Origin of the sequence: Salinicola sp. MH3R3-1 (assembly GCF_001937155.1) — a bacterium.
Taxonomy (GTDB): domain Bacteria; phylum Pseudomonadota; class Gammaproteobacteria; order Pseudomonadales; family Halomonadaceae; genus Salinicola; species Salinicola halophyticus.
Genome location: NZ_MSDP01000017.1, coordinates 1 through 115,343 on the forward strand (window position 1 = coordinate 1; position 115,343 = coordinate 115,343).

Sequence of the window (115,343 nt, forward strand, 5' to 3'; positions counted from 1 at the left end):
TTGGGCTTCTTGCGCGCAGCGTCGAGGTTGCCTTCATCGATATGCGGGTTGGCCTGATAATCGGACTGGGCGAAAAGCTCCCCTAGTCGATCCAGCCCTTCCCCACTGATCTCGATGAAGCGATACGGCGTCATTTCCTTGTGGTCCGGCGCCCGCAGCGCGGCACGATAGAGGGCGTCGAGCTGTTCGGCGGTCGGTGCGGGGCCGGCCAGCTTGCCCATCGAACGGCGCTGATGCAGTAGTTCCAGAGCGTCCATGTTCGGCTTCTCCATCCAGGCACGTGGTTGAACGAATGTTCTTAAAGGAATGCTCTTGACCGAATGCTCTTGACCGAATGCTCTTGACCAAGTGTTGAGCAGAATATCGGATGCGATTGCAGATCGCCCGACTCTACGTCAAAAGCGTTACTGCCGCAGCAGCCGTGCCGGCAGCGCGGGTGTCCAGCCAGGCGTGGCGCGCCAGGGATTGATATCCAGCCCGCCACGGCGGACGTAGCGCGCCATCACCAGCAGCTCTTGCGGACGGCAGCGCGCCATCAGATCCACGAAGATATGTTCGACACAGTGCTCGTGGAAATCCTGATGCTGACGATAGGAGATCACGTAACGCAGCAAGGCGGCACGATCGAGTCGCGGGCCGCGGTAGGCGATCAACACGCTGCCCCAGTCCGGCTGGCCGGTGACCGGGCAGTTGGATTTGAGCAGGTGCGAATGCAGCGTCTCCTCGACGATATCGCTCTCGTCGCAGGCGAGCAGATCCGGCGAAGGCGTGTAGCGATCGATATCGACTTCGATGTCGTCAAGACAGTCGCCCGGCATCGGCTGGGGGGCCAGTTCGGCATCATCGGCGCCGTAGAGCTCCACCGTGACCGGTGCGCCGGCCGCCGCGCTCAGATCCCGCTGCAGAAACTCGACCACCGCCTCGCGATCGGCGAACGTCGTCTGATTGAAGCTGTTGAGATAGAGCTTCCACGACTTGGATTCGATCAGCTGCGGCGAATCCGCCGGCAACCGGAATCGCGCCACAGCAACCACCGGCTTACCCCGCAGATCGAGCCAGGAAAGCTCGAACGCCCACCATTCATCGCCCCCGACGAACGGCAGCGATGTGGAGTCGATCCTCAGCGGCGCGCGGTTGGCCGCCCGCTCGATGGGGAACAGCAGCGAGGCGTCGTAGCGCTCGGGGTAAGCCGACTCCCGCCCGAGCGGCGCATCGGTCAGCGTGTGCGGGCGATCCTGAGTCATGAACGAATTCCCTTGCCGCGATTGAGCATCCACAGCGCCAGGCTCCAGAGCACGACGATGAACGCGGCAATGGCGATCAGCGCCCCGCCCACCGGGATGTCGGAAATTCCGAGAATACCGTAGCGGAAGGCGTTCACCATATAGAGGATCGGGTTGATCATCGTCACGTTCTGCCAGAACTGCGGCAGCAGATCGATCGAGTAGAACACGCCGCCAAGATAGGTCAGCGGGGTCAACACGAAGATCGGGATGATCGAGATATCATCGAACTTCTTGGCCAGCAACGCGTTGATGAAGCCACCGATCGAGAACAGCATCGCGGTCATGATCACGACGGCCAGGGTCACGAGCGGGTGATGCAGATTCAGGTCGGTGAAGAAGAACGACACGATCGTGACGATCAGGCCGACGCCGAGGCCACGTGCCGCGCCACCGATGACGAAGCCCGCCAGGATGACCCAGTTGGGCATCGGCGAGACCATCATCTCTTCCACGCTGCGCTGAAACTTGTTGGAGAAGAACGACGAGGCCACGTTGGAGTAGCTGTTGGTGATCACGGACATCATGATCAGGCCGGGCACGATATAGGACATATACGAGATGCCGTGCATCTCGCCCACGCGCGAGCCGATCAGATTACCGAAGATGATGAAGTACATCGTCATGGTGATCGACGGCGGTACCAGCGTCTGCGGCCAGATGCGCACGAAGCGGCGTACTTCCTTGACCACCATGGTCCAGAGAGAAATCAGCAGTTGCCGGGTATTCAAGACGCCGTCTCCTTGGCCTGCGTGGATTGCGCGGATTCACTGTCGATGCCCTTCGAGGTTTCCGGCTGCGAAGTCATCGAGACGAACAGCTCTTCCAGACGATTGGCGCGATTACGCATCGAGAGCACACGGACGCCCTGCTCGGTCAGCTGCTGGAAGGCATCGTTGAGATTGGTGCCCTTGCGTACGGACAGCGCCACTTGATGCGAGTCGACACGCTCGATCTCGAAGCCTTCGATCACCGGGGTCGTTTCGAGCGGCTCGGCCAGATCGAGCAGAAATGTCTCGGTATCCAGCTCGGTGAGCAAACCCCGCATCGAGGTGTTCTTGATGATCTCGCCGTGATTGATGATCGCGATGTTGCGACACAGGCTCTCGGCTTCCTCGAGGTAGTGGGTCGTCAGGATGATCGAGGTGCCCTCTTCCTCGTTGATCCGACGCATGTACTCCCACATGCTGCGACGCAGTTCGATATCCACACCGGCGGTAGGTTCGTCGAGAATCAGTAGCCGCGGCCGGTGAATCAAGGCCCGGGCGATCATCAGGCGGCGTTTCATACCGCCGGAAAGCATGCGGGCGGCGCCGTTGCGCTTGTCCCACAGGCCGAGATCCTTGAGCAGCCGCTCGCAGCGCGGCTTGGCTTCCTTCAATGGCATGCCATAGTAGCCAGCCTGGGTCAGAACGATGTCCTCGACCTTTTCGAACTGGCTGAAGTTGAACTCCTGGGGCACGACGCCGAGCGCGTATTTCGCCTTGGCGAAGTCCTTGTCGATATCGATACCGAAGATGCTCACCTGTCCCGCGGTCTTCTGGACCAGCGAGCAGACGATGCCGAGCGTGGTGGATTTACCCGCCCCATTGGGACCGAGCAGCGCAAAAAAATCGCCCTGGGGAACATCGAGATCGATGCCTTTCAGGGCCTCGAAACCATTACCGTAGACTTTGGTCAGCCCGCGGATGGACAGTGCAGGTTCTGCCATCAGGGATTCCTGTCATGTTTGAGAAATCGAGAGTGATGAAATCAGCTTAAACGTAGTGCCGTGAATATGGGGGCAATTCCACGAGGTTCAATCTTTAGCAGACGAATGAATGATTCGTGATGACAGTCGAACGATCTGGCTGTCGATGCTACCGGGTGTGACGAATAGAGAGGGCGAAACGCGTTGCTGAAAATCCAGGCCACCGGTTACCGCCAATAAGCGCGCTCACTGGTATGACTGGCGGGTAAGGCAGACAAATCGGAAGCAGAGAGGGTCAGGAAACAGGCTGGCTATCACGATGCTGACGGAAATCGAGGTTTCTGGAGTTTCACGATTGGAGCGGGAAAGGAGAGCGATGGGGCGGCCCTCCGTCGGACCGGCGTTCCGGCTCACGACCCTCGACCACGTTTCAAGATTTTCCAAAACTGGAGCGGGAAAGGAGATTCGAACTCCCGACCCTCGCCTTGGCAAGGCGATGCTCTACCACTGAGCTATTCCCGCTTATCGTTGCCGGCGCTGATAGCGACGACGACATGACCTGGCGATCATGAAAGTGGCGTCCCATAGGGGGTTCGAACCCCTGTTACCGCCGTGAAAGGGCGGTGTCCTGGACCACTAGACGAATGGGACGCAATGGAGCAGCAAGCTGTTCCGATACCGCAAAAGTTGGAGCGGGAAAGGAGATCGACCGGGCTGGCGTTCCAGCTCCCGACCTACACCTACCGTTCCGATACTACCTAAATTTGGAGCGGGAAAGGAGATTCGAACTCCCGACCCTCGCCTTGGCAAGGCGATGCTCTACCACTGAGCTATTCCCGCACCGAAACCTTCTCCTGCACACTTCGCAAAACCGAGTGGCGTCCCATAGGGGGTTCGAACCCCTGTTACCGCCGTGAAAGGGCGGTGTCCTGGACCACTAGACGAATGGGACGTAATGTCTCGGCTCCGTCGAAGTGGCGCGTATGTTACTGAGGCCGTTTTGGGGTGTCAAGCAATTGATTTAACCGATTTTCACCTCGACCTAATCAAGGCTGGTCAGCGGCCGGCAAATGGCCTGTAATGCAGGACATGAGCTGAAGTCGAAAGTATCAATGCGGCAACATGAGGAGAGCGAACATGAGCAAGGTGGAAAAGACCGAGGCCGAGTGGCGCGAGAAGCTGACCCCCGAGCAGTACCACGTCACTCGCGAGAAAGGCACCGAGCGGCCATTCACCGGCGACTATCAGGTCGAGCCGGTCCAGGGGATCTACCACTGCGTCTGCTGTGGCGCGCCGCTGTTCGAGAACGAGCATAAGTTCGAAGCGCACTGTGGCTGGCCGAGTTTCGACCGGCCCCTGGCGGCGGCATCGGTCGAGGAGCACCACGATGACAGCCACGGCATGCGCCGGATCGAAGTGACCTGCCGCCGCTGCGACGCCCACCTCGGGCACGTGTTTCCGGATGGACCGGCGGAAACGACCGGGCAACGCTACTGCATCAACTCGGTGGCGATGACGTTCCACGCCGGCGAATGAGCGGTGCCGACTCTCGATGCCGGGGACAAGGCTCGGGCGGCGAACACGTTGACACGTCGGCGATTCGCACCCATACAGTAACTAGCTCATCGCCATCGAGGAAAACGGTATGAAGAAGCTGCTATTCGGGGCCATCGCCAACTGGCTGCGCAAGCCCGAGAACCGGGAAAAGGCCAAGCGGACGGCGCGGGATCTGCACGGCAAGTACCAGAACCGTAAAAGTACGCCGGAGCGCGGGCCGAAACGCTGATCCGCCTGGTCATAGACCCGCTCTACCGCTGGCCCGTCTCAATGCACCCCGATCGGAAAGTTCGATCGGGGTGCATTGCTTATGGACGCAGTTTGCGATGCTCTCTTTTCTGCCGTTATCCCTCCGCCGTTATTCCTCCGCCGATATGGACGATTCCCACCCTGGATCGATAGGCCCCAGACGGCACCCGGAACGCGTCGGCCAGCAAACCACGCGAACTTGCTGGTAGAATAGGCGCCCGCTTTTCCGTCGGGAACGTTCGACAGGCGCGATGCTGGCACGACTAGATAGACAGGCACGACGCAGGCCCGATGACGCAGGCAAAGAGATAGGCAGGAGAAAGACATGCTCGGCTGGTATCCCGGACACATGAACAAGGCGCGGCGCCAGATTACCGAGGCGCTGCCGGAAATCGACGTGGTGATCGAGGTTCTCGACGCCCGGCTCCCCTACTCCAGCGGCAACCCGATGCTGGCCGATCTGACCGAGCACAAGCCGGTGTTGAAGATCCTCTCGCGTGCCGATCTGGCCGATCCCGTCGCAACGCAGCGTTGGATCGACTTTTTCGACGCCCAGCCGGACAGCCGAGCGATTGCCGTCACCACCACTCAGGCGCGTGAACTCAAGCCAATTCCTGCCCTGTGTCACGAACTCGCCGGCCAGGTTCGCGCCGATCGCGATGTCCGCGTGATGGTGATGGGCATTCCCAACGTGGGCAAATCGACGCTGATCAACGGGTTGGCCGGGCGCAAGATCGCCAAGACCGGTAACGAACCGGCGGTGACCAAGCGCCAGCAGAGAATTCGCATCGACGGCCGCGTATCGCTGATCGATACGCCAGGCGTGCTGTGGCCGAAGATCGAGAATCAGGCCAGCGCCTATCGGCTCGCGGCCAGCGGCGCGATTCGCGATACCGCGATCGAGTACGTCGACGTCGCCATCGTCTGTGCTGCCGAGCTGGCCAAGCGTTACCCCGACGCCTTGCGCGAGCGCTACAAGCTGGGCGAACTCCCCGTCTATGTCGCGCCCACGGAGATCGACAGCGTTGACGCCGATGGCCCCAAACTGGTCGATTTTCAAGCCAAGGCCGGCTTCGACGGTCACGCGATCATGAACGAGATCGCCCGCAAGCGTGGCGGGCTGAGGGCCGGCGGCGTGATCAACCTGCATCGCGGCGCCGAAGTGCTGCTGCATGAACTGCGTGACGGCAAACTGGGACGCGTGACGCTGGAGCTGCCCGAGGACATTCCCGAGCCTGTGGTGGAAACCGAGGCAGAATCCGAAAGCTGATCCCGCCGTACAGATGGGCGTAAAATCGAGGCTTTTCTGCCCCTTGCGCCGCGCCCGCGCGGCGGTATGCTGGGATATCGGCGACGCAGCCCGCCGAGAATTCGCCATCGCCCTACTCTTTGCCACCCGCCTGACTCTTTAGGCTGTGCCGCATACGGAATCCCAATGAACAGCCCCATCCGCAAATCGCACAAGCTCGACAACGTCTGCTACGACATTCGCGGGCCCGTTCTCGATCACGCCAAACGGCTCGAGGACGAAGGTCATCGCATCCTCAAGCTGAATATCGGCAACCCGGCGCCGTTCGGTTTCGAGGCGCCGGAAGAGATTCTTCAGGACGTGATGCGCAACCTGCCGACGGCCCAGGGTTACTGCGATTCCAAGGGGCTCTACTCGGCGCGCAAGGCGATCATGCAGGAGTGCCAGCGCAAGGGCATTCCCGGCGTCGGCGTCGAGGACGTGTTCGTCGGCAACGGTGTTTCCGAGCTGATCGTGATGGCGATGCAGGCGCTGCTGAACGACGGTGACGAAGTTCTGATTCCGGCGCCGGACTATCCGCTGTGGACGGCGGCGGCGAACCTGTCCGGCGGCCATCCCGTGCACTACCTGTGCGACGAGGCCGCCGACTGGTCGCCGGACATCGCCGATATCCGCGACAAGATCACCACCCGCACCCGCGCGATCGTGCTGATCAACCCCAATAATCCGACCGGGGCGGTCTACCCACCGGCGGTGGTCAAGGAGATCCTGGCGATCGCTCGCCAGCACGGCCTGGTGGTGTTCTCCGACGAGATCTACGACAAGATTCTCTACGACGGCGTCGAGCACGTCTCCACCGGCGCCCTGGCAGCGGACGATCAGCTGGTCGTGACCATGAACGGTCTGTCCAAGAGCTATCGCTGTGCCGGTTTCCGCTCGGGCTGGATGATTCTCTCCGGCGGTCAGGGCAAGCAAAACGCCGAGGATTTCATTCAGGGGCTCAACATGCTGGCCTCGATGCGCCTGTGTGCCAACGTGCCGGCGCAGCATGCGATCCAGACCGCGTTGGGTGGCTATCAGTCGATCAACGATCTGATCCTGCCCGGCGGGCGACTGCTGGCGCAGCGCGATGTGGTCCATGAAAAGCTCAATGCCATTCCAGGCGTCTCCTGCGTCAAGCCGAAGGGTGCGCTCTATGCGTTCCCGCGGCTCGACCCGGAGATCTACCCGATTCACGATGACGCCCAGATGGTGCTCGATCTGCTGCTGCAGGAGCGCATCCTGTTGGTCCAGGGCACCGCGTTCAACTGGCCGACGCCGGATCACGTGCGCATCGTGACGCTGCCCTGGGCCGATCAACTGGGTGATGCCATCGACCGCTTCGCCCGCTTCCTGTCTCGCTATCGCCAATGATTGTCGCGGCCGCGCCCAGACGCGGCCGCCGATTCTCTGGCAACCGTGCCTCTGGCAACCTGCTCTCTTACGACCTGCCCTCTTGAAACCTATTCGCGAAAGTCGTATCTAACGTTTCATAACCGTCTGATTATCAGACAATAACGAATAACAGACTAACCAAAAACGACGCGCCTAGCGTCGGTAGCGCTATTCCACGACTGAGGGTAAAGACCGATGATGCGAATCATCCTGTTCCTGGCGACTAACCTGGCGGTGGTACTCGTTGCCAGCGTCACGTTGCGACTATTGGGCGTCGAGCCCTATCTCAACGCCAACGGGCTGAACATGAACAGCCTGCTGATCTTCTGCTTCGTGTTCGGCATGGCCGGTTCGCTGATCTCGCTGTTCATCTCCAAATGGATGGCCAAGATGAGCACCAAGGCCAAGGTGATCGAACAGCCGAGCAATTCGACCGAGCAGTGGCTGCTCGATACCGTTCGCGAACTGGCGCAGCAGGCCAACATCCAGATGCCGGAAGTCGCGATATTCCCGGCCCAGCAGTCCAACGCCTTCGCCACCGGCTGGAACAAGAACGATGCGCTGGTCGCGGTCTCTCAAGGCTTGCTCGAACGCATGCGTCCGGAAGAAATCCGTGCCGTGCTGGCCCACGAGATCGGCCACGTCGCCAATGGCGACATGGTCACGCTGGCCCTGATTCAGGGCGTGCTCAACACCTTCGTGATGTTCTTCGCGCGCGTGGTCGCCCAGCTCGTCGACAGTTTCCTGCGCGGCCGCGACAATGGCGGCGGCCTGGGCTTCATGGGCTATTTCGTGGTGGTAATCGTCGCGGAAATCGTCTTCGGCCTGGTCGCCTCGGTCATCGTGGCGTGGTTCTCGCGCTTCCGCGAATATCGGGCCGATGCCGCCGGGGCCAAATATGCCGGCAGCGGCGCGATGATCAACGCACTGGCCCGCCTCAAAGCCGAGACCAGCCAGCCGGACCAGATGCCGGACTCGCTGACCGCATTTGCCATTACCACCGGCCAGACGCGCAAGGTCATGGAGAAGCTGTTCGCCAGCCACCCGCCGCTGGACGAGCGCATCCGGGCGCTGAAGGAATCTGCCTACCGCGAGTGAATCGCGGTGGGGGTGCCCCGGCAGCCGCGCCGTCATCCGCGAAGCGCCATCATTCTCAAGCCCTGTCATCCTCGAGCCCCGCCATCCCGCGGGGCTTTTTTCATCGGTATCTTCCTCGGCCACGGGCTCACCGTCAGCCGCGCGAAACTTCCCTTCTCCACCATCTGCATCCAATTCTTCGACTCGCGTGTATCCCCGGCGCAGGGCATGAAGTCCTGCCCTATTCACGCTCGGAGAGACGCCAATGAAAACTCGACAGCTAGCCAGCGTTACCCTGACCGCCGCCCTGCTGGGTTCCTTCAGCCTCGTGGCAAATGCGAACGACGTGCCGGCAGACGTCAAGGTACCGGACGGCAACAAGGTCGCCATGGAAACCGTAGGCGTCGGCGAGATCACCTATGCCTGCGAAATGAAGGACGGCGCGCACGAATGGGTGTTCAAGGGACCGGATGCCAAACTCAACGACGCGGACGGCAATCAGGTCGGCAGCTACTACGGCCCGCCGGCCACCTGGGAATCCAGCGACGGCTCCAAGATCACCGGCACTCAGCTGGCTACCGCGCCAGGTGGCGAGGGCAATATTCCCTTCCAGCTCGTGGAAGCCAACCCGGCCGAGGGTGAAGGACACATGACTGGTGTCAGCTACGTCCAGCGCCTGAACACTCAGGGCGGCGTGGCGCCGGACATGGCCTGCAGCGCCGACAACGACGGCGCCGAGGAAGTGGTCGAGTATCAGGCTGACTATCTGTTCTGGAAAGCCAGCTGAACGGCAGACGATGCCAGCTGAACGACAATGCTGGCTGATCTGCCAACGCAGCTGATTTGCCAACGCAGCTGATTTGCAGACGCAGTGGATGACTCCGCGTTCATCCACAGGTCAACACGGACTCGCCATGACGAGTCCGTGTTGCGTAGTATGAGACTCATCAGCCCCGACCGGGGTGCGCTTCAAGGATAGTGCGTGTGACAGACGACACAGCGGCGCTCAATCAGTCGACGTTCGATCATGGCGTTTTACTCGAAGCCTGTGCCAATGGGGACCGCCAGGCGCTTCAGCGGCTCTACGCGCAGGAAGGATCCCGCATGCTGGGCGTGGTGATCCGCATCGTCGGCGATCGCGGTATCGCCGAAGACATCATCCACGACGCGTTCGTCAGGATCTGGAACAAGGCCCATACGTTCGATGCCCAACGCGGCTCGGGCAAGACTTGGATATTCAGCGTCACGCGTCATCTGGCACTCAATCATGTCAGAACCCGTCATCGAGAAGTGACCGTCGATGACGATACGGCCGAAAGGCTCGATGCCGAGCGATCACAGGAGGCGGCTACGGATACCCAGGATCATTTCGACTGGCTCGGCCATGGCGAGTTGGATCGCTGCCTCGGACAACTGTCGCCGGAGCGCCGCAACTGTCTGTTCCACGCCTATGTCGACGGCTTCAGCCATCAGGAGATCGCCACGCGCCTGGATCGTCCCCTGGGGACCGTCAAGGCCTGGATCAAGCGAAGCCTGGCGGCGCTGCGTGAGTGCCTGTCATGACCGATCATCTTGAGCAAATTTCTTCTCTCGGACCGGACGAGACCGACGACCTGGCGGGCGAATACGTGTTGGGCACTCTGAGTGCCGAACGGCGCGAGGCGGTCGAACATCGTCTATCCCAAGACTCGGCGCTTCAGGCCGCCGTCTGGCGCTGGGAATCGCGATTGCAGCCTTACACGGCGCTAGCGGAACCGGTAGCGCCCTCGGCCCAGCTGTGGCAGCGCATCGAGCGCAGTCTCGACCGCCAGGATGCGCCGACTTCGACCCGCTCGCCGGATCGATCGCCCGCTGGGCATACGCTCTGGGAACGGCTGTGGGACAACGTGACCTTGTGGCGAGGCGTGAGTTTCGCCAGCGTGCTGGCAGTTGTCGGCCTCGCCGCGATGCTGGCCTTCGGCCCGGGCGCCCAACCCTCGCCCCGCTACATGGTCGTGCTGATGACGCCCCAGCACACTCAGGCCGGCTGGGTCGTCGAGGCGAGTTCATCGCAGCAGATCAGTCTGATACCGGTCGGAACTATCGAGGTGCCACCGGGCAAGGCGCTGGAGTTCTGGACCAAGGCCGACGACTGGAGCGGGCCGGTCTCGCTGGGTCTGGTACAGCCGGGGCAGACCCAACGACTCTCGTTGAAGGATCTGCCTCCGTTGGAAGACAACCAGCTGTTCGAATTGACGCTGGAGGACGCCACAGGCTCCCCGCTCGACCGCCCGACCGGCCCGATTCAGTTCATCGGCCGTGCCGTCGAACTGTAGCGCTCATCGGCCCTCTGCAGCGGCCACGCCCGCTGCAGAGGGCTTTCGATAACCAACTTTCGATAACCAGACTTCGATAGCCAACTTTCGACATTTAACTTGTCGATAACCAACTCGTCGGTAGCCAATGAGAACAGTTGACAACAACGCCCTTCCCGCGCTTAATTAGTTGACACTATCAACCGAAAGGCTGCGACATGACCGACACGTCGGTGGGTGACTCCCTGCACCAGCTCATGCATGCCTACAGGCGCAGGTTACGCCAGGCCTATGCAGATACGCAGTTGAACCTCACCGTTTCACATATCCGCACGCTCAAGGCCATTCGTAGTCAGGCGCCCTGCACCGCCCAGCACATCTCCCAGTACACCCAGCGCGACAAGGCCCAGATCACCCGGCTGCTGCGGGACCTGTTCGATGCCGACATCATCGCCAGATCGCCCCATCCCGAAGACCGGCGCAGCCAACTTCTATCGCTGACGGATCGCGGACGATCCGTGCTGGCACAGGTCGACGGTTGTGAACGGGATGCCCACGCGAGACTGTCGGAAGGAATGACGCAGGAAGACCTCGATGCGTTTCTGCGGCTATCGCGGTTGATGATCTCCAACCTGAATTGAACGAGAATTTCGATGCCCAAACCCGCCCCCAGACCTTACACCGTACTGAACCGTCGACTCGTCACCCCCCACATGCTGCGCTTGACGTTCGGCGGCGAGGGCATGGCCGGCTTTCCCGCCGATCAGGAGAGCGCCTACGTCAAGCTAATGGTTCCCGATGGACAAGACGAACAGGGCAACGCCCGGACGGTCCCGCGCACCTACACGGTGCGCCATCAGCGCGACGGAGAGATCGACGTGGACGTCGTGGTTCACGATGACGGTGGCCCCGCCGCCACCTGGGCCGCTGCAGCGAAACCCGGTGACACGATCCTGATCGGTGGCCCGGGACCCGCCAAACGTCTGCCGGAAAACGCCGACTGGTATCTACTGGTCGGCGATATGACCTCGCTACCGGCGATCGGCGCCAACCTGGAACGCTTGCCACCTGACGCCGAGGGGCGCGCGATCATCGAAGTGACCAGCGAAGCCGACATCCAAGCGTTCGAGTTGCCCGACGGCATGCGGATCGACTGGCTGATCAATCCGCACCCGGGCAGCGACAGCGATCGTCTTACCGACGCCCTGCGCGAGTTCGACTGGCTTCCGGGCGCCCCAGGGATCTGGGTCGCCTGCGAATTTTCGGCCATGCGCAAGCTACGTCGCCATCTGATCGACGATCGCGGCGTGGGCAAACGGGAGATGTATATTTCGAGCTACTGGAAACTGGGCGCGAGCGAAGATGGCCACCGCGTGGTCAAGCGCGAGGACGCGGAAAGAGAGGAAATCGAGAGCGCCTAGCCAAGGAGGTCGGCACGGGCGCTCTTTAACGAGGCGAGACTCGGCTATTTGCCCAGCTTGACGTTGAACCCGAAGCCTTCCATTGCGTCACGCAGGCCGCCCTTGTTCTTCTTCAGCTCGACCCGCAGCGTCTGGAATTCCCGCCGTGATGGGTATTCGCGGCGGTAGGCATCGAACCCCGCGGCCATGCCCAGTCGACGACGATAGCGATCGAACGCCAGCATGTCCCGGCGCACGTCGTAGCAGGCCCGCGCGCACAGCGACAGCGCTTCCAGCGGTGGCGTCCAGCTGTGCAGCACAATCTTGCGTAGCCACGGGTCCGGCTTGAGCTGGCCGAGTTTCTTGCGTGACGGCAACCCGAAGTGGCGCATGGCGGCCTGATAGATCATCTCGGTGCCCAGCATCTTGCCGTCGACGCTGTAGCCGGCGATATGCGGCGTACCGATATCGACCAGCTCGAACAGCGCCTCGTCGATCCCCGGCTCGTGCTCCCAGACATCGAGCACCGTACGCAGGTCGCCCTCGCGTTCGAGCCGCTCGCGCAACGCAACACCGTCGAGACAGTCGCCCCGGCCGGCATTGATCAGCACGGTGCCCGGTTTGAGTGCCTGGATACGGTCGCGATTCATGAGGTGGTGCGTAGCGTGTTTGCCGTCGGCCACCAGCGGCGTGTGCAGACAGACGATGTCGGCACGCTCGATCAGCGTATCCAGATCCAGAAAATCTTCCCGATTCTCGGCCTCGGCACGCGGCGGATCACAGATCAGACAGTCGACATCGAGATTGTCCAGACGTGCCGCCAACCGCCCGCCGACGTTGCCGGCACCCACGATTCCCACCGTCTTGCCGGATAGCGAGAAGCCGTCTTCCTCGGCCAGCAGCAACAGACTGGAAAGCACATAGTCGACCACCGAATCGGCATTGCTGCCCGGCGCGCTGGCAAAACCGATACCCCGTTCGGCGAGCAGGTTCGTATCGATATGGTCGGTGCCGATGGTACAGGTGCCGACGAACCTCAGCTTGTCGGCGCCTTCCAGCAGCGTGGCGTTTACCGGTGTGATCGATCGCACCACCAACACATCGTGCCCGCGGAGACTGTCTGCCGTCATCTCACGGCCGGGCTGACGAGTGACTTCGCCCAGCTCGCCAAAAAACTCTTCCGCCAGCGGAATGTTCTCATCCACCAGGATACGCATGACTTTCCTCTTGATTGGTTCCGTCCCGACGGTTGTCTCGTTCAATCCCGACCCCAGGCAATGGTGACGACCGATCAAGTGCCGGTCATGGGCCTCGAAAGCGGCGTCGATTTCTGCAGCGCTTGCTTTACAATGGCGCCTGACGTCAGCTGCGCCGCGGGGTCGAAGCACCGCAACGCTTGGCGCAGCCATATTAGGCCCGCCATTCGCGATGAACAAGCGATGAGCGCCAACGCAGCAGGAGACCGTGTGATCGTCCGTTGGGAAAGTGAACATGACTACGTTCTGGTCCATCTGCACCAGGACATGTTTGGCGACTGGATCTACAGTCGCGCCTGGGGCCAGATCGGCACCCAGTATGGCGGTCTCAAGCATGCCGTCGCCGAGAGCTACGCCCAGGCGATGATGTGGGTCGACGATCTTTCCCACATTCAGACCGCGCGGGGCTATCGCAAGGTGCTCGAGGCCGACGACGACAGCCCCGAAGGCCGCCAGGCCGTGGCCCAGCTCTCGCTACTGGATTAGACCTCGCTACTAGACTAGACCCCGCGCGACCTCCGTCGCCGCGGAGGTCGGGTTCGTCGGCTAGCCGGCGTGCCGAATGCGAAAACAGTGATGCAGATTGGCACGCCGGGTGAAGTCCGGATCGTAGGTCTGGGCGGTGATCTCCTCGACGCGATAGCGTGATGCCACCTCGTCGTCCAGCCGGAAACGCTGCTGGTTGTTGGAGAAGATCAGCTCCCCGGCCGGCGCCAGACGGGCCATGGCCAGTTCGATCAGTCGGGCATGGTCGCGCTGGATATCCAGCGTCCCCTCCATCTTCTTGGAGTTCGAGAACGTCGGCGGATCCATGAAGATCAGGTCGAACTCGCTGCCGGCAGTCTCGAGCCAGCGCAGGCAGTCGTCGCGCACGACCCGGTGTCGGCTCGGATCGAGCTTGTTGAGCGTGAAGTTGTCTCGCGCCCACTCCAGGTAGGTGTTCGACAAGTCGACGCTGATACTGTCGCTGGCCCCGCCCAGCGCCGCGTGAACGCTGGCCGTGGCGGTATAGCAGAACAGGTTGAGGAAGCGTTTGCCTTTGGCCTTCTCGCCGAGCAGACGACGCACCGGGCGGTGATCCAGAAACAGCCCGGTATCCAGATAGTCCTTGAGATTGACCCACAGCCTGGCGCCGCCTTCCTCGACCACGAAGCGGTCGCCGCTATTGGCCTGCTTGCGATACTGCGCCTTGCCGCTCTGGCGCTCGCGCTGCTTGTAGTGAATCTGCTCGGGCCGCACGTCCATGGCCACGGGAATGGCGCTCAACGCGTCCATCAGACGACGCTGCGCCTTGCTCGGGTCGACCGACTTGGGCGCAGCGTACTCCTGCACGTGGATCTGGTGGCCATAGACATCGATGGCCAAGGCGTATTCCGGCATGTCGGCGTCGTAAAGCCGGTAGCAGGATTCGCCGGACTTCTTGAGCCACTTGTTCAACCGCTTGCGGTTCTTCTGCAGCCGATTGGCGAACATCTGCGCGCCCTCGCTCAGCGGCGCTTCCTTGGGCACCGGCCGAGATCGCGACTCCTCGGCTTCGGCGGGATCCCGTTCGTCGATGTCGATCAGCAGCAGCTTGCAGTCGAGCGGGCCATTCTTGAACGCGTACTGCTTGTGGGCTCGCAGCCCGAGCCGATGGCCCAGATCCGGATTGCCGGTGAACAGCGCCAATTGCCAGCCCGGGAACTGCTGGCGCATGCGTTCGCCCAGATCGCTGTAGAGAGCGACTAGTTCGGGCAGCTCCCCCAGGCGTTCGCCGTAGGGCGGATTGGTCACGATCAGCCCCGTCTGCAAGGTTTCGCTGCCCTCCGCCGCTTGCGGGCGCTCGAGCGACTTCACCGAGCCGCCATTCAGCGTGATCAACGCCGGGATGCCGGCACGCATGGCGTTGCTTTTGGCGGCACCGATCGCCTGCGGGCTCTGGTCCAGACCGAACAGATGCGAGCGTGCCCCACGCCGGCCGACATCGGCACGCGTCTGGGCCTCGCGACGTAGCGTGTGCCAGATTTCGGCGTCGAAATCGGCCAGTGTCTCCAGGGCAAAACGCTCGCGACTCATTTGCGGAGCGATGTCAGCCGCCATCATCGCCGCTTCGATCAACAGGGTACCGGCCCCGCACATCGGGTCGACCAACAGCTCTCCGCGTTTGGCCCGGGCCGGCCAGTCGGCCCGGACCAGCAGCGCCGCCGCCAGGTTCTCCTTCAGCGGAGCGTGGCCGGCATCGCGCCGGTAGCCCCGCTGATGAAGGCTCGCGCCCACCAGATCGATACCGACCAGCAGCTGGCCCTTGTGCAGATGGGCATAAAGGCGCACGTCCGCCTCTCGCGGATCGATGGAGGGCCTCTCCCAGCCCGCCGCGAGCAGCGCTTCCACCACGCCATCCTTGACGACCTGCGCGCCGAAGCGTGTATGGCGAATGGCGGCAGACTGACCATGAAAATCCACGGCCAGGGTCTGCCCGGGCTTCAGCATCTTGGCCCACGGCTGAGATCTGACCGCTTCGACAATCGCCGCGGGCTCCTCGCAACCGGTCTCCCGCCCCAATGTCACGATCACCCGATTGGCCAGGCGCGACCACAGGCAGATGCGATAGGCAGTGGCCCGATCGGCGCTCGCGTGGAGACCGGCGACCGTAGTTTTTTGTATCTCGGCTCCCAGCGTCGCGACTTCGTCGGCCAGCAGGGACTCGATACCCCAAGGGCAGGTGATGTAGAGATTTAACAGCAAGTTATCGTCCTTCATGGCGGCATCATCGGACCCGTGTATAGCGGTCATATTCCCTTGGAGGCAGTAAAGAAAAGGCTTTATGACAAAACGCCTATCGACATCGTTTCTCATTTCGACTAAAGATGACAGTCGTAGCTACGAAACAACGCATGCGGTTTGCCTGTCCGGACGTTTTCGCGGGCAGCCTGTCGAATTTGGCCCTGTGCCGATCGACTGGCTGTGGTTTTCCCCAGGAGATGCACTTGTTCAGACAAGAGGCTACTACACGATGAAACGACAGAAACGTGATCGCAACCAGCGGGCATTTCTCCACGGCTACAAGGCTGGCATCGTCGGTCGCTCACGCGATGAGTGTCCCAGCCAGGAAGTGAATCTGCGTGAAAACTGGATGAGCGGATGGCGTGAGGGTCGCGGAGACCAGTGGGCCGGAATGACAGGCGTTTCGGGTATCCATAAGAACCCCGCGGTGATGACGTAGCTGCCGCTTACCTCGGCATGATCAAGGCTCGCTACTGGCGGGCCTTTTTATTGCCCGCTTTTTGGCTCGAGTCGGTCGCTTCATTCACCGCCTTACCGCGTACTCCTACCCGTCTCGCTCTTGAAACGCTCTTATCATCGCGTGCGCTTGCCGTCGAACGTGTTCGCCCGGGGCTCACGCTGGCCGGCGGTCGTCGTTCTGGGTCGCCCGAACGCACTCGCCGATCAATTCGGGACCGCGATAGATGAAACCGGTATAGAGCTGGACCAGATCGGCCCCGGCCTGACATTTTTCGCTCGCCCGAACGCCGCTGTCGATACCGCCCGCACCGATGATCGGCATCGTCGGCAACAGGCGCCTCAATTCCCGGACCACCGCCGTCGAACTCGCGAACAGCGGCGCGCCCGATAATCCTCCCGCCTCATGGGCGTGCGGCATGCCCGTCACGTGCTCCCGCGATACCGTGGTATTGGTGGCGATGACGCCGTCGATGTCGTTGGCCTGAAGCGTCTCCGCCACCAAGGCGATCTCGTCTCGGGTCATGTCCGGGGCAATCTTGACCGCCAGCGGCACGCGACGGCCGGTTTCAGCATCGAGCCTGGACGCCTCGGTCTTCAGCGCCCCGAGCAGGCCGTCGAGATGATCACCGAACTGAAGATTGCGCAGCCCCGGCGTGTTGGGTGAGGAGATATTCACCGTCACGTAGTGTGCAGCGCCATGGGCCTTGCGCAGGCAGGTCACGTAATCGTCCACTGCGCGCTCGACCGGTGTCGTCAGATTCTTGCCGATGTTGATGCCGATAACACCGTTGTAGCGGCTCTTCCGCACATTGGCGACCAGATGGTCGACGCCGGCGTTGTTGAATCCCATCCGGTTGATGATCGCCTGCGGCCCGGCCAATCGAAACAGACGCGGCCTGGGATTGCCCTGCTGCGGCTTGGGGGTCACCGTACCGACTTCGACAAAACCGAAGCCCAGCGCCCCGAGGGCGTCCAGATGGTCGGCATTCTTGTCCAAGCCCGCTGCCAGTCCGACCCGATTCGGAAACGCCAGCCCCATCAACTCGGTGGAGGCCGACGCCACGTAGGCATCGCCCAGCATACTGGTCAGACGCGCCCGATGCGCGGTATCCAGCGCGGTCAGCGTGAGTCGATGAGCGGTCTCGGGTTCTAACCGAAACAACAGGGAGCGAACGAGGGCGTACATGGAAAAATCTCGTCGGTAACGAAAGGGGGCAGTAGCGGCGGGCGAGTATATCCCAACTCGACGCGGCGACACGAATTCGACGCCCAGCAACGACAAGGCCCGGCGACGATGCACCGGGCCGTGTCATGGCGCGAGCCGTTATTGCGTGTCGAGTTGCTGAACGCGCAAGGTGTAGTTGTTGGCGCCGTTCATGGCTGAACCGAACCGCTGCCCCTTGACCCAGACGCGATAGCGACCCGGCTGCAGTACGCTCTCGATATCGAAATCGCCGTCGGCAAGAGAGCCCTCGTCGCTGGCCACCGTATTACCATTGGCATCGAGAACCTTGGCCTGGAGGCGATACGTGCCCTCGTTGCCAGGGAACGTCGAGCTGGCGATCGAGACTGTGCCCCGGTCGACGACATCAAAGCTCAACACCTGGCCTTCCTGGCGAATCTCGATATCAGCCACGATCTCGTCGAAAGCATCGGGCAAGTCCGGCTGGTTGTTGCGGGCCCTACTGCTCTCGGAGGTGCTCGAGGCATCTGTCGCAGAGCTCGGTTTTGCCGCCGTGCCGGTGTTGGTGGTGCCGAAGGTGGCGTCATCCTGTCCTGCCGAACCACCCTGCCCAGTCGAACTGCGCTGTCCTGTCGAAGCGCCTTGGGAAGCCGCCCCGCTGGCGCCGACGCTGCTGGCCGCCTTACGCCCCGGCGCGCTCAATGTCGCGACCTGGTCGCCTTCGTCGACGAACGCCGTGGTACGGCCGCTGGGACCAGGCCCGCCGAACATGATGCCGCCGCCGTTGTCGACCCCGCCATCATCGCTGCCGACCACGTTGCCGCTGGCATCCAGTCTCGCGACGTCGACGTTGAAACTGTTCCCGCCCGTCTTGGTGGTCCCGAACTTCTGCCCGGAAACCTGCAGCGAGTAATCACCCGGCTCGAGTTCCTGCGTCAGCTCGAGCCCCCCGGTGGAGCCCAATCCCGAACCGCTGGTCAGCACCTTGCCGTTGCTGTCCACGAGTTTGGCCGAGATCTTGTAATCGTCGGACTCCCCCGGCAGCGTCGAACTGGTGAACCGATAGCGTCCCGCCTCGTCGACCGTGAACGGATGCTGGTGGAGGCCCCCGAAGAAGAAGCTCCGGCTGCGCGCATCGGAATCGGATTTGAAAAAGTGGGTCAGATCGACCTTGCTGGCTGCTTCCTGAGCATCCTTCAATGCTTCGCTCTGAGCCAGAACCTGAGTGCTGGCGCCCGCCAGGCTCAACGCCACGAATAAAGTGGACAATACGCGATACTTCATGGGGCCTCTCTGCATTCTGCGACCGAATCGGAGCAAAGCATAACAGAGACGCCTACCGACGCACCTTAAAAGGCTGCCGACAGACGTCTTATCGTCTTGCTACCAGAAAACCTGTGGCCTGACGCGCAGCGAGCAACATCGCTGTTGCTCGTCACGATCATCCAGAGCGGGCGGCCTTGCCGCCCGCCTGCCTGTCGCCACCTTATCCCTCGCTTTCACTCTCGGCAAGGTCGACCAGCTCGCGGATCGCCACTGCCACCAGCGGGAAGCTGATCGATGCGCCCGTTCCGATCTCGGCCAGCAACGCATTCCAGCGCTCGAGCAGCGGCGAGTGCTGTTCCTGCCAATGTTCGACCCGCGGCTCGACCTCTCGCGGCGCATCCGTCATCCCCAGCACTTTCACCGTCAATGCCAACTGCTGACGATCCAGATCGTCGCGGAAGGTCTCCCGCGCCTGGGCCTGCCAGCTATCGCGCACCTCGAGGCTATTGATCTGCTGCATCACCCACGGCAGCTCCAGACGCTGACCGATGGCGTAATAGGTCTCGGCAACCCGCTGGATTTTATCGCCACTGGTGCGGGCGGCGCGAATGATCCCGAGTCCGGCGTACAGATTGGACGCCGCGGCAACGATCGAAGCCAACGCTTCCGGCACCTTGGCCTCGACCAGGGCTTCGCAGCGCTTGGCCCAGGCTTCTCGCTCGTCGCCATTGAGGCGATTGCCGATATCTTCCTGCAACTGTGCCAGCTGGGGCGCGTACTGCTCGACACACTCCTTGATGCTGAGCGAGCCTCGGTGACGCAGAAACCAGCGCGTCGCGCGGCGCAGCAGGCGCATCAGGTCGAGCATCATGGCGTACTGCGTCTGACTCTCGACACGATGATCCAGCGCTTCGATCTGCTCCCACAGCTGATTGAACCCGAAGCTGTCGCGCGCAATCACGTAGGCCTGAGCGATCTCCACTCGCGAGGCGCCGGTGGAGTCGCGTAGCTGGCGCACGAAAGTGATACCCATGTGGTCGACCAGGTCGTTGGCGATCTGGGTCGCGACGATCTCGCGCTTGAGGCGGTGCTGGTAGAGATCGTCCGGGTAGCGCTCCGACAAGGTGGCGGGAAACGCCTTCGTCACGTGCTGCTGCAACTGCGGGTCCGCCGGCAGCTCGGCGGCGATCAGATCGCTCTTGAGCGTACTCTTGGCGTAGGAGATCAGCACGCTGAGCTCCGGCAGGGTCAAGCCGCCATCCGCATTGCTGCGCTCGATCAGCTGTTCGTCGCTGGGTAGGAATTCAAGTTCACGATCGAGACTGCCGGCCGCTTCGAGCTCGTTAATGAAGCGACGATACGGGCCAAGCCCCTCCTTGGACTGCAGTTCGGAGAGCGACAGCGCCTGGGTCTGGCGATAGTTGTCGCGCACGACCAGCTCGCCGACCTCCTCGGTCATCTCGACCAGCAGCTGGTTGCGCTGCTTCTCGGTCATGTCGCCACGCTGAACGATACCGTCCAGCAGAATCTTGATGTTGACCTCGTGATCCGAGCAGTTGACGCCACCGGCATTGTCGATGAAATCGGTATTGACGCGGATGCCCTTCTCCGCCGCTTCCATGCGTCCGCGCTGGGTCAGACCCAGGTTGCCACCCTCGCCGACCACGCGGCAGTTGAGATCCCGGCCGTCGATCCGCAACCCGTCGTTGGCTTTGTCGCCGACATCCGCATGACTCTCGCTGGCTGCCTTGACGTAGGTGCCGATGCCGCCGTTCCAGACCAGATCGACCTTCGACTTGAGCATCGCGTTAATCAGATCGTTCGGCGACAGCTTGTCGGCCTTGATGCCGAAGACCTTTTTCATCGCCGCGGAGACGGGAATCGACTTGGCATCGCGGGAGAAGATGCCGCCACCTTCGGAGATCGTCTTGTCGTCGTAATCCGACCAGCTCGACCGCGGCAATGCGAACAGGCGCTTGCGCTCGGTAAAGGACTTGGCGGCATCCGGCTTGGGGTCGACGAAGATATGGCGGTGGTTGAAGGCCCCGACCAGCTGAATCTTGTCGGACAGCAGCATGCCGTTACCGAAGACATCGCCGGCCATGTCGCCGATACCCAGTACGCTGAAGGTATCTTCCTGGGTGTTCAGGCCCATTTCCCGGAAATGACGCTTGACTGACTCCCAGGCACCGCGCGCGGTGATCGCCATGCCCTTGTGGTCATAGCCCTGGGCCCCGCCGGAGGCGAAGGCGTCGCGCAGCCAGAAGTCATACTCGATCGAGATCGCGTTGGCATAGTCGGAGAACGTCGCCGTACCCTTGTCGGCCGCCACCACCAGATACGGGTCATCCGGATCGTGACGGACGACGCTAAGCGGCGGTACCACGGTGGTACCGTCGAGATTGTCGGTGAGATCCAGCAGGCCCCGGATCAGCGTCCGGTAGCATTCGATTCCTTCGGCCTGGATGGCGTCACGGTCGGCATTTTCCGGCATCCGCTTGCAGATGAACCCACCCTTGGCGCCGACGGGAACGATGACCGAATTCTTGACCTGCTGCGCTTTCATCAGCCCCAGAATCTCGGTGCGGAAATCCTCGTTGCGATCCGACCAGCGCAAGCCGCCGCGAGCGACCTTGCCGCCGCGCAGGTGAACGCCTTCCATCCGCGGCGAGTAGACGAACACTTCGAACATCGGCCGCGGCTTGGGCATGCCCGGCACCTTGCTCGGCTCCAGCTTGAACGAGATGTAGGCCTTGGTACTGCCGTCTTCGCCCGGCTGGAAGAAGTTGGTCCGCACGGTGGCCTGGATCAGATCGACGTAGCGGCGCAGCAGCAGGTCGTCGTTGAGGCTCGCCACCTGATCGAGCATCGCGTTGAGCTCGTCGATGCAGGCCTGGCACTGTTCGTCACGCTGCTTGGTCGTTTCCGGCGAGAACCGCAGCGAGAACAGCCGCGTCAGACCCCGGGTGATATCGGCATGGGCAGCCAGCGTGCTGGCGATGTAGGCCTGGGACAGCCCGATCCGCAGCTGCTTCATGTAGTGCGCATAGGCGCGCAGCACCGCCACCTGGCGCCAGTCCAGATCGGCGCCGATGATCAGCCGGTTGTAACGATCGTTCTCGGCATCGCCGACCCAAATCCGGGTGAACGCATCGATGAAGTTGTCGCGCATGTCGCGCAGATCGACCTCGCCCACGCCGCGATATTCAAAGGTGAAATCATGGATCCAGTAGGTCTGGTGTTCGGTGGCGATGCGATAGGGCCGCTCGCTGATGACGCGCAGACCGAGATTCTCGAGCACCGGCAGCATGTCCGAGAGCGGAATCGGGGTCTCGAGATGGTAGAGCTTGAGATTGACGCTCTCCGCCGCACTCTCGGCCAGATGATAGAGGCTGACGCCGATCGGCGCGCCGTCGTCGAGCGCCTCGAGATGACGGATGTCATTGGCGGCGGTGCGTGCCGCGAAGTCGTCTCGATAGCTGCCGGGGAAGGCGTCACGGAAGGTCTGGACCCGGCGGTTGCCCGCCTCCTCGCCGAGGCTTTCGATCAGCGCGCCGTGCAGCTCCTCGCGCCAGTTGCGCGCCAGATTGATGATCTTCTTTTCCAGCGCGCGACCGTCGAACGCCACCGGCTTGTCGCCATTGAAGCGCAACGTGAACTGGATCCGCGCCAGAATCGACTCGGAGAGGTACGGGTTGAAGTCGGCGAAGGTCGCGTCGAGCTCTTCGCACAGCAGATTCTGAATGCGCAGGCGCAGATCGGTGGAAAAGATATCCCGCGGCACGAAGACCAGGCAGGAGTAGAACTGACCGGCACGATCTTCGCGGACGAACAGACGCACGCGGCGGCGCTCACGAATATTGAGGATGCCGAATGCGGTCCGGCTCAGCTCCTCGGTGGAGCTCTGGAACAGGTCGTCGCGCGGGTGCACTTCCAGCACCTGCAGCAGCAGTTTGCCGTTGTGGCCCTTGGGATTGACGCCGGCGGCGTCGATCACCGCTTGTACCTTGCGTCGCAGAACCGGAACCGTGCGCGGCGACTCGTTGTAGACCAGCGAGGTGAATAGACCGAAGAAACGCCATTCGCCGATCGCCTTGCCCTTGGCGTCATGCCGGGTGATGGCAATGTAGTCCGGGTAGGTTGGACGATGGACGCGAGCGTGATAGGCGCTCTTGGCGAAGTGCAGCAGCGCGGAACCTTTGTCCTGCTCGAAGCGCACCGGCTCCCGGTAGCGCGGCTGGTCGAGCTTCAGCACGCCCAGCTCGCTACCGCTGACACGCTCGCCATGGGCCTTCTTGCCACTGCCGACCTGGCGGCTTTCGGCATAGCCCAGAAAGGTGAAGTGTTCGTCCAGCAGCCACTTGAGAAACGCCACGGTCTCCTGCTGATCGTCCTCGGCAACCCCTTCCGAACGCTGTTTTTCCAGCTCGGCGATGATCTCGCGAGCCTTGTCGCGCATCGGATCGAAGTCGACGACGGCGGTGCGTACGTCGAGCAGCACGTCGCGCAGGCCCTGCTCCAGATCGATCAGCGTATCGCTGTCGGTATGGCGGTCGACCTCGATCAGGATGATCGACTCGCGCGCTTCCGGCGCCTTTTCAGCCCGAGTGCCGGTAATCCGGGTGGCGTGGTGGCGCGCGTCTCGTTCGACCGCCAGCACCGCGTTATGGATCGCGTGCAGGGTCAGCCCGCGGCGGTTGAGCTCCATGCGCACGGAGTCGACCAGAAACGGCATGTCGCGATGAAGTACGGCGACGACGGTGTGTGGCGACTGCCAGCCATGCGCTTCGAAATTGGGGTTGAAGACCCGCACCTTGGCCTCGTCGGGATCGAAGGTCCGCATGAAGTGCCAGGCTGCCAGTGTGGCGCCGTAGATGTCATCGAGCTGCCGATCCGCGGCCTCCTCGAAGGGGGCAGTGGCGTAGAGATCCTCGGCGAACGCCGTGATCCGCTTGACCTTGTCTTCGGGGAGGCGCTTGGACAGCTTTTCCTTCAGCTGTTCCAGAAATTCCGTTTTTCCCTCGATCGCGACGTGTTGCATCTATCACCTCGGCTGGCATCGACCGTCAATATGGCGGCCGCATTCAATAGGATGGGAGCTTACGTCAGCGTCACACGGCGCCCCACTCAATTGAAGCTTCGTCATGACGCATGTCGGTTATGCATCGGCGGCGACCCTGCTCGACAGCACTAACGATTGACAATATCGGCCGTCGAGGTTTGATTGCCGGGTTTGGCGGCTATCGACGCTCGAGCAGCACCCCGCACTCACAGTGGTCCGTCCACGGGAATTGGTCAAACAGTGCCATTCGCGTCACGCGATGGGTCTGGCTCAGCTGTTCGAGATTGGCGGCCAGTGTATCGGGATTACATGAAATATAGACAATACGCTGATAACGCATCAGCGGCTCGCAGCTTTCGGCGTCCAGCCCGGCCCGCGGCGGGTCGACCAGCACGGTCGAGAAATGGCATTCGTCGAGCTGCATGGCGGTGACTCGGCGACCCTGCTTTTCCCCGCTCAGCGCCTGGGCGAACTCCTCTGCCGGCATCCGGGCGACGTGCACGTTGTCGATCGCATTGGCCTCGAGGTTCGCCTGGGCGGAGGCGACCGAGGTCCGCGAAATTTCGGTGGCGACCACGCGGCGAAAGTTCTCTGCAAGCGCCACCGTGAAGTTGCCGTTGCCACAGTAGAGCTCGACCAGATCATCCTGGCCTTCCTGTGTCACGTCACGAGTCACATCCCGCGCCCAGTGCAGCATCGAACGGCAGATCTCGGCATTGGGCTGGGTGAAGCTGTTCTCGACCTGCTGATAGCGAAACTCGCGACCATCCACCTCCAGTCGCTCCCAGACGTGGTCCCGATCCAGCACCAGCCGCTGCTTGCGGGAACGCCCGATCAACGACACGCCGAGCTGGGCCTGCAGTTCGCGGGCGCGCGCCTCCCACTCCTCGGTCAGCGGCTTGTGGTAAATCATGGTGACCAGCGCCTCGCCGCTCAGCGTGGTGAGGAACTCGACCTGGAACAGCTTGCGACGCATCAGCGGCTCGTCGCGAATTGCGTCCAGCAGCTGCGGCATCAGGGCGTTGATCCGCTCGCTGGCGACCGGGAAGCGATCGACCCGTACGACGCGCTGGGCGACCCGACCTCGCTGCAGGGGCGCCTCCGGGTCAGCCTCGAACATGGCGTAGTAGAGATCATCTCCCTCGTGCCAGATCCGAAACTCGGCGCGCATGCGATAGTGCGATGGCGGCGACGCGAAGACTTCCAGGGTCGGCGGCGAGAACCGGGCGAACTGCCGTTCGATTCGCTCGCGCTTGGCTTCGAGCTGGGCGTCGTAGCGGGAAGGGTCTATATCGAAAATCACCACACCATAAGTCCTTGAAGATAAGTCCTTGGAAGATAGATCCTTGGAAAACAGGTCCTTGGAAGATAGATCCTTGGAAGATAGGTCCTTGAAAATAAGCTCTTGGAAATACGTTCTTAAAAAGAAGCCTTTGAAACCCTCGAAAATCGATTCCCGAACCCAGGATCGGAAAAGACGAGTGCCTAAACCGAGACATGAAATCTGGAGCAATCTACCCTGACGGCGGTGAATCGACCTCGAGCATCGTCGGCGGCGCGTAGCCGAATCGTGCCAACGCCGAGGTCAGCCCTACCGCCGAAGCAGCCGTGGCCCAGCTGGCCGCTCCGGGCTCGGCAACGGATGCCTCCGGGAGCCCTGAGACCTCCGGGGGCCACGGGAGTCCGTCACGATCGCCCGCGACGCCAGGTTCGTACAGCACCGCACTCAGGCGTCTGGCAATGGCCTGGCCCGAGTCGATCCAGCGAACGCCCCTCGGTAACAGAGCCTCGAGCGGCTCGCGCAACAGCGGAAAATGGGTGCACCCCAGCACCACTACGTCGAGACCCACCGCGGCCCTCAGCGGCGCGATCGCGGTCGCCAGTGACGAGGCGTCGATGGGCAGCCCCCGCAACAGACGCTCCGCCTCGACTACCAGCGGGTCCGCCGCCACGCGCACGACCTGGCAATCGCCGGCGAACTCTTTGATCAGCCGATCAAGATAAGGCCGATGAACGGTAGCGCTGGTGGCCAGTAATCCGATGATCCGATGCTCGCTCATTGCAGCGGCCGGTTTGATCGCCGGCACGGTACCGATCACTGGAATCGACAGGCGTTGGCGAAGTGCGTCCAGCGCCAGCGTACTGGCCGTGTTGCAGGCGATGACCAGTGCGCGCGGCCGGGCATGTTCGCAGGCGCGTTCGCAGACGCTGACGATTCGCGCCACCAGCCAGGCGTCTTCCCGGGTACCGTACGGCAGCGCCGCGTTGTCACAAACGTAGCCGAGCGAGAGCTGCGGCAGATGTCGGCGAATCTCGGCGCTGACGGAGAGACCGCCGACGCCCGAGTCGAAGATCAGTGCATCAACCCTGGCCCTCGCCGGGGAAATCGGCGTCTCATGCGATCGATCCATTCCGCCCTCGCGTGTCGATTCAGCGCCATATTCTACGCAAACGACGACGATCGCGCAGTGGCGATCGTCGTCGTGAGGAGAGGCTGGAGATCGAGGATCCGTGCTGGCAGACGGCCGGGGGCGATTGCCACCCCGGGGCGCAGCGTCGAAAACGACTATAGCGGAGAGGGAGCCTCGCGAAATTCGGTGTACAGCTCCGGATAGGCCTCCTGCAGCCGCGCCAGTTCGGCACCGGCCTGGGCAGGCATCTCCTCGGCCAGGCGCGCCAGGTCTTCCTCGTCGAAGTGCTCACGGATCAGCGGGAACAGCTCTTCGCGTTCGGCGCGCAGATAGGCGCGATGCGCCTCGAGATAGGAGCGGAGATCTTCGGCAAACTTGTCCATCGGCATGACGCCATCCATCAGGATCATGTCGATATCCTGAGACAGCTGCATCAACTGCTGATGGAGATGCTGATAGTCATCGGCCAGCCGACTGCTCAGCTCATGGATGTGCGACTCCTTGGCCACCAGCTGTTCGCTGCAGATGCGCTCCAGGGGAATGGTGAACCCGTTCATGTAGTCGAGGATGTAATCGACCACTTCCCGAATCAGCCGAAAATCGGGACGATCTCCAGCGGCCAGTGTCTTGTGTTTGAGTTGCAACACATGCAGCAGGCGCGCCATGTTGGCATGGTCCTGACGCAATTGGGTCAGCATGGGCATGGTGAGACTCCTGTCCGGGAAGCGCGATCTTGATCACGCTGCCTTGTCAGCCTGATGTAATACCAGGTTGGCGCAATGCCAGAATAGCGTACCGCAAGCCAAGTGTAGTTCCAGACTCGTCGGGTGTCAGAACAATAGCGTGATGCCAGAATAGCGTGTTGTGCGAAGACCGTGTTGTGTGAAGAACGTGTTCTGTGAAGAACATGTGTGCGAGGAAACGGTACCCGTGAAGAACCGGATCCAATCGACGGGCAATTGGGCGTATCGCCAACGGCACGCTAGAATTTCCTACCCTAGCGGTTTTCCGAATAAACGCTCTACGCCTAACGTCTGAATCGCTGTAGCGAAATGTACGGTTTCGTTGCCCTCAGCCAGCCTGGATGATGCCATGGATCTCTTCACCGACGATGCCTCGCGAGGCGACACCCAGCCGGATAGCGCGCCTCTTGCCTATCGCATGCGACCGCGCCGACTGGAAGACTACGTCGGCCAGCAGGCACTGGTCGGCCCCGGCAAACCGCTACGTCGAATGGCCGAGACGGCGAGCGTTCGCTCTATGATCCTGTGGGGGCCGCCGGGTGTCGGCAAGACGACGCTGGCCGAAATCCTCGCCGAGGCCTCCGGTGCCCGGCTCGAGCAGCTCTCCGCGGTCATGGCCGGGGTCAAGGATATCCGCGCGGCGGTCGAACGCGCCCGCGAAGGACAGATGCGCGAGCGCCAGACCCTGCTCTTTCTCGACGAGATTCACCGTCTCAACAAGAGCCAGCAGGACGCCCTGCTGCCGCACGTCGAATCGGGCCTGCTAACGCTGATCGGCGCGACCACCGAAAATCCCTCCTTCGAGGTCAACTCGGCGCTGCTCTCCCGCGCACGGGTCTACGTGCTCAAGACGCTCGACGACAACGAGCTGATCACGGTGCTGAAGCGCGCCCTCGCCAACGAGACGCTGGGCCTTGGACAGCGCAACATCCGCGCCAGCGACGAGACGCTCTCGATCCTGGCGCGAGCGGCCTCCGGCGACGCCCGGCGCGCCCTGGGCCTGCTCGAAACCGCCTGCGATTTCGTCAAGACCGACGAACACGGCGAGCATCTCGATCGCGACGCGGTGATCGAAGTCATCGGCCACCAGGCCGCCGCCTTCGACAAGCAGGGCGAGCACTATTACGACCTGCTGTCGGCCATCCACAAATCGATTCGCTCCTCGCGCCCCGATGCCGCCCTTCTGTACATGGCCCAGTTCATCAGCGGTGGCGGCGACCCGCTGGATGTCGCCAGACGTCTCGCGGCGATCGCCTCGGAAGACGTGGGCAATGCCGACCCGCGCGCGTTGCCGCTGGTGATAGCGGCGTGGGATGCCTACCTGCGACTCGGCGATTACGAAGGCCAGCGCGCCATTGCCCACGCCGCGATCCACTTGGCGATCGCGCCGAAGAGCAACCGCATCGATCAGGCCTGGAGCCAGGCCAAGGCGTTCGTCGCCGAACACCCCAACCTCGAAGTGCCGGTCTACCTGCGCAACGCCCCTACCAAGCTGATGGCGTCGCTGGGCTATGGTGACGGCTACCGCTACGCTCATGGCGAGCCCAACGGCTATCCGGCCGGTAGTGCCCACGACTGCTGGCCACCGAACCTCCCTAGAACGCACTTCTACGCCGCCAGCGAGTTCGGCCACGAAAAGCGTTTCCAGCAGATGCAGGCGTGGCGCGAGGAGCTGGATCGACAGGCCGATGGCGAGGCCTGATCGAAGAGCTCTGATCGACGGCCCTAATCAACGAGTTCCGATCACCGAACCCTGATTGACGCCCTTGCCTGGCGGAACCAACTCCCTCGGCCCATTCGGCCGAGCTTGCTACCGCTGCAGGAAAAATTCGCCCCCGACGTGAGAACCACGGCGGGGGCGAATCAATCTACGAACGAACCGCTTACGGTGTCGCGGGCGACTGCTCGCGAATCACGTCGGCGCCTTCGGGAGGCTGGAACTGGAACTGCGCCGGATCGATATCGGTATTGGTCTCGGCATTGTCGAAGTCGATCGCCGTGCGCTGCCCGGTGCTGTCGGTCATCTGCAGCGCATCGAGCTGCTCGCTGTAGAAGGTCAGCTTGAGCTGCTCGAACAGGGTGTCATTGGCCTGCGGCACCAGGGTGAAGGTCTCGCTGGCGCCCTGCTGCTGACGTGACACGTCGTAGTTATCGGCCAGCTCCGAAGCGCTTCCCGACAGCAGCAGTGCCGGCGTGTGCGTGACGCGGTCATCCAGCGGCTGGATGGTGACCTGCTCCAGATCCGGATCGTACAGCGAGACTTCATCGCCATCGGAGACGACCAACTGGCGATAGGGTTCGTTCACTTCCCAGCGGAAATGCCCCGGCCGCGACAGCCACATATGACCGCTGGTGTCCTGCAGGCTTGACCCCGACGCATCCAGAATCTGCTGCTCGAAATCCGCCGAATAAGTCTTCAGCGGCTCCAGCAGATGTGTCAGGCGATCGGCAGAGGCCTGATCGGCCACTGCCGCCTGGGTCATCAATGCCGGCGCCAGCAACACGGCTCCGGCGATAGCCAACGTCTTCATCTTGCGCATGGATATTCCTTTCTTGAAACAGCGAGTCTTGGAACGACGAGCCTCGAACGGCGAGTCTTGAAACGATGAGTCGTGAATTGGCGAATCTCGGCCGACGATCATCTACCAGTGGCCTTCATTCCCAGTAGCTTTCATTCGGCGTGTTGAAGCGTTGGACAGCAAAACGGCCACGGGGTTTAACGCTGCCCCGTGGCCGTCAGCGATCGTTCAATGGCCGACGGGGGGCGGGGCCAGCACTTCGCGTGAGCCGTTGTTACCCATCGAGGTCACGACGCCGGCCTGTTCCATCGCCTCGACCAGTCGCGCGGCGCGGTTGTAGCCGATCTTGAAACGACGCTGCACGGCGGAAATCGAGGCCCGCCGCGTCTCGGTGACGAACTGCACGGCCTCGTCGTAGAGCGCATCCTGCTCGGCATCGTCGCCATCGCCGCCGTCGGCTTCGAGCCCTGCCAGTGCGTCGGCGGAAACGCCGCCCGAAAGAATCTCCTCGATATACTCCGGCTCGCCGCGGCGTTTCCAGTCCTCGACGATACGATGCACTTCATCGTCGTCGACGAACGCACCGTGGACCCGCTGCGGCATGCCGGCGCCGGCCGGCAGATAGAGCATGTCACCGTGGCCCAGCAGGTTCTCGGCGCCCCCCTGATCGAGGATCGTGCGCGAATCGATCTTGGACGAGACCTGGAACGCCATGCGCGTGGGAATGTTGGCCTTGATCAAGCCGGTGACCACGTCGACCGAAGGCCGCTGGGTCGCCAGGATCAGGTGGATACCCGCCGCTCGCGCCTTCTGGGCCAGACGCGCGATCAGCTCCTCGACCTTCTTGCCGACGATCATGAACATGTCGGCGAATTCGTCGATCACCACCACGATGTAGGGCAGCTTCGCGAGCGTCGGCGGCGGCTGGTGCATCTCCCACGGCTGGGGTTCCCACATCGGGTCCTGAACCTGCGCCCCGTGGCTCTCGGCTTCATCGAGCTTGGCGTTGAAGCCGGCAATGTTGCGCACGCCCATCGCCGCCATCAGCTTGTAGCGCCGCTCCATCTCGGCGACACACCAGCGCAGCGCGTTGGCCGCTTCTTTCATGTCGGTGACGACCGGCGCCAACAGATGCGGAATGCCGTCGTAGACGGAGAGCTCGAGCATCTTGGGATCGACCATGATCATGCGAACTTCGTCTGGCGTCGCCTTGAGCAACATCGACACCAGCATGGTGTTGATACCCACCGACTTGCCCGAGCCGGTGGTGCCGGCCACCAGAAGATGAGGCATCTTGTTGAGATTGGCGACCACCGGATTGCCGCCGATATCCTGGCCCAGAGCCAAGGTGACCGGGGACTCCGCGTTCTGATAGACGTCGGAATCCAGCACCTGGCGAATGCGAATCATCGCCCGGTTGGGATTGGGAATTTCGATGCCCACCGTGGGCTTGCCGGGAATGATCTCGACCACGCGGACGCTCTTGACCATCAACGAACGCGCCAGATCCTTGGCCAGGTTGCTGATCTTGGAGACCTTCACGCCCGCCGCCGGACGGATCTCGAAGCGGGTGATGACCGGGCCGGGCCAGGTCTCGACCACTTCGGCCTTGACGCCATATTCGCGCAGACGCATCTCGAGCAGTTCCGCCATGTCCTCCAGTTGCTCGGGGGTGTAGTTGGGCTGCTCGGGATCAGCGGGCGTGGTCAGGCGAATCGACGGCAGATTGCCACTCGGCTCAGGCATGTCGTCCATCACCGGGCGCTGGCTCTGCAGATGTTCGACCGTCCACAGCGTCGGCTGATCGCTGGCCGCAGCCCTTGCCTGCGCGGCGGTGGCCACGTTGGGCACGGATGCCGATTCTGACGCTGATAGCGAATGCTGAGGTGCCGGCGCATGCTGAAACGATCGTGCTCCTCCGGAGAGCTCGCTATCGTTGTCGTCCACAGCCTCGGCGTCATCCTCGATATCGAAACGCGGCTCCTGACGTCGGGCCGGGCTTTCGGTCGCGGATCGAGCTGGCCTATCAACCGGTTCATCGACCGGTTCATCGACCGGTTCATCGACCGGTTCATTATCCGGGAAGGCCGAAAGCGCCGGATCCGCCGGCATCTCGCCACCCTCGGCTTCGGCCTTGCGCCAATCGATGCCGGACCGATCTTGCGAAGCGTCCTGCTGCCAGGAAGGCGACGTTTCGAGGGGGCCGGCGACCGATTCGTCATCGGCGTCGTCCTCTGGCTGCCAGGTCGACGCGGGCTCGTGGCGATCGGCGCTAATGCCCCACTGCTGCGTGGGTGCGTCGTCATCGTCTGCCGCGAGGCCGGAGAAGTGCGGTTCATCTGCCGGTGATACCTGGCGCTCGTCATCCCGAGACGGCCACGACGTCGCTACCGAACTGCGGCCTGCTTCGGGAGCCGAATGCCGGTTGGTTTCAGAACGTCTGTCGAGGCCTGAAGTCGTGTCGAAGGTCGCTTCAGCGCCTTGCCTTTCATCAACGCCCCTTTCATCAACGCCCCTTTCATCGACGCCCCTTTTATCGATGCCCCTGCCATCGACATTCCTCTCATCGACCTTCCTCTCATCGACACCGAGGGAAGCGTCGCCTTGCGAGGAAATCTCAGGGTCGACTCTGCCGGCGAAGCCAGAGGGCGCACCAGCAGGAGCCTGAAAGGCGTCCGGAATACGTCGCCGTGTAACGTCGGCACGGAATGCTGAACTGTCCGACTGAGGCTCCGACGACGCTTTATCGTTGGCATCGGCTTCGTTCCTGGCGCCTGCCGTTGTCACCGAACTCGCAGCAATACCTGGAACCGGATCGTGGGCGGAGATGCGATTCGACGCCGGCTCGACACCGGACGAGCGTACGCCAGCGTCGGTGACCGGACGCGTTGCCGCCGAAGCGCGCCGCGGCGTCGGCTCGCCATCTTGCGCCGGGGTGGCATCCAGCGGTACGGAGCCCAGGGTCGGCTCACGGCTCTCGTCGCGCTGCTGGCGAGCGGTATAGGACGCTTCCGGCCGTTTGGCCGACGGCGTGCGCGCCGGGATGTCCCACGGAATGTCCGTGCGACCATCGTTGCGCCAAAGGGAGGATTCACGACGCTCGCCGCCGTCGGTCGCGCCGACGGCGTTTTCCCAGGCGGGTTCCTGACGGCTCTGCCGGGCATAGCCGGCGTCGTCGTCCCACTGCTCCAGATCCGGCGCCCTGTTCCAGGATAACCAGTGCCAGGGCAACCAGCGCGCCCACCACGCCGTCTTGCGTGGCGTGTCATCTTCGCTGACCGAATCTTCCTCATCGTCACGTTCGACACCCGCAGGCTCGATGGACGCTTCGCGACGCGCCTCGGCCCTGTCGAGCCGGCGGGTCTCGCGAACCTCACGTCGCTCGCCGGCGCGCGCTTTCGACCAATGGAACAGGCGGCTGAGCGAACTGCCGAGTTCGTCCATCACCGTCAACCAGGACATCCCGGAAAACAGCGTGAAGCCCGACATGAAAGCGGCAATGGCGATCAGCGTGGTCCCTCTCACCCCCACCAGCGAGGTGAGAGAGCCGGCGATACCCCGGCCCAGAATACCGCCGGCCTGATTGGGGAGTTCGCTGGCCGCACTGTAGAAGTGCAGATCGCCAAGCGTCGTGGTGCTCATCAACAGCAGCAGCAGACCGCCGGTGTGAACGGCCAGGGCGACCGGATCCCAGGCGATCTGAACCTGCGCCTGACGCATCAGGCGCCATGCGCCGAGGCCGAACATGCCCGGCCACCACAGCGCGCTGGCGCCGAACAGTGAGTAGAGAACGTCGGATAGCCAGGCGCCGATCGGGCCCATCCAGTTGGAGACGGATTGATCCGGTCCGCTGTGCGACCACCCCGGATCCGTCGGCGTGTAGCTGAACAGCGCCAACAGCAAAAAGACGCAGATGGCGAGCAGCAGGATCACCGCGCCCTCGCGAGTCACACCCTGGAGGCGCATGATCACGTGGCGGGCCTGCTCCCTGGCTTGCGCTTGCGTTGATGAACGACGGCTCTTCTTAGCCGAACTCTTGGCACTCAAATGATCAACCCCCTCGCGCCAGATCTGGCGTGGCGTAGCACAATCAACTGCCACGCCGCTGGCGGCATTCCATTCCGCTCGCGGCATTGGCGATCAGCGGCCGAACCCACTGGCGGGTCCGGCTCTTTCGATTCGCCATCATACCGGGGGCGGGGCCGACATCACAGGGGGCGCCGCTAGCTCGCGGCGTTACGATTGTCGCCCTATCTTGCAGCCTTATCTCGTAACCCTATCTCGCAACCCTATCTCGCAACCTATCGATTCAGGCCGGCAGCGAATCCTCTACCACCGTTCGCTGCCCGGTGCCGGATACCCGCGGAGCCGTCTCGGATTCGTCGGAACCGACCTGAGGCGCGTGACGCAGACGAAACAGGGCGACGGTATCGGCCAACCCGCGACTCTGCTCGCTAAGCTGCTGGGTCGAGGCGTGGGACTGGCGCACCAGCGCCGCGTTACTCTGCGTACTTTCGTCGATCTGTGAAATCGCCACGTTGATCTGCTCGATCCCGTGGGACTGCTCATCGGAGGCCAGACGGATTTCCGAGATCAGTGTACTGATGCGCTCCACCTGGGAGACGATTTCGGCGACACGCTCGCCTGCTTCGACGGCTCGCAGATTGCCGCTATCGACCTCGTCGACGGTGCGGCCGATCAGCGCCTTGATCTCCTGCGCCGAGGTCGCGCAACGCTCCGCCAGACTCCGCACCTCCTGGGCAACCACGGCAAATCCTCTGCCCTGCTCGCCGGCCCGAGCGGCCTCGACGGAAGCGTTCAAAGCCAGCAGATTGGTCTGAAACGCGATGCCATCGATCACTCCGACGACCTCGGAGATCTGACGAGCCATGGCGACGATACGCTGCATGGCGTCGGCCGTGGCCTCGACCGTACTCTGCGCCTCGCCGGCAGCCTGCGCCGTGCGTCGCGCCTGCTCGTCACTTTCCTGCGCTCGCTGCGCGTTCTGGCGCACCGTGGCATTGATCTCTTCGGTACTGGCAGCGGTCTCTTCGAGGCTGGCCGCCTGGGATTCGGTGCGCGATGCCAGTTCGGCATTCCCGGATGCCAGTTCCCGAGTATGATTTTCCGTCAAGGCGACCGCGCCGCGCACCTGGCCGACGATACGTTCGAGCCCGTCGCCGATGCCGTTCATGGCGGCGATCAGTTGGCCGATCTCGTCCCGTCGGCGCGTATCGATACGCTGCGACAGGTCCCCCTGCGCCAGCGCCTGTGCCAGACCCACCGCACGGTTCATCGGTCGGGTCACCAGCTGCTTGACGATCCAGTAGAGCGTCAGACCCAGCGCCGCGGCCAAGCCCAGTGCGATCAACAGGAAGCGGTCCCGCGCGGCAATGACCCCGGCCTGGATCTCGTCCACCGAGACCGAGCCGGCCACGATCCACTGCCACTCCGAATAGCGGGAGTAGGAGACCAGGCGCTCGTCACCGTCGCTGGCCTGGTAGTCGATCTCACCGGTTGTCTGGTCGAAGAGCGGCGCATAGGTATCGGCCAGCTCGCCGTCCAGCAGATTCTGTCCCTCGTAAGGCCCCCCGGCGATGACCTGGCCCCGTGCATCGCCTACGGCCGAGATCAGCATGGTGTAGCCGGCATCGCCGATGCCCATTTCGCGAATGCGATTCTGCACCTGTGCCATCTCTGCGCTGACATCGACCCCGACGAAAAGCGCCCCGACTACGTTGCCATCGCTGTCCTGAATCGGCTGGTACTTGGTGATGTAGGAAGTCCCGAATAGATTGGCCAGGCCGATGTAGGGCTCATTCGCCATCAGTTTGGCGTAGCTCTTAGAGTCACGCTTGAGCAACGTTCCCATTGCCCTCTCGCCCGCCTCGTTCTTGAGAGAGGTGGAGATCCGCACGAAATCGTCTCCATCACGGGCGAAGATCGTCGCCGGCGTCCCGGTCTGGGCGGTAAAGCGATCGAGCTTCCAGGTGTTGTCGTTGAGCACCTCCAGCCCATCTTTCAACGTCGGAGTCTGGCGCCCGGAGACCTCCACCTGCTGATCCGGACTCAACGAGAACCGGCCCGAATACTGATCGGAAAAGATATTCAGGAAGCGATCGGCCTGCTGCTGCAGGCTGTAATCGAACAGCGACAGCATGTCGGTGATGGAGTCCTGCTGGGTCTGCAGTTCGTGCTGGGTGGCCGCACGCAGCTGCGTCGTGCTTGACTGGGCCATGGCGAAAGCCAGCCCCATCAGCACGGCGACCTGTAACAAGGCAACGATGGAAGCCAGCTTGATACCGATACTGGCATGGCGAAGACGCTGTCGGAGTGCAGCCATGAGTCTTTCCGCGAGTTGAGTAGTCGGACAATCTATCGGCGGCGACAATGACAATCTTGATAATGCCCACGAGAAAAAATCCGCACCGCGCAAGATGCGACCAGCATTGATATGCTGGCCGGCGTTTTCAGCCGCTTTCTCATTCGGTCGTGATGCATGCTCCCCTGGCTACCGCCCCATATCGTCGCTTTTCCTCCGGTCACTCACGCTCTCGATGATCCCGATGGGCTGCTCGCCGTCGGCGGCGCGTTGACGCCCGAGTGGCTGCTGAACGCCTACCGTCATGGCATCTTCCCCTGGTACGCCGAAGGCCAGCCGATTTTGTGGTGGTCGCCCAATCCGCGCATGGTGCTGTTCCCCGAAGAGATTCGGATCCGGAGAAGTCTATCCAAGCGGCTACGCAACGTGGGTTTCAGCGTGACGTTCGACGGCGCCTTCGAACGCGTCATCGCCGCCTGCGCCGAGACTCGCGCCGACGCCGGTGGCACCTGGATCGACGATGCCATGCGTCGAGCCTACGAGGACCTGCACCGGCTGGGACACGCGCATAGCGTGGAAGTCTGGCAAGAAGAGGCGCTGGTCGGTGGGCTCTACGGGCTGTCGATCGGTCGAATCTTCTTCGGTGAATCGATGTTCAGCCGCGCCGCCGATGCCTCGAAGATCGCGCTGGTTCATCTGGCACACGAACTCCATCAGCGCGACTTCGCGTTGATCGACTGCCAGATGCACACGCCGCACCTGGCCAGCATGGGGGCGAGAGACATCGCCCGCGAGACGTTCATCAACTATCTTGAGAAAAACGTCAACGCACCCAACCCGGCCGATCTCTGGCCAACGGAGCCAACGTGAGCAGCGACAACGCGAATGGCCCGCAGCATCAGACACGTGACCTTCGTTTCTTCCTGACGGTGCCACATCCCTGCAGTTATCTGCCGGGACGAGAGGCAACGACGCTGTTTCTCGATCCCCAGGAGACCGTAGCCCCGGAAGTCTACGACGCGCTCACCCTGCTGGGCTTCCGGCGCAGCGGTAGCAATCTCTACCGCCCCCACTGTGAGGCCTGCAGCGCCTGCACGTCGGTCAGGATACCGGTGGATGACTTCGCCCCGTCTCGAACGCAGCGCAAACTGATCAACCGCAACCGGGACCTGACGCTGCGACTGCGGCCGACCGAGTTCGACGAGCATCACTACGCGCTCTACGCCCGCTATATCGGCGCCCGCCATGCCGATGGCGACATGTTTCCGCCCAGCCGGGAGCAGTACCGGATGTTTCTGACCCAGGCGCATCCGTTCGCCAAGCTGCTGGAGTTTCGACTCGGCGGTCATCTGATGGCGGTGGCCGCCACAGATATCTTGAGTCATGGACTTTCGGCGATCTACACCTTCTTCGACCCCGATCCGATATTCGAACGACGCTCGCTGGGTAGCTTCGCCATCCTCAGCCAGCTCGAACTCGCGCGTGAACGCCGCCTGCCCCACGTCTATTTGGGCTACTGGATCCGGGAGAGCCAGAAAATGCGTTACAAGCAGGACTACCAGCCGCTCGAGTACCTCAACGGCGGACGCTGGCAGCGCATGGTTCCGACAGCAGCGCTCTCCTGATCCGACAGTACCGCTCTCCTATCAAAAGCGCCCCAGCGAAACCGGGCTCGGCCATGATGAAAAAGCGGTCCGGTCTGGCATTCGCCAGGGACTTCCGGCTCGATTTCAAGCGTATTTTTGCCTTCCCCGGCGAGATGGCCCATAATATCGCGCACTTCAGAGGCCCAATGGCGGGCTGGCACGATGATAACGTGGACGGCGACACTGCTGTTCGCGTCATATTACGTCGATTGCCGACCGCGAGGCGCCATGCCAGGCCCTCACCAAGCCCTAGCTCAAAACGTCAAGAGGGATCGCCTATATGGCACGAGAAGATCACATCGAAATGGAAGGCGTCGTCGTCGACACGCTTCCCAACACCATGTTCCGCGTCGAACTGGAAAACGGTCATGTCGTGACCGCCCATATTTCCGGCAAGATGCGCAAGAACTACATTCGTATCCTGACCGGTGACAAGGTCAAAGTGGAACTGACTCCTTACGACCTCTCCAAAGGCCGCATCGTCTACCGCTCTCGCTGATATCGCGACTCGCTCGGCCCATCGCGCCAGCGGCCGCTCGCCTCCCTGAACGCATCTGACACGCTGGTTCCACGTCAGGCAGGCGACGCAAACGACGACAGAATCAAAAACGCCTCGCCATGTCGACCATGGCGAGGCGTTGTCGTTTGCCGCTGCTGCGTCAGGCGATTTCGGCTTCGGTCTCAAGCTGCAGCTCGTCGTTTTCGACGCGCACATGCACCAGGCCGCCGTTCTCGGCCAGCTCGCCGAACAGGATCATCTCGGCCAGCGGCTTCTTGAGCTTCTCCTGGATGACGCGGGCCATCGGACGCGCCCCCATCTCCGGGTCGTAGCCCTTCTCGGCAAGCCAGGCACGAGCGTCGTCATCGACATCCAGCTGCACCCGCTTCTCGTCCAGCTGCGCCTGCAGTTCGACCAGGAACTTGTCGACGACATTGCGCACGATGGACGGCTCGAGACCATGGAACTGAATGATCCCGTCGAGACGGTTGCGGAACTCCGGCGTGAACGTGCGACGGATCACTTCCATGCCATCGGTCGAATGATCCTGAGTCTGGAAACCGATCGAGCGACGCGAGATCTGCTCGGCACCGGCGTTCGACGTCATGATCACGATCACGTGACGGAAATCCGCTTCACGGCCGTTGTTGTCGGTCAGACGACCATGGTCCATTACCTGCAGCAGCAGGTTGAAGACTTCCGGATGCGCCTTCTCGATTTCGTCCAGCAGCAGTACGCAGTGAGGCTGCTTGGTGATCGCCTCGGTCAACAGCCCGCCCTGGTCATAGCCGACATAGCCCGGAGGCGCACCGATCAGCCGCGATACCGTGTGGCGCTCCATGTATTCCGACATGTCGAACCGCACCAGCTCGATGCCCATCAGCAGCGACAGCTGCCGCGCCACTTCGGTCTTGCCGACGCCGGTCGGACCGGAGAACAGGAAGCTGCCCACCGGCTTGTCCGGGGACTTAAGCCCGGCGCGTGACAGCTTGATCGCGGCGGAAAGACTGGTGATCGCTTCGTCCTGACCGAACACCAGCATTTTCAGATCGCGCTCCAGATTGGAGAGTAGCTTGCGATCCGAACTGGACACGCTCTTCGGTGGAATGCGCGCGATGGAGGCCACCACGGCCTCGACCTGATCGACATCGATCGTGGCAATGCGCGCTTCCGGCGGCAGCAGACGCTGGTGCGCACCGGCCTCGTCGATGACGTCGATCGCCTTGTCGGGAAGATGGCGATCGTTGATGTAGCGATCCGCCAGCCGCGCGGCACTCTCGAGCGCCGCATCGGTGTACTTCAGCTGATGGTGCTCCTCGAAGCGCCCGCGTAGCCCCTTGAGAATATGGATAGTGTCCTCGACGGTCGGCTCCGGCACGTCCACTTTCTGAAAACGCCGTGCCAGCGCGCGGTCCTTCTCGAAGATGCCACGGAATTCCTGGAATGTGGTCGAACCGATACAGCGCAGCTCACCCGAGGAGAGCAACGGCTTGAGCAGATTCGAGGCGTCCATGACCCCGCCGGAAGCGGCGCCGGCGCCGATCACCGTGTGGATTTCGTCGATGAACAGAATCGAGTTGTCCTGCTTGCGCAGATCGGCAAGCAAACCCTTGAGCCGCTTCTCGAAATCGCCGCGATACTTGGTGCCGGCGAGCAATGCGCCCATATCGAGCGAATAGACCACTGCGTCGGCGATGACGTCCGGTACGTCTTCCTCGACGATGCGCTTGGCCAGACCTTCGGCGATGGCGGTCTTGCCGACCCCGGCCTCACCTACCAGCAACGGGTTGTTCTTGCGCCGCCGCGCCAGGATCTGCACCACTCGCTCGAGCTCGTGATCGCGGCCGATCAGCGGATCGATCTTGCCCAGGCGCGCCTGATCATTGAGATTGGTGGCGTAGTTGGAGAGCGGGCTCTGACCGTTCTCGCCGACCGCTTCCTCGCCCTCTTCGGACTCCGGCGACGGCTGCTGTGACTGGCCATGGCCGGCCACCTTGGAGATGCCGTGGGCGATGTAGTTCACCGCATCCACGCGCGCCACGCTCTGCTGCTTGAGGAAATAGACCGCCTGGCTCTCCTGCTCGGAGAAGATCGCCACCAGCACATTGGCACCGGTCACTTCGCTCTTGCCGGAGGATTGCACATGAAAGACCGCACGCTGAAGCACACGCTGGAAGCCCAGCGTCGGCTGCGTTTCCCGATCTTCCTGCTCTTCGGGAATCAGCGGGGTCGTGGAATTGATGAAGTCCTGCAGATCGGCACGAAGCTTTTCCAGGTTCGCGCCGCAGGCGTTCAGCACATCGGCTGCCGAGGCATTATCGAGAAGCGCCAGCAACAGGTGCTCCACGGTCATAAACTCGTGTCGCTTCGAGCGCGCCACGGTGAAGGCCGTGTTCAGGGTGAGTTCAAGTTCTTTACTCAACATGGCAGTCCCCTTTTAGCCACTGAGGGCGTCGGTCGGCACTTTCACAATCGGGCACAATGGGCGGTTTCGCAAGTCCTCTAGGACAAATGCGTCAACGATATGTGACCGCTATCGGTTTCTCTACTCTGCGGCATCCACATCACACATGAGGGGATGCTCACACTCTCTGGCATATTCGTTGACCTGATGACACTTGGTCTCCGCGATGTCGCGGGTGAAGATGCCGCAGGTCGCCTTGCCCTGGGTGTGAACGGCAAGCATGATCTGCACCGCTTTCTCGCTGTCCATGACGAAGAATCGCTGCAGGATCTCGACCACGAACTCCATGGGTGTGTAGTCGTCGTTATAAAGCACGACCTTGTACATGGGCGGTGGCGCCAGCTGCGGGTCGGAAACCTGCTCGGCGACGTCGCCCTGCTCCTGATGGTCGGGATCAGGGGGCCGCGTCATACCCATAATCGATGACCTCCGAAACGGATAGGACGATAGTTTTTCTACGATCTCTGACATACGGTTTTTGGCACAATCTGGATGAAGCCCTGGATGCATCGGCTCGGGTACGAGTTGGGACTGAGGTCAGGTATTGGATACCATCGGAGCCCGGAGGTTCCTTGAAGATGCGGCCGACGGGGTTCGTATGCAAGCCCTCGTTCAAACAAGTCCTTGTTCAAAATAGTCACGACAGCCCTCGACCGCCACGATGTCGCTCTGTCGAAGGTCATCAACCCATCCGCTCAGAGGCGCGTCGGCGACCGGCATGAGTCGAATCTATCTACTGCACAAGCCCTATCACGTTCTCTGTCAGTTCACTGACGGCCAGGGCCGACCCACCCTGGCCGACCATCTGGACGTGCGAGACGTCTATCCCGCTGGACGCCTCGATTACGATTCCGAAGGCCTGTTGCTGCTGACCGATGACGGCGCCCTGATACACCGCATCAGCGATCCGCGTCACAAGTTGCCGAAACAGTACTGGGTCCAGGTCGAGGGCGAGCCGGACGAGGCCGCCCTCAAGGCACTGCGCGAGGGCGTCACTCTGAAGGATGGCCCGACCCGGCCTTCCCGAGTCAGGCGCCTGGCCGAGCCGGAGCCGGCACCGCGCGATCCGCCGGTGCGTTATCGTGAATCGATCCCCACCACCTGGCTGGCGATCGAGCTACGCGAGGGGCGCAATCGTCAGGTTCGCCGGATGACGGCCCACGTGGGCCACCCCACGCTGCGTCTGATTCGTGTCGCGATCGGCCCATGGCGTCTGGACGGCCTGCAGCCCGGTGAGTGGCGCTGGGAAACCGTCAACGTTCCTCGGAGCTCGCCACGTCAGACCCCGACCGGACGCTCGAGGCCGGGTCGAAGACGCTGACCATATTCGATCCGGCAACGGCATATCCGCTGGCGGACTTTCGAATTGGCGCAGACCGGGTATGATCGGCGTGAGCCCCGCGGCCCGGTGTCGAGGGCCGCGTATCGAGTTGGGCGTACCGAGTTGGGAGAAATCACATGAATCGCTGGACACCCCGCGTGACCGTCGCCGTGGTCGTGGAACGGGCCGGTCGTTACCTGATGGTGGAAGAGGATCGCGGCGGGCCGTTCAGTCTGTTCAACCAGCCTGCCGGACACCTGGAGCGCGGAGAGCGCCTGATCGCGGCTGCCGAACGAGAGGTCCGTGAAGAGTCGGCCTGGCAGGTCGCCATCACCGACTACCTGGGCCTGTATGTTCACCAGACGCCCGATGGGCTCACCTTTCACAGCCACGCCTTTCTCAGTTTGCCGCTGGCTCATCTGGGCAACACCCTAGACAAAGGCATCATCAGCGCACACTGGCTGACCTTCGACGAGATCGACGATCTCGACCGCGGCCGCCGGCTGCGCACTCCCGTCGTGATGCAGAGGTTGCGCGATGCCCGCGACGGCCGCCGCTATCCCCTCGAGGTCATTCGCGAGCGCTGAGACCGGCTACGCCGTCCGGGCAGGCCGCTCCCGCCAACTGGCTCATCGCACTCCATCGGATGGACTCGATGCGACAGCCCGCTTTCGGCTATAATCGCCGGTCATTTATTCAGGCAGCAGAAATGCGCTGGGCGCCGATTCCGGCGCTGCCTGCTCATTGTCGTCGGGGAAGTGCCATGACCACAGCCAGCTCATCCAGCGATACCGCGCGCTCGCCCAGCGAAGGCTCTGCGTCGCCGGCTCCCCGCCAGGACGCCCGAAAAGTCATCGTCGGCATGTCGGGCGGCGTCGACTCCTCCGTGACGGCGTTACTGCTGATCCAGCAGGGCTATCACGTCGAAGGCCTGTTCATGAAGAACTGGGACGAGGACGACGGCACCGACTACTGTACCGCGATGGCCGATCTGGCAGACGCCGAGGCGGTCTGCGCCACGCTCGGCATCAAACTGCATACGGCCAACTTCGCCGCCGAGTACTGGGACAACGTCTTCGAACATTTTCTGGCCGAGTACCAGGCAGGTCGGACGCCCAATCCGGACATCCTGTGCAACCGCGAGATCAAGTTCAAAGTCTTCCTCGACTACGCCGAGATGCTCGGCGCGGGCCTCATCGCGACAGGACATTACGTTCGCAAGGACGACGACGGCAATGGCCAGGCTCGGCTGCTCAAGGGGCTCGATGGCAACAAGGATCAGAGCTACTTCCTGCACGCCGTGCCGGGAACCGCGATCGCCCGTACGCTCTTCCCCGTAGGCGAGCTGGAGAAGCCGGCCGTCAGGGCGCTGGCCGAGCGTCACGGCTTGGCCACGGCGCGCAAGAAGGATTCCACGGGGATCTGTTTCATCGGCGAGCGCCGCTTCAGTGATTTCCTCCGGCAGTATCTGCCGGCGCAACCCGGCCGCATCGAAACCCCGGAAGGCGACGTGGTCGGCGAGCACATGGGCCTGATGTACTACACCCTGGGGCAACGCCGTGGGCTGGGCATCGGCGGCCTCAAGGATCACAGCGAAGACCCTTGGTTCGTTGCCACCAAGGACCTCGAACGCAACGTGCTGATCGTGGTTCAGGGTGAGCATCCGCTGCTCTACAGCGATGTCGTCTACTGCGAACCGGCGGCCTGGATTGCCGGCGAAGCGCCAGCGAAGCGCCGCCTGAGCGCCAAGACCCGTTATCGCCAGCAGGATGTCGCTTGCGAGGTAACGCTGCTGGACGACGGCGAACTCGAAGTTCGCTTCGACGACCCGCAGCGCGCCGTCACCCCGGGGCAATCACTGGTGCTCTACGACGGTGAGGTCTGTCTTGGCGGCGCGGTCATACGTGCCACGACCACGGCCGACACGGCGGCCGTTGCCGAGCTGACGGGCACGTCCACCTTTGCCACTTCATTTGCCACTACGGCTAGCGCAGCGACGACCGCAACGACAGGGAGCCAGCGCCCGGCATGAACCCGACGCCCATCCAATCGGCACCGCTCGACAGCACCAGTCGCCAGGCACTTGCCCTAGCCGGCGTTTTTCAGGCCGCTGCCGTGGTCGATCAGCTCGCCCGCACGGGACACTGCGACGAACGCGCCTGGAGCACCTTGATCCATGCCACGCTGGATACCGATCCACCTAGCTTCGAGTCGATCTATGGCGGTCATCACAACAACCTGCGACAGGGCATCGACACTCTGTTGACGGTGATGTCACGACAGAATGCCCAACCGGCGGTAATGCGCTACGGCTTCTCGATGGTTCTGCTGATGCAGAAACTGCGCCAGGACGATGCCATGATGAGTACCCTCGGGCAGCGCCTCGGCCGCGTGCAGGGCCAGGCCGAACATTTCGGCGAAAGCCACGAGAACGTCATCGCCAGCCTGGGCGAGCTCTATCAGGAGACCCTTTCCACTTTCCGCTACCGGATCGTGGTGCAGGGCGAACCGAGCCTGCTGCAGAGCCCCGGCATGCCGGAACGTATCCGCACCGCGCTGCTCGCCGGGGTTCGCTTCGCGCTGCTGTGGCACCAGCAAGGTGGCCGCCGCTGGCGGCTGATATTCCAGCGCGGCGCGATCAAGCGCACCCTTCGCCAGCTCGACACCCATTGACTTCGAGCCGCACGACTTTCTTCACCGCGAACTCTCTGCTCGCGCGACGTTTCGGGAACCCACGATGATCGAACTCTCTGCACTGACCGCCCTCTCACCCGTTGACGGTCGCTATGCCGCCAAAGCCGCGCCGCTGCGTGAACATTTCAGCGAGTTCGGCCTGATCCGCGCCCGTGTGACCGTTGAGGTGCGCTGGCTGGAACGGCTGGCGGCTCACCCGGGCATCGCCGAAGTGCCGCCGCTCTCCGCGTCGTCGCAGGCGTTTCTGGATGCGCTGGTCAAGGATTTCTCGATCGCCGACGCCGAGCGGATCAAGACCATCGAGCGCACCACCAACCATGACGTCAAGGCGGTCGAGTACTTCATCAAGGAAGCGATCGCCGATCAGCCCGAGCTGCACGCCATCACCGAATTCGTGCACTTCGCCTGCACCAGCGAAGACATCAATAACCTTTCCTACGCACTGATGATGCGCGACGGCCTGACCACCCTGCTGCCGACGATGCGCCAGGTGCATGACGCCGTCGCCAGGCTGGCCCACGAGCATGCCGAACAGCCGATGCTGTCGCGAACTCACGGCCAGACCGCCAGCCCCACCACGCTGGGCAAGGAGATGGCCAACGTCGCCTATCGCCTGCAGCGTCAGTTGAAGCAGATCGAATCGGTCGAACTGCTGGGCAAGATCAACGGCGCCGTGGGTAACTACAACGCGCATCTCGCTACCTACCCGGAAATCGACTGGGCCGAAAACGCCGCGGTGTTCGTCGAATCCCTGGGGCTCACCTTCAATCCCTACACTACCCAGATCGAACCTCACGACTATGTCGCCGAGCTGTTCGATGCGATCAGCCGCTTCAACACCATCCTGATCGACTTCGACCGCGATGTGTGGGGCTATATCTCGCTGGGCTACTTCAAGCAGCGCACCGTCGCGGGCGAGATCGGCTCCTCCACGATGCCGCACAAGGTCAACCCGATCGACTTCGAGAACTCCGAGGGCAACCTGGGGCTGGCCAATGCGCTGCTGGATCATCTGGCTCGCAAGCTGCCGATCTCTCGCTGGCAACGCGACCTGACCGATTCCACCGTACTGCGCAATCTGGGCGTCGGTCTGGCGTACGGCCTGATCGCCTATGAAGCCGCACTCAAGGGCATCGGCAAGCTGGAGGCCAACCCGCAGCGCCTCGCCGACGATCTGGATCAGAACTGGGAAGTGCTGGCCGAGCCGATTCAGACCGTGATGCGCCGTTACGGCATCGAAAAGCCCTACGAGAAGCTCAAGGAGCTGACCCGCGGCAAGCGCGTCGATCAGGCCGGCTTTGCCGCCTTCATCGAGACCCTGGCGCTGCCGGACGAGGTCAAGGCCGAACTCAAGACGCTGACCCCGGCCACCTACATCGGCAACGCCGTCGATCAGGCCAGGGCACTCTGATTCCTCTTACACGAACCTTCCAGGCAGGAGAACGGACATGACGTCGGCCAATACGCCCCGCACGCTGCTCGGCGGCCTCACGCCCGCCCAGTTTCTCAGCCAGCACTGGCAGAAATCACCGCTGTTGATTCGCGGTGCCCTCCCCGATTTCGTCTCGCCGCTCGAGCCGGACGATCTCGCCGGGCTGGCCTGCGAGGAAGGGATCGAAGCCAGACTGGTGGAAGAGAACGGCCCGGATAAGGCGTGGCAGGTCAGCCATGGCCCGTTCGACGACGAGACGTTCTCGCGCCTGCCCACCAGCGGCTGGTCGTTGCTGGTGCAGGCGGTGGATCACTATGTCCCGGAAGTCGCCGAGCTGCTGGAAGCTTTCGATTTCGTGCCGAGCTGGCGGCTCGATGACGTCATGGTCAGTTACGCGCCGCCCGGCGGCAGCGTCGGTGCCCACGTCGATCAATACGATGTCTTTCTACTGCAGGTCAGCGGCAAGCGCCGTTGGCAGCTGGGGGGCAGCCCCGGCGACAAGGCCAGCCTGATCCCCGGAATCGATCTGCGTATCCTGGAAAACTTCAGTGTCGAAGCCGGTCAGGAGTGGGTGCTGGAACCGGGAGATATGCTCTATCTCCCCCCCGGCGTCGCCCATCACGGCGTCAGCGAATCCGAAGACTGCATGACCTTCTCCATCGGCTTTCGCGCTCCGTCCGCCGACGAGGTCGTAACCTCTTACGCGGACTATATCGGGGAGCAGCTCGGCGATAGTCAGCGCTACGGCGACGCCGATCTGCAGCCGCCCCTCGATGTCGGCGAACTGGACGATCAGGCCATCGCACGAGTCCGAGATCTGCTGCTGAGCGCCATTGATCGTCCGGAGCAGATGGCCCAGTGGTTCGGCCGCGCGATGACTCAGCCCAAGTATCTGGATCAGGTCGTACCGGCGGAGTCCGCGACGACGCCGGAGGATTTGCGCGCTTCGCTAGAACGCGGTGAGCAGCTGGTTCGCAGCCCGGGCTCGCGCTTCGCCTGGCGGCGCCAGGACGACGCCCGGGCCACGCTGTTCGTGGACGGCGACGCGGTCGTCTGCGATCCAGCGCTGGCCCGGTATCTGGCGGCGAAGTCTCTCATCGATGCCGACGTGCTGGCTTATCCCGACAGCGAGCGCGTGCTCGCCGCACTTCTCGACAGCGGCAGCCTGAGCGGCATCGATGACGAGGAATGACTCGCGGGATGGTAAAGCAAAATCTGCCGGCGCCCCCTACACTCTAGACGGGCAAGATAACCGGACGTGATTCCGTTCCCGATGAGCCAAAAACGCTGGATTGGTTTTAAAACACCGTTTTAGTATGCTGGCTATCAACGCCTACCTGGATGTTAAGGAGAATTCGATGATGAAACGACTCATTGCCCCCGCACTCGTCATGAGCCTGCTGGCCCTGGCCGGTTGTACCAACACCTCCACGTACTCAGGAGATGTCTATCGCGGGGATCAGGCTGGCACCGCGCAATCCGTCAGCTACGGTACGATCCAGTCGGTGCGCCCGGTACAAATTCAGGGCGGTAACGGTGAGAGCGTTCTGGGCAGCCTGGGCGGCGCCGTTATCGGTGGCCTGCTGGGCAATCAGGTCGGTGGCGGCTCAGGACGCACCATCGCCACGGCCGCTGGCGCCCTCGGCGGCACTATCGCGGGCAGCAAGGTTCAGCAGGCTACCGATCGCGTCGATGGCTACGAGCTGGAGATTCGTCAGGACAGTGGTCAGAGCGTGGTCGTGGTTCAGAAAGCCGATCGCAACTGGCAGGTGGGCCAGCGCGTCAAGCTGGTCGCGAGCGGCTCCAGCGTCAGCGTCGCGCCTTACTGAGTCGGCCGCGACGTTTCCGGAGCTGCGACACGGCGACGGAAATGACGATTCCAGAGTCACTGCAACGGTATCACCTTCGAACGGCGCCCCTCGGGCGCCGTTTTTTTTGTTAGCGCGTTACCAATTTCGGATGCATCGACACTTTACATACGTTATTGTATGTTTCAAGTGTCACATCATTCGTTTAAGGGAACAGAACGATTCATGAAAGGGAACCTTTGGACGCACACCGGGTTGGCCATTGTCATGGCTGCGATCTCCAGCTCTGTCTGGGCAGACGGCATTCTGACCCTGAAATCGGAAAACGACATATTCGCCAGCGGTGACGACGGCCATTACACCAACGGCTTCGAGGGAGACTGGTCTTTCAGACCTGGCCCTGATCACTGGACACGGGAGCTGGCCGGCGTCATTCCCGGATGGAGTGCATCCGCGCTCGACGGAGCCGCCTACCGCGTAGGCCAGCAGATCTACACGCCGGAAGACATCAGTGAGCGTGGTCTGATCGAGGATGATCGCCCCTATGCCGGCGTACTCTACGCAGGGCTATCGCTGTTCGACGATCAGCAGCTGACGGGATGGAGACGAACCAGCGGACTCTTCTTCGACGTGGGTCTCGTCGGCCCGGGTGCCGGCGGCCATACGGTGCAGCAGAATTTCCATCACTTGATCGACAGTGACGAGCCCAAAGGCTGGCACAATCAGCTACGCAACGAGCCATTCGTGAATGTCGCCTATCAGACGGCATGGTGGAAGCAGGGTCAGTTGGGCGCTCTGGAAGCGGAGTACGGCCCTTCCGTCGGTGTCGCGGTCGGCAACCTCTACACCTACGGTGCGACGGGGCTCGGTCTGCGCCTGGGCCAGGGACTCGACAAGAGTTTCGGTATCCCTGCGGTGGCGCCCTCCCAAGGCAGTCGGATCTTTTTCGAGAAAAACAGCGGCTTCAACTGGTATCTCTTCGCCAACGTCGAAGGGCGCCTTATGGCTTACAACATGCTGCTCGATGGCAATACGTTCGAAGACAGCCATTCGGTCGATCGCCGTCCTTGGGTGGGAGACGCTCAGCTCGGCCTGGCGCTATCCTGGAACCGCTGGCAGCTGACCTACAGCTCGGTCTGGCGCACCCATGAGTTCGAAAGCCAGGACAACGGCGATCAGTTCGGTTCTCTCACCCTCTCGACCTGGCTCTGACACCTCGTCGGCCATCACCTTCATTCCGAATCGAATGATCGAGGCCATGAAAACAGCAGCGGGCGGTGCCTGAAGCACCGCCCGCTGCCGTATCGAGCTGACCGCGAGGGCCCAGCACTACCTTCAGTGCAGCTTGGCTTTGCGCATACCCCAGCAGGCAAGGCGCTTGCCGACCCACACCCCCAGCGCCAGCAGAATGAGCGTCAGCAGCATGGAAACCGGGTTGATGATGAAAGTGGCGCCCAATACGCCCAGGGCAACGGCCATCACCCAGCGATCCTGAGCGGGATCACCGCGCAGCTGGACCGGCAGCCAACGCATGATCGCGCCGCCGAGCGCGCCATCCCAAGCCTTGAGCGCCAGAAACGACAAGACGATAAAGGCAATCAGCCAAACGATAAAAACGGTCATGACGAACTTCTCCTCAACCGCAGAAAAGAGGGGTTATCCTCAAGGAAGGTTAACCACACCCGAAGGGCTTCGCAACCGCCGCACCCGGCGTTTCCGGCAGCAGATAACCTCGTGTCAGTCGAACTTCTGCCGCATTGCGACCTGACAGAATCGTCTTGGCACGTTAGGATATGGGAGACATGCACAAACGCAAAGGTTTCGAGATGCAAATTGCCCAGAACTCCGTGGTCGCGTTCCACTATACATTGACCAATGATGCGGGAGAGGTACTGGACAGTTCAGAAGGTCGGGATCCCCTGACCTATCTACACGGTTCGGGCAACATCATCCCGGGTCTCGAGAAAGAGCTCGAGGGTCACGGTAGCGGAGACAAGCTCCAGGTCGCGGTCGCTCCGGAAGAAGGTTACGGTGAAGTGCAGCCGGCACTGGTGCAGGAAGTGCCCCGGGACGCCTTTCAGGGTGTCGACGAAGTGCAGCCCGGCATGCAGTTCCAGGCCCAGACTCAGGAAGGACCGCTCATGGTCACGATCACCAAGGTCGAAGGTGATACCGTGACCGTAGACGGCAACCATCCGCTGGCTGGCGAGAAGCTGAATTTCGACGTCGAAATCGCTGAAGTTCGCGAAGCGACCGAAGAAGAAGTCTCTCACGGTCATGTCCACGGCGAAGGCGGTCACGAGCACTGATCTCCGGGCCTTGTCCGGCGAGATCGTTCGTCGATACGCAAAAAGGGCAGCCTCTCGGCTGCCCTTTTTTGTACCATTTTCAGTGCCACTTTTTAGTGCCACTCTCAGTACCACTTGTTGGTCCCACGACCCATCATCAATGGACTGACTCTGCCCCTCGCTTCACAGCCTCGACGCTGTCGATACTGAAAAGTCTGCAAGCAGCATCAAGCTCCCATCAGCGGTTCCGGCTCGATTTCGGCTACCTTCAACCCTCGCTCGCCAGCATCACCCGCTGGGCAAGCTGGGTGCGCTCGACGGGCCTGCGCGCCTGCCAGTAGTATCGCTTCCAGAAGACGTTATCCAGACGCGACAGTTTCACGCCCTGAGACGACGAGGCATGCAGGAAATAACCTTCTCCCACATAGACACCGACATGGTTGTACGGGCCGGGCGGGCGAAAGAAGACCAGATCTCCGGCCTTGAGATTCGACTCGTCAACCCGGTTTCCCTCCAGCACCTGTTCTTCGGTCGTGCGCGGGAGCTCGAGAGCAAAGGCTTCCCCGTATACGTGCTGCATCAACGCCGAGCAATCGATACCGTGATGCGTAGTCCCGCCCAGCACGTAGGGCGTTCCCACCCAACGTTGGTGCTCGTTCAGCAGCGCCCGGCGAATCACCGTCGGCGACACGGGCAGCGGCTTGAAATCGCGGATGGTCTGCGGGGCCGGGGGCGCGTTCCGAGGAATATCGACTGCCACGGAACGCGAATTGACCAGTGGAAGTGAATACTGCGCGTTAACCTGTTGTTGTTTTACGGGGGCGGTACAGCCGGATATGGCCATTACCAGTGCCAGCCCCATGGCCGTGCGTCTTAGCATTCAGCGCAACCTCTTTCGCCTGTGAGCCATCACGGGCACGCCTCTCCCGACGACGAAACTGCGGTCGCCCGGCGAAATGAGTCGCTGTGGTGGTGACACTACCGACTTAAGGTGTCACCGCCATAACGGCCAGTTTTCGGCTCGAATTATCGACTAGATGGACAGAAAAAAGCCACGCCCGTCCCAACGGCCGGCGTAGCACAGCGGAGATCATATGTCATCGAATAGTGTTTGGCGAGCCCATCGTGTTATTGAACAGCGTTAATGTAAATGCTGCGGCTCACCGGGAAGTATATCGATGTGAAGCGAGGTCCAATGACCCATGGCGCTACCGGGGAAATCGAGGCTTGCCCAGGCGCCGGCCAGCAGCGGCGAGGCCTCGAGCCAGGCGTCGAGCGCCTGCCGGAAGCGAGCCAGAAACGCGTCTCGCTCCGGCGTATCGTCCATGAAAAATCCGAAGCCACTGTACAGCCCCTCGGCATAATCCTGCCAACTACTGTAGTGACGTTCGGCCAGACGCAGCGCGGCGTCGAGATAGTACGAGAGTCGGTTTTCATCCAGCCAGTCGAGCTGACGCCCGGCCAGCGCCAGATCGACCAGTTGCGCGACGTCCCAGGCGGTCATGTCCTGATCGTTGCAATGGCAGGCATTATCCCGAACGTGTTTCAGCCGCAGGAGATGAATTCGCTCCTCGTCGGCGCAGTCGCCCGATTCGAGGATCGCGATCTCGGCATCGAGTCTTGCTCGATTGAGCGTGTAGGGCGCGTAGTTGATCAGATAGTCCTGTCGATCGCCCGACCCGACCAGAAAATCGAGAAAATCCACAAGTCCGGCAGCGCCCTGCAGCGCATACTGGTGTTCTACCCACTCACCCAGATCGGCCCGATCCTGCGGCGACAACGGCTGCGGCGCCTGCCACAACGCTTCATTGAGCGGCCCCGCCAGCGACATCGCGGTGAAACGCGTCAATGTCGGCCTGACGCCAGGCTCTCGCCAGGTGATTGACCGTGAAGGCGACAACCAGCGGAATGGCGAACCGGGGTCGGCAAGGTGCCAGGCGATGTCATCGGCCAGTGATACTTCCTCCGGCGCCTCATCCTGGCTCAAGACCGTTTCCCAGGCATGCCAGGCGGCCAGCAGCCTCAGCGGGCTACTGTAAAAGCGGCTCAGAACATCGCACAGCGAGCGCGCCAGCGCCTCGATCTCTGCCGGCGGATAACGACCGCTGTCCGCCGCCATAACGAGATAGAAGGCATACTTCTCCGCCATCGTGATCGTCGCCGCATGCTCCGCACAAGCGGCCAGCTGACGCCTGGAGCGTCCGGCGGCTCGGCGGCTCGACGAATGACGGGCATCCGCCGCCAACTGGTTGAGGTGATGAACCTGGGCGGGCATCCAGAAGCGCGACAGCCCGGCGACGCCCTCTTCCCGATGGAGCCCCAGCACCTCGCTGAGATAGCGTTCCGCGTCTTCGAGCCTGGATTGGCCTATCGGTTCGGCAAGATGTCGACGGTGAACCAGATCCGGATCCCGGATCGCGGCTATGGCCAACACCCAGCTATCGGCCGCGGCCCGGTGTTGCTGGACGAACGCTCGTGCCGAGTCACGCTGAGGCGGCTCGAGCGTATCTCGGAGCGATACCTGCCACGGACTCGCGCTGCCAGCCAGCAGAGGTTCCCAATCGTCCTCGAACGAGTCGCGAAGATCCCTGCCCTCATAGAGGCTGCGCCCTCGCTGATAGGCCTGGGCGACCTCCCGCCAGTCCGCGTAGCGCTGCTGCAGAAGATCGACGGCGTGGGCGGCGAAAGTCTCCGCCTCGGATGCCGAAAGCCAACCGGCGCAATAGCCGAGAAAGGCTTGGTCGACAAGCCGCAACCAGTCCCACGCCGCCCATTCCAGCGGCTCGCCGTCAGCCAGCAAGCGCAGCAGAACCTGACCGTAATCCCGCTGATCATTGAGTGACTCAAGCCACTCGACCTGCGCCGCCGGCCCCTGACGGCCAACCCGGGTCGCATCCATGTCCCATCCATATCGATGTCCTTGACCGGCAAGCCAGAACAGCAGCGAGAGCAGCTCATCGCGCCCCCCGACCTCGCCCTGCTCACGCAGCAGCGCCTGGCGCTGACGACGTTCATCGGCGGAGCACTCGAAAGGCCATGCCAGCACTGGCGCAATCGCGGCTCTCGCCCGCCAAGGCCCAGCCGACCAGAAATTTTCCGACCCCGACGGCGTGGACGACTCGATCGGTCGCAGGTCATGTCGAAGCCGGGACCAGGAAACGCCCCGCTGCTGGCGCTCGCGGCTCAACAGTTCGCGGCCCGCCTCGTCCGGAATCGGCTCACCCGCGCGCGCCAATGCCGTCACCCAGCCTCTGAGCGTCGGAAAAGTCGTCACGATGTCGCGAGCCAGCAAGCACAGCCAGGTGTCATCGGACTGGGGATCGGTCCACCCGGCTCGACTGCCGAGTGCCAGCAGCTCCAGGGCCTCGAGACGCGACGATGCCACCTCTTGGATATTAGTCGCACTGTCCCAGAGTCGCCACGCGAACTCATCCCGATCACCGATCCCCAGGGACTGCAGGCGCACAAATACCTCGTCCGCGCCGAGCGCCTGACGAGCGTCGCTGGCAAAGGGCCAACCTCGGAGCGTCAGTTGCTGGGCCCACCACGGGAAAAGAAGTTCGCTCAAGAAAGACCTCGTGACACGGAAGCGGCTAGCGCCGGTCGGCTTGAATCGCGCCGCAGACAGCAGACGCGGCGGCACAGTATACCGGAAAGCCGACCTCACGCCGATGGCCCGAGGACCGACCGCCCCGGCGAGAGACAACCGATCGAACCGAGGCTAGCTCAATTTCTCGGTGTGGGAGCGCGTGGCTTGCCCCAGCAGATGGCGCAGCAGGAATTTTCTGACTCGGACCACGAACTGTTCCTGGAACAGAACGCAGAGGAGCACGGTCATGGTCAGAAACAGCGGATATAGCCACAGATGCAGCTCGCCCGCCGCGGCCAGACAGCCCTTGAAGTTCGTGGAACACAGACCGGGATCGCCGGACAATACTCGTTCGATCCGCGAGAACACGGCGTATAGCGGCACGTGCAAAGCGAACATCGGCAACGACGCGCCCCCTAGCCTGGTCGCCCACCGCATCAACCGAGGGCTCCGAGGCTCACCCCAATGCGCGGCGACATAGATCAGTGCCAGCTGCGCCCAGAGCAGCAAACCGTTGTGCAGCGCGTAGTACCAGGCGTGCCCCAACCCCAGCAGATAGACCGCGACAACCACGCTGAGCGCCACGATCAATAGCGTCAGGCAGCATTGAGGAAGCGACATCAATCGTCCCTGAGCCTTGCGCTGGGCATAGAAGACATACAGCAGGATCCCGGAGGCGAACTCCGGTAAGCGGATGAGCGGATTGCGATGCAGGATACCGGTTTCCGGCACGCCATAGTCAGTGGTCAGAATGACGTAGAGCGGTGGAATCAGATAGAGGATATTGACCAGCAGGATCGCGCGACGCGGGTGCAATACGCGACGTAATCGCGGCGCCAGCCACGGGAACGTCAGGTAGAAGAAGAATAGCGCGGAAATCGACCAGGACGGCGGATTGAACGTCAGATAAAGCGGGTTCCAGGCGTGCAGCAATGTCAGATTGAGCAGCAAATTGATGCCCGTCTCCACTGACCCCATGGTGTGGTTCAAACTCTCCCAGTCCAGCTGTCCGACATCGTTGTTGACGTCGTAGACCACGAACTGCAGCGAGATATCGCTGTCCCCCGGCGCTATCGCGAGATAGCCGACCAGAGCCGACACCGCCATGGCGAGAACCAGCGAACCGATGTGAATGGGATAGAGATTGGAGAAGCGTTTGAGCCAGAAGCTTCGGGGTGGCTCGCGCATCTGATGTGACGCATCGAGGTAGACGTGCGTCAGCAAAAAGCCCGATAACGCGAAGAAGGCGCTGGTCGAGAAGAATCCGATATCGGTCACATAGTGCGACCAGTCACGAATCGACGGGTAGTTATGCAGCGTGTGGAAAATGACGATGTACAGGCCGAGCAGAAAGCGTAACCACTCGAGCCCGATAAAGCGTTCTTTGCGCATGGCGGTCGTTGAATCAGGCATCCGTTGCAGATCTCTGGCCGTCAAAAGGCGCTAGTGTACCCGATTCTTGCCCGCAATATTCTCGCTTGCCGCCGTCTTATTCGCGCCCTGTTTCCCGAAAGCTGTTTCCCCAAAAGCGGCTTCTCCGAGACTCGGCACCCAGCGGCCTCGCTTTTTACGACATTCTTTTCGGCGGCTTACTTTTCTAGGATCCGTTTTGAGGGCTTGCTTGTCAAAGCCCCATACAGGAAAGCCGCGCATCAGCGCGGCTTTCGTTTCAGAACCTGGCGCCACGAGACGCGCCTAGGCTTTCTTGACCTTGGCAACGATCCACAACAGGATAATCGCGCCAATGGTCGCAACGACCAGTGAACCGATAAATCCGTTGGAGGACAGCCCCAGCAGGCTGAAGAGGAAGCCGCCAATCACGGCACCGATGATACCGACTACGATATTTCCCAGAACGCCGAAACCGCCGCCGCGCATGACCTTGCCGGCGATCCAGCCAGCGATCCCGCCAATGATCAGCCACAAGATAAAGCCCATAGTGTTACTCCTTGATTCCCTTCTGCATGGATAGCGCGGGGATGACGTATCGTCATCCCCCTCTAAGCATAGACTCCAATCGAACAATCTTCGAAGCCCCCGAACACGTGAACGATGTCCATCGTGGCACGTTTTTATCGCGGGCCGACCTGCCGCCTCGATCAGGCGAATGCCGGTACTCGGAAAGAGGCCCTGGTCGGCAACCCGTGCTGATGCCACGCCGCATGGGCATCAGCTTCTTCCCAGACTCGCCAATGCAGCTGGGACAACATCACGGGATCGTCCAGAAACGCTAATCGCTCCAGGTTACTCATTGATGACGGCCCCTGCCTGACGGCCTGGGTCACCCGCTCGTGGCGGCGGCGTTCGAGCGGCTCGGCGCGAGCATGGCGCGAGGTGCCCAGCGCCGTCGCCAACGCATTGGAAACCGGGTCCAGAACCACCTGGACGAAAGTCGGCGCGGGCGCCGCGGCGTTCATCCGGCCCAGATGACGCACCATTCGACGCAGCACTCGTGGTGGATGCGTCTCTTCAGGGATCCGGAACAGGCGCGCCCGGAAGCAGGCTCTGCCGAGCGAGACCCGACTCGATAGCGTCGACACCGGGATCGATATCATCATGGCCCCCACGATCGGCGACAACCACCACAGGAAAGTCGGCTCCATGCGATAGACCCCCACTGCCCAGACGGCACCGATCAGCGTCTGACTCCAGTGGTTGCGGACCGCATCTCCCCAGGTGGTATCGCTGTTCTCACGCGATGGCGATCGCCATTGAATGGCCCAGCCCATGACCGACGTCAACACGAAACGCGTGTGGAACAGCATGCGCACCGGCGCCAGCGCCATGGAGAAAAGTGACTCCAGCACCATGCTCAGCAGCACCTTGAGCGGCCCGCCGAACTGACGACTGCCCTGAACCCATACCAGGATCACGCTCAATACCTTGGGCAGAAACAGCAGTGTCGCCGTGGCGCCGAACAGACCCACGGCAAGCGTCGGGTTCCACTGGGGCCATACCGGAAACATCATTCCCGGTTCGGGGAAGTAATTGGGCGTACTCAGGGTGTGCACCGCCAGTAGCGCGGTCGACAACACCAGGAACAGGAACCAGAGCGGCGCCGAGATGTAGGACATCAGCCCGGTCAGGAACACGGCCCGGTGTACCGGGTGAATCCCTTTGGACAAAAACAGCCGGAAGTTCATCAGGTTGCCGTGACACCAGCGCCGGTCGCGACCGAGCTCTTCCAGCAGGTTGGGCGGCATTTCCTCGTAGCTGCCTTCCAGCTCGTAGGCGATCCATACACCCCAGCCAGCGCGGCGCATCAACGCGGCCTCGACGAAATCGTGGGACAGGATCTCGCCGGACATCGATCCCTTGCCGGGTAGCGGCGCCAGCATGCAGTGGCGCATGAACGGCGCCATCCGGATGATGGCGTTGTGCCCCCAGTAATGCGACTCCCCCAACTGCCAGAAGTGCAGTCCGGCGGTAAACAGTGGACCGTAGACGCGCGTGGCGAACTGCTGCATGCGCGCGTAGAGATTCAGGCGCCCGGAAGCCCGCGGCGCCGTTTGCACGATGCCGGCCTCCGTATGCGCTTCCATCATCTGAACCAGGCGAGTCAGGCAGCTCCCCGTCATCACGCTATCGGCATCGAGCACGAGCATGTAGCGGTAAAGCGCTCCCCAGCGTCGACAGAAGTCGTCGAGATTGCCGCTCTTGCGCTTGACGCGTCGCTGACGACGGCGATAGAAGACCTGGCCGAAGACATCGAGATCCCGACACAGCGCCAACCACGCGTGGGTTTCCTCGATCGCGATATCGGGATCGAAGGTATCACTCAGGATGAAAACGTCGAAATGACGATCGTTACCGCTCTGGCGCAGCGATTCGATCGTTGCCCGCACGCCGGCGAAAACCCGTGGCACATCCTCGTTGCAGATCGGCACCAGCAGCGCGGTGCGTGCGTCGTCCGGAATCGGTTCGTCACCCACCTCGGAATCGATGGCGTAACGATCCTTGCCCCGTAGCAGCTGGAAGAACCCCATCAAGGCGGTCCAGAAACCAGCCGACACCCACGCGAACAACAGCACGAACAGCGCGAGAATGGCGATTTCCAGCCACTGCTGCCCCTGATAAGGCAATACCGTGCGCATCTGGTTGGCCGCAACGAAGCTCTGACCGAAGATCAGCACCAGCAGCACCCAGCGGCGAACGGACGCCACCCGCTGCCATCGCGGCGCCGGCCTGGTTTCCCGCCGCCTGCGGCGGAAACCGCGACCCGCCCAGTTCTTGAAGCGTTGCCCGTAACGCACGAAAGGATTGGTCGACCACTGCTCGGGGGCCAGCGCCGTACGCTGCATCGGCGGCGCGGTCCGCAGTCGCGTGACACCGCGCTCGTCGCTGCTCAGAAACTCGGGCGGCGCCAACGGCGGCTGGGCATATGCCAGGGCCAGGCGACGGCCCACCGAACTGGCCGCCGGGTCGTCGCCTTCGACCTCGCCGCCGCCCAGCGCGACATGCAGAGATGCCATGTCATGCGTATCCAGATCACTGGCCAGCAGCCTGCGCCGCTCCTCGCGATCCTGGGTCTCGAGCGCCAGCCGTTCCAGGTAGTGATCGGCTGACGTCATCCTGGAAGTGGACGTCGCTTCAGCCATTGGCTGGCAGCCGGTAATACCAGGTCTCGGAGACTCGCTTGTCGCCCTGGTTCAGATGGGCGCGAATATCCAGCGGCTGATTCTTGTCGCTGCGCTTGATCTTGACGAACACGCGCCAGCCGCCGGTCGCCGGGTTACGTTCGGCATGACTGTCCACCAGTTCACCGTTGTCACCGACACTGGCTTGAACACTGATGTTGGCATCGTCGCCCAGACCGGATAGCGAAGGTCCGACGAAGTCCAGCACGAAGGCCGTCGAGCCGTCAGCTTCCCGAACCAGGTCGTCCTTGCGAACTTCCCCGCGCGAACGCCGTGTCTGATCCACCCAGGCGAGCGAGGAATCGAGGTAACGGCTCTCGTCCTTGGTCACGGTGAGGCGGTAGTCGTAGTCCAACGTCTTGTCGGGCTGGGGTTCGGGCGCAGTTTCCGGCAACCACATGGAGACGATATTGTCGTTGGTCTCGTTGGGAGTCGGAATCTGGATCAGCTCTACCTTGCCCGCGCCCCATTCGTTCTGGGGTTCGATCCAGGCGCTGGGACGTAAGTCATAACGACTATCGATGTCCTGGTAGTTGTCGAAATCATGATCGCGCTGCATCAGACCGTAGCCCCGTAGTCGCGGCGTGGCCTGCTCGTTCATCATCAACTTCGCCGGGTTGGCCAGCGGCCGCCAGGTCCAGCCGTTCTGAGAATCACTGATCAGCAGGCCGTTGGAATCGTGGATAGCCGGCCGATAGTTCAGCGTCGAAGACGGCTGTTCCGGGCCGTACAGGTACATGCTGGTCAGCGGTGCCACACCCAGCTTCTCGACAGGGCGGCGCAGGAACAAGCTCGATTTGACGTCAACCACAGTGTCATCGCCCGGACGCAGCACGAAACGGTAGGCGCCCGTGAGGCTGGGCGAATCCAGCAGGGCAAAGATCGTCAGATACTGACTCGCCTTGCTTGGCTTGACGATCCAGAACTCCTTGAAGCGGGGGAACTCTTCGCCGGAGGGCAAGCCGGTATCCACCGCGAGACCACGGCCGGAAACGCCGTAAACCTGATCTTTACCAATGACGCGAAAGTAGCTCGCCCCGAGGAAGACCATAGTTTCGTCCTTGCGATCGGACTGATTGAGCGCGTAATTGACCTTGAACCCGGCGATGCCCAGGCCATCGTTGTTCTTGACGTCATCCGCCAGATCCAGATTGCCATAGGTGAAATCGTCGGCGTTGAACGCGAAATCGTGGACGCCTTGGTCGTCGACGCTATGCAGCTGAATCGCGCTGTCGTAATGCATGCCTTCATGGAAGAAGCTGAGAGTGAAAGGGACTCCTTCATCTCCACTCCAGACATCACGGTCACGCTTGTACTGGATCTGCTCGTACTGACCATAATCCAGATTGCGCAGCGCCTCCGGCAAATTTCTCTCAGGTTCGCTGTAACCCTGCTTTGAAAGGTCTTCGGCTTTCTTCGCGACATCATCGAAACCAAAAGCCAACACATTTTGGGCGATACCGCTGAGTAGCAGCCCGGTCAGGGCTACCACCGGAAGAAGCGCCTTGCGTTTTTCAAGGTTACTCCGCCGGATCAATGCACTCACACTCATACTCCTGTCATAGCTATCTTGCCCAATAACCAAGGGCCCGAATCGTTCAAGGCCATGCACGCCATACTGTAAACGGTAAGCCAAGCCAAGCTGAAAAAGCGCCACCGTATGACGGCGCAAGGACACAACTTGCGATGAATAATGACGGGATAGCGAAGCCTCCATGCTTCGTACTCCGTAAGTCTAGCATACGCTACACTGAGGCACGGAAAGTCCTCCTGGCCGGCCCGCGCCGTATCGACGCTTGCCATCTGAATCATCGTTGGATGAGGCCGATGAATGCGTATCGAATCGCACCCCGATCGGATGATCATGCCAGCCGACTTGCCCCGTTGGCTGGGCATAATGGCGTATCTGGCGATTTTCAGCTACCCCCTGGTCCAGGCCGACCAGCTGTATCGCGACGATATCTGGCGAGCCTTTCACGGAGAAATGGGCTGGGTTTCCAACGGTCGTCCGCTCTCCAGTCTGCTCGTTCTGCTCGTCAACGGCGGCCCGCGCCTGGCCGATCTCTCGCCACTGCCATTATGGTTGGGCCTCGCCGCCATTGCGTTCTCGCTTCTGCCATGGCGGCGTCGCCTGCGGCCATTCGACCCGGGTTACGCCTGGTTGGCGATGCTGATTCTGGTCGTACAGCCGTTTTTCCTACAGAACCTCTCCTATCATTTCGATGCCCTGCCCATGAGTCTGGCGCTGGCCTGCGCCGTCACCGGTATCGCCTGCGCGCTGGATCCACGTGAAAACCACCGGTGGCAAACCGGATTTCGCTGGCTGGCGGGTGGCGGGGCGATGCTGGCTTCGCTGTTTTTCTACCAGCCGGCCGCCAACGTCTACTTCGTGCTGCTTGCCTTTCACGTCGCCCTGAGCATAGCGCACCGCGGACGCCCGAACTGGCCCCTCCACCTGGGGGCGCTGGCGATCGGGAGTCTGGCGCTGGTGATATCGAAGATCGTCTCTTCCGGGTTGATCGATGGCGCCTACAGCATGCAGCACAGCAGCCTGGCCCCGCTGGACCAGTTGCCCGGCCACTTGATCGAACAGACGAGACAATTCTGGCATTACGCGGCAGCGACCCTGGACAAGCCGACCTGGTGGCTCGTGATCGGGCTGGCGGTGGTGACGCCGGTCGGGCTGACGGTCGCAGCCTGCCGTCAGCGCAATCCCGCGGGGCTGGCTCTGATGATCGTGATACTGCTCTGCCTGCCGATGAGCGGGCTGGGGTTTCTGTCTGCGCTGGCGAATCCGATATGGCAACCCCGAGTCATGACGGGATTCGGCGCGCTGTACGCCGGCCTGCTGTTCTGCGCGTTAGCCGGGCTGGGGCGGCTGCCTCTGTCGCCGATCGGCAGGCGCTGCTTCAGATGGCCGCTGATCGCCGTGGCTCTCGGCACACCATTGAGCCTGGCCTACGCCTACGGCAACGCCCAGCGTCAGCAGGCACTGCTAACCGATAACGTCTCCATGACGCTGATCGACGATCTCGCCACCCAACCGATCGCCGCACCGTTGATGATCGATGGCGCCCTTCCCTACTCCCGAACCACCCGCAACGCGATTGCCATCCACCCCTTTATCGGCGAACTGATCTCGCCCTATCTCGATAACGGCTACTGGTGGGGTTATCAGGACCTCTATCGCCAGGGGCTGTCGTCGGCCTTCGAGCTCAACGACGATCCAAAGCTGCGCCAACGATTCAAGGCTCGGTGCCGACAGCTCCAGCCCTTGGCCCGCCACGCCTGGTACACGCTCTACGCGTTCGAGGGGAACTACGTTGCCTCGTTCAACGCCGAGTGCCATCGCGGCCTGACCGCGAGCGAACTTCCGATAGACGACTGAAACGCCGCCGGTGCGCCATCCGGGGTTATTTGTCCGTTTTTGAACTGCCGATCGGCGTCGACATTGTCCAAACGCCTACACATTGGTTTAGCTATGTCAGACAAATGGCGAATAGCGGTTTGATCCGAGTTGTCTGAAACTGCGCGGGTAATGTGGCGCAACCCCACACAGTGGCCGCCACTGGGATGCATTCAACTAGGACACTCTCTATGCATGCATGGACTCTAATCTCGTTTCTGTTCTTCACGGGGTTGGTCGCCTTGATCACCTGGCGCATTACCCATCGTGACGATCTCAGCAACACTCGAGGCTACTTTCTCGCCGGGCGCAGCCTCAGCTTCCCGCTGATCGCGGGCTCTCTGCTGATGACCAACCTCTCCACGGAACAGATGGTCGGGCTGAATGGCGCAGCCTTCTCCGACGGCTTGAGCGTCATGGCCTGGGAAGTCGTTGCCGTCGTCGCCCTGGTGCTGCTGGCGCTGTTCTTTCTGCCGCGATTTTTGCGCAGCGGTATCGCCACCGTGCCGCAGCTGCTGCAGGAACGCTTCGGCCCGACCACCCAGCTGATCTGCAACGTCATCTTTTTGGTCGCCTACGCCGTCATCCTGCTGCCGATCATTCTCTACTCCGGCGCCGTGGGGCTTCAGGGTATGCTCGACCTGCCCGTGCTCACGGGGATCGAATCCAGCACCACGCTGCTGTGGATGACGGTGTGGATCGTCGGCATCATCGGCGCTATCTACGCCCTGTTCGGTGGTCTGCGCACGGTCGCCGTGTCCGATACCATCAACGCCATCGGCCTGTTGGTCGGTGGTTTCCTGATCGTCTACCTGGGGCTCGATGCCGTAGGTGACGGCAACGGCATGGCTGCCGGCTGGCATGCCATTCAGGAAGCGCAACCCGATCGCCTCAACTCGCTGGGCCGTCCGGATCAGCAAGTGCCGTGGCCGGCGCTGTTCACCGGCGTGTTCCTGATCAATCTGTTCTACTGGTCTACCAATCAGCAGATCATCCAGCGTACTTTCGCCGCCAAGAGCCTCTCCGAAGGCCAGAAAGGCGTGCTGCTGACCGGCTTCCTGAAACTGCTGGGGCCGCTTTACCTGGTACTGCCGGGCATCATCGCCTATCAGCTCTATGCCGATGACGGCATTGCCGGCGACCAGGCCTACGGCTATCTGGTATTCCATCTGCTGCCGCCGTGGCTGACCGGCTTCTTCGCCGCCGTCATGGTCGGCGCGATCCTCTCGTCCTTCAACTCGGCACTGAACAGCACCACGACGCTCTTCAGCCTGGGCATCTACAAAGGCATATTCAAAAAGGAGGCCAGCGAGCAGCAGGTCGTCAACGCCGGCAAGATCTTCGGCTGGATCATGGCGGTGGCAGCCATGACGATCGCCCCGCTGCTGGCCGGCCAGGACAGCCTGTTCGACTACCTCCAGACCATGAACGCGATCTACTTCATCCCGATCCTGGCCGTGGTGATCGTGGGTCTGCTGACCAAGCGAGTGCCGGAATCGGCCGCCATCTTCGGTCTTGTCGGTGGGATCGTGCTGATCGCTGCCGGCTACTTCGTACCACCGTTCAACGGTATTCTGGAGATCACCAACCAGTATCACTTCGTTGCCGGCGTGTTCGTGCTGCTCGTGGTGGTCATGCTGCTGATCGGCAAGATCGCGCCGCGCCGCGAAGCCTGGGTCCACGAAGACGTCAAGGCGGTCGACCTGACGCCGTGGAAAGGTGCCGTGCCGGTGGGTATCGTGCTGCTGATCCTGGTCTTCGCGATCTACTTCGCCTTCGCGGGCTGAGGCTGAGTCGACCACAGCATCACTCATCGAGAACGACGCGACTCGACGCGACCCTGACGACGCCTCGCCACCGTGCGAGGCGTCTTCGTTTCTCCCCCCTCCCTTTTAACGCTCGCGCACTGCCTCACCGCCCTCACACCCGCTCATATCGTTTACCATGCGCGTAGGCTTTCTTCGGAAAAGAGGCGATGCGCCGACAACTGACTCATGAATTCCAGAATCTGATCGATCGCGGCCGGGATCGCCAGCTACGCCTGGCCGTCACCGGGCTTTCCCGCGCCGGCAAGACGGCGTTTCTGACCTCGCTGGTCAATCAGCTGCGACACGCCGGCATCGATGCGCGCCTGGATCTGCTCAAGTCCGCCCGCGAAGAGCGCCTGCTCGGCGCGCAGCGCGTCTCCCAGCCCGATCTCGGCATCCCGCGGTTTCCTTACGACGAAGCGATGACCTCGCTCGAGGCGTCACCGCCCCAGTGGCCGGAGCCGACACGCGGCATCAGCGAACTGCGCCTGCAGCTGCGTTACAAGACACGCCGTGCCCGTGGTCTGCTGGGCGATACCGCCACACTGACGCTGGATCTGATCGACTATCCCGGCGAGTGGCTGCTGGATTTGCCACTGCTCGAACATGATTTCCTCAGTTGGAGCGAAGCCCAGCTCAAGGGCATGGGGCCGGCACGCCAGCAGTACGCCCAGGCCTGGCAGGACGCCGTCGCCAAGCATTCAGCCGACGAGACGGTAGAAGAGTCGCGGCTGGCCGAACTCGCGGCGCACTACGCCGACTCTCTGCGCCAGGCGCGGGAAGCCGGATTCTCACATCTGCAGCCGGGCCGATTCCTGTTGCCCGGCGAACTTCAGGGCGCGCCGGTCCTGCAGTTCTTTCCACTACCCGGCGTCGGCGAAGACGACCGCCAAGCGCTGGAAGCGCTGCCTGCCTCGAGCCTCTATCAGGTGCTCAAGAAGCGCTTCCGCTTCTATCAGCAGCACGTGGTCAAACCCTTCTACCGCGAGCATTTCCGCCGCTTCGATCGACAGATCGTACTGGTCGATGTGCTCGGTGCACTCAACGCCGGTCCCGAACGCTTCGAGGATCTGTCTCAGGCCCTCGCCACGTTGATGAGGAGCTTCGACTACGGCAAACGGAGCCTGATGAATCGGCTGTTTTCGCCACGCATCGATCGTCTGGCGATCGCCGCCACCAAGGCCGATCACGTCACCCCGGATCAGCACGCCAACCTGGTGACCCTGCTGGAGTCGCTACTGGCCGAACCGATCAAGGATCTGCGCTTTGCCAACGTGCCGGTACGCGCCTTCTCGTTGGCATCGATTCGAGCGACCGAACCGCGCGAGGTCGAAAGTGATGGCAAGCGCCAGGCCGCCCTGCGGGGTCACGGTCTCGACGGTGAGCCACTGCTGGTCTATCCAGGCGACGTTCCGGCCAAGCTGCCGGAACCCGAGTTCTGGCGACGCCAGGGCTTCGCCTTCACGCCTTTCCGACCGGCAGCCGCAGGCCCGGCAGCGCTACCCCACATCCGCATGGACGCCGCACTGGAGTGGCTGATGGGAGACAAACTTCGATGAGCGACCCTCGCCCCGGACAACGTTTCACGTTCGATGAACCGCCCACGCCCGCTGAGGATGCTTCGCTACAGGCAGCGCGGGCCTATCTGCCGACCCAGGCCAGCGATCCCTACACCGCTGCCGACGATCACGACTCGCCGGCGCTCGACGCCGCGATCAAACCGCCGCGCAAGCGCCGCTGGGGGCTGATGGCGGTCCTGGGCGGCACGCTGGGCCTGGGAACGATCGAGGCGGCACAGTCGCTTTATATCTCCACGCTCGGCGGCGACTGGCTCGCCGGTGCCTGGAGCCTGGTCGGGCTGCTTGCCGTCGGCCTGGGCGCCAAGGCGCTGTGCCGAGAGCTGTGGCGACTGAGAAAGCTGCGACGTCATGCGCGCCTGCGTCAGCAGCTCGATGACGAATGGGTCGGTGGCGAAGCCGCAACGGACTCGAACCCGATGACCCTGGCCGATGAACTACGCAGCCAGATGGGACTCTCCAAGGATCATCCGCACTGGCAGTCCTTTCTCCACGCCCATCAGACGCATCACACCGCGCAGGAGACCCGCGAGCTGATCGCGCATTATCTTCTACACCCGCGCGACCAGGCCGCCCGTCGGCTGGTCACGCGGATGTCGGGAGAAACCGCGGTCATGGTCGCTGTCAGCCCGTTGACGCTGGTCGACATGGCACTGATGGCGTGGCGCAACATCGCCATGCTCGATCGCATCGCCGCGCTTTATGGTCTGCAGCTCGGCTATGCCAGTCGCCTGCGCCTGTTTCGGGAAGTGTTGCGCAACATGGCGTTCGCCGGCGCTAGCGAAATGGTCAGCGACGCGGGCATGGACCTGCTGTCGATGAACCTGGCCGCCAAGCTGTCGACTCGCGCCGGACAGGGCCTGGGCGCCGGACTGCTGACGGCGCGCCTGGGGCTGCGGGCCATGCGCACCACCCGGCCGGTGGCCTTCGAACGCGACGAACAGCCCAAGCTCGCCGACCTGCGCCGCGAAGTCTGGCAGCAGCTGCGCAGGCTGGACGATTCCGCAGAAAAGCGCTGAGCGCTCTCAGGACGGCGTCATCAATACAGAATCAGCAAGACTGAGTCAGCGGACCAGACTCAGTGAAATAGAATCCGTCTTGGCGTGAACCGTATCACCGTAGCTCGAATGAGGCCGCGCCGAGATCAATCGAGCGCAAAGAACGTTCGCAGCGTATGCGCCACGGCAGATTCGTGATGAGCGCCGATCCTGTTGGCGCGGGGCAGTTGCTCGATGACTTCCGGGTGAGCGTTGGAGACCACGTAGGCGTTGCCCGCCAGCGTCAGCATCTCGACGTCATTGAAGTTGTCGCCGAATGCCAGCGCCCGCTCGATGGGGAGATCGAGCGCCTTGAGCGCACGACTCAGCGCGGTGCCCTTGTTCACGCCCCGCTGCATGAGCTCCAGCGAGTTGGCCGCCGAATAGGTGATGTGCAATGCATCGCCATGGCGTTCCCGGAGGGTTCGCTCCAGCGGCTCGAGCAGCGCCGGCTCGCCGATGTAGAGCACCTTGCCGACGCGTTCACGCGCCAGATCGCGCATGTCATCGACCTGATAGGTGAAGCCGCTCATCGCGTGAAGCGGCAGCAGTTCGGGCGCTTCGGCATCGATCAGCCAGCGATCGTGAGTATAGATGTTGAGTCTCACCGAAGCCGGGCGCGGCAATGCCACCAGCGCCTGCACCTGATCCGTCGGCACCAGTGTTTCACTGACCAGGCGATCGTCGGGATCGTGAACGTGAGCCCCATTGCTGCTGATGATCCAGGCTGGAATCTCCAGTTGCCGACGAATGGCCGCGATGTCGTGATAGTGCCGTCCGGAGGCCAGCACGATCACATGCCCCTGGCCCGACAACGTCCGCAGCGTTTCGCGGGTCAAGGCGTCGACACGATGCTCGGCATTCAGCAGAGTGCTGTCGAGATCGCTGGCAATCAGATACTGGGGCATGGAGTCACCTTGGCTGGACGGCTTGCTTCGAGAGGATTAGCTGGACGGCTTGTTTCAAAGAGCTTGTTTAGAAGTAGACAGTGTCGGGCGGGGACCCGCGGGCGTCAATCGCCCGCTTCCCCGCACCGGATCCTGCGCTCGTCATCAGTGGCCTATGGCTCTTCACTCCGATCTCATAAGCCGTGGCTCAGGCTTCGGGACTCACGTTTCGAGAGTCAGGCTTCGAGACTGTTGGCCACCGCGCCGGCCTGGCGCCCGACGACCAGGTGAACGACCCTGTCGCCCAAGTCCTGAATGCCGGCAGCGCCCAGTGTCTGAAGTGCGGATTCATCGATCCGGCTGCGGTCGCCCAGCTCCACGCGCAGCCGGGTCGCCGCCACGGCAGCGAGGGTGCGAATGTTATCGGCACCACCCAACGCCGCCAGCCACGCCTGACGGGATTCATCGTCGAGCCTGGCATTAGCTAGTGAGGCATCGCTCAGGGCCGCATCGCTCTCGACCGCTACCGGTACTTCCAGCGTCTTGCCGTGATCGCGCACCGCCACCCGAATGTCGTCGGCCACCGCGTCGGCGATCGGCCCCACGATCACCTGCAGGCCGCCGCCGCGCAGATGCAGGATTCCCCGAGCCCCGAGCGCCTTGAGCGAGGGCTCGTCGATCGCCGTGTCGTCCTTCATCACCAGGCGCAAGCGGGTGGTGCAGGCACCGACGCTGACCAGATTGGCCACGCCACCCAGGGCGGTCACGAAGGCAGGCCCCCGTTCACCGGGATCGCGATTGACGTTTGGCGCTGCCACTTCCGGTTCGCGGCCCGGCGTCGGCAGGTCGAAGCGCACGATCGCCCAGCGAAAGATGCCGTAGTAGAGCACGAAGTAGCAGAGTCCTACCGGGATCATCATCCAGCCATTGGTCGAGAGACCGTAGGAGAGCGCGTAGTCGAATGCGCCGGCGGAGAAGGTGAACCCAAGCTTGACGCCGAGCATGTTCATCACCGCCATCGAGATGCCGGTGAGCACCGCGTGAACGGCATACAGCGCCGGTGCCAGAAACATGAACGTGAATTCGATCGGCTCGGTGACGCCGGTCAGAAACGCAGTCAGCGCCAGCGACAGCAACAGGCCGCCGACCTGGGCACGACGTGACGGCGGCGCGGCGCGATACATCGCCAACGCCGCTGCCGGCAGCCCGAACATCATCACCGGGAAGAAGCCGGCCATGAACGAGCCAGCCGACGGATCGCCGGCGAAGAAGCGATTGAGATCGCCGGTGGCGCCGTCGAAGCTGCCGAACACGAACCATACGAAACTGTTGAGCACGTGGTGCAGCCCGGTCACGATCAGAATCCGATTGAGTACGCCGTAGACGAACAGGCCGAGATCACCGGCGTCGATCAGCCACTGCCCCAGCTGGTCGATGCCCTGCTGGACCGGTGGCCAGATCAGCCCGAAAATACCGCCGAGTACCACCGCGGAGAGTCCGGTGACGATGGGGATGAAGCGACGCCCGCCGAAGAAGGCCAGATAGTCCGGCAGCTTGATCGATTTATAACGGTTGTAGAGTATCCCGGCCACGCTGCCGATGATGATGCCTGCCAGCACCCCCATATTGATGTCGGGATTCAACGTCTCCAGTACCGCGGTGAGCACGAGATAGCCGATCACCCCGGCCAAACCGGCAGCGCCGTTGTCGTCATCGGCGAAACCGACCGCCACGCCGATGGCGAAGATCAATGCCAGGTTGGAAAAGACCGCGTTGCCGGCATTGGCGATGAAGGCGATATCGAGCAGATCCGGCTGGCCCAGCCGCAGCAACAGGCCTGCGACCGGCAGTACCGCAATGGGCAGCATCAGTGAGCGCCCGAGTTTCTGAATACCGGCCATGAGCCGGGAACCGAAGGTCGTGGTCATGACACGCTCCTCAAGATCTTGTTGTCGTATTGGAGGGACCCGAAGTCGTGCGGCCGAGGGTATCGGCGCCTTTCCCGATGTCTTTATCGATGCCTTTCTCGATGTCTTGCTCGACGCCTCTCTCGATGTCTTGCTCGACGCCTCTCTCGATGTCTAGCTCGACGGCTTGCTCGATGCCTTCTGCGCTCGAGTCCGCTACGCCGGGTTCATGTCCACGTTCAGGTTCCAGCATTGTCTTCAGGGCCTGCCTCACGGCGGCGCCGTCGGCCAGCGCCAGCAGCGATGGCAACTGCGCCGCCAGCGCCCCGGCATCAAGCCGACGCAGGCCCGCCTTGACGGCGGCGATACGTCCGGATTCGACGGAAAGTTCGTCGACGCCCATGGCCGCGAACAGGGCCCCGGCCAGCGGATCCCCCGCCGCCGCGCCACAGACGGCCACCGGACAGTGACCGGCAGCCCCCTGGAGACAGGCGGCGATGAGCCGCAGCACGCCGGGATGGAGCACGTCGCTGCGCAACGCCAGCGACGCCACTTCGCGGTCCATGGCCAGAGCGTACTGGGTCAGATCGTTGGTGCCGATGGAGAGAAAATCGGCCTCGCGAGCGAGGCTGTCGGCACACACCGCCGCCGTCGGCACCTCGATCATCACCCCCAGCGCCGGCAGCCGCTCGATACCCAGCGCGCCAGCGCGCGCCTCGAGCCGTTCCCGCACCCAGCGCAACTCGCAGACATCGGCGACCATCGGCACCATCAGCCGCAACGTCGACAGGCCGTCTTCGCCGAGCGGCAGCTCGCGGCCCGCTTCGAGCAGCGCATCGAGCTGCGTTTCAAAAAGCGCCGGGTGCGTCTGCCACAGCCTCACGCCGCGCTCCCCCAGCGCCGGGTTGGGCGATGCCGGTAGCGAGAGATAGGGAAGCTGCTTGTCGCCACCGATATCCAGCAGACGGACGATGACCGGCTTGCCCCCCATCGCTTCGACCGCGGCACGATACTCGGCCTGCTGTTCGTCGAGCGATGGCGCCGACTGTCGCTCCAGAAACAGGAATTCACTGCGCATCAGCCCGACGCCGTCGGCGCCCGCTTGGGCAGCCGCCCGTGCCTCTGCGCTCGAGGCGATGTTGGCCCCGACGTGGAGGTGATGACCGTCTCGGGTCACTGCCGGATTCTGGGCTTGCGCATGCTCCGCCACCGCCTGCCGATGCCGTCGCGTCCTTTCTTCGTCGATCCTCGTCAGGCGTCGATCGTCGGGAGCCAGCTCCAGCGCCCCGTGAGGCTCGTCCGGGCCGATATCGAGACACGCCTTGTCACTGGCGGCTTCCATCAGCGCATCGCCCATGGCCACCAGACACGGCAACCCCCGCGCTCGCGCCAGAATCGAGACATGCGAGGTCAGCCCGCCGGCGGCCAGACATAGCCCGGCAACTCGATCCGCCACCTCGACGAACTGCGAGGGTGTGAGTTCCTGCGCGATCAGTATTGCCCCGTCGAGGCCTGAGAGGGTCGCTGCCGCCTCAACCGCGAAAGGCTGCATGACCTGGCGCTGCAGATCGCGCAGATCGTCCGCCCGCGCCGCCAGCAGCGTATTGGCCCCGCCACGCAGACGTTGAATCTCGCGCTCCAGCGCCAGATACCAGCCACGCCCGGCGCTACGTCCGGCGGCAATTTCCGTCTCGGCCGCCGCACGAAGATCGGGGTCGTCCAACCACGCCCGATGGGCTTCGAAGATGTCCGCCTCGGCCTGCTGGCCGCGCGCTTTCGCCGCCTGAGTCGATCGTTCCAGCTCGGCATCGACCTCGGCGATGGCAGCGACCAGCGCCCGCTTCTCCTGCTCGGGATCGCTCGCGGTGTCGGCAACACTGGGCAACGCCACTTCGTAGCGAACCAGCGGCCCCACCGCCAATCCCGGACTTGCCGACAGACCGTTCAACCGGCCGGGCTCGGCAGCGGGCATCCGTGACGCTAAGGGCAGCCCGCTCGCCTGCGCCTCGGGCGGCGTTTCGCGGGGTCGGTCAGCCCCCGGCTCGGGCGTTTCGAGCAATGTCGTTGCCGCCTCAATCGCGGCCTGCGCCCCGGCGCCATGCGCCGAGACAGTGACCCGGTCGCCCTGAACCAGGCCCAGATTCAGCAGCGCGCTCAGACTGGCGACGTTCGCGCTAGCCGCATCGCGGCTCCCGCCGGCCTTCTCGCCGATTCGTGTCAGCGTCAGCTCGACCGCGTGCTCTCGAGCGATGGCTCGCAGCCGCGCCGCAGGACGCGCATGGAGACCGTTGGCCGCCGCGATGGTGGCGTCTCTGCTGGCGCCGGCATCCGGAGCCGAGTCTGCTCGGCCGGCTTCGTCGCGACGATCCGCCGCGGCCTGCCACTGCAGCAGATTCTCGCCCATCTCGACGATCGTGCCCGGTGCGACCAGCGTTTCCAGGTCGGTATCGGGGCCGTTGGTCAGCACGACGGGGGTCACCAGCGCCTTGACTCGCTGCGCCAGACGATCGGCGTCGAACCGGCACAGCGGATCACCGGCGGAGACACGCTCGCCGGTCGCGACCAGCAGCTCGAGCCCGTCACCGTCCAGATCGACGGTGTCGAGCCCGATATGCAAAAGCCATTCATGGCCGCCGTCGTCGCGCAGCGTGATGGCGTGTGCGGTTCGCGCGCAATGGATGATCTCGCCGTTGCAGGGCGCATGCAGGGTCTCCCCCAACGGATCGATGGCAATACCGGGGCCCATGGTGCCTTCGGCAAAGACCGGATCGGGCACTTCCGCCAGCGGAACCACCACCCCGCGCATCGGGGCTCTGAGAAATCGTAATGTGGATGACATGAAGACTCCCAACTTGTTGTTGTTTCGATCCTGTTTCATTCGGCGCGCCAGTTTTGAACATCTGGACCTGGCGGCGTCCCGTCACATCGTCTGAGGCGGCTCGTGGCTCGTAGCTCGTGGTTCGCGCTCAGAGCGTTCGAGTCACCTTCTGCAGATGGCGCGGCCGATCCGGATCGCCACCGCGAGCGACCGCGAGTCTCGCGGCCATGACGTAAAAACTCTGGACCACCGATAGCGGCTGCAGATCGTCGTGACCGGCATCGATCAACGGCAACTGGCGTGCGGGAACACTGTCATCGGCGGCCAGCAGCACCTTGGCACCGATGCTCTCCAACCATTCAGCCAGTTCCAGCAGGCCGGCCTGATCCGGTCCCGGCGGCGCCAGTACCAGCACCGGGTAGCCCGGTTCGATCAGCGCCATCGGCCCATGACGAACCTCAGCGGCACTGAACGGTTCGGCCTGGATGGCGCAGGTTTCCTTGAACTTGAGCGCGACTTCCTGGGCGATGGCGAGCCCGACGCCGCGCCCGATCACCAGCAGCCGATCGACGTCGACCAGCGCATCCACCGCCTGTTGCCACTCCTGCTGCGCTGCCGCCTCGAGTTTCGGCGGCAGCGCTTCCAGAGCGGCCAGCAGCGCTTCGTCTTCGGCCCAGGCGCCGATCAGATGAGCGCAGGCGGCCAAGGTGGCAAGATAGCTCTTGGTCGCCGCGACGCTCTTCTCAACGCCGGCGTGCAGCGCGATCTCGCGCTCCGAGACGCGCCCCAGCGGTGAATCGGGCGTATTGACCAGCGCCACGCTGCGCGCCCCGCCGGCGGCCAGCGCCTTTTGCGTCGCCACCAGATCGGGGCTGGCGCCGGACTGCGAGATGGCCAGCGTCAGCTGACCCCGAACCCGCCACGGCGTATCGGCAACGGTGGTCAATGACGGCGGCACCGAGGCCATCGGCAAACCGAGATGTTTCATCCCCAGATAGGCGAAATAGGCCGCGGCATGGTCGGAGCTGCCGCGCGCCACCGTCAGTGCCCCGTGCAGGTCGGCCGCTCGCAGTGCCTTGCCGAACTCGGCCATCGCCTCCCGATTGGCCCGCCATTGTGTCCGCAGACAGGCAGGCGCGCTCCGGGCTTCTTCCAGCATCAGTGACATCAGTGGGTCTCCCGCGGCGCGCCGGCCGCCTGTGGTGTCGTCCGTTGTTGCGCGGCCGTCTGTCCCTGCCCAGCCGACGAGACGTGATGGGCCAGTTCGCCGCCCACGTAGACGGCATCGATCTCGAGTCGCTCATTCATCACCACGATGTCGGCCCGGCAGCCGATCTCGAGCCGACCAATGTCGCTCTCGCCGAGAAAATCGGCGGGATACCGCGATAGCCGCCGGCTGGCATCATCGAGATCGAGACCGATCCGGACCAGGTTACGCAGCGCCTGATCCATGGTCAGCGTACTGCCGGCCAGCGTGCCGTCGGCCAGCCGCACGCCGCCCAGGCATTTGGTGACATGCTGCTCGCCGAGACGATACTCCCCGTCGGGCATGCCGGCGGCGGCGGTGGAATCGGTCACGCCATAGAGATGAGGAATGCAGCGCAGCGCCGTCAGAATGGCGCCGGGATGAACATGGAGCAGGTCGGGGATGATCTCGGCGTAGTCAGCATGCGCCAGCGCTGCGCCGACCATGCCCGGCTTGCGGTGGTGCAACCCTGTCATGGCGTTGAACAGATGGGTGAAGCCGTGGGCACCGTGTTCGAGCCCGGCCACGCCCTCTTCGTAGCTGCCCAGGGTATGGCCCATCTGCACCCGCACACCGCGCTCGCGCAGTTGGCCGATGAGCTCGGCATGTCCCGACAGCTCCGGTGCCAGCGTCAACAGCCGGATCGGGGCGAGCGCCAGCAGCGCATCGACCTCCTCGGCCACGCCGGGGCGGGCATGCGGCGGCTGGGCGCCCAGCTTGCCAGGGTTGAGATAAGGCCCTTCAAGATGCACGCCCAGCAGCCGCGATGCCTGAGGCAGCGGGACCTTCATCAACCGGGCGATATCCTGTAATGCCTGGCGAATGTCGGCCATGGGCGCCGTCATGGTGGTCACCAGCAGACTGGTGGTACCGAAACGCACGTGGGTTCGGGCCATGGTCGCTGCGGCATCGCCCCCTTCCATGGCATCCGCCCCGCCGCCGCCATGCACGTGCAGATCGACGAAGCCCGGCAACAGCCGAGGATGATCGTTGGCATCGGGATCGACCGGCTCGCCCGCGATGGCGACGATTCGTCCGTCGCGCCATTCGAGCGTGCCAAGCCGCCAGCCCTCGGCAGTCAGAATATTGCCGTAAAGCATCTCGTCTCCTGCGTGAGCGATGGCAGTCAATTGCGCCTCATCATTGAGTCAGTTCCACCATGAAGTCGTAGTAGTCGGTGCGACAGTAAGTCACCGTGAGCTCCCCGGGACGGCCGTCCGCGAGATAGCCAAGCCGGGTCATCATCAACAGTGCCTGGGATTCCGGCACCTGCGCCAGCCGCGCCAGTTCGGCATCGGCATTGACCGCCGAGACATGCTGCAGGGCACGAACGATGGGCGTCCCCAGGCTTTCGAGGTGGCGATAGAGCGAATGGGTGACGGCTTCGGGATCGGGGAGGACACGATGAGGCAGGCAGCTCTCCTCGACGGCGACCACCACGTCGTCGGCCAGCCGCAGCCGCTTGAGCCTCGAGACCTGATGGTCCGCGCTCACCCCGAGCCGCAGGCTCTCTTCCACCGTCGGCGTGCCGAGCTGGCGACTCAACCAGCGCGAACTGGGGCGATGGCCGCGCTGGACCAGCAACTCGGTGAAGCTGGTCAGCCGGGTCAGCGACTGATTGAGCCGCGGCGCGATAAAGGTACCGGAGCCGTGAGTGCGCTGAATCAGCCCCAGTGCCACCAGCCGGTCCAGCGCCTTGCGGGCGGTGATACGGGAAACATTGAGCGATTCCGCAAGCACCCGCTCCGAGGGCAGCGCCTCGCCGGTCTCCCAGTCACCCGCTTCGATCGCCTCGACCAGCTGTTGAGCCAACTGGCGATAGAGCGGTGTCGACTGGGCGGCATCGAGCTTGAGACGGGACAGCGTCGGTTGCATGGCAGATCCGTTTTAGGGGTATCGTGATGAATACCACTTCAATACCACCAACATAACCAGTCGCATACCAATCTGCCAGACTTTAAGCCGCCAACTTTGGTCGAATTCGGCGAACCTCTCGCTTGCCCGACGTCGGCGAGCGCTCCCGGCGGGGACGATTGGCGTGGCTCGGGAGGAATCCGTATAGTGTCGCTCTCGTCCACCGACCGATTCGATCCGATCCGATGCTGCAGAACAACTCTCTTCTAGCCCAGCTGAAGCAAAATATCCGGGCCAACACTCCCCGTGTCCAGGGCACCGTCAAGGCCACCGACAAGGGGTTCGGTTTCCTCGAAGCCGAAGATGGCACGTCCTATTTCATTCCGCCTCCCGCCATGAAGCAGGTCGTTCATGGTGATCGCATCGAAGCGGTGATCAAGGAGGATGGCGACAAGAAACAGGCCGATCCGGAAAGCTTGATCGAAGCCTCGCTGGACCGCTTCGTGGCACGCGTGCAGAAACGCGACGGCCGGCTGGCCGTGGTTCCCGATCATCCTTCGATCAATCTTTCACTCAAGGCGCGTCTCAAGCGCTCGCTGGAAGAGTCCGACATCGCCGACGGCGACTGGGTCGTCGCGCGGCTGATTCGCCATCCGCTGCGCCCGGACGATCGCGCGTTCTTTACCCAGATCGACGAGCTGGTGGTCAAGAGTGAGGATCCTTCCGTGCCCTGGCGGGTCACGCTGGCACGCCACGCGCTCGAACAAGAGTGCCCGCCGGCTGCCGACACCTGGCCGCTGCAGGAAGGAGGTCTGGTCCGCGAAGACCTCACCGCCGAGCCATTCTTCACCATCGATGGCGAGAAGACTCGCGACATGGACGACGCACTGCGCGTCGAAGCGACCGACGACGGCTGGACAATGACGGTGGCGATCGCCGATCCCACCGCCTACCTGGACGAGTCCCACCCGGCGGACAAGGAAGCCCGCACGCGCGCCTTCACGGTCTATCTGCCGGGCCAGAACATCACCATGCTGCCGGAAGCGCTGGCCGATGACCTGTGTTCGCTGAAACCGGACGTCGAGCGTCCGGTACTGGCCTGCCGGCTGCATGTCGGTCGCGACGGTACCCTGGGCGAGTATCGCTTTTTCGCCGCCACGATTCGCTCCCACGCGAGGCTGGTGTACGACGCGGTTTCCGACTGGATCGACGGCGAACCGAACGCCGAGGCGCCGGCAGCACCGATCGCCGAGCAGTTGACGGCGCTGGCCGAGCTATCCCGCGCCCGCGCCGCCTGGCGCGAGGCCAACACGCTGGTATTCAAGGATCGTCCGGATTATGCGTTCGATCTCGACGATGCCGGTAACGTGCTCGGTATCCGGGTCGAGGAGCGCCGCGTCGCCCAGCGCATGATCGAAGAAGCGATGATCGTCGCCAACGCCTGCTGCGCCGATCTGCTGGCCAAGGAAGTCGGCCACGGCATCTTCAACGTGCATCACGCCTTCGAGCCGGAGAAAATCGACCAGGCACTGGAGTTTCTGGCCGCCCAGGAGATCCCGGCAGAGCGCGAGCAGCTTTCCGAACTCCCCCGCTATCGCGAATTTCGCCGGGCGCTGGATGCTCGCGAAGACGCCTGGCTGGACGTCCGCCTGCGCCGCTTCCAGGGCTACACCAACATGTCGGCTCGTCCCGGACCGCATTTCGGCCTGGGGCTGCCCGCCTACGCGACCTGGACATCACCGATCCGCAAGTACGGCGATATGGTCAACCATCGCCTGATCAAGCGCTTCCTGAAGTCGGAAGCGGCTCCCGCCGAGGCCAGCCAGCAACTGACCGAACAACTGACCGAGCGCCGCCGACTGAACCGAATGGCCGAACGCGACGTCAAAGACTGGCTTTACGTGCGCTACCTGGGCGCCACCCTCGAGCAGGGTGAGATTTTCGATGCCGACATCATCGACATCCGCCGTGGGGGCATGCGCGTTCGCCTGACGGCCAACGGTGCCACGGCGTTCGTGCCGGCGCCGATGATTCATAGCGACCGCACCCAGGTGGCCATCGACGACAAGGAAGGCCGTATCCAGATCGCCGGCGAGTTGCGCTACCAGCTAGGCGGCAGTACGCGCGTCAAGCTCGTCGAGGCTCGTGAGGCGACCCGCTCGCTGGTGGCAACGCCTGCCGATTGAGCGGTATGCAGGTCCGTCCGCATTGCCGACAGCCGCGCGGACGGACTACCACTATGGTGTGAACGCCCTGCGGCGGTAAGACGATATACTGCAATGTAGTCGGTCATGGATATCGTCGGTCATTGGTATCGCCGGTCATCGATTCAATCAGTCGTCGCCATTCTCCGAATGGGCCGTACCGACAGGGATGTTTTTAAGAGGAGCGGCGCGTTGCATATTGCCGACGTCACGATGTTCTATGCCCCCGCCAGTGGCGGGGTTCGTACCTATCTCGATGCCAAGCACCGGCGCCTTGCCAAGCTGCCCGGCGTCACCTGCAGCCTGCTGATTCCTGGCTCGCAGCTCTTCACCCATAACGGCATCCACGAAATTCCGTCACCGCCGCTGCCGTTCAGCCAGGGCTATCGGTTTCCGCTGCGCCGACGCGGCTGGGAGCGCGAGCTAGTCCGCCTGTCGCCGGATATCATCGAAGCGGGCGACCCCTATGTGACCGGTTGGGCGGCGCTGCGTGCCGGGCGCAAGCTCGACGTACCGGTCGTCGGGTTCTATCACTCCGATCTGCCCAGGCTGATCAGCAATCGGCTGGGCAGCGGCACCGACAAACTGGTGGAGCGCTACGTCTATCAGCTCTACCGTCGCTTCGATCAGGTGCTGGCGCCCAGCCGTGTGATGGCCGAGCGGCTGACACGGCTCGGAATCGAGCGAGTCGCCATCCAGCCGCTGGGCGTCGATCTGGAGACGTTCCACCCCAGCCGCCAGAACGCCGCCATGCGCCAGCGACTGAATCTCGACGACGACACCAAACTGTTGATCTTCGTCGGCCGTGGCTCGCGCGAAAAGAATCTGCACGATCTGCTGGAAACCGCCCGCCTGCTCGGCAAGGGCTATCACCTGCTGCTGGTCGGCCCCAGCATGCCTACCCAGGTTCCCGACAACGTCAGCGTGATCGATCGCTATACGCCGACCGAGGAAGTCGCGAGCTGGCTGGCGTCCAGCGATGCACTGGTCCACGCCGGCACCCAGGAGACCTTCGGCCTGGTCGCTCTGGAAGCCATGGCCAGCGGCATTCCCGTGGTCGCCGCACGGGCGGGCGCGCTGGCCGAAAACGTGCCGCTGGGCTGTGGTCTGTTGAGCGAGCCGCACTCGCCGGCGGACATGGCGCGCGCCGTGAAAGAGCTGTTCGCCAATCACGACGCCTCGCAAGCCGGACGTCGCGCGCGCCGTTACGTCGAGCGCAACCACGACTGGGACGTCGTCATCGACGGGCTGCTTTCTCATTACCGCCGGCTGACCAGCGCCACCGAAGGCGCGGGGGAAACCCAGCAGGGCTCTCAGCATGGATAAACGGCATTTCTCGCTGGTGCTCCACGATATCGCCCCCGAAACCTGGCCGGACTATCGCGGCTTCGTCGAAGCGATCGACCATCTGAGCGAACGACTGGGGCAACGCATCCCGATCACCTGGCTCGTCGTGCCCAATTTTCATGGCCGTGGCGAATGCCGGGAGAGCGATACCCTGCGCCGGGTGCTCGATGCCCGCCTGGCGCTCGGCGACGAGCTGACGCTGCATGGCTATTACCACCGTGACGATGCACCGGCGCCGCGTTCGCTGCGAGATTACTACATGCGCCGGATCTACACCTGGGAGGGCGAGTTCTACGCGCTCGACCGTGGCCAGGCGGGCGCCCTGCTCGATGAGGGGTTGGCGCAGTTCGATGCCTGCGGCTGGCCCCATGGCGGCTTCGTGGCGCCCGCCTGGCTGATGAGCCAGGGCACGCGCCAAGCCCTGCAGGCTCGTCCGTTCAGCTACACCAGCGATCCGCAACAGCTGTATCGCCTACCCGGCTTCGCCCCGCTGGAAGCGCCGAGCATCGTCTGGAGCGCGCGCAGCGCCTGGCGACGCGGCATGTCGCGTGTGGTCAGCGCCATTCAGTATCGTCGTTTCCAGCACGCGCCGCTGCTGCGGCTGGCGCTGCATCCTGTCGACATGCGCTACAAGCCCTCCTACGACTACTGGCTGCAGCTGGTCGAGCACTTGCTGGAAAACGGTCGCCAACCGTTGACCAAACGGACCTGGCTCGATCATGAGGCGCCCGACCTCGCGACTGACGATCTCGCCAGCCAAGCGAACAAGGATCGTCCAGCGGCATGAAACGTATTCTGTGGCTGCTGGCACTGGGTCTGGTAGCGGCGCTGGCGATCCCGATTCTGATCGGTGGTGGCGGCATCGTTGCCGAACTACGAGGCTTCCCGACTTCGCAACTGCTGCTGATGATGGGCATGATCGTGGTCTGCTGGAATCTCAACGCGCTGCGTCTAAGACTGCTGTTGGCCGGGCGGGCGGGGAAACTCTCCCAGATCCGCGCCTTTTCGATCGTGATGGCGACGGAATTCGCGATCTGCGCCACGCCGGGCGGCACCGGTGGTCCGTTGACTCTACTGGGCCTGCTGGCCCGGCGCGGCATCAGACCGGCTCAGGCATCGGCCATTTTTGCCGTCGATCAGCTCACCGACCTGCTGTTCTTCCTGTCGGGCCTGATCGGCGTTGCACTCTACGTTCTGATCGAGGCCGTCGACTTGAAACTCGGCTGGCTGGTGGGTTTACCCACGCTGCTGCTGCTCAGCGCGCTCGTCGTATTATGGCTGACGCTGACCCATTACACCCGCGTCATGCATATCACCGGCCGCTGGCTGGAGAAACTCAACGTCAAGCGCCGCTCGCGTTTCGGCTTCGCCCGCCGGCTTCTGCATTTTCGCAACTCGCTGATCGAAACCCTGCGGCTACCGCGCTGGCTGTTGCTGAGTGTATTCCTGCTCTGCTGCGCTCATTGGCTGATCCGCTACAGCATTCTCTACCTGGTCGTTCAGGGACTGGGGCAGCACATCGACTGGGCCTGGACCTTTCTGGTCCAGATGGTATCGATGGCCGCCGGGCAGCTGAGCTTTCTACCCGGGGGCGCCGGGGGCGCCGAGTTGACGTCATCCGCTCTACTGACGCCGCTGATCGGTGCACAAAGCGCCGCTGCCGCCGTGCTGATCTGGCGTTTCGTCACCTACTATTTCTACCTGCTGGCCGGCTTCCCGATCTTCCTCGCTACCGCCGGAAAGGCATTCCTGCGCATGATCAACAAGCGCAAACGCGCGTAGCCGGCGTACCTGGTCGTTGTTGCCAATAGCCCGGTGCCGATAGCCGGGTGCAGACGGTCGACGCCTGGCCGTTTCCGGCACATCCCCTCCTTCATTCGAAGGTCACGAAATGACCGCCCGAAACGGCCGTCCAAAACGACGCCTAAAACACCGCCTATAACGACAACGGCCCGCCAGGAAAACCTGGCGGGCCGTCGAAGAGACATGACGTCTCGCACTGCCTAGCGCATCACTGACTTACCAGCCGGTGGCAGCTTTCAGTGCATCGCCGATTTCGGCGAGTGAACGCACGGTCTTGACGCCGGCATCTTCCAGCGCCGCGAATTTCTCGTCCGCAGTGCCCTTGCCGCCGGAAATGATCGCACCGGCATGGCCCATGCGCTTGCCCGGAGGCGCCGTGACACCCGCGATGTAGGACACCACCGGCTTGGTCACGTTGGCCTTGATGTAGGCTGCCGCTTCCTCTTCGGCGGTACCGCCGATTTCACCGATCATCACGATCGCTTCGGTCTGCGGATCCTTTTCGAACATCTCGAGGATGTCGATGAACGTCGAGCCCGGGATCGGATCGCCGCCGATGCCCACGCAGGTGGACTGGCCGAAGCCATGATCGGTGGTCTGCTTGACCGCTTCATAGGTCAAAGTCCCCGAGCGCGAGACGATACCGACGCGGCCCGGCTTGTGTATATGACCCGGCATGATGCCGATCTTGGTCTCGCCCGGCGTGATCACGCCCGGGCAGTTCGGGCCGATCAGACGCACACCCAGCTCGTCGCACTTGACCTTGACGTCGAGCATGTCCAGCGTCGGAATGCCTTCGGTAATGCAGACGATCAGCTTGATGCCAGCATTGGCGGCTTCGAGGATCGAGTCCTTGCAGAACGGCGCCGGCACGTAGATGACGGACGCTTCGGCGCCAGTCTTCTCGACCGCTTCCTTGACGGTGTTGAACACCGGCAGACCGAGATGTTCCTGGCCACCCTTGCCCGGCGTGACGCCACCGACCATGTTGGTGCCGTAGGCAATCGCCTGCTCGGAGTGGAAGGTGCCCTGGCCGCCAGTGAAACCCTGGCAAATGACCTTGGTGCTCTTGTCGATCAGGATACTCATTACTTGCCCTCCGCCGCTTTGACGACCTGCTGAGCCGCGTCAGTCAGGCTGGTAGCAGCGATGATGTTGAGTCCACTGGAAGCCAGTTTCTCGGCGCCCAGCTCGGCGTTGTTACCTTCCAGACGCACCACGACCGGTACGTTGACGCCGACCTGCTCGACGGCACCGATGATGCCCTCGGCGATCATGTCGCAACGTACGATGCCGCCGAAGATATTGACCAGAACGGCCTTGACGTTGGTGTCGGAGAGAATGATCTTGAACGCTTCCGCCACGCGCTCCTTGGTCGCACCGCCACCGACATCGAGGAAGTTGGCCGGGCTGCCACCGTTGAGGTTGACGATATCCATGGTACCCATGGCCAGGCCTGCGCCGTTGACCATGCAACCGATGTTACCGTCGAGCGCAACGTAGTTGAGCTCCCATTCCTGGGCATGCGCTTCGCGCTCGTCTTCCTGCGACGGATCGCGCATCGCCTGCAGGTCGGGATGACGATACATGGCGTTGGCGTCGAGGTTGATCTTGGCGTCGAGGCAGTGAAGGTTGCCTTCGTCGGTGATCACCAGCGGGTTGACTTCCAGCAGCGCCAGGTCCTTGTCCAGGAACAGCTTGGAGAGGCCCAGGAAGATCTTGGTGAACTGCTTGATCTGATCCTTGTTCAGGCCCAGCTGGAACGCCAGTTCGCGCGCCTGGTACGGCTGTGCGCCGACCAGCGGATCGATCTCGGCCTTGAGGATCTTCTCGGGCGTTTCCTCGGCCACTTTCTCGATTTCGACACCACCTTCGGTGGAGGCCATGAACACGACGCGGCGTGTGGCGCGATCGACTACCGCGCCCAGATACAGCTCGCTGGCGATATCGGTGCAGTTCTCGACCAGAATCTTGGCAACCGGCTGACCTTTTTCGTCGGTCTGGTAGGTCACCAGATTCTTGCCCAGCCACTGCTCGGCGAACGCCTTGGCGGCTTCCGGACTTTCGACCAGCTTGACGCCACCGGCCTTGCCGCGACCGCCTGCGTGAACCTGTGCCTTGACGACCCACTTGTCGCCACCGATTTTCTTGCAGGCCTTTGCGGCTTCATCCGGCGTGTCGACGGCAAAGCCCTTGGACACTGGAAGACCGTAATCGGCAAACAGCTGTTTGCCCTGATACTCGTGAAGGTTCATCGATTCATGCCATTAGGTTGCATGTGACTCGAATGGCAACGAGCCGGAAGCCGGCTCGTCACCCCCGTGCCATCCCGGTGGAATGGCACCTAGTGCAAGAAGCGCGAGAGAACGACTTACTTTCGCTTCTTGCGATTGGCCATGTGGATGGCGTGCCCATCGACCGCCAGCGCCGCTTCGTGTACCGCTTCCGACAGCGTCGGGTGCGCGAAGCAGGTCAGCGCCAGGTCTTCGGCACTGGAGCCGAATTCCATCGCGATCACGCCCTGGGCGATCAATTCGCCGGCGTGCTGACCCAGAATATGAACGCCGAGAACACGGTCGGTGTTGGCGTCGGCAATGACCTTAACCATACCTTCCGGCGCGTTGTTGGCGAGCGCGCGTCCACTGGCCGAGAACGGGAAAGCACCGGTCTTGACTTCGATGCCCTGTTCCTTGGCCTGCTGCTCGTTGATGCCGACCCACGCCACTTCCGGCGCCGTGTAGATCACGCTGGGAATGGCATCGTAGTTCATTTCCGGCTTCTGGCCAGCGATGATGTCGGCCACCATGACACCCTCTTCGGAGGCCTTGTGCGCCAGCATCGGCCCACGAACCACGTCGCCGATGGCGTAGACGCCCGAAACATTGGTACGGCACTGGTCGTCGACGAACACGAACCCGCGCTCATCGAGCTTGATGCCCGCCGACTCGTCGAGCAGCTTGTCGGTGTACGGCTTGCGCCCGACACAGACGATCAGCTTGTCGAAGGTCTGTTCCTGCTCGCCGTCGCCGTCGGTGTACTTGACCACGACTTCGCGCGACTTGCCCTTGCCCTTGATGTCGGAACCGGTCACCCGGGCGCCCATCTTGATGTCCAGACCCTGCTTCTTGAACAGCTTCTGGGCATCCTTGGCAACCGCCTGGTCGACCATCGGCAGGAACGTATCGAGCGCTTCGAGAACGGTAACTTCGCTGCCGAGACGGCTCCACACGCTGCCTAGCTCTAGCCCGATGACGCCGGCGCCGATCACGCCGAGACGCTTGGGCGCCTCGGTGAACTCCAGCGCACCGGCAGAGTCGACGATGACATCGTCGGTCATCGGTGCCGGCGGAATGTTCACCGGTACGGAACCGGAGGCGATGACGACGTTATCGGCTTCATAGGTTTCCGTCTTGCCGTCGTGGCCGGTCACTTCGACCTTCTTGCCATCGAGCAGCTTGCCGGTGCCTTCCAGAGCAGTGACGCCATTGGACTTGAACAGCATGCTGATACCGCCGGTGTTCTTGGCGATGACGCTGTTCTTGAACTCCATCATCTTGGTCACATCGGTCGAGACATCGCCGACGTTGATCCCGATCTCGGCATAGTGATCGCGCGTCTCGACGAACTTGTGCGAGGTTTCGAGCAATGCCTTGGAAGGGATGCAACCCACGTTCAGACAGGTGCCGCCGTGAACCGTTTTGCCTTCCTTGTTGACCCACTTCTCGACACAGGCCGTCTTGAGGCCCAGCTGAGCGGCGTGGATCGCGGCGACGTAGCCTCCAGGACCCGCACCAATGACGATTACATCGAATTTATCGGCCATGAAAAATATCCTGTTCGCTTCGTTTGCCATTCGCCGGGCGAGCCCGGCGAATCGACAGTCGGATGGTTGAGTCGAAGGCGCTTAGATGTCCAGCAGCAGACGCGCCGGATCTTCCAGCAACGACTTGATGGCCACCAGGAACTGGACCGCGTCCTTGCCATCGATCATGCGGTGATCGTAGGAGACGGCGAGATACATCATCGGACGGATCTCAACCTTGCCGTTCACTGCCATCGGACGTTCCTGGATCTTGTGCATGCCCAGGATCGCGGTCTGCGGCGGATTCAGGATCGGCGTCGACATCAGCGAACCGAAGATGCCGCCGTTGGTGATGGTAAACGTGCCACCCTGCATGTCTTCGATGCCGAGCTTGCCTTGCTTGCCACGCTGACCGAAATCGCCGATCGCCTTCTCGACATCGGCCAGCTTCATGCTGTCGGTGTCACGCAGCACCGGCACGACCAGACCTCGCGGCGTGGAAACGGCAACGCCGATATCCTGATAGCCGTGATAGACGATATCGGTGCCGTCGATGGAGGCGTTGACGTCCGGGAAGCGCTTGAGCGCCTCGGTCGCCGCCTTGACGAAAAAGCCCATGAAGCCGAGCTTGACGTCGTGCGCCTTGAGGAAGGTGTCCTTGTATTCGCTGCGCAGCGCCATCACCGCGCTCATGTCCACCTCGTTGTAGGTAGTGAGCATGGCGGCGGTCTGCTGAGCCTGGACCAGACGCTTGGCGATGGTCTGGCGCAGACGGCTCATCGGCACGCGCTGTTCGGGACGCTCGCCCTCGACCGCCGGCGCAGCCGCCGCTTTCGGAGCAGACGCTGCCGGCTTGGCGGATTTCTTCGCCGAGCCGTCGTCGATCGCCTTCTGCACGTCTTCCTTCAGCACGCGACCGCCCTTGCCGGTCCCCTCGAGCTTGCTGACGTCGAGATCGTTCTCGGCCGCCATCTTGCGCGCGGCCGGGGCCAGAATCTTGCCGTCGACCTTGGCGTCCTGCTCGCCTTCGGCGGCTGATGCCTGGTCCTGGTCGCCGGCGGATTCGGCGGAAGCACTGCTGTCGTTGTCACCACCGGCACCTTCTCCACCGGCACCTTCGGAGAACACGGCCAGCAGCGCTTCGGATTCGACGACCTCGCCTTCTTCGACCTTGATCTCGGCGAGCGCGCCGTCAGCCGGTGCAACGACTTCGAGCACGACCTTATCGGTCTCGATTTCGGCCAGCACTTCATCGCGCTTGACCGCTTCGCCGACCTTCTTGTTCCAGCTGGCGACGGTGCCTTCCTGAACGGATTCAGGGAAGCTCGGCGCCTTGACCTCATGACTCTTGCCGGAGGCCGCGGGCTTATCCTTGGCAGCCGGCTTCTCTTCATTCGCCGATTGGCTCTTGTCTTCCGACTCGGCTTCGCCCTTGGCATCGGCTGAGGGCTTGTCCTCGCTCTTGCCGCCCTCGGAAGCCGCGCCGAGAACGCCCAGCACCTGTTCGGACTCACAGGTGTTGCCTTCCTCGATCTTGATTTCGGAGAGCGTGCCCGCTTCGGGCGCCACCACTTCGAGAACGACCTTGTCGGTCTCGATCTCGACGATCAGTTCATCGCGCTCGACGCTATCACCCACTTTCTTGTGCCAGGTGGCAACCGTTCCCTCGGCAACGGATTCGGGAAAAGTCGGCGCTTTGATATCAGTAGCCATGTCGTATCCTTAGTCTCTTTTCTCTCGCGCCTGTCTCAGCGGCAAGGCGCCTTACGCGTTGAAAGCGTCGTCGACCAGTTGGCTCTGTTGGGCCACATGGACAGACATATAGCCTGCGGCCGGGGCGGCAGACGCCGGACGACCGGCGAACTTGAGGCCGTGATCCAGCCCCTCGCGCACCATGCTTGCCACCAGGCGCAGATGATGTTGGCTCTGATACCAGGCACCCTGGTTGAGCGGTTCTTCCTGACACCAGACGACCTGTTCCAGATTCGGATAGGTCTTCAGCGCTTCTAGCAGCTCGTCCTTGGGGAACGGGTAGAGCTGCTCGACACGAATGATCGCCGTATCGTCACGCTCGTTTTCGGAGCGGTACGTCGCGAGGTCATAATAGACCTTGCCCGAACAGAGCACGGCCCGCTTGACCTGCTGGGGATCTCGCTCGCCGATATCGGGAATGACCATCTGGAAGCGGCCATCGGACAGCTCTTCCATGGTCGAAGTCGCGTCCTTGTGACGCAGCAGACTCTTCGGCGACATCACGATCAACGGCTTGCGCAGCGGACGAATCACCTGGCGGCGCAGCAAGTGGAAGATCTGGGCCGGCGTGGTGGGCACGCAGACCTGCATGTTGTGCTCGGCACAAAGCTGCAGGAAACGCTCGAGGCGAGCGGAGGAGTGCTCCGGCCCCTGCCCTTCGTAGCCGTGCGGCAACAGCAGGGTCAGACCGCAGAATCGGGCCCACTTCGACTCACCCGACGAGATGAACTGATCGACCACGACCTGGGCACCGTTGAAGAAGTCACCGAACTGCGCTTCCCACACGATCAGCGAGTTGGGCGCCGTGGTGGCGTAGCCATACTCGAACGCCAGCACGGCCTCTTCCGACAGGAACGAGTCGTAGATGGCGAAAGCCGGCTGATCGTCCTTGATGTGCTGAAGCGGCACATAGGTCGACGCGTCGGCCTGATTGTGGACCACGGCGTGACGGTGCGAGAACGTGCCTCGGCCGGTGTCCTGGCCGGTCAGACGGACCGGATGACCGGCGTCGACCAGGGTGGCGTAGGCCAGCGTCTCGGCGAAGCCCCAGTTGAGCGGCTGGTTGCCGGCGAGCATCTTGCGACGCTCCTCGTAGACCCGAGATACCTGACGTTGAACGTCGATACCGTTGGGGATCTCGCTCATCTTCTGCGCCAGCTGCGTCAGATGTTCGAGGTCGCAGCTGGTATCGGTATCGCCGCTCCACTCGTGGCCGAGATAGGGCGTCCAGTCGACGAACAGTCCGGTATTGGGCTGTTTGACCAGCGCGTTGGCAACATGATTGCCGGCCAGCAGGTCGTCACGATACTGCTCGCCCAGCTGCTTGGCCTGGTCCTCGTCCAGCACGCCTTCCTTGATCAGCTGTTCGACGTAGAGCGTGCGCGTCGACTTGTGCGACTTGATCTTGGAGTACATCAGCGGCTGGGTGCCGGAGGGCTCATCCGCTTCGTTGTGGCCCCGACGGCGATAGCAGACCAGATCGATGACGACATCGCGCTGGAACTCCTTGCGATAGTCGACGGCAACCTGAGTTGCATGCAGCACCGCTTCCGGATCGTCGCCGTTGACGTGCAGAATCGGCGCCTGAACCATCTTGGCGATGTCCGTGCAGTACTCGGTCGAGCGCGCATCGTCGGCACGCGATGTGGTGAAACCGACCTGATTGTTGATCACGATGTGCAGCGTACCGCCGGTCTTGTAACCGCGAGTCTGCGACATCTGGAAGGTTTCCATCACCACGCCCTGACCGGCGAACGCCGCGTCGCCATGCACGACGACCGGCAGCACCTGCTTGCCGTCGTCATCCTGGCGGCGATCCTGGCGGGCGCGAACCGAACCCTCGACCACCGGCGAAACGATCTCCAGGTGCGAAGGGTTGAACGCCAGCGCCAGGTGAACCTCGCCACCGGGCGTCATCACGTTGGAGCTGAAACCCTGGTGATACTTGACGTCGCCGGAACCGTGCTCGATCTGTTTCTTGCCGTCGAACTCGTCGATCAGCTCCGAAGGGCTCTTGCCGAGGATATTGACCAGCAGGTTGAGACGCCCGCGGTGGGCCATGCCGATGACCACTTCCTTGACGCCATAGTTGCCGCTGCGCTGGATGATCTCGTCCATCATCGGAATGAACGACTCGCCGCCCTCCAGACCGAAACGCTTGGTGCCGGGGTACTTGGAGGCGAGATAGCTTTCCAGCCCCTCGGCCGCCGTCAGGCGTTCGAGCAGATGTTCACGCTCGCTCTGGCTGTACTTCGGCTTGGAGCGCACCGATTCGAACCGCTGCTGCAGCCAGCGCTTCTCTTCGGTGTTGACGATGTGCATGAACTCACAGCCGATCGAACGACAGTAAGTCTGGTCCAGTGCCTCGACGATCTCCTTGAGCGGTGCCTCTTCCTTGCCCAGAAAGAACGAGCCGGTCTGGAACGCGGTGTTCATGTCGGCCTGGGTCAGGTCGTGAAAGGAGAGGTCGAGATCGGGGACGGTGTCCGGCTTGCGCAGACCGAGCGGGTCGATTTCGGCGCGCTGATGACCACGGAATCGATAGGCGTTGATCAGCTGAAGAACCTTGACCTGCTTACGGTTCTCGCTGCTGCCGGAGGCGGCCGTTGCGGCAGGACGCCGTTCGCGCGCCAGCTGGTAGAACTGCTCTCGAATGGGGCTGAGAGGAACATCTTGGGCGGGAGTGCCTTCCAGTCGCGGTAGCTGATCAAACGCTTGGCGCCACTCGTCGGGGACAGTCGCGGGGTCATTCAGATACTGCTCGTAGAGCGCTTCCACATAGTGAGCGTTGCCGCCGCTCATGTGAGAAGTGCGCCACATCAACTCCATTATGCCTTCTTGCATCTCTTGTTCACCCTACACTGATGGGGTGTTGTCGGCGCCGGTCGCGGTTGCGCCTCGGCGTCACTCCGGAACCGTCGCGAGACGGCCAACGAACATGCCTTCAGAGCTACGTCATGATCGTTAAAAGCCGATGCACAAGGCACCGGCCAACATCTTGAGCTGAATTCGACTGCGACATCGCGCCGCAGTCGACAGCGTGGCGACATGATAACAAGCCAAGCGCTACGATTTAAGTCGTAGATGCCGCCTTCGACGAGTTAGGTGGCGTTGGACAGCAACATTTCGCGAATCTTGCCGATCGCCCGAGTCGGGTTGAGCCCCTTCGGACACACCGCCACACAGTTCATGATACCGCGGCACCGAAACAGGCTGAACGGATCTTCCAGTTCGGCCAGACGGGCCTGGGTCGCGTTGTCGCGAGAGTCTGCCAGGAAGCGATACGCCTGCAGCAGACCCGCAGGACCGACGAACTTGTCCGGATTCCACCAGAACGACGGGCAAGAGGTCGAGCAGCACGCGCACAGAATGCACTCGTACAGACCGTCGAGCTTGTCGCGCTCTTCCGGCGACTGCAGACGCTCGATCGCCGGTTCGGCGGTATCGTTCTGCAGATATGGCTGCATCCGCTCGTACTGCTTGTAGAACAGCCCCATGTCGACCACCAGGTCGCGCATGACCGGCAGCCCCGGCAACGGACGCAGCACCAGCTTGTTGTCCTTCACCACGCCGGATAGCGGCGTAATGCAGGCCAGACCGTTGGTACCGTTCATGTTCATGCCATCGGAGCCACAGACACCTTCGCGACAGCTGCGGCGAAACGCCATCGAGCTATCCTGATCCTTGATCATGGTCAGGATGTTGAGAACCATCAGATCGCGACCTTGCGTATCGATCTGGAACTCCTGCATGTACGGTGCGGAGTCGGTCTCAGGGTTGTAGCGATAGACGGAAACCTGAAGACTGGACATCGTTGACAACCCCCTTAGTAGGTACGGATCTTCGGCTCGAAAGTATCGACCGTCTTGGGCGTGAAGTTGACGTCACGCTGGGTGACGGTCTTGTTGCCCGGATTGAAGATCGAGTGCTTGAGCCAGTTGACGTCGTCGCGATCCGGATAGTCGTAGCGCGAGTGAGCACCGCGGCTTTCCTTACGCTCCAGCGCCGCGATCGCGGTCGCTTCGGCGACTTCCAGCAGATTGTCGAGCTCGAGTGCTTCGACACGGGCGGTATTGAAGACGTCTGACTTGTCGCCAAGATGTGCCTGCGCGATACGCTCGCGCAGCTCGCCCAGCTTCTTGACGCCTTCCTGCATGTTGTCTTCCTGACGGAACACGCCGAAAGCATTCTGCATGGTGTTCTGCAGCTCGGTCTTGAGCTCCGAAACCGACTCGCCACCGCTGGACTCGTTCCAGCGCGCCAGACGGCTGGTGGCGCGCTCGATGTCGGAAGCGGACGCATCGAGATAGTCGATCCCTTCGCTCAGCGCCTTGTCGATGTAGATGCCGGCGGCACGACCGAAGACCACCAGGTCGAGCAGCGAGTTGCCGCCCAGACGGTTGGCGCCATGAACCGACACGCAGGCCGCTTCACCGCAGGCGAACAGGCCGTTGATGATGTGGTCGTTGCCGTCGCTGTCCTGGGTGATGGCCTGGCCATGCACGTTGGTCGGAATACCGCCCATCATGTAGTGGCAGGTCGGCGTCACCGGGATCGGTTCCTTGACCGGATCCACGTGGGCGAAGGTCTTGGAGAGCTCGACGATACCCGGCAGGCGCTTCATCAGCACCTCTTCGCCGAGGTGATCCAGCTTGAGCATCACATGGTCGCCATTCTCGCCGCAGCCGCGACCTTCCAGCACCTCCATGACCATCGAGCGGGCGACCACGTCGCGGCCGGCCAGATCCTTGGCGTTGGGCGCATAGCGCTCCATGAAGCGTTCGCCATCCTTGTTGATCAGATAGCCGCCCTCGCCACGACAGCCTTCCGTCACCAGGGTACCCGCGCCGTAGATCCCGGTCGGGTGGAACTGCCACATTTCCATATCCTGCATCGGGAAACCGGCCCGCAGCGCCATGCCGATACCGTCTCCGGTATTGATCAGCGCGTTGGTGGTCGAGGCGAAGATACGTCCCGCCCCGCCGGTGGCCAGCACGGTCGCCTTGGAGGTGACGTGAACGATTTCACCGGTCTCGATGCACAGCGCAATGCAACCCACGACATCGCCATTGGCATTCTTCACCAGATCGATGGCGTACCACTCGTCCAGGAAGACGGTGTTGTTCTTCAGATTATTCTGATAGAGCGTGTGCAGCAGCGCATGGCCGGTACGGTCAGCCGCGGCACAGGTACGCGCCGCCTGGCCGCCCTTGCCGAAGTCCTTGGACTGACCGCCGAAGGGACGCTGGTAGATACGGCCGTTGTCAAAACGCGAGAACGGCAACCCCATGTGCTCGAGCTCGAACACGGCCTTGGGGCCTTCGGAGCAGAGATACTCGGCGGCGTCCTGATCGGCGATATAGTCGCCGCCCTTGACGGTGTCGTACATGTGCCAACGCCAATCGTCATCGGGATCGGCGGAAGCGATGGCACAGGTGATGCCACCCTGAGCAGACACGGTATGGGAGCGGGTCGGGAAGACCTTGGACAGCACGGCGGTCTTCTTGCCGGACTTGGCCAGTTCGAGCGCCGCTCGCAGGCCGGAACCGCCACCACCGATGATGATGGCGTCGAATGACAGGTTACGCATGGTAGACATGAATCAGGCTCCCCAGAGGACTTGAACGCCCCACACCAGAAAAACGAAGATGGCGAGAATCACCACGGCCTGGAAACCGAAGCGAACACCGGTGTGTTTGAGATAGTCGGTGGAAACCGTCCACAGACCGACCCAGGCGTGAGCGGCCATGGATATGAAGGCCAGCAAGGAGAAGATGCGCATCCAGGTCTGGGCGAACAGGCCGCTCCAGGTGGCATAGTCCAGATTGGGATGGAACAGCAGATAGGCCACGACGAACAGCGCATAAAGCGCCAGAACGACGGCCGACACCCGCTGGATGAGCCAGTCGGAGAGCCCGCTGCGACCCAGATTCGTAATATTGGTTACCATACCCAGACTCCCGCCAGAACCACCAAGACAGCACTGATCACGACCGTGATCTGCGCCTTGCGATTGCCACCCTCGAGATCGACACCGTAGCCGGTATCCATGAGCAGGTGCTTGATCCCCGCGACAAAGTGAAAACCGAGTGCCGACAGCAGGCCCCAGGTAATCAGCTTCGCCAGCACATTGTGAGCCAGCGCATTACGCACCGATTCGAACCCCTCGGGCGAGGACAGTGACGCATCCAGTGCCCAGAAGCCGAAGATCAGGCCGACGAAGAGAATCACGCCGGTAATGCGATGTGCGATGGAAGTGAGCGCGGGAAGTGGAAAATGAATGGTGGATAGGTCGAGGTTTACTGGACGTTTGCTATTCACGGCGCTTAAACACTCTCTTAACCCTGACGGGTCATGCCCGTTCAGGGGCGGTGGTTTTTAGAAGCAGGATCACGGTCGCAAGAGCAGTTCCGATGCGGCCCAAACCGGCTGACGATGCCAAATCGTGCGGTAGCAGATTATAGGGTTTGGGTAGCGGTATGACAAATCGCCACATCGTTCCCTTAGACGGTAAAACAGCGAAAAATTCCAGCTCCGGTGAAGACTTAAGGTTGTCGACACTCATTTCGAATTCTTTCGTTATTGTCAGCCCGCCCCCTTCAGTTGGTATGATGGTGCTCTGACCAGTACAGGAACGGGCACACTTCCAACAGCCCGGCACCCGCCATCATCTCGCGCATGGGGACCGGCGCCGCAACCGCGGCGCCGGGGCCCCTCTGGCGAATTGACAATCCCCCGCGGAAACCTATAGTGGGCGAACGATTTTTCGCCCGCACGGCAGTAAAGACAAAGGCTTATGTCACGTTAAAGGAGGCCTACATGGCTGACAGAAAAGCGAAATTATCGGTCGATGGTGTCGACAATGCCATCGAACTGCCGGTCTACTCCGGCACCGTCGGCCCCGATGTCATCGACGTCCGCAGCCTGACCACAGAAGGCCTGTTTACCTACGACCCTGGCTTCGTCGCTACTGCTTCGTGCGAATCTGGCATCACCTATATCGATGGCGCTGCCGGCACCCTGCTTCATCGCGGCTATCCCATCGAACAGCTGGCCGAGAACTCCGACTACGTCGAGCTCTCCTATCTGTTGATGTTCGGCGAGCTCCCCTCTTCCGATGAATATGAAACGTTCAGAAGCACGATCGCTCGCCACACCATGGTTCACGAGCAGATCGTCAACTTCTACAAGGGCTTCCGCCGCGACGCCCACCCCATGGCAGTCCTCTGCGGTGTCGTTGGCGGTCTTGCCGCGTTCTATCATGACAACCTCGACATCACTCAGGCCGATCAGCGCCATGTCAGCGCCATACGCCTGATTGCCAAGATGCCGACCCTGGCGGCGATGTGTCACAAGTACAACATCGGCCAGCCGTTCATGTATCCGCGCAACGACCTCAACTACTCCGAAAATTTCCTGCACATGATGTTCGGCAATCCGTGCGAGAGCTATGAGGTCAATCCGGTCATCGCCAAGGCCATGGATCGCATCTTCATGCTGCATGCCGATCATGAGCAGAACGCCTCGACGTCCACCGTTCGTCTGGCGGGCTCGACCGGCGCCAACCCGTTCGCCTGCATCAGCGCCGGGATCGCAGCACTTTGGGGACCGGCACACGGCGGTGCCAATGAAGCGGTACTGGCCATGCTCGACGAGATCGGGGATGACTCGGAAGAGAACATCCAGCGCTTCATCGACAAGGCCAAGGACAAGGACGATCCGTTCAAGCTGATGGGCTTCGGTCATCGTGTGTATCGCAACTTCGATCCACGCGCCAAGGTGATGAAGGAAACCTGCGACGAGGTCTTGGGCGAACTGGGGGTCGGGGACGATGCCCAGCTGCAGATCGCCAAGCGCCTGGAACAGATCGCCCTCGAGGACGAGTACTTCATCGAGCGCAAGCTCTACCCCAACGTCGACTTCTACTCGGGGATCATTCTCAAGGCCATCGGCATTCCCACCAACATGTTTACCGTCATCTTCGCGATGGCGCGTACCGTTGGCTGGATTTCCCACTGGAACGAGATGATCACCAACGGCTATCGCATCAGCCGTCCTCGTCAGCTCTACACCGGATACGACAAGCGCGACTACCCGAACGACAAGTAAGATGATCCGGACAGCGAATAGCTAGCACCGTCAAAACCGCCGACCCTGGGTCGGCGGTTTTTTTATGCGGACGGGTCGCCCGGAAGATTTCCACACTTACTGTGGATAACCCTGTTAAAAACCACTCGATAATGTCACCAAACCGCCTCCAGAGGCGCCCCGCCAGCAAATTGAGTAATTTTTGACCAACAATAAGGCATTGATTTTAATAGCAAAAAATTTCTTGCGCGTACTTTCAGCAAGTTAGCGGCGATGCAGGAGAGACAGGATCAAGCAGTGGAAAAGCCGACGCGATGTCAAGCCTGAAGATGACGAATCTGGAAGGGTTATCAACAGCCGCAAGAATCCGCGAACAGGGATATCGAAGACGACATACAGGGAAGAGAGGAGAGACTTTAGACGAGAAAGTGGCGTCCCATAGGGGGTTCGAACCCCTGTTACCGCCGTGAAAGGGCGGTGTCCTGGACCACTAGACGAATGGGACGCGGACAACGGCTGATGCCGGTTCTTGTGGTGGAGCCTAGCGGGATCGAACCGCTGACCTCAACACTGCCAGTGTTGCGCTCTCCCAGCTGAGCTAAGGCCCCGTCCCAAGAACGGGGCGAAATATACGTTCACACCACTGATAAGTCAACGTTTTATCGCGATAAAAATGACTTTCTCGATAACCCGGCACCCTGCCACGTCACACTTCGCGGAAGGTTTTTTCCAGCCGCTTCGCCTGCTTCTTGGAAATTCCGCCCAATACGTCGATGGCGTGCCGCAGACGCGCGCGCGTCATGTCGGAGCCGAGAATCGCCATGGCGTCGAGCACCGAGGTCGAATGGGTACTGCCCGTTACGGCAACGAACACCGGCGCCAGGAACACCTTCATCTTCAACTCGAAGTAGGCGGCAAGGTGCTTGACCTCGCCGAGCAGCTCGTCTTTCTCCCAACGCGGCACGACTTCCAGCCGCCATACCAGGAACTGCAGCAGCGCCAGCAAGGTCTCCTTCTCGAGATCGACATCCTCGAAGCTGGACTCGTCGATATCAGGCAGACCGGCGAAGAAATGCCCGGCCAGCGGCATGGCATCCGATAGCGTCGAGATACGTGGACGGATCTGCGGCAGGATCTGACCGACATACGCTTCGTTGAACGCCCAGTCCCGTAGCGCCTTCAGCAAGGCTGCATCATCGAGATCTTCTCGAATATAGACGCCGTTGAGCCAGGTCAGCTTATCGAGATCGAACACCGGGCCACCGAGTGAAACGCGCTGGATATCGAAGTGAGCCATCATCTCATCGAGACTGAACTTTTCACGCTCATCCGGCATCGACCATCCCATTCGTCCGAGATAGTTGGTCACAGCCTGCGGCAGAAATCCCATGCGACGATAATAGTGGATCGAGGTCGGGTTCTTGCGCTTGGACAGCTTCGACTTGTCCGGATTGCGCAACAGCGGCATATGGCACAGCTCAGGCATCGGCCAGCCGAAATATTCATAGAGCAGCTTGTGCTTGGGCGCCGAATTGATCCACTCCTCGCCCCTCAGGACATGAGTGATCCCCATCAGATGGTCATCGACCACGTTGGCCAGATGGTAGGTCGGCATGCCATCCGATTTCATCAATATCTGGGCATCGACCTGCGCCCAGTCGACCTCGATCCGACCGCGCAGCATGTCATCGACCTCACATACCCCCTCGGAAGGCACGTTCATGCGGATGACGTACGGAAATCCTTCCGCCTCCCGCCGTCGCTGCTCTTCAGGGTCCAGGGCAAGGTCATGCGGTTTCAGGGCAAGATGCAGCCCCGCCGCCTTGCGTTCATCGCGCAGGGCATCGAGCTCTTCGCCGGTGCGATAGCATTTGAAGGCGTGCCCACGCTCGAGCAGCTCCTCGGCGTGCCGGGCGTAGATATCGCCGCGCTCGCTCTGCCGATAAGGGCCGTGGGGGCCGCCGACATCGGGCCCCTCGTCCCAATCCAGCCCCAGCCAACGCAGCGAATCGAGAATCATCTGTTCCGATTCGGCAGTGGAGCGCTGACGGTCGGTGTCCTCGATGCGCAAAACGAACTGCCCGCCATGCTGACGAGCGAAGCAGAGATTGAAGAGAGCGATATAAGCCGTGCCGACGTGCGGGTCGCCGGTGGGCGAAGGCGCAATACGCGTGCGTACCGTCATGAAATCCATTCCGTTGATGAACGAGCCGCCAGATTATACGCCCCCATCGGGCGCGACTGCAGTGTCTCCTCATGTCCAAGTTTGGGCCTTCGAGGCTCTGGCGGGTCGCGCTGGCGCCCAGAACGTCGATAACGACCGTCAGCCCCGGCTGCACGGGACCACTGCTCCGGGGTTTTCGCTTGACAGCAGGCACCCCGAGGCCAAGGCTTTGGGCACGATAAAAAAATTTATCGCCATAACACTTCACAACTCTGTAACCCGAAACATACTTCGGCAATGAGTGGATATCCTCACAGCACCAATACGCAGGCGAGATTCATGGATGGACGGGTTAGGACCACGAATCAAACAGCTCCGCCTCCAGGCAGGCATGAGCAAGGCTGCACTAGCAAGACGGGTAGGCGTCTCTGATGTCACGATTTCCTATTGGGAATCAGGCACCATCAAGCAGATTGGACACGAACGCCTGGTGGCACTCACTTCGGCGCTGAACTGTTCGATCAAGCAACTGCTCGACGATGACTCGTTGAACGCGATGACAGCCACCTCCCGGACGTCGGGCGCGACCGTGTTCAGCTTGCAGGCCCATCTGGCAGCGCCGTGGGAGCGGCGGGATGGCGGCGCCGAGGAGATGTCCACGCTGCAGATGCTGACGCAGGACTGCCATCTGGTCACGCCCGCGGACAACGAGTCCTTCGATTTCCTGTTCGAGGGAGATATCGCCGCCATCGCGCCTGGCGATAGATTTCAGCAGGACGGTCTCTATCTGCTGGAGCGCGACGACAAGCTGCAGATCCAGTATCTGGAGCATCTCGCGTCCGGCAGAATGCGGGTCAGCGGCGAACAGCTGCACGGCGTGACCGTCGAGAGCGTTCGTCATCCACCGTTTCGCATCATCGGCTATCTCCGCGCCCGCTGGAGCCGTCAGTAGCCCGGGGCAACCCCGGCCTGCGCTTAGCGCCGAGGCCGGCCCCGGCGCTGCGCCGGAGGGAACGCGTCGCTTCTTCGAGCGCCCCGCTCGCGGGAACGAAGCACTTTGAATCACACCTTCCTACGAGCCTGAATCAGAACCTAAGCCTGCGCCCGCTCAACCGTGGCGTTGCTGCTGGCGATAGGCGAAGAAGAACACGACCAGCCCCCCTACTGCCGTCGCCGCCCCGACGTAGCCGGTAGCGGTCCAGCCAAAACCCGCGCCAATCGCCACGCCACCCAGCCACGGGCCCAGGGCGTTGGCGACATTGAACGCCGCGTGATTGGACGCAGCCGCCAGTGTCTGGGCATCTGCCGCCACATCCATCAGGCGCGTCTGCAACGCCGGTGATAACGACACCATGGTGCCGATGGCCACGCAGATCAGCAGGATCGACCACAGCGACTGCGCCGCCAGCGGGAACAGCAGCAGGATAGCGATACACCACACCAGCAGCCAACCGACGCCCTTGAGTTGCATCCGATCGTAGAGTTTACCGCCGGCGATATTGCCGATAATCGCCCCGGCACCAAACGCCGCCTGCGCCACCGGTATCCAATGGGGCGACACTTGGGTCACGTTGATCAGCACCGGCGCCAGATAGCTGAAGACGCAGAACATGCCGGCAAAGCCGATCGCACCGATCCCCAACGTCAGCCAGATCTGAGGCCGCTTGAGCGCCGTCAGCTCCTGGGAAGGGCTGTTACGCACCTCCTGCCGATTGAGCGGTAGATAGAGAAACACCAGCATCACGGTAAGGACGGCAATGCCGCCGACCAGCACGAAAGCGAAGCGCCAGCTCAATAGCTGGCTCAGCCAGGTCGCGAAGGGATTACCCACCAGCATCGCGATGGTCAGGCCTGACATGACACGACTGACCGCCTGGGCACGCTTGTGCGAGGGAACCAGCGAGGCCGCGACCAGCGAAGCGACGCCGAAATAGGCCCCGTGAGGCAGTCCGGAAATGAATCGAAAGACCATCAGCGTGGGGTAATTGGGCGCCAGGGCACTGGCGATATTCCCGAGCGCGAAAAAGGCCATCAGCATGAGCAGCAGGTGGCGCCGATAGAAATGTGACCCCAGCACCGCAATCAGCGGCGCGCCCACCACCACGCCCAGGGCGTAAGCACTGATCACGTTGCCCACTTGCGGCTCCGTGATGTTCAGCGCCTCGGCCACGTTGGGCATCAGCCCCATGATCGTGAACTCGCCCACGCCGATGGCAAATCCGCCGACCGCCAACGCGAATTCGATCAATAACGTAAACCGCCGCGACGGTTTCGCGGCGCCGGTTTCAGCAGTGTGAGCCACAACACTCTCCAACTTTAGTCTAATTGCGTAGGGCGCAATTATTCACAGCTTGTCGTCAAATGGAAACTGAAACAGTGCGATCCACAGCGATTCTCGGGGCCCTGCCTTGGCTGACGGCGCTATTTTCAGCCCTTGGGGATTTCGTCAAGGAACTTTTTTAACGATAGCCGCTCTGAGTAGCCAAGAGATTCAACACAGCTGTCGCTATGCGGTTTCTCGAGCTTACTGCAATGATCGTTATCGCCGCGCCCTGCGCGGCGTTTTTTTGCCTACGTCATGCCCATGAACAAGGCTTCCCCTCACGTCACTGCCGGCCCGTATCTGCGCCAACCACCCGTTCCAACCTTGCCAAAAGGTCAATAGCGAACTCACGGTCAATCCGCTACTGTCGCGCGGTCGCTCCTTCTATTACGGATTCATGACCATGAGTTTCTCTACCGATCACTGCTCGCCGAAACGCTCCCTCAAGCGGCTCTGCCAAGCCCTGCCGTTGCTGGCGTTGATCCTTGCGGTTCCCGCCCATGCCGCGCCACAGGGCAAGGTCGACTGCATTGCACCGGCACAACCCGGCGGCGGCTGGGATTTCACCTGTCGCTCAGTGGCACGGGCGTTGCAGGATCTGTCGATGATCCCTGCCGCCATGCAGACGATCAACGTTCCGGGCGCCAGCGGTGGCGTCGCTTTCAGCCATGTGCAGGCCAAGCGTGCTAGCGACGACGACCTGATCGTCGCGGCATCGACCGCCACCACGACTCAACTGGCGCTGGGCAACTACCCCGGCGGGCGTGCCGATCAGGTACGCTGGGTCGCGACGCTGGGCGCCGACTACGGCGTGATCGCCGTCGCCAAGGACTCGCCTTATCAGTCACTGACGCAGCTGCTCGATGCCCTCAAGGCCGATGCGGGTAGCGTGACGTTCTCCGGCGGCGATGTGGCGGGCGGCTTCGACCACATCAAGGTGCTGATGGCGGCACGCAAAGCCGGCGTCAAACCCATTCGCGATATCAAGTACCTCGCCTTCGATTCCGGCTCGGTGGCCATCAGCCAGCTGCTGGGCGGCCACATCGACGCGTTCACCGGTGATATCAGCGAAGCCAAGAGTTTCGTCGACAGCGGCGATCTGCGCATTCTGGCCGTGTTTTCCGATGAACGGCTGCCCGGGCAGTTCGCCGACATCCCCACGGCCAAGGAACAGGGCATCGACGTGGTTGCCCCCAACTGGCGGGGTTTCTACACCCCCGCCGGTGCCTCCGAAGAGAGCTATGCCTGGTGGAAAAAGACCCTGAACGGGCTCTACGACACCCCGCAGTGGCAACAGATCATGACCCAGAATGGACTCCTGCCATTCCACAAATCCGGTGACGAACTGAATCAGTTCGTTGCTAGACAGATCAGCGACATCCAGGAGATCGGCGCCGAACTGGGCATGACGCACTAGCCCTTACGGCGACGGGCGCCAGCCTATCTCGACCGCCTTACCCCTTTCTCAACCGCTTGAGAGTCACGGCAACCGACATGGTAGACTGTGTCGGTTGCCGCGCGCCGGGGAGCCTTCCGATGTCACTCTTTCTTCTGGTTTTCGCCGTCTGTCTGCTGGTCAGCCTGGCGACCGTGACTGCGCTGATGCTGTCCCGCACCCCACGCTATCGTACCCAGGCGCAGGATCTGCTCGATCTGTTCGATGCCGTGCTGGAAAATCGCGCCAGTGAAGCGCGCTGGCATACGCTGATCGGCTATCCGATCCGCCACGATACATATCTGGAAAATCTGCGCCGGCGCAGCCAGCATCTGATGGAAACCTACGGTCGACCTTGGCAGGCCGCCCAGGGAGGATCGCTCTTCTCACGCAGCGGTCGTGAAGAACTGGCCGCACTGCGCGATCATCTGGCAGCGCACCAGGCGCTTCAGGGAGGCGAATATCGTGCCTGATCCGGTTCCGCAGCGACGATCACCATGACGGGCATCATACGGCTCGCGCCGCTCGACAACGCGATTCAGCACCATCATCACGACTATCACCAGATCGTGATCGGGCTATCGGGTTACGCCGAGTTCGAAATTGCCGGCCAGGGCGGTGTCGTGGCACCGCTCTCCGGCTGTATGGTACCGGCCAATATCGAGCATTATTACGAAGGTATCGGCGATAACCGCCAGCTGATCATCGACCTCCCGGACGATGCGGCCGCGTTGACCGGCACCCATCGCCAGCTGAGAGCCCTGTTCGATCGCCCCGGCTATTTCGCGATCGATGAATCTCTGCAGCACTATCTGCAGTTCCTGGTACAGGAAATGGCACAGGCCCGCCACGCGCCGGGCGACCTGCTGGTCACGACGCTGCTCAGTTCGCTTCACGCTCGTCTCGGGGCGACGCTCCCCCCTCCCCCGGTGACCAGACGCGCCAGCCGATCGCTGGACATTCAGCGCCTCGAACATTTCGTGCTGGCGCGGCTGGATCAACGCCTGAGCGTGTCGGATCTGGCCAATCTCGTCTGTCTCAGCGAGGCCCATTTCAGCGAGCGCTTCCGGGATCAAACCGGGATCACGCCCTATCAATTCGTGATGCGGTTGCGGCTGGCCACGGCCCGTGACCTCACGGATCTGACCGACCTGCCGCTTGCCGACATCGCGGAACGCACCGGATTCGCCAACCAGAGCGCCTTGAGCAACGCCTTTCGACGCCGCTATGGCCATTCTCCCGTGCAGCTACGCCGCCCTTCTTCAGCCAGATAATCCGGCTTTTCTTGCAAATCTCCCCGGATAATTGGCAAGAACCCGCGCCCTGTTTCACGCTAGAGTCAGCTACCACTTCCTTTTATCGGTGTCGCTGTGGCATCCCGTCGCGGAAGCCGTCCAAGCCAACGCTGATCACTATGATTCAATCAGGTTCAATCATGCCGAAGGGGCTGAACGATGCTGAAAGCCGAACAAATGCTGGACGCTGCCACCTGGCGGACCTCGCTGGAAACCCTGTTTGCGAGGATAAGCGAACACTACATCGTCGATGAAGATGCCTACCTCGCCGAGCTATGCGAACTGCTGGGTGCGGGTGAGGCCGATTTCGCCCGCATCGGCGACAACACCGCGCAGCTGGTGCGCGACGTTCGCGCCATGGATACGGCCGTCGACTCCATCGACGAACTGCTGCAGCAGTACAGCCTCGATACTCAGGAAGGCGTACTGCTGATGTGTCTGGCGGAAGCGCTGCTGCGTATCCCCGACAAGACCACTGCCGACGCGCTGATCGAGGACAAGCTGGGCGTCGCCGACTGGAAGCGTTATCTGGGTCAGAGCGAATCCTGGTTCGTCAACGCCTCGACCTGGGGCCTGCTGATGACCGGCAACGTGATTCAGATGGACAAGCCCCGCGAAGGCAAACCGGCCAACTTCATCAATAAGATGGTCAATCGCATGGGCGAGCCGGTCATCCGCAGCGCGATGTACCAGGCGATGAAGGTCATGGGCCAGCAGTTCGTGCTGGGGCGCACGATCGACGAGGCGCTCAAGCGCTCGAAGCCGCTGTTCAACAAGGGCTATACCTACTCCTACGACATGCTGGGCGAAGCCGCTCGTACGCGTCAGGATGCGCAGCGCTACTTCGACGACTACGCCTCGGCGATTCGCCAGGTGGGTGAGACCAGCGTCAAGCTCGATGCCAAAACCCCGGCCCCATCGGTATCGATCAAGCTGTCGGCGCTGCACCCGCGCTACGAATTCGGTCGCCGCAGCCAGGTTCTCGAAGAGCTGGTCGACACCGTCAAGCAGCTCGTCGAGCTGGCGCGAGAACGCCATGTTGCACTGACCATCGATGCCGAGGAAGTCGATCGTCTCGAACTCTCGCTCGAGGTCTTCCGTGCCGTCTTCGAGAGCGACGCCTGCCGCGGCTGGGGCCACTTCGGCCTGGTGGTACAGGCCTATGCCAAACGCGCCCTGCCGGTGCTTCACTACATCAACCGACTGGCCGATCAGCAGGGCGACGAAATTCCACTGCGCCTGGTCAAGGGCGCCTACTGGGATACCGAAATCAAGGAATCCCAGAAACTCGGCGTCGACGGCTATCCGGTCTACACCCGCAAGGCGTGTACCGACGTTGCCTATTTGGTCTGCGCACAGTTCCTGCTCTCCGAGAACACCCGCGGACGAATCTTTCCGCAGTTCGCGACCCACAATGCGCACACCATCACCAATATTCTCGAGCTGGCCAACCATGCGGATCGCGCTTTCGAATTCCAGCGCCTGCACGGCATGGGTGAAGCCCTCTATGATGCGGCACTGACGCGGGCCCCTCAGGGCACCTACTGTCGTATCTATGCGCCCGTGGGCGCGCACAAGGACCTGCTGCCCTATCTGGTCCGACGACTGCTGGAAAATGGCGCCAACTCATCGTTCGTCCATCAGCTGGTCGATCCCCGGGTCCCGGTGGAGTCGCTTTGCGTCCATCCGGTGGCCACGCTCAAGCCCTATCCGACCTTTGCCAATGCCCGGATTCCGCTGCCCAAGGACATCTACGGTACGGCACGCAAGAACTCCCAAGGCGTCAACTTGAACATCAACAGTGAGTATCAGCCGCTCGTCGATCGCATGGCGGCGTTCATGGATCGGGAATATCACGCCAAGCCGCTGCTGGGCGTCGATGTCGCCGATGACGACAGTCAGCGCCAGCGCGTCACCAGCCCCTATGACCGCCGCCAGCCCGTGGGTAGCGTGCAGTGGGCGACCCACGAGCAGGCCGAACAGGCGGTGGACATCGCCTGGCAGGCCTTTCCGCGCTGGAGCGAAACCCCGGTCGAAGAGCGCGCGGCCATCCTCGAGCGACACGCCGAGCTGATGGAAACGCACCTCGCCGAGCTGATGACGCTGTGCTCCCGCGAGGGCGGCAAGCTACTCACCGACGGCGTCGATGAGATTCGCGAGGCGGTGGATTTCTGTCGCTACTATGCGGCGCGCGCTCGTGAGCTCTTCGCCGAGCCCATCGCCCTGCCGGGACCCACCGGCGAATCCAACGAGCTGGTGATGAGCGGCAAGGGCGTCTTCGCCGCAATCAGCCCGTGGAACTTCCCGGTCGCGATCTTCACCGGCCAGCTGGTCGCCGCTGCCGTGGCCGGCAACACCGTGCTCGCCAAGCCCGCCGAGCAGACCTCGCTGGTCGCCAACCGCGTCATCGAGCTGCTGTATGAAGCCGGCATGCCCCGGGATGTCGTACAGCTCTTGCCCGGCGACGGCCCGACCGTAGGTAGCGTACTGAGCAGCGATCCCCGGATTACCGGTGTCGTCTTCACCGGCTCCACCGATACCGCACAGATCATCAACCGGGCGCTGGCCGCCAGGGAGAACGCCGCCCTGCCGACGCTGATCGCCGAGACCGGCGGCATGAACGCGATGATCGTCGACTCCACCGCCCTGCCAGAGCAGGTCGTCGCCGACGTCGTCCACTCGGCCTTCCAGAGCGCCGGCCAGCGCTGTTCCGCCCTTCGCGTGCTCTATCTGCAGGAGGACATCGCCGACCGCGTGATCGAGATTCTGCGCGGGGCGATGGACGAACTGCGTATTGGTGACCCGCGCGACCTGGGCACTGACGTCGGCCCGGTCATCGACGAAGAGGCACGCAAGGGGCTGCTCGAGCATATCGAAACCATGAAGGCCGAAGGCCGTTTGATCGCCGAGGCCAGACTCGATCCGGCCCAGACCGACAATGGCACCTTCGTCGCGCCGATGGCCTTCCGTATCGATGGCATCGAATCGATGCAGACCGAACAGTTCGGACCGCTGCTGCATATCGCGCGCTATCGAGCCGACCAGCTCGAAGACGTCATCGATTCCATCAATGCCAAGGGCTACGGCCTGACGTTTGGCGTCCACAGCCGCAACGAGAACTTCACCAATCATGTGGCCAGCCGCATTCGCGTCGGCAACGTCTACGTCAATCGCGACATCATCGGCGCGGTCGTCGGCGTGCAGCCGTTCGGTGGCCAAGGCTTCTCGGGCACGGGCCCGAAGGCGGGTGGACCGCACTATCTGTTACGCTTCGCCACCGAAAAAACGCGCACCGTCAATACGGCCGCGCTGGGCGGCAACGCTTCACTGCTCGCCATGGGCGACTAATGCACGACGCCTTATAGACGACCGCAGATCACGGGAGGCTCACAATGGCCAATAACAATGCCGACATGGGCTTCCCGTTCGTACGCTTCCCGAGCGGGATACTCCTCGCCAGCGCTTGGGCTCGCGTGCGTAAAAGCTCGTCGGAGCAAACTCCGGCCTAATAACTAAGAAACAGGAGACGCCTCTATGGCTATCGGTGTTTGGATCAGTCTTTTCGCCTACTTCGTGCTCATGATCGCCATCGGCCTCTATGCCATGCGCACGTCCACCTCCACCTCCGAAGATTACATGTTGGGTGGCCGGACTCTCAGCCCGCAAGTGGCTGCCCTGTCGGCCGGGGCGTCGGACATGAGCGGCTGGCTGCTGCTGGGCCTGCCCGGGGCGATGTTCGTCTCCGGCCTGGGTTCGGCCTGGATCGGCATCGGCCTGTTCGTGGGCGCATTCTTCAACTGGGTGCTGGTCGCCCCACGCCTGCGAGAGCAGACGGTCCACTACGGCAATGCGATTACCATTCCCGCCTTTCTGGCAAACCGTTTTCCGACGCGGGCCCTGTCGCTGAGGACGATCTCCGCTATCGTCATCGTCGTCTTCTTCGCGATCTACACGGCCTCGGGCCTGGTAGCAGGCGGCAAGCTGTTCGAGAGCGCCTTTTCCGGCGTGATCAACATCGGTGGCCTGAGCGATTACGCCACCGGCATCATCATCACGCTGGGCGTGGTGCTGGTCTACACGGTGGTCGGCGGCTTCCTGGCCGTGAGCATGACGGACTTCGTGCAGGGCTGCATCATGATGCTGGCACTGGTGATCATGCCGGCAGTGGTGATCTTCGGCGAGGGGGGCGGCGGGTTTTCCCAGGCCTCGCAGACGCTCAATGAAGTAGACCCCACGCTGCTTTCCTGGACGGACGGGTTGACCTTCATCGGCTGGCTGTCCGCCGTGACCTGGGGGCTGGGCTATTTCGGCCAGCCGCACATCATCGTGCGCTTCATGGCCATTCGCTCGCTGAAGGACGTGCCCGTGGCCCGTAACATCGGCATGAGCTGGATGCTGATCTCGCTGATCGGCGCGGTTTCTCTGGGTATCTTCGGCCGGGCCTATGCGATCCGCAATGGATTGGATGTCGAGGATCCTGAGACGATCTTCATCATTCTGGCGAACCTGCTGTTCCACCCGTTGATCACCGGTTTCCTCTATGCGGCCCTGCTCGCCGCCATCATGAGCACTATCTCCAGTCAGCTGCTGGTGGCATCTTCCTCCCTGACCGAGGATTTCTATCGCCTGTTCCTCCGCAAGGAAGCGTCGGAAAAGGAAACCGTCGCCGTGGGCCGAATCAGCGTCGTGCTGGTGGGTCTGGTGGCAGCCGTCATCGCATCGGATCCGAACTCTCAGGTTCTGGGGCTGGTCAGTAACGCCTGGGCAGGCTTCGGAGCGGCGTTCGGCCCGCTGATCATTCTGTCGCTGATGTGGTCGCGCACCAACGGCGCTGGCGCCATTGCGGGCATGGTCGTAGGCGCCCTCACCGTCATCGTCTGGATCTCGCTGGGCTGGAGCAACGCGTTCCTGGGCGGACCGGGAGTCTACGAGATCATTCCCGGCTTCATCGCTTCCTTCATTGCCATCCTGGTGGTGAGCAGCATGACCAAGGACGCTGGCGAATATAAGCAGATTTCCAGCTAACGCGTCGGTGAAAGCGCGTCATCGATGCGCTACCGACACTCGACGCGAAACTGACAAAGGGCTCCTGCGGGAGCCCTTTTCCATGCATGCCAATCCACACTCGACCCCGGTCGACATTGCCCGCCACACTGACCGGTACCACGCCAGGCACGCGCAACGCTAGTCAAACGCAACGCCAGCCACGTGCGGTGCCCTCTACTGCCCGCTCGTCACCCCTGATGCTCTCGAAACGCCCACAACCTCGAGCCGACGTAGGTAATCAGCGGTACCGTGAGCGTGGCAATGCCGATAGCCCAGAAACCAGAAATTTCTGTCGATGCCAGCAACGTGGCCAGCACCCCGTTATTGAGGGCAAACCCCAGCAACGCCAGGGTGAAGAAGCGTCGGGCGCGTCCCTGACGACGAAACGTCAAGCGCCGGTGGCCGACGAGAGAGATCTGAAAGGCGACCAGAAAGCCGCAGAGATTGACGAAAAACTCGGACAGCGCCGGCCACAAGGCACTGAGAATGGCGGCAACGGACAGATGGGCCACCGTTGCAACGCCTCCTACCAGGCCGAAACGGGCGGCAGTTTTCGCTTCGCGCTTGAGTCGACGTTTCATGAAATACCGGACGCTCCATCGAACCGGCCAGAGGTGGCCTCGGCTTTGCCTACGCCAGCGGCCTCACTCTTAAGGTTAAGGCCGCTTTCGGCACCCAGGCTCTCCTCGGTGATCAAGCTATCTTCGGCCACCAAGTACAGCGGCCGCCGCTTGGCTTCGATGAACAGGCGTCCGACGTACTCTCCCAGGATCCCGATGGAGAGCAACTGCATGCCGCCAAAGAACAGGATCGCCGTCATCAGCGAGGCGTAACCAGGCACGTCATTCCCCACCACGATGACCCGTCCGACGAGCAGCAGGATATAGAGAAACGCGAGCCCCGCAACGACGGCGCCAAAATACATCCAGATACGCAGAGGCCAGGTCGAAAAGCTGACCAGACCGTCGATGGCGAAATTCCACAGTTTCCAGAAACTGAACTTGCTGACGCCGCTCGTTCTGGCCGGCCGGTCATAGTGGACCCCGATGGAGCGATACCCTGGCCAGCTGAACAGACCCTTCATGAACCGATTACGCTCGGGCAGTCGCTTGACCGCCTCGACGACTCGGCGATCCATCAACCGAAAGTCCCCTGCGTTGCTGGGGATCGGTGCTTCCGCCAGTCGGTTGAAGAGGCGATAGAAGAGCTCTGCGGAGGTACGTTTCGCCTGGGTATCGTCATCCCTGGAGCCACGAATGCCATAGACCATATCGTAGCCCTGGTCCTGCCACAGCCCAATGAACTCCAGGATAACCTCGGGTGGATCCTGCAAGTCGACATCCATGGGTACCACCGCGTCACCTCGAGCGTGGTCGAGGCCAGCGCTCATGGCGGCCTCCTTGCCAAAATTGCGGGTCAGCGACAGAACCCGAACCCGGAGATCCTCCGAAGCCCGTTGGCGAAGCTTGGCAAGCGTTGCATCGGTGGAGCCATCGTCTATGAACAGAATCTCGAGCCGCGGGACGCTGGCACCCAGCGCGCCATCGACCGCTTCGAGAAATCGGTCGATGGCGCTCTCCTCGTTCATTACCGGCACCACGAGCGATAACATCCACTCTGTTCGACGTCTGTCCACGAGCGCTCCTCGTACGAAATGAATCAAGGCCTTGCGATGTTGGCAACCTGGACGATCAATGACTACGGTAATCCTAGCGGGTCAGAGTGAAACGCGCACAAACAGACTTAACGCCTGGCCTGACGTAAAAAAACGCTGTTTCAAAATTTTACTGGACATAAAAAACACCGTTTCCTATCATAGAGACGTTGTCTCATAGAATGTGAAGACCGGTAACACGGCTTCATGATGAAAGAAAAGGAGTCCTTATCATGACCAAGACCAAACTGTTCTCTGCAATGGTAGTTGCCGGCACTTGCGCATTCGGAGCCCAAGCCGCATTCGCCTACGGCGCCGGTGATTTCTACGGCCGTCTGGGGGTTGCCAAGACTGACGTCGACACTGGTTACACCAGTGACAATGACAAGGGCGCCTACCTGGGCCTGGGTTACATGGTTCACGACAAGATCGGCGTCGAACTGAGCTCCATGACCGAAACCAAGGTTCATGCTGAGGGCGGTACCTTCAAGCAGGTCCCGATCAACCTGATGGCGCAGTACTATCCGCTCGGCGGCCTGGACTCTCGCGTTCAGCCTTACGCCGGTGTTGGTGTCAACTACACCACGTTCTCTGACGAGAGCGGCGTCGGCAGTGTCGACGAATCCTGGGGTGCTGCTGGCCAGCTGGGTGTTGATCTGAACGTTACCGACAACTTCGGTTTCAACGCCTTCGCACAGTACACCGACGTCAGCGCCGATATCAGCGGCGGCCGTGACATCGACCTCGACCCGGTCACCGTCGGTGCCGGCGTCACTGCCCGCTTCTAAGCGATCGCAGTCGATAGTCAAACCGGGCCTTCATGGCCCGGTTTTTTTGTGCCTGTGACTCGAGAATCCGATGGCGGAGCCGGGCATTGATTTGCCTAACGATGATTACGCTCGGGTCACGATCCGATCGACTTCGGCGAGCTTCTCGAGCAGCGGCGCCTTCCGCGCGGCAGGAACGTCCTTGAGCCATACCTCCATTGCCGGCGCGACGTCGCAACTGGCCGGCAGGGTCGCTCGGGCATCGACCAGTGCCCACAGACGAGCAATGAAGACGTAGCGCAACCACTGCGGCATCGACATCGTATCGACACAAAATGGCTGCTGACTCTCGAATGCCGAAGGCTCCGGCCAGGGTACCTCCCACAGCCCGGCGCTTGCCAGCTCGGCTTCCAGCTCGCGCAGTGCCCGCGCCAATCCATCGTGGCTAGCCTCTGGGCCCTTCGATGAGATCACTTCTCCCGTTACCGTCATGCTTTCTCCTGTTGCTTTCGTTCTTCGGTGCTGTCTTTCTTTAGTGCTGTCGTTCTTCGATGCTGCCAAAGCGCTTGAGCGCCGTCTTCGGGTTGCGCACAGAAACCTTGAAAGAGCCTGTGGATAAACTTGGGACACTTGTGCCAATCCGGCATGAGACATGCGATCGAAGAGGCTGTTCAATTTTTGGCCATACCCTATCCAGCGTCACCCCTGCACGTTACAGTGCGCGCCTCGATGGACATGACGGCTCTCTACCATGCAGACGCTGAGCGATTTTTTCACGACCAGTCGCGCCGAGCTTGCGCTGTCGGCCCTGGGCCGGCGTGTGACACCGATCAGCCGTGACACTTTCACCGCCTTCGAACAGGAACGCCAACCCTGGCCGTTACCCTGGAATGGCCATGCCCAGGTAGCCTGTGCCCTGCACTGGCCCGCGCTGCAAGGGGACCCGGCGATCTGGTTCCTGTCGCTGCCGCTGGACGAGCAAGGGCTGCTGGTGCCTGCTGCACGCGATGCGTTTCTCGATCGCCTGCTACTGACGCTGAGCACCCAACCGGCCTCCACCGATGTCCAGCCACCGGGCGATGTGACGCAAGGGATTCTGGCTCAGAGCAATCTGATGCAGGACAATCTCATGCAGGACAACCCGCTGGCGTTCGAGCCGGAACTGCATCAACGCGCGCTGCTGCATGCTCGCCTGTCTCGCCGGTTCGAGCAACCGTCGTCATCGCATTCGGACATGGCACGCCGTTATCTGATGGGAGACGACACGCTCAACTGGCAGATGCTCGGTCTTCAGGGGCTGGCCGATCAGGTCGTCGCCCAGGACCCGGCCGTTACCCGCGCGCTGATCTCGCGCCTGGACACACTGCCGAGAGAAGTCGTTCTCCCGCTGTGCTACCTGATGGAACATGGCGACACGCCCGCCGATCTCCTGCCGTCGTTATGGGAAGCGATGGGCGACGCAAGACAACGACAGGATATCGAAACGTTCTGCGCCTTGTTGAGAGCGATGCTGGGCAGCGACGATACCCGAGTCGGCGATTGGCTGGATCGCATTCTCGATGACGAGGATCTCATGGCGGCCGACTGTCTGGCGGCCATCGCCGCACGCGGCTGGCATCATCTCGAGCATGAATCTCGTCTCGCGCGGTTCCTCGAGCGGCTGGCGAACTGCCAGGATGCCAACTTTCGTCCTGTCGTGCACGATTTGGCATTGATCCCGCGCCTGCGGCTGCCCATATTGATGATGTTGCGTCAGGCGCCTGCGGACTCCTCCCTGGGTCGGCTCGTCAGAGAAGGGAACATCTGAATCCATGAAAGCATTGCCGTACCAGGCCCAGGCGATCATCGGCCGACGCGAGATGGTCACGCTGCCGGATCTTCACATGACGCTCTGCTGCAAAGCGGACACCGGTGCTCGTACGTCCGCCCTGCATGCAGAGCAGATCGAACCCTACGAGGAAGGCGGTCATCCCTGGGTTCGCTTCATTACCCGCTCGAGCGGTCAGCCCATTGCGCAACACGAATGTCAGCTCCCGTTGCACGATCGCCGCCGAGTCAGAAGTTCCAACGGCCATCAGGAATGGCGGTACGTCATTCGCACGCGCCTTATACTGGGGGAGCTGGAATTTCCCATCGAACTGACTTTGACCGACCGCAGCGACATGCGTCACCCCATGCTGCTGGGCAGACGCGCCATGCGGCGGCTACTGGTTGCCCCGGGTGCCGCCTTCCTGCACGGTGACCCCTGACCGCCCCTTCCACTTCGCCCTCTCATCCACGCTACGGAGCCTTTCGCGCATGCACATCGGCATCTTGTCACGCAATCGCAACCTCTACTCGACGCGCCGTCTGATCGAGGCTGCCGAAGCGCGCGGACACACCGCCCGCGTGGTCGATACGCTGCGCTGCTACATGAATATCGCCTCACACCGGCCGTCGATTCACTACAAGGGCGAGGAAATCGAGCCGTTCGACGCCATCGTGCCGCGTATCGGCGCCTCCGTGACGTTCTACGGCTGCGCTGTACTGCGTCAGTTCGAGATGATGAGCACCTACGTGCTCAACGACTCGGTCGCCATTACTCGCTCTCGCGACAAGCTGCGCTCGCTGCAGCTGCTGTCGCGCAAGGGGCTGGGCCTCCCGATTACCGGCTTCGCCCATTCGCCTGACGACATTCCCGACCTGATCACCATGGTCAAGGGCGCGCCGCTGGTGATCAAGTTGCTGGAGGGCACGCAGGGTATCGGCGTGGTGCTGGCGGAAACCAATCAGGCCGCCGAGTCGGTGATCCAGGCGTTCATGGGAATGAAAGCCAACATCATGGTTCAGGAGTACATCAAGGAAGCTAAGGGGGCCGACATTCGCTGTTTCGTGATCGGTGACAAGGTCGTTGCCTCGATGAAGCGTCAGGCCGCCGAAGGTGAATTTCGTTCGAACCTGCACCGTGGCGGCACCGCCAGCGTCATTCGCATCACCCCCGAAGAGCGCTCTACCGCGATTCGCGCGGCCAAGGCGATGGGGCTGGGTGTCGCCGGCGTCGATCTGCTGCGTTCCAACCACGGCCCGGTGATCATGGAAGTCAATTCGTCGCCCGGCCTGCAGGGCATCGAATCGGCAACCGGCAAGGACATTGCGGGCCTGATCATCGAGCATCTGCAGAAAAATGCCAGCACGCCGCGCAAGGCGCCGCCGAAGCCCAAAGGCTAGATCGAGGAGAAATGGAACAAATAGCCGAAAATGCTAAATTTTCTGCTTTGAGGGGTAGCAAAACAGTGTTTCCGGCCGCACAATTTGTGTCACTTCAGGAGGTGGCCGCACATGTTTCTCGACAATCGCCAAGTGGCGATGGACAGCGTTCTCGAAGCGCTGGCCGACAGTCTCGATTATTTTCAGGACAATCTCGATCGCCTGCGACCGGCGTTGCGTAATGCCCTGAAACCCCATTACGAGGAACGTGGGGTCGCCATGCGCGAACTACAGCAGCTGGTTCGCGAACATCTCGATATCCTGCCCCGCGATGCCGACGTCGAACGCGATGACTATCTGTGGCTATGGAGCCGCATCAAGAGCTTCGTCGGCAACGACAGCGCCGTCCTGCTGGGAGAACTCCTCGAGCAGGAACGCGTGTTGATGCAGGCGCTGGGCAACGCTTTCACCCATCCGCTACCAGAAGTGCTGGAGCCGACGCTGGAGCGCTGCTGGAAAAACTGCCGCGCATTGATTCGAGAGATCAACAAGCTGCAGCAGCGCCAACGCTGACAGGCGATCCGATCCGCCCGACCGATCAACAGGCGGGCAAGACGAGAGCCTAAGGCGGCGATAGCCGGATTGGCTCCAGCGGCCCCAGGAAATATGGCTCCCTGCCCCAGATGTAGAGATCTCCAAAGGTGGCGGCACGGGCGAGCCACTCACGCACCCGCAGCCGCCACTCGCCGTCGACCCCGTCGTCGGGTACTGCACAACCGGAAGCCTCGACTCCCAGGGCGTCGGCGATGAACAGGGCCCGCGGTAGATGCCAGTCCTGCGATATCAGCATCAGGCGACCCGCGCCAAATACTTCCTTGGCGCGCACCACGCTATCGAACGTACTGAAACCGGCATAGTCGAGCGTCATGTATTCATCGTCGACATTGCGATGACGCAGGGAGCGCCACATGTTGATGGGCTCGTTGTAATAACGTGTACGATTGTCGCCGGACAGCAGTAGATGCTGGATTCGATGAAGTCGCAGCAACTCCGCCGAGGTCTCGATCCGGGCCTTGAAGTAAGGGTTGGAACCGCCCTGCCGGAGCCACTGGGCGGTACCAAAGACCAGCCCGACCGGCTGCGCGACACACAGCGGTACCTCATGCTCGATGCGAGCGTGGGTCTTCTGCAGGATCCACAGGTTGATGACCACCACCCCGACCGTTAGCAACAGCGCGCAGGCTGCCAAGGTCTTGAGTAGCCCCTTCAGTAACCGAAGCATGAATCAACGTGACGGTGATGAGCGGAAAGCGGCCGCTGAGGGCGGTCATCGGGAATCGAATAGCGTGTGGGGGTATCGATCAACATATTGCGTTCGTTGCTCTGCCAGAAACCGGCTCGTGCAGTTCGAGGGTCAGTCAGGCGCTTTTTGCCAGGCGCCTAGAACATGCCCAGCTCGAGGCGTGCCTCTTCGCTCATCATCTCACGGCTCCACGGCGGATCGAAAACGATTTCCACGTGAACCTTGGAGAACTGCGAGGCCCCCAGTATCTTGCGCCGCGCATCCTCGGCGATGACGTCTCCCATCCCGCAGCCAGGCGCCGTCAGCGTCATGCGAATGGTGACCATGAGTTCACCGGTGAGCAGGCGCTCGAGACGGCAGCCGTAGACCAGACCCAAATCGACGATATTGACCGGTATCTCCGGATCGAAACAGGTCCGCAGCTGATCCCAGACGAAGCGCTCCATCTCCGCTTCCGTAGCCTCGGGATCCAGCGTCGGCCGCTCGAGTGACTTGAGCCCCAGCGCGTCGAAGTCATGTCCTTCGATCAGATAGAGACGCCCTTCGAAACTGACACTGATCGAGCTGCCCTTGGCCTGCATGACCACGACCGTACTGTCTTCAGACAGCGTGATGGTCTTGCCGAACGGGATCGAGATTACCTCGACGTCCCGCTGCAGCGGCATTTCCTGGCCCTTGTAGACCTCGTTTAGGGTATCCATCGTCGCTCCTGACAGAATGGCCGGCCCGGATACGCCCGGTGACGGGGCCGGCTCAGCGCAGCATGCCCAGCACGCGCTGAAGCGCCTCGACGAAAGCATCGACTTCTTCGGGCGTGTTGTACACGGCCAGAGAAGCCCGGCAAGTCGCCTCGACACCGAAATGGTTCAATACCGGCTGGGCACAATGATGCCCGGTGCGAATCGCCACGCCCAACTGGTCGATCAGCAGCCCGATATCCTGAGAGTGAGCACCGTCGACGACGAACGAGATCACGCCGGCCTTGTTAGGCGCCGTGCCGATGATCCGCAGGCCATCGATCTGTTCGAGCTTCTGGGTGGCGTGATCCAGCAGCCAATGCTCCCACGCCGACAGCCGTTCGATACCGAGCGCATTGACCCAGTCCAGCGCCGCACCCATGGCGATGACGTCGGCCACGGCCGGCGTACCCGCCTCGAAGCGGTTGGGAATAGCGGCAAATTCGGTGCCGCGATCGAAGGAGACGCGCGAGATCATCTCCCCGCCGCCCTGCCATGGCGGCATCGCCTCGAGTATGGACGCCTTGACGTATAGCGCCCCCGCGCCCATCGGCCCGTACACCTTGTGGCCCGAAAACGCGTAGAAATCGGCATCCAGGGCTTGCACATCGACTGCCTGATGCGGCACCGCCTGGGCGCCATCGACCAGGATCAATGCGCCGTTGGCATGCGCATCACGGGCGATGTCGGCGATCGGATTGATCGTTCCCAGGGCATTGGAGACATGATTGACGCAGACCAGCCGGGTTCGCTCGCCGAGCATTTCCCGATAGGCCTCGAGATCGAGGACGCCGCGTGAATCGACGGGGATGACCCTGATCACGATGCCCAGCTCGCGCTCGAGCAACTGCCACGGCACGATGTTGGAGTGATGTTCCATCAACGAGACCATCACTTCGTCACCCGCCTTCAGATTGGCGCGCCCCCAGCTGTTGGCCACCAGATTGATCGCTTCGGTGGTGCCTCGGGTAAACACGATCTCGCGCGGCTCGAACGCGTTGATATGCCGCTGGACAGTGGAACGCACGCCTTCATAGGCCGCGGTCGCCTCGTCGGCCAAGGTGTGCAGGCCGCGATGAATATTGGCGTTGTAACGGCGATAGTAGTCGCTGAGACTGTCGATGACCGCCACCGGCGTCTGGCTGGTGGCCGCGTTATCGAGATAGATCAGCGGCTGGCCGTGGACCTCCCGTTCCAGGATCGGGAAATCCTGGCGAATCGCCGCCAGGTCCAGCGTCAAATCGGTGAGCGCCGTCATTTCAAGTCTCCTGAATGGCCTCGGCGGTCTCGACCAGCTCCGCC

General features: G+C 62.2%; 93 protein-coding genes and 6 tRNA genes (1 of these 99 running past the window's edge). 45 read left to right on the top strand and 54 right to left on the bottom strand.

All coding sequences use genetic code 11. The features are described from left to right. From BTW08_RS10695 to BTW08_RS10730, 8 genes are all read right to left on the bottom strand, one after another. On the bottom strand, positions 1-257 hold a 257-nt coding region (locus tag BTW08_RS10695; protein WP_210403238.1), incomplete at its 3' end, for a nitroreductase family protein. A 147-nt stretch (positions 258-404) separates the two neighbouring features. Further along, complete coding sequence (gene queF, locus BTW08_RS10700) at positions 405-1,244, bottom strand: NADPH-dependent 7-cyano-7-deazaguanine reductase QueF (protein ID WP_075562526.1); 840 nt, start codon at positions 1,242-1,244, stop codon at positions 405-407. Next, complete coding sequence (locus tag BTW08_RS10705; RefSeq protein WP_075562527.1) at positions 1,241-2,014, bottom strand: ABC transporter permease; 774 nt, start codon at positions 2,012-2,014, stop codon at positions 1,241-1,243. The genes queF and BTW08_RS10705 overlap by 4 nt, the downstream gene beginning before the upstream one ends. Then, positions 2,011-2,994, bottom strand: coding sequence for an ABC transporter ATP-binding protein (locus tag BTW08_RS10710; RefSeq protein WP_075562528.1), 984 nt, complete (start codon positions 2,992-2,994; stop codon positions 2,011-2,013). Before BTW08_RS10710 ends, BTW08_RS10705 begins: the two co-directional genes overlap by 4 nt. Positions 2,995-3,420: 426 nt before the next feature. Continuing rightward, a tRNA-Gly gene (locus BTW08_RS10715) sits at positions 3,421-3,495 on the bottom strand. Positions 3,496-3,548: 53 nt separating this feature from the next. Then, positions 3,549-3,624, bottom strand: a tRNA-Glu gene (locus BTW08_RS10720). Between the two features lie 114 nt (positions 3,625-3,738). Continuing rightward, a tRNA-Gly gene (locus BTW08_RS10725) sits at positions 3,739-3,813 on the bottom strand. A 36-nt stretch (positions 3,814-3,849) separates the two neighbouring features. Then, a tRNA-Glu gene (locus BTW08_RS10730) sits at positions 3,850-3,925 on the bottom strand. 185 nt (positions 3,926-4,110) lie between these two features. Between BTW08_RS10730 and msrB the strand changes: the two genes are divergently transcribed. The 10 genes from msrB (at position 4,111) to BTW08_RS10775 (ending at position 12,254) form a co-directional block, all read left to right on the top strand. After that, entirely contained in the window at positions 4,111-4,509 is a 399-nt protein-coding gene (msrB, locus tag BTW08_RS10735) for a peptide-methionine (R)-S-oxide reductase MsrB (RefSeq protein WP_075562529.1), read from the top strand. 109 nt (positions 4,510-4,618) lie between these two features. After that, positions 4,619-4,759 (top strand): hypothetical protein, encoded by a 141-nt coding sequence (locus BTW08_RS19140; protein WP_168170656.1) that lies wholly within the window; start codon positions 4,619-4,621, stop codon positions 4,757-4,759. Between the two features lie 345 nt (positions 4,760-5,104). Continuing rightward, positions 5,105-6,049, top strand: a complete 945-nt coding sequence (gene ylqF / locus BTW08_RS10740) for a ribosome biogenesis GTPase YlqF (protein ID WP_075562530.1) — start codon at positions 5,105-5,107, stop codon at positions 6,047-6,049. Positions 6,050-6,214: 165 nt separating this feature from the next. Continuing rightward, the gene (locus BTW08_RS10745) at positions 6,215-7,441 is read left to right on the top strand and encodes a pyridoxal phosphate-dependent aminotransferase (protein ID WP_075562531.1); all 1,227 of its coding nucleotides are present in this window, start codon (positions 6,215-6,217) and stop codon (positions 7,439-7,441) included. A 216-nt stretch (positions 7,442-7,657) separates the two neighbouring features. Then, positions 7,658-8,560: a protease HtpX gene (gene htpX / locus BTW08_RS10750; protein WP_075562532.1), complete on the top strand. Its 903-nt coding sequence runs from the start codon at positions 7,658-7,660 to the stop codon at positions 8,558-8,560. Positions 8,561-8,804: 244 nt separating this feature from the next. Further along, positions 8,805-9,326, top strand: coding sequence for a DUF3455 domain-containing protein (locus BTW08_RS10755; RefSeq protein ID WP_075562533.1), 522 nt, complete (start codon positions 8,805-8,807; stop codon positions 9,324-9,326). 197 nt (positions 9,327-9,523) lie between these two features. Next, positions 9,524-10,102, top strand: coding sequence for a sigma-70 family RNA polymerase sigma factor (locus tag BTW08_RS10760; protein ID WP_075562534.1), 579 nt, complete (start codon positions 9,524-9,526; stop codon positions 10,100-10,102). Further along, entirely contained in the window at positions 10,099-10,854 is a 756-nt protein-coding gene (locus BTW08_RS10765; protein ID WP_075562535.1) for an anti-sigma factor, read from the top strand. The genes BTW08_RS10760 and BTW08_RS10765 overlap by 4 nt, the downstream gene beginning before the upstream one ends. A 197-nt stretch (positions 10,855-11,051) precedes the next feature. Further along, on the top strand, positions 11,052-11,474 hold the full coding sequence (locus BTW08_RS10770) for a MarR family transcriptional regulator (protein ID WP_075562536.1): 423 nt from the start codon (positions 11,052-11,054) through the stop codon (positions 11,472-11,474). 12 nt (positions 11,475-11,486) lie between these two features. Next, the gene (locus tag BTW08_RS10775; RefSeq protein ID WP_075562537.1) at positions 11,487-12,254 is read left to right on the top strand and encodes a siderophore-interacting protein; all 768 of its coding nucleotides are present in this window, start codon (positions 11,487-11,489) and stop codon (positions 12,252-12,254) included. 44 nt (positions 12,255-12,298) lie between these two features. On the opposite strand, the gene pdxB is transcribed toward BTW08_RS10775, so the two are convergent. Beyond that, complete coding sequence (gene pdxB / locus BTW08_RS10780) at positions 12,299-13,450, bottom strand: 4-phosphoerythronate dehydrogenase PdxB (RefSeq protein WP_075562538.1); 1,152 nt, start codon at positions 13,448-13,450, stop codon at positions 12,299-12,301. 249 nt (positions 13,451-13,699) lie between these two features. Here pdxB and BTW08_RS10785 point away from each other — a divergent pair, with 249 nt between their 5' ends. After that, positions 13,700-13,975 carry a WGR domain-containing protein gene (locus tag BTW08_RS10785; protein WP_075562624.1) on the top strand — a complete coding sequence of 92 codons (276 nt, stop codon included), beginning with the start codon at positions 13,700-13,702 and terminating at the stop codon, positions 13,973-13,975. A gap of 60 nt (positions 13,976-14,035) precedes the next feature. Here BTW08_RS10785 and rlmKL read toward each other — a convergent pair whose 3' ends face one another. Further along, positions 14,036-16,228, bottom strand: coding sequence for a bifunctional 23S rRNA (guanine(2069)-N(7))-methyltransferase RlmK/23S rRNA (guanine(2445)-N(2))-methyltransferase RlmL (gene rlmKL / locus BTW08_RS10790; protein WP_075562539.1), 2,193 nt, complete (start codon positions 16,226-16,228; stop codon positions 14,036-14,038). A 253-nt stretch (positions 16,229-16,481) separates the two neighbouring features. Between rlmKL and rmf the strand changes: the two genes are divergently transcribed. Beyond that, positions 16,482-16,691, top strand: coding sequence for a ribosome modulation factor (gene rmf, locus BTW08_RS10795; RefSeq protein ID WP_075562540.1), 210 nt, complete (start codon positions 16,482-16,484; stop codon positions 16,689-16,691). 174 nt (positions 16,692-16,865) lie between these two features. On the opposite strand, the gene BTW08_RS10800 is transcribed toward rmf, so the two are convergent. From BTW08_RS10800 to BTW08_RS10825, 6 genes are all read right to left on the bottom strand, one after another. After that, positions 16,866-17,897 carry a quinone-dependent dihydroorotate dehydrogenase gene (locus BTW08_RS10800; protein ID WP_075562541.1) on the bottom strand — a complete coding sequence of 344 codons (1,032 nt, stop codon included), beginning with the start codon at positions 17,895-17,897 and terminating at the stop codon, positions 16,866-16,868. Positions 17,898-18,035: 138 nt separating this feature from the next. Continuing rightward, the gene (locus BTW08_RS10805; protein WP_075562542.1) at positions 18,036-19,178 is read right to left on the bottom strand and encodes a hypothetical protein; all 1,143 of its coding nucleotides are present in this window, start codon (positions 19,176-19,178) and stop codon (positions 18,036-18,038) included. Between the two features lie 202 nt (positions 19,179-19,380). Next, the gene (locus BTW08_RS10810) at positions 19,381-24,201 is read right to left on the bottom strand and encodes an NAD-glutamate dehydrogenase (RefSeq protein ID WP_075562543.1); all 4,821 of its coding nucleotides are present in this window, start codon (positions 24,199-24,201) and stop codon (positions 19,381-19,383) included. Between the two features lie 199 nt (positions 24,202-24,400). Beyond that, a complete protein-coding gene (gene trmA / locus BTW08_RS10815) occupies positions 24,401-25,528 on the bottom strand; it encodes a tRNA (uridine(54)-C5)-methyltransferase TrmA (protein ID WP_075562544.1) in 1,128 nt (375 codons plus the stop codon). Positions 25,529-25,736: 208 nt separating this feature from the next. Beyond that, positions 25,737-26,633 carry a glutamate racemase gene (murI, locus tag BTW08_RS10820; RefSeq protein WP_075562545.1) on the bottom strand — a complete coding sequence of 299 codons (897 nt, stop codon included), beginning with the start codon at positions 26,631-26,633 and terminating at the stop codon, positions 25,737-25,739. A 155-nt stretch (positions 26,634-26,788) separates the two neighbouring features. Further along, the gene (locus BTW08_RS10825; RefSeq protein ID WP_075562625.1) at positions 26,789-27,331 is read right to left on the bottom strand and encodes a hemerythrin domain-containing protein; all 543 of its coding nucleotides are present in this window, start codon (positions 27,329-27,331) and stop codon (positions 26,789-26,791) included. 394 nt (positions 27,332-27,725) lie between these two features. Here BTW08_RS10825 and BTW08_RS10830 point away from each other — a divergent pair, with 394 nt between their 5' ends. After that, the gene (locus tag BTW08_RS10830) at positions 27,726-29,078 is read left to right on the top strand and encodes a replication-associated recombination protein A (RefSeq protein ID WP_075562546.1); all 1,353 of its coding nucleotides are present in this window, start codon (positions 27,726-27,728) and stop codon (positions 29,076-29,078) included. 181 nt (positions 29,079-29,259) lie between these two features. On the opposite strand, the gene lolA is transcribed toward BTW08_RS10830, so the two are convergent. The 3 genes from lolA to BTW08_RS10850 form a co-directional block, all read right to left on the bottom strand. Continuing rightward, on the bottom strand, positions 29,260-29,916 hold the full coding sequence (gene lolA / locus BTW08_RS10835) for an outer membrane lipoprotein chaperone LolA (RefSeq protein WP_075562547.1): 657 nt from the start codon (positions 29,914-29,916) through the stop codon (positions 29,260-29,262). Positions 29,917-30,123: 207 nt separating this feature from the next. After that, positions 30,124-33,861, bottom strand: coding sequence for a DNA translocase FtsK 4TM domain-containing protein (locus BTW08_RS19365; RefSeq protein ID WP_246837713.1), 3,738 nt, complete (start codon positions 33,859-33,861; stop codon positions 30,124-30,126). Between the two features lie 343 nt (positions 33,862-34,204). Continuing rightward, the gene (locus BTW08_RS10850; RefSeq protein ID WP_075562548.1) at positions 34,205-36,238 is read right to left on the bottom strand and encodes a Cache 3/Cache 2 fusion domain-containing protein; all 2,034 of its coding nucleotides are present in this window, start codon (positions 36,236-36,238) and stop codon (positions 34,205-34,207) included. Between the two features lie 156 nt (positions 36,239-36,394). On the opposite strand from BTW08_RS10850, the gene aat reads away from it, so the two are divergent. The 3 genes from aat (at position 36,395) to infA (ending at position 38,362) form a co-directional block, all read left to right on the top strand. Continuing rightward, positions 36,395-37,087, top strand: coding sequence for a leucyl/phenylalanyl-tRNA--protein transferase (gene aat / locus BTW08_RS10855; protein WP_075562549.1), 693 nt, complete (start codon positions 36,395-36,397; stop codon positions 37,085-37,087). Continuing rightward, positions 37,084-37,842, top strand: a complete 759-nt coding sequence (locus BTW08_RS10860) for an arginyltransferase (RefSeq protein WP_075562550.1) — start codon at positions 37,084-37,086, stop codon at positions 37,840-37,842. The genes aat and BTW08_RS10860 overlap by 4 nt, the downstream gene beginning before the upstream one ends. 301 nt (positions 37,843-38,143) lie before the next feature. After that, positions 38,144-38,362, top strand: coding sequence for a translation initiation factor IF-1 (infA, locus tag BTW08_RS10865; protein WP_013332816.1), 219 nt, complete (start codon positions 38,144-38,146; stop codon positions 38,360-38,362). Positions 38,363-38,522: 160 nt separating this feature from the next. Here the strand turns inward: infA and clpA are convergent, their stop codons facing one another. Beyond that, positions 38,523-40,787, bottom strand: a complete 2,265-nt coding sequence (clpA, locus tag BTW08_RS10870) for an ATP-dependent Clp protease ATP-binding subunit ClpA (RefSeq protein ID WP_075562551.1) — start codon at positions 40,785-40,787, stop codon at positions 38,523-38,525. A 120-nt stretch (positions 40,788-40,907) separates the two neighbouring features. Next, complete coding sequence (gene clpS / locus BTW08_RS10875; protein WP_245392174.1) at positions 40,908-41,243, bottom strand: ATP-dependent Clp protease adapter ClpS; 336 nt, start codon at positions 41,241-41,243, stop codon at positions 40,908-40,910. A gap of 301 nt (positions 41,244-41,544) precedes the next feature. Here clpS and BTW08_RS10880 point away from each other — a divergent pair, with 301 nt between their 5' ends. The 8 genes from BTW08_RS10880 to BTW08_RS10915 all read left to right on the top strand — a co-directional run bounded on the left by BTW08_RS10880 (position 41,545) and on the right by BTW08_RS10915 (position 49,293). Continuing rightward, positions 41,545-42,147: a pseudouridine synthase gene (locus BTW08_RS10880; protein WP_075562553.1), complete on the top strand. Its 603-nt coding sequence runs from the start codon at positions 41,545-41,547 to the stop codon at positions 42,145-42,147. Between the two features lie 137 nt (positions 42,148-42,284). Next, positions 42,285-42,734: an NUDIX hydrolase gene (locus tag BTW08_RS10885; protein WP_075562554.1), complete on the top strand. Its 450-nt coding sequence runs from the start codon at positions 42,285-42,287 to the stop codon at positions 42,732-42,734. A gap of 176 nt (positions 42,735-42,910) precedes the next feature. Continuing rightward, complete coding sequence (mnmA, locus tag BTW08_RS10890) at positions 42,911-44,179, top strand: tRNA 2-thiouridine(34) synthase MnmA (RefSeq protein WP_083627822.1); 1,269 nt, start codon at positions 42,911-42,913, stop codon at positions 44,177-44,179. Continuing rightward, positions 44,176-44,820, top strand: a complete 645-nt coding sequence (hflD, locus tag BTW08_RS10895) for a high frequency lysogenization protein HflD (protein ID WP_075562555.1) — start codon at positions 44,176-44,178, stop codon at positions 44,818-44,820. The genes mnmA and hflD overlap by 4 nt, the downstream gene beginning before the upstream one ends. A 67-nt stretch (positions 44,821-44,887) precedes the next feature. Next, positions 44,888-46,252 carry an adenylosuccinate lyase gene (gene purB / locus BTW08_RS10900; RefSeq protein ID WP_075562626.1) on the top strand — a complete coding sequence of 455 codons (1,365 nt, stop codon included), beginning with the start codon at positions 44,888-44,890 and terminating at the stop codon, positions 46,250-46,252. Positions 46,253-46,289: 37 nt separating this feature from the next. Further along, positions 46,290-47,465, top strand: a complete 1,176-nt coding sequence (locus BTW08_RS10905; protein WP_075562556.1) for a cupin domain-containing protein — start codon at positions 46,290-46,292, stop codon at positions 47,463-47,465. 169 nt (positions 47,466-47,634) lie between these two features. Beyond that, positions 47,635-48,102, top strand: coding sequence for a glycine zipper 2TM domain-containing protein (locus BTW08_RS10910; RefSeq protein WP_075562627.1), 468 nt, complete (start codon positions 47,635-47,637; stop codon positions 48,100-48,102). A 204-nt stretch (positions 48,103-48,306) separates the two neighbouring features. Next, complete coding sequence (locus BTW08_RS10915; protein WP_075562557.1) at positions 48,307-49,293, top strand: lipid A deacylase LpxR family protein; 987 nt, start codon at positions 48,307-48,309, stop codon at positions 49,291-49,293. A gap of 123 nt (positions 49,294-49,416) precedes the next feature. On the opposite strand, the gene BTW08_RS10920 is transcribed toward BTW08_RS10915, so the two are convergent. After that, the gene (locus BTW08_RS10920; protein WP_075562558.1) at positions 49,417-49,704 is read right to left on the bottom strand and encodes a hypothetical protein; all 288 of its coding nucleotides are present in this window, start codon (positions 49,702-49,704) and stop codon (positions 49,417-49,419) included. A gap of 203 nt (positions 49,705-49,907) precedes the next feature. Here BTW08_RS10920 and slyD point away from each other — a divergent pair, with 203 nt between their 5' ends. Beyond that, on the top strand, positions 49,908-50,390 hold the full coding sequence (gene slyD, locus BTW08_RS10925; protein WP_075562628.1) for a peptidylprolyl isomerase: 483 nt from the start codon (positions 49,908-49,910) through the stop codon (positions 50,388-50,390). 247 nt (positions 50,391-50,637) lie between these two features. Here the strand turns inward: slyD and BTW08_RS10930 are convergent, their stop codons facing one another. From BTW08_RS10930 to BTW08_RS10955, 6 genes are all read right to left on the bottom strand, one after another. Continuing rightward, a complete protein-coding gene (locus tag BTW08_RS10930; protein ID WP_075562559.1) occupies positions 50,638-51,249 on the bottom strand; it encodes an NlpC/P60 family protein in 612 nt (203 codons plus the stop codon). 261 nt (positions 51,250-51,510) lie between these two features. Then, the gene (locus BTW08_RS10935; RefSeq protein ID WP_075562560.1) at positions 51,511-53,937 is read right to left on the bottom strand and encodes a DUF1266 domain-containing protein; all 2,427 of its coding nucleotides are present in this window, start codon (positions 53,935-53,937) and stop codon (positions 51,511-51,513) included. Between the two features lie 153 nt (positions 53,938-54,090). Further along, complete coding sequence (locus tag BTW08_RS10940) at positions 54,091-55,371, bottom strand: acyltransferase (protein ID WP_075562561.1); 1,281 nt, start codon at positions 55,369-55,371, stop codon at positions 54,091-54,093. A gap of 282 nt (positions 55,372-55,653) precedes the next feature. Continuing rightward, entirely contained in the window at positions 55,654-55,896 is a 243-nt protein-coding gene (locus tag BTW08_RS10945) for a GlsB/YeaQ/YmgE family stress response membrane protein (protein ID WP_075562562.1), read from the bottom strand. 161 nt (positions 55,897-56,057) lie between these two features. Continuing rightward, positions 56,058-58,529: a glucans biosynthesis glucosyltransferase MdoH gene (gene mdoH / locus BTW08_RS10950; RefSeq protein ID WP_246837707.1), complete on the bottom strand. Its 2,472-nt coding sequence runs from the start codon at positions 58,527-58,529 to the stop codon at positions 56,058-56,060. A gap of 19 nt (positions 58,530-58,548) precedes the next feature. Further along, complete coding sequence (locus BTW08_RS10955) at positions 58,549-60,312, bottom strand: glucan biosynthesis protein G (RefSeq protein WP_246837708.1); 1,764 nt, start codon at positions 60,310-60,312, stop codon at positions 58,549-58,551. 114 nt (positions 60,313-60,426) lie between these two features. Here BTW08_RS10955 and BTW08_RS10965 point away from each other — a divergent pair, with 114 nt between their 5' ends. From BTW08_RS10965 to BTW08_RS10980, 4 genes are all read left to right on the top strand, one after another. Next, the gene (locus BTW08_RS10965; protein WP_075562565.1) at positions 60,427-61,983 is read left to right on the top strand and encodes a glucosyltransferase domain-containing protein; all 1,557 of its coding nucleotides are present in this window, start codon (positions 60,427-60,429) and stop codon (positions 61,981-61,983) included. A gap of 209 nt (positions 61,984-62,192) precedes the next feature. Continuing rightward, positions 62,193-63,788, top strand: a complete 1,596-nt coding sequence (locus tag BTW08_RS10970; protein WP_075562566.1) for a solute:sodium symporter family transporter — start codon at positions 62,193-62,195, stop codon at positions 63,786-63,788. A 188-nt stretch (positions 63,789-63,976) separates the two neighbouring features. Further along, positions 63,977-65,368 (top strand): YcjX family protein, encoded by a 1,392-nt coding sequence (locus BTW08_RS10975; RefSeq protein ID WP_075562567.1) that lies wholly within the window; start codon positions 63,977-63,979, stop codon positions 65,366-65,368. After that, positions 65,365-66,405 carry a TIGR01620 family protein gene (locus BTW08_RS10980; protein ID WP_075562568.1) on the top strand — a complete coding sequence of 347 codons (1,041 nt, stop codon included), beginning with the start codon at positions 65,365-65,367 and terminating at the stop codon, positions 66,403-66,405. The genes BTW08_RS10975 and BTW08_RS10980 overlap by 4 nt, the downstream gene beginning before the upstream one ends. Positions 66,406-66,530: 125 nt before the next feature. Here BTW08_RS10980 and BTW08_RS10985 read toward each other — a convergent pair whose 3' ends face one another. The 6 genes from BTW08_RS10985 to BTW08_RS11010 form a co-directional block, all read right to left on the bottom strand. After that, positions 66,531-67,331: a Cof-type HAD-IIB family hydrolase gene (locus BTW08_RS10985; protein WP_075562569.1), complete on the bottom strand. Its 801-nt coding sequence runs from the start codon at positions 67,329-67,331 to the stop codon at positions 66,531-66,533. Positions 67,332-67,546: 215 nt separating this feature from the next. Continuing rightward, positions 67,547-69,238 (bottom strand): N-acetylglucosamine-specific PTS transporter subunit IIBC, encoded by a 1,692-nt coding sequence (gene nagE, locus BTW08_RS10990; RefSeq protein ID WP_075562570.1) that lies wholly within the window; start codon positions 69,236-69,238, stop codon positions 67,547-67,549. A gap of 10 nt (positions 69,239-69,248) precedes the next feature. Further along, positions 69,249-72,056 carry a glucose PTS transporter subunit IIA gene (locus tag BTW08_RS10995; protein ID WP_083627827.1) on the bottom strand — a complete coding sequence of 936 codons (2,808 nt, stop codon included), beginning with the start codon at positions 72,054-72,056 and terminating at the stop codon, positions 69,249-69,251. Between the two features lie 127 nt (positions 72,057-72,183). After that, on the bottom strand, positions 72,184-73,203 hold the full coding sequence (locus tag BTW08_RS11000) for an SIS domain-containing protein (protein WP_139313636.1): 1,020 nt from the start codon (positions 73,201-73,203) through the stop codon (positions 72,184-72,186). Continuing rightward, positions 73,203-74,381, bottom strand: a complete 1,179-nt coding sequence (gene nagA / locus BTW08_RS11005; RefSeq protein WP_083627824.1) for an N-acetylglucosamine-6-phosphate deacetylase — start codon at positions 74,379-74,381, stop codon at positions 73,203-73,205. Before nagA ends, BTW08_RS11000 begins: the two co-directional genes overlap by 1 nt. Positions 74,382-74,421: 40 nt before the next feature. Then, a complete protein-coding gene (locus BTW08_RS11010; protein WP_075562573.1) occupies positions 74,422-75,156 on the bottom strand; it encodes a GntR family transcriptional regulator in 735 nt (244 codons plus the stop codon). A gap of 224 nt (positions 75,157-75,380) precedes the next feature. Between BTW08_RS11010 and BTW08_RS11015 the strand changes: the two genes are divergently transcribed. From BTW08_RS11015 to BTW08_RS11030, 4 genes are all read left to right on the top strand, one after another. Beyond that, positions 75,381-77,321, top strand: a complete 1,941-nt coding sequence (locus BTW08_RS11015; RefSeq protein WP_075562574.1) for an exoribonuclease II — start codon at positions 75,381-75,383, stop codon at positions 77,319-77,321. A 210-nt stretch (positions 77,322-77,531) separates the two neighbouring features. Continuing rightward, positions 77,532-78,665, top strand: coding sequence for a glycosyltransferase family 1 protein (locus tag BTW08_RS11020; RefSeq protein WP_075562575.1), 1,134 nt, complete (start codon positions 77,532-77,534; stop codon positions 78,663-78,665). After that, entirely contained in the window at positions 78,658-79,473 is an 816-nt protein-coding gene (locus tag BTW08_RS11025; RefSeq protein ID WP_075562576.1) for a polysaccharide deacetylase family protein, read from the top strand. Before BTW08_RS11020 ends, BTW08_RS11025 begins: the two co-directional genes overlap by 8 nt. Then, positions 79,470-80,468, top strand: coding sequence for a lysylphosphatidylglycerol synthase transmembrane domain-containing protein (locus BTW08_RS11030; RefSeq protein ID WP_075562577.1), 999 nt, complete (start codon positions 79,470-79,472; stop codon positions 80,466-80,468). The genes BTW08_RS11025 and BTW08_RS11030 overlap by 4 nt, the downstream gene beginning before the upstream one ends. A 237-nt stretch (positions 80,469-80,705) precedes the next feature. On the opposite strand, the gene sucD is transcribed toward BTW08_RS11030, so the two are convergent. The 9 genes from sucD to sdhC all read right to left on the bottom strand — a co-directional run bounded on the left by sucD (position 80,706) and on the right by sdhC (position 92,364). Further along, the gene (sucD, locus tag BTW08_RS11035) at positions 80,706-81,578 is read right to left on the bottom strand and encodes a succinate--CoA ligase subunit alpha (RefSeq protein ID WP_075562578.1); all 873 of its coding nucleotides are present in this window, start codon (positions 81,576-81,578) and stop codon (positions 80,706-80,708) included. Further along, positions 81,578-82,744, bottom strand: a complete 1,167-nt coding sequence (sucC, locus tag BTW08_RS11040; protein ID WP_075562579.1) for an ADP-forming succinate--CoA ligase subunit beta — start codon at positions 82,742-82,744, stop codon at positions 81,578-81,580. Before sucC ends, sucD begins: the two co-directional genes overlap by 1 nt. Positions 82,745-82,860: 116 nt before the next feature. Further along, positions 82,861-84,312, bottom strand: coding sequence for a dihydrolipoyl dehydrogenase (lpdA, locus tag BTW08_RS11045; RefSeq protein ID WP_075562580.1), 1,452 nt, complete (start codon positions 84,310-84,312; stop codon positions 82,861-82,863). An 81-nt stretch (positions 84,313-84,393) separates the two neighbouring features. After that, complete coding sequence (odhB, locus tag BTW08_RS11050; RefSeq protein ID WP_075562581.1) at positions 84,394-86,004, bottom strand: 2-oxoglutarate dehydrogenase complex dihydrolipoyllysine-residue succinyltransferase; 1,611 nt, start codon at positions 86,002-86,004, stop codon at positions 84,394-84,396. A 51-nt stretch (positions 86,005-86,055) separates the two neighbouring features. Further along, the gene (locus BTW08_RS11055) at positions 86,056-88,887 is read right to left on the bottom strand and encodes a 2-oxoglutarate dehydrogenase E1 component (RefSeq protein ID WP_075562582.1); all 2,832 of its coding nucleotides are present in this window, start codon (positions 88,885-88,887) and stop codon (positions 86,056-86,058) included. A gap of 257 nt (positions 88,888-89,144) precedes the next feature. Beyond that, positions 89,145-89,855, bottom strand: coding sequence for a succinate dehydrogenase iron-sulfur subunit (locus BTW08_RS11060; protein WP_075562583.1), 711 nt, complete (start codon positions 89,853-89,855; stop codon positions 89,145-89,147). A gap of 14 nt (positions 89,856-89,869) precedes the next feature. Continuing rightward, positions 89,870-91,642 carry a succinate dehydrogenase flavoprotein subunit gene (sdhA, locus tag BTW08_RS11065; RefSeq protein ID WP_075562584.1) on the bottom strand — a complete coding sequence of 591 codons (1,773 nt, stop codon included), beginning with the start codon at positions 91,640-91,642 and terminating at the stop codon, positions 89,870-89,872. Positions 91,643-91,645: 3 nt separating this feature from the next. After that, positions 91,646-91,993 (bottom strand): succinate dehydrogenase, hydrophobic membrane anchor protein, encoded by a 348-nt coding sequence (gene sdhD, locus BTW08_RS11070; RefSeq protein ID WP_075562585.1) that lies wholly within the window; start codon positions 91,991-91,993, stop codon positions 91,646-91,648. Continuing rightward, entirely contained in the window at positions 91,987-92,364 is a 378-nt protein-coding gene (gene sdhC / locus BTW08_RS11075) for a succinate dehydrogenase, cytochrome b556 subunit (RefSeq protein ID WP_075562586.1), read from the bottom strand. Before sdhC ends, sdhD begins: the two co-directional genes overlap by 7 nt. Before the next feature lie 498 nt (positions 92,365-92,862). Here sdhC and gltA point away from each other — a divergent pair, with 498 nt between their 5' ends. Next, positions 92,863-94,152 carry a citrate synthase gene (gltA, locus tag BTW08_RS11080; protein ID WP_075562587.1) on the top strand — a complete coding sequence of 430 codons (1,290 nt, stop codon included), beginning with the start codon at positions 92,863-92,865 and terminating at the stop codon, positions 94,150-94,152. Between the two features lie 408 nt (positions 94,153-94,560). Here the strand turns inward: gltA and BTW08_RS11085 are convergent. From BTW08_RS11085 to gltX, 3 genes are all read right to left on the bottom strand, one after another. Next, positions 94,561-94,636: transfer RNA gene (locus BTW08_RS11085), tRNA-Glu, on the bottom strand. A gap of 27 nt (positions 94,637-94,663) precedes the next feature. Continuing rightward, positions 94,664-94,739 (bottom strand) — tRNA-Ala (locus BTW08_RS11090). Between the two features lie 98 nt (positions 94,740-94,837). After that, positions 94,838-96,316 carry a glutamate--tRNA ligase gene (gltX, locus tag BTW08_RS11095; RefSeq protein WP_075562588.1) on the bottom strand — a complete coding sequence of 493 codons (1,479 nt, stop codon included), beginning with the start codon at positions 96,314-96,316 and terminating at the stop codon, positions 94,838-94,840. Positions 96,317-96,638: 322 nt separating this feature from the next. Between gltX and BTW08_RS11100 the strand changes: the two genes are divergently transcribed. Further along, positions 96,639-97,247: a helix-turn-helix transcriptional regulator gene (locus BTW08_RS11100; RefSeq protein WP_075562589.1), complete on the top strand. Its 609-nt coding sequence runs from the start codon at positions 96,639-96,641 to the stop codon at positions 97,245-97,247. Positions 97,248-97,403: 156 nt separating this feature from the next. On the opposite strand, the gene BTW08_RS11105 is transcribed toward BTW08_RS11100, so the two are convergent. Then, complete coding sequence (locus tag BTW08_RS11105; protein WP_075562590.1) at positions 97,404-98,597, bottom strand: MFS transporter; 1,194 nt, start codon at positions 98,595-98,597, stop codon at positions 97,404-97,406. A 424-nt stretch (positions 98,598-99,021) separates the two neighbouring features. Between BTW08_RS11105 and BTW08_RS11110 the strand changes: the two genes are divergently transcribed. From BTW08_RS11110 to putP, 5 genes are all read left to right on the top strand, one after another. Then, positions 99,022-100,035, top strand: a complete 1,014-nt coding sequence (locus BTW08_RS11110) for a tripartite tricarboxylate transporter substrate-binding protein (protein WP_075562591.1) — start codon at positions 99,022-99,024, stop codon at positions 100,033-100,035. A 119-nt stretch (positions 100,036-100,154) separates the two neighbouring features. Further along, complete coding sequence (locus BTW08_RS11115) at positions 100,155-100,526, top strand: hypothetical protein (protein WP_075562592.1); 372 nt, start codon at positions 100,155-100,157, stop codon at positions 100,524-100,526. 24 nt (positions 100,527-100,550) lie between these two features. Next, positions 100,551-101,327, top strand: a complete 777-nt coding sequence (locus BTW08_RS11120; RefSeq protein ID WP_075562593.1) for a helix-turn-helix domain-containing protein — start codon at positions 100,551-100,553, stop codon at positions 101,325-101,327. 180 nt (positions 101,328-101,507) lie between these two features. After that, positions 101,508-104,696 carry a bifunctional proline dehydrogenase/L-glutamate gamma-semialdehyde dehydrogenase PutA gene (gene putA, locus BTW08_RS11125; RefSeq protein ID WP_075562594.1) on the top strand — a complete coding sequence of 1,063 codons (3,189 nt, stop codon included), beginning with the start codon at positions 101,508-101,510 and terminating at the stop codon, positions 104,694-104,696. A gap of 186 nt (positions 104,697-104,882) precedes the next feature. Continuing rightward, the gene (gene putP / locus BTW08_RS11130; RefSeq protein ID WP_075562595.1) at positions 104,883-106,373 is read left to right on the top strand and encodes a sodium/proline symporter PutP; all 1,491 of its coding nucleotides are present in this window, start codon (positions 104,883-104,885) and stop codon (positions 106,371-106,373) included. A 209-nt stretch (positions 106,374-106,582) separates the two neighbouring features. On the opposite strand, the gene BTW08_RS11135 is transcribed toward putP, so the two are convergent. Both BTW08_RS11135 and BTW08_RS11140 read right to left on the bottom strand, forming a co-directional pair. After that, the gene (locus BTW08_RS11135) at positions 106,583-106,975 is read right to left on the bottom strand and encodes a GtrA family protein (RefSeq protein ID WP_075562596.1); all 393 of its coding nucleotides are present in this window, start codon (positions 106,973-106,975) and stop codon (positions 106,583-106,585) included. Beyond that, positions 106,972-108,030: a glycosyltransferase family 2 protein gene (locus BTW08_RS11140; protein ID WP_246837711.1), complete on the bottom strand. Its 1,059-nt coding sequence runs from the start codon at positions 108,028-108,030 to the stop codon at positions 106,972-106,974. Before BTW08_RS11140 ends, BTW08_RS11135 begins: the two co-directional genes overlap by 4 nt. Positions 108,031-108,281: 251 nt before the next feature. Between BTW08_RS11140 and BTW08_RS11145 the strand changes: the two genes are divergently transcribed. Continuing rightward, a complete protein-coding gene (locus BTW08_RS11145) occupies positions 108,282-108,836 on the top strand; it encodes an OmpW family outer membrane protein (RefSeq protein ID WP_075562597.1) in 555 nt (184 codons plus the stop codon). Between the two features lie 105 nt (positions 108,837-108,941). Here BTW08_RS11145 and BTW08_RS11150 read toward each other — a convergent pair whose 3' ends face one another. After that, positions 108,942-109,307 (bottom strand): YqcC family protein, encoded by a 366-nt coding sequence (locus BTW08_RS11150; protein ID WP_075562598.1) that lies wholly within the window; start codon positions 109,305-109,307, stop codon positions 108,942-108,944. 259 nt (positions 109,308-109,566) lie between these two features. Here BTW08_RS11150 and BTW08_RS11155 point away from each other — a divergent pair, with 259 nt between their 5' ends. The 4 genes from BTW08_RS11155 (at position 109,567) to BTW08_RS11170 (ending at position 112,574) form a co-directional block, all read left to right on the top strand. After that, positions 109,567-110,622: a DUF3549 family protein gene (locus BTW08_RS11155; RefSeq protein ID WP_075562599.1), complete on the top strand. Its 1,056-nt coding sequence runs from the start codon at positions 109,567-109,569 to the stop codon at positions 110,620-110,622. Between the two features lie 4 nt (positions 110,623-110,626). After that, positions 110,627-111,064, top strand: a complete 438-nt coding sequence (locus BTW08_RS11160; RefSeq protein WP_075562600.1) for a RimK/LysX family protein — start codon at positions 110,627-110,629, stop codon at positions 111,062-111,064. Between the two features lie 49 nt (positions 111,065-111,113). After that, on the top strand, positions 111,114-112,022 hold the full coding sequence (rimK, locus tag BTW08_RS11165) for a 30S ribosomal protein S6--L-glutamate ligase (protein ID WP_075562601.1): 909 nt from the start codon (positions 111,114-111,116) through the stop codon (positions 112,020-112,022). Between the two features lie 111 nt (positions 112,023-112,133). Further along, positions 112,134-112,574: a hypothetical protein gene (locus tag BTW08_RS11170; RefSeq protein ID WP_075562602.1), complete on the top strand. Its 441-nt coding sequence runs from the start codon at positions 112,134-112,136 to the stop codon at positions 112,572-112,574. 49 nt (positions 112,575-112,623) lie between these two features. Here BTW08_RS11170 and BTW08_RS11175 read toward each other — a convergent pair whose 3' ends face one another. From BTW08_RS11175 to sufD, 4 genes are all read right to left on the bottom strand, one after another. Beyond that, positions 112,624-113,283, bottom strand: a complete 660-nt coding sequence (locus BTW08_RS11175; protein ID WP_075562603.1) for an ElyC/SanA/YdcF family protein — start codon at positions 113,281-113,283, stop codon at positions 112,624-112,626. A gap of 158 nt (positions 113,284-113,441) precedes the next feature. After that, positions 113,442-114,005: a putative Fe-S cluster assembly protein SufT gene (sufT, locus tag BTW08_RS11180; RefSeq protein ID WP_075562604.1), complete on the bottom strand. Its 564-nt coding sequence runs from the start codon at positions 114,003-114,005 to the stop codon at positions 113,442-113,444. A 52-nt stretch (positions 114,006-114,057) separates the two neighbouring features. Further along, the gene (locus BTW08_RS11185) at positions 114,058-115,299 is read right to left on the bottom strand and encodes a cysteine desulfurase (RefSeq protein ID WP_075562605.1); all 1,242 of its coding nucleotides are present in this window, start codon (positions 115,297-115,299) and stop codon (positions 114,058-114,060) included. Position 115,300: 1 nt separating this feature from the next. Continuing rightward, positions 115,301-115,343: the 3' end of a Fe-S cluster assembly protein SufD gene (gene sufD, locus BTW08_RS11190; RefSeq protein WP_075562606.1), read on the bottom strand. It continues 1,295 nt past the right edge of the window; the window shows 43 of its 1,338 coding nt (coding positions 1,296-1,338); the start codon falls outside the window, past its right edge; it ends in the stop codon at positions 115,301-115,303.

Coding starts and splice junctions, on each gene's coding strand:
- pdxB (WP_075562538.1), bottom strand. CDS start 13,450: ATGCGTATCCTGGTGGATGAGAACATTCCGCTGGCGGAAGAGTTTTTT.
- BTW08_RS10920 (WP_075562558.1), bottom strand. CDS start 49,704: ATGACCGTTTTTATCGTTTGGCTGATTGCCTTTATCGTCTTGTCGTTT.
- BTW08_RS11100 (WP_075562589.1), top strand. CDS start 96,639: ATGGACGGGTTAGGACCACGAATCAAACAGCTCCGCCTCCAGGCAGGC.
- sufT (WP_075562604.1), bottom strand. CDS start 114,005: ATGGATACCCTAAACGAGGTCTACAAGGGCCAGGAAATGCCGCTGCAG.
- nagA (WP_083627824.1), bottom strand. CDS start 74,381: ATGCTTTACGGCAATATTCTGACTGCCGAGGGCTGGCGGCTTGGCACG.
- lolA (WP_075562547.1), bottom strand. CDS start 29,916: ATGCGCAAGATGAAGACGTTGGCTATCGCCGGAGCCGTGTTGCTGGCG.
- BTW08_RS11135 (WP_075562596.1), bottom strand. CDS start 106,975: ATGAAACGTCGACTCAAGCGCGAAGCGAAAACTGCCGCCCGTTTCGGC.
- rmf (WP_075562540.1), top strand. CDS start 16,482: ATGAAACGACAGAAACGTGATCGCAACCAGCGGGCATTTCTCCACGGC.
- BTW08_RS19140 (WP_168170656.1), top strand. CDS start 4,619: ATGAAGAAGCTGCTATTCGGGGCCATCGCCAACTGGCTGCGCAAGCCC.
- BTW08_RS11175 (WP_075562603.1), bottom strand. CDS start 113,283: ATGCTTCGGTTACTGAAGGGGCTACTCAAGACCTTGGCAGCCTGCGCG.
- odhB (WP_075562581.1), bottom strand. CDS start 86,004: ATGGCTACTGATATCAAAGCGCCGACTTTTCCCGAATCCGTTGCCGAG.
- BTW08_RS10810 (WP_075562543.1), bottom strand. CDS start 24,201: ATGCAACACGTCGCGATCGAGGGAAAAACGGAATTTCTGGAACAGCTG.
- BTW08_RS10975 (WP_075562567.1), top strand. CDS start 63,977: ATGCGCCGACAACTGACTCATGAATTCCAGAATCTGATCGATCGCGGC.
- BTW08_RS11010 (WP_075562573.1), bottom strand. CDS start 75,156: ATGCAACCGACGCTGTCCCGTCTCAAGCTCGATGCCGCCCAGTCGACA.
- BTW08_RS10880 (WP_075562553.1), top strand. CDS start 41,545: ATGAGTCGAATCTATCTACTGCACAAGCCCTATCACGTTCTCTGTCAG.
- aat (WP_075562549.1), top strand. CDS start 36,395: ATGCTCCCCTGGCTACCGCCCCATATCGTCGCTTTTCCTCCGGTCACT.
- murI (WP_075562545.1), bottom strand. CDS start 26,633: ATGGATCGATCGCATGAGACGCCGATTTCCCCGGCGAGGGCCAGGGTT.
- msrB (WP_075562529.1), top strand. CDS start 4,111: ATGAGCAAGGTGGAAAAGACCGAGGCCGAGTGGCGCGAGAAGCTGACC.
- hflD (WP_075562555.1), top strand. CDS start 44,176: ATGAACCCGACGCCCATCCAATCGGCACCGCTCGACAGCACCAGTCGC.
- infA (WP_013332816.1), top strand. CDS start 38,144: ATGGCACGAGAAGATCACATCGAAATGGAAGGCGTCGTCGTCGACACG.
- sdhD (WP_075562585.1), bottom strand. CDS start 91,993: ATGGTAACCAATATTACGAATCTGGGTCGCAGCGGGCTCTCCGACTGG.
- BTW08_RS10765 (WP_075562535.1), top strand. CDS start 10,099: ATGACCGATCATCTTGAGCAAATTTCTTCTCTCGGACCGGACGAGACC.
- clpA (WP_075562551.1), bottom strand. CDS start 40,787: ATGTTGAGTAAAGAACTTGAACTCACCCTGAACACGGCCTTCACCGTG.
- BTW08_RS11030 (WP_075562577.1), top strand. CDS start 79,470: ATGAAACGTATTCTGTGGCTGCTGGCACTGGGTCTGGTAGCGGCGCTG.
- BTW08_RS10915 (WP_075562557.1), top strand. CDS start 48,307: ATGAAAGGGAACCTTTGGACGCACACCGGGTTGGCCATTGTCATGGCT.
- BTW08_RS10995 (WP_083627827.1), bottom strand. CDS start 72,056: ATGTCATCCACATTACGATTTCTCAGAGCCCCGATGCGCGGGGTGGTG.
- BTW08_RS10805 (WP_075562542.1), bottom strand. CDS start 19,178: ATGAAGTATCGCGTATTGTCCACTTTATTCGTGGCGTTGAGCCTGGCG.
- BTW08_RS10850 (WP_075562548.1), bottom strand. CDS start 36,238: ATGGCTGCACTCCGACAGCGTCTTCGCCATGCCAGTATCGGTATCAAG.
- BTW08_RS10770 (WP_075562536.1), top strand. CDS start 11,052: ATGACCGACACGTCGGTGGGTGACTCCCTGCACCAGCTCATGCATGCC.
- rimK (WP_075562601.1), top strand. CDS start 111,114: ATGCACATCGGCATCTTGTCACGCAATCGCAACCTCTACTCGACGCGC.
- BTW08_RS10940 (WP_075562561.1), bottom strand. CDS start 55,371: ATGCCTGATTCAACGACCGCCATGCGCAAAGAACGCTTTATCGGGCTC.
- BTW08_RS10930 (WP_075562559.1), bottom strand. CDS start 51,249: ATGCTAAGACGCACGGCCATGGGGCTGGCACTGGTAATGGCCATATCC.
- BTW08_RS10965 (WP_075562565.1), top strand. CDS start 60,427: ATGCGTATCGAATCGCACCCCGATCGGATGATCATGCCAGCCGACTTG.
- BTW08_RS11015 (WP_075562574.1), top strand. CDS start 75,381: ATGCTGCAGAACAACTCTCTTCTAGCCCAGCTGAAGCAAAATATCCGG.
- BTW08_RS11170 (WP_075562602.1), top strand. CDS start 112,134: ATGTTTCTCGACAATCGCCAAGTGGCGATGGACAGCGTTCTCGAAGCG.
- BTW08_RS11025 (WP_075562576.1), top strand. CDS start 78,658: ATGGATAAACGGCATTTCTCGCTGGTGCTCCACGATATCGCCCCCGAA.
- BTW08_RS11055 (WP_075562582.1), bottom strand. CDS start 88,887: ATGCAAGAAGGCATAATGGAGTTGATGTGGCGCACTTCTCACATGAGC.
- BTW08_RS10885 (WP_075562554.1), top strand. CDS start 42,285: ATGAATCGCTGGACACCCCGCGTGACCGTCGCCGTGGTCGTGGAACGG.
- BTW08_RS10775 (WP_075562537.1), top strand. CDS start 11,487: ATGCCCAAACCCGCCCCCAGACCTTACACCGTACTGAACCGTCGACTC.
- rlmKL (WP_075562539.1), bottom strand. CDS start 16,228: ATGAAGGACGATAACTTGCTGTTAAATCTCTACATCACCTGCCCTTGG.
- BTW08_RS10905 (WP_075562556.1), top strand. CDS start 46,290: ATGACGTCGGCCAATACGCCCCGCACGCTGCTCGGCGGCCTCACGCCC.
- slyD (WP_075562628.1), top strand. CDS start 49,908: ATGCAAATTGCCCAGAACTCCGTGGTCGCGTTCCACTATACATTGACC.
- BTW08_RS10970 (WP_075562566.1), top strand. CDS start 62,193: ATGCATGCATGGACTCTAATCTCGTTTCTGTTCTTCACGGGGTTGGTC.
- BTW08_RS11060 (WP_075562583.1), bottom strand. CDS start 89,855: ATGTCCAGTCTTCAGGTTTCCGTCTATCGCTACAACCCTGAGACCGAC.
- BTW08_RS10755 (WP_075562533.1), top strand. CDS start 8,805: ATGAAAACTCGACAGCTAGCCAGCGTTACCCTGACCGCCGCCCTGCTG.
- BTW08_RS10985 (WP_075562569.1), bottom strand. CDS start 67,331: ATGCCCCAGTATCTGATTGCCAGCGATCTCGACAGCACTCTGCTGAAT.
- queF (WP_075562526.1), bottom strand. CDS start 1,244: ATGACTCAGGATCGCCCGCACACGCTGACCGATGCGCCGCTCGGGCGG.
- BTW08_RS10800 (WP_075562541.1), bottom strand. CDS start 17,897: ATGTACGCCCTCGTTCGCTCCCTGTTGTTTCGGTTAGAACCCGAGACC.
- BTW08_RS11110 (WP_075562591.1), top strand. CDS start 99,022: ATGAGTTTCTCTACCGATCACTGCTCGCCGAAACGCTCCCTCAAGCGG.
- BTW08_RS11145 (WP_075562597.1), top strand. CDS start 108,282: ATGACCAAGACCAAACTGTTCTCTGCAATGGTAGTTGCCGGCACTTGC.
- BTW08_RS11150 (WP_075562598.1), bottom strand. CDS start 109,307: ATGACGGTAACGGGAGAAGTGATCTCATCGAAGGGCCCAGAGGCTAGC.
- gltA (WP_075562587.1), top strand. CDS start 92,863: ATGGCTGACAGAAAAGCGAAATTATCGGTCGATGGTGTCGACAATGCC.
- BTW08_RS10980 (WP_075562568.1), top strand. CDS start 65,365: ATGAGCGACCCTCGCCCCGGACAACGTTTCACGTTCGATGAACCGCCC.
- htpX (WP_075562532.1), top strand. CDS start 7,658: ATGATGCGAATCATCCTGTTCCTGGCGACTAACCTGGCGGTGGTACTC.
- BTW08_RS10830 (WP_075562546.1), top strand. CDS start 27,726: ATGGATCTCTTCACCGACGATGCCTCGCGAGGCGACACCCAGCCGGAT.
- putP (WP_075562595.1), top strand. CDS start 104,883: ATGGCTATCGGTGTTTGGATCAGTCTTTTCGCCTACTTCGTGCTCATG.
- mdoH (WP_246837707.1), bottom strand. CDS start 58,529: ATGACGTCAGCCGATCACTACCTGGAACGGCTGGCGCTCGAGACCCAG.
- BTW08_RS11160 (WP_075562600.1), top strand. CDS start 110,627: ATGAAAGCATTGCCGTACCAGGCCCAGGCGATCATCGGCCGACGCGAG.
- clpS (WP_245392174.1), bottom strand. CDS start 41,243: ATGGGTATGACGCGGCCCCCTGATCCCGACCATCAGGAGCAGGGCGAC.
- BTW08_RS10825 (WP_075562625.1), bottom strand. CDS start 27,331: ATGCTGACCCAATTGCGTCAGGACCATGCCAACATGGCGCGCCTGCTG.
- sucC (WP_075562579.1), bottom strand. CDS start 82,744: ATGAACCTTCACGAGTATCAGGGCAAACAGCTGTTTGCCGATTACGGT.
- lpdA (WP_075562580.1), bottom strand. CDS start 84,312: ATGGCCGATAAATTCGATGTAATCGTCATTGGTGCGGGTCCTGGAGGC.
- BTW08_RS11120 (WP_075562593.1), top strand. CDS start 100,551: ATGACGGGCATCATACGGCTCGCGCCGCTCGACAACGCGATTCAGCAC.
- ylqF (WP_075562530.1), top strand. CDS start 5,105: ATGCTCGGCTGGTATCCCGGACACATGAACAAGGCGCGGCGCCAGATT.
- putA (WP_075562594.1), top strand. CDS start 101,508: ATGCTGAAAGCCGAACAAATGCTGGACGCTGCCACCTGGCGGACCTCG.
- mnmA (WP_083627822.1), top strand. CDS start 42,911: ATGACCACAGCCAGCTCATCCAGCGATACCGCGCGCTCGCCCAGCGAA.
- BTW08_RS10910 (WP_075562627.1), top strand. CDS start 47,635: ATGAAACGACTCATTGCCCCCGCACTCGTCATGAGCCTGCTGGCCCTG.
- BTW08_RS11115 (WP_075562592.1), top strand. CDS start 100,155: ATGTCACTCTTTCTTCTGGTTTTCGCCGTCTGTCTGCTGGTCAGCCTG.
- BTW08_RS19365 (WP_246837713.1), bottom strand. CDS start 33,861: ATGCGCCTCCAGGGTGTGACTCGCGAGGGCGCGGTGATCCTGCTGCTC.
- BTW08_RS10955 (WP_246837708.1), bottom strand. CDS start 60,312: ATGGAGGCTTCGCTATCCCGTCATTATTCATCGCAAGTTGTGTCCTTG.
- BTW08_RS10945 (WP_075562562.1), bottom strand. CDS start 55,896: ATGGGCTTTATCTTGTGGCTGATCATTGGCGGGATCGCTGGCTGGATC.
- sdhA (WP_075562584.1), bottom strand. CDS start 91,642: ATGTCTACCATGCGTAACCTGTCATTCGACGCCATCATCATCGGTGGT.
- gltX (WP_075562588.1), bottom strand. CDS start 96,316: ATGACGGTACGCACGCGTATTGCGCCTTCGCCCACCGGCGACCCGCAC.
- BTW08_RS10710 (WP_075562528.1), bottom strand. CDS start 2,994: ATGGCAGAACCTGCACTGTCCATCCGCGGGCTGACCAAAGTCTACGGT.
- nagE (WP_075562570.1), bottom strand. CDS start 69,238: ATGACCACGACCTTCGGTTCCCGGCTCATGGCCGGTATTCAGAAACTC.
- BTW08_RS11185 (WP_075562605.1), bottom strand. CDS start 115,299: ATGACGGCGCTCACCGATTTGACGCTGGACCTGGCGGCGATTCGCCAG.
- BTW08_RS10745 (WP_075562531.1), top strand. CDS start 6,215: ATGAACAGCCCCATCCGCAAATCGCACAAGCTCGACAACGTCTGCTAC.
- BTW08_RS11155 (WP_075562599.1), top strand. CDS start 109,567: ATGCAGACGCTGAGCGATTTTTTCACGACCAGTCGCGCCGAGCTTGCG.
- BTW08_RS11000 (WP_139313636.1), bottom strand. CDS start 73,203: ATGTCACTGATGCTGGAAGAAGCCCGGAGCGCGCCTGCCTGTCTGCGG.
- sucD (WP_075562578.1), bottom strand. CDS start 81,578: ATGAGTATCCTGATCGACAAGAGCACCAAGGTCATTTGCCAGGGTTTC.